The sequence below is a fragment of the Neobacillus niacini genome (assembly GCF_031457145.1).
Taxonomy (GTDB): Bacteria; Bacillota; Bacilli; order Bacillales; family Cytobacillaceae; genus Neobacillus; species Neobacillus niacini_J.
The window spans coordinates 692058-807400 of record NZ_JAVDVZ010000001.1; the positions used below are offsets into that span (position 1 = coordinate 692058).

A 115343-nucleotide genomic window follows, 5' to 3' on the forward strand; every position below is an offset into this window, starting at 1 on the left:
CTAATATTGGATCCATTCCTTCATTTAATTTCGTTGTTTTGTTTAATAGTCGGAAAATTTAAAAATGTTTGACAGGCGTAAATAATGATGATAAATTAAATTCGTAGAATCAATGGTACGAACAACCATATAATATATTAATGTGTTGTTTGAGAAAAAGGCTTATTAAACAAATTTGAAAACGGTCTCAAAAATTTGATTAAAAAAGGAATACTACTTGTTATCCCAATATTGGTTTTAATTGGGTTACTTTTCTTTTCCCCTGAAATCGCGTTATTTTTACCTCAAACCATGAAGTAACATTTTAGGACCTTCTGTCGTTACAGAAAATAAGTATAATAGACAGAATATTAAATATACTTTGACAATTTTAGAAGTCGATGCTAGGATTAACATATATTTCTAATGGTCCGTATAACCATATAATATATTAATGTGGCATTCGAATAATATCCTGATTAAGAAAGGGAAGGTTGAATCGCCATTATTATCTTCAACAATTAGGGATCATAGAAGTTCAAATTAATATGTTGTGAAAATTATAGTGAGGTGGGGACTGAATTATGGGAAAAGACATATTAGATTTATTGGAGCAAGTACAGCGCTTACAAAGCATTCAAGATATAAGAAATTTAATTACAACCTATTGTCAAAGTGTTGATTCATGGGATAAAGAGTCTTTTTTAAGTATTTGGGATAAAGAGGCAGTCTACATGGTTCCTAGAGGTGCTTCAAATGGAAAAAAGGAAATTGCAGAAATGTACGATAAGATAACATCAGCCGAACAAAACCATCACCATCATGTAACCAACTCGAAAATAGAAATTAATGGGAATTCCGCTACAGGTGTTTCTGATGTTTTATATTATCGATTGATAGATGGCGAGTCTACCTATTTATCTGGAAGGTATTATGATGAATTTTGTAAAAGTTCAGGAAAATGGCTGATTAAGAGACGAGAATTCAAACCTCAGGCAACGATAAGCCCTCTTTTTAATAGAGTTTGAAAGCCAAGTGCAGGAACGATTACCGAGATTGTAAATCAGGATTATGGTGCACTAAATTAAGGATATAAGGATGTGAATTGAAATGAGTAAGCTATTTTCCCCCTATCAAATTAAAAATGTCACATTAAAAAATCGGATCGTCATGTCTCCAATGTGTATGCATTCAGCTAAAGACGAAGATGGGACAGCGACAGAGTGGCATAAGCTCCATTATGGAATTCGAGCGGTAGGCCAGGTAGGACTCATCATGCTGGAATCTACATCTATACATCCCCATGGAAGAGTTTCATTTACTGATTTAGGGATCTGGGATGATAAACATATCGAAGGTTTAAGGAGTATTGTAAATACAGTCCATGAAAATGGCTCGAAAATTGCGATACAACTTTGTCATTCAGGCAGAAAGGCAGTAGGTGATAGCGTTATTGGCCCATCACCCATTGCACAAAATAAGGAAAAGAAAACACCGAAAGAAATGAGTATCGCAGATATTAAAGCAGTGGTCGAATACTTTAAGATTGCTGCACTCAGGTGTAAAGAAGCTGGTTTTGATTTAATCGAGTTACATGGTGCACATGGATATTTAATTAGCAGTTTTCTATCACCATTGTCAAATAAAAGAACGGATCAATATGGAGGTTCAAGAGAAAATCGCTATCGTTTCTTAAGGGAAGTTATTGAGGCCATTAATACGGTTTGGAGAAATCCTTTGTTTGTCCGCTTATCTGTAAATGAATATCATCCAGCCGGAAATTCAATCGAAGATTTTATTTATTTCTCACAACAGATGAAAAGTCAGGGTGTTGATTTAGTTGATTGCAGTTCAGGCGGGGTTGTCCTCGCTGAAATTGATTCCTATCCAGGTTATCAAGTTCCATTGACAGAGAAAATCAAAAAAGAGGCTGATATTGCTACCGGAGCGGTAGGCTTAATCACACATGCACTCCTAGCAGAAGAAATCTTAAAAAATAATCGTGCTGACTTAATTTTTATTGGAAGAGAGTTGTTGCGGGATCCATTTTGGCCGCTAAACGCTGCTCATCAATTAGGAGAGTTTATTCAACCGCCTTTCCAATATGACCGGGCATGGAAAGAAATGTTAATAAAGGAAAACAGTTCAATCGCTCAAAGATGGGTCCCTGGGCATGAAGCATTAGCGCTCAAATTATAAAAGCAAATCTAAATGAATCAATATTTTTAGAGTAGAGTAATGAGCTGTTAACCTAGAGAGAGGTTTGTGAAAAAATGGAACATTTGGTGATACATGAGAGAATACACCAGTTAGAGGCCATTGATGAAATTAGAAAATTAATAGCCAACTATTGCCATGGTGTTGATAAAAGGGACCGGGAAACTTTTTTAAGTATTTGGCATGAAGAAGGAGTTTGGGTGGTTCCAAAGCATCGAACTTGCTCTGGAAAAAAAGAGATTGAAAGTTTGTTTGATTCAATTTTGGCTAGTAGAGAAGAACAACACCATCATTCAACGAATTCTGTGATCGAAGTGAATGGAGATTATGCAACCGCCATTTCTGATGTTGTCTATACCTATACAGATAGAAAAGGGAAATCAGAATTATTATCTGCATCGTATCGGGATGAATATACAAAGAAAACAGGGAAATGGCTTTTAAAGAGAAGAGAACTTTTTTACGTTAATATTAAGAGCCCTTTATTTTAAAAGGCTGGCATTACACTTGGCAAGGTTCATTTGAAAACAACATCATTAGATTTTTTACCATGACCTAGCTAGAATATTCCTAATATTCGGTCATTTTTGTCCCATATACTATTTCAAATTAAGTCATCTTTTACAAAAACAATAAGAGATACCGTTTGGGGACAATGGACAATAAAACTGATAGGTAAAGGGGGATTCGAATGAAAAAGAAATTGTATGTGTTAGGGCTTATGGTTTTGATTCTTTTGTTGGCCGCATGTGGTAGTGAAGAATCTGCTGGTAAGGAAACAAAAAAAGGAAACGATTCTGCAGGAACGAGTGAAGAAACATATGTTCTTAGAGCATCTCATAGTTACTCAGGACAGGAAATAATGGGGAAGCTTGCAAATTCCTTTAAGGAAGAGGTAGAAAAACGAAGTAATGGCAGACTCAAAATAGAAGTATACCCAAGTGCTCAGCTTCTTCCTTATGATCAGGAAATTCCTGGGTTACTTAATGGTCAAATTGATATGGCTTTTAATGGTTCTTCTGGATTAAGTTCCATAGAATCAGCTTATGACGTGTTGGCATTACCATTTTTATTTGATTATGACCCTGATAATTTTAGTGTAGCTATAAATAGTTTAAGAGACTATATGGAACAAGAAAATGGCGGACAACTTTTATTGAAAAAGACGGAAGAACGCGGAATAAAGCCTTTAGGCACCTTTGTCGGAGCAGACCCTGGTCTTATCTGGACAAGAGACAAGGAAGATATGGTTACGGACAAGGAAAGTATGAAAGGGTTAAAGGTAAGGGTTTATGGAGGCAAATTGGTTTTAAAAACATTTGAGAGTTTAGGTGCGAGTGGTGTTCCAATTGTATCAACAGAACTTATTCCAGCGTTACAACAAGGGATTATAGATGGAACTATTGCCTCTATTGTACAAACGGCTGATCGAGACTTACCAGTACAAGCAGGTACGTTTTTGCCGGTTGTTTATTCTATTAACCCTGTAATTATGTCTAAAGCAAAGTTTGATCAATTGCCAGCTGATCTTCAAGAAATTTTGTTAGAGGCTGGAAAAACTGTGCAAAAGCAAAATGATGAAATGCTTACAACACATTATAAAGAAGCTAAGAGCAAACTTGAAGAAAAAGGGGTAAAGCTTTACTATCCTACAGATGAAGAGATGTCAGAGTATAGAAAAGCAGCAATCCCAGTCTATGATATGTTCAAAGAAACTGTAAAAGATGGGCAAAAGTTGATTGAAGCCGCCCAATCTAACTAATTTAAAAACATTGCTTTTCCTATCTTTTTAACTTAAATAATTTAAGAGGTATGCTAATGAAATATTCGAGTTTATACTAACTCAGTATAAACTCGATTTATTTTAAATCGAATAATCAAGAGGTGGATATAAATTGAAGTTTATTGCTAGGATTGAATCTTACACTCGCTGGATTGATAAAAGTCTGTCTTTCATAGCGTGCACACTCTTAGTATTTAGTGTGTCACTCGTTATGTACAGCGTAATTATGAGATACTTTTTTGATATTTCGTATCCAATGATTGAAGAACTGTCCAGATACTTCATTATTTATTGTGTCTTTGCATATATAGGCCCTTTAATTAAAAATGGGGAGCATATAAAAATGGATATGTTACCCAATTATTTGAAGGGCAGAATGAAGTATGGTTTAGATTTATTCATCAATATCTTATTATTATTGGCATTTATCTTTCTCTTTTGGAACGGTATCAAATGGGTAGATTCGTTAGTTCAAATGAATATGAGAACGAACTCAGGATTATTATTAATGGCTTTGCCTGCAATAGCAGTTCCTATTGGTATGTTTTTCTCTTGCGTATATGTTATTCAGCAAATCATTTTGGATATTTATAAATTTTGTGTAAATTATGAAAGTCATTCTTCTTTAGAAGAGAATTCTTCAAAATCCATTAATGAAATGACACAGCAAGAAGAAATTGCAACACCTTAGAAAACGTAATACTTTAAAGATGATCAAAGGAGGAAAGTCATTTTGTTAGCTATAGCGATTATTATTTTTTTAGTCCTACTATTTATTGGGGCTCCAATATGGTTTGTATTGGGAATGAGCGGAGGATTTCTAGCTGTATTTGGAATGAATTTGCCATCCGCCAATGTCCCTTCTCATTTTTTTATAGCTGCAGATAGCTGGATTCTTTTAGCTATTCCATTTTTTCTACTCGCAGGCAATTTAATGACTTTTATGGGTACAGCTCATAGGATGCTGTCGTTTATTGTTCATTTAGTCGGCCATTTTCGCGGGGGACTTGCAATAGCTGCTGTCATAGCATGCGCTATATTTGGGGCACTTTCAGGATCCGCAGTTGCCACCGTTGTTGCAGTAGGTACGATGGTTATTCCACATATGTTAGAAGCAGGCTATTCCAAAGAAAATAGTTTAGGTATTGTATCGGCATCAGGTACATTAGGTGCAATGATACCTCCAAGTATCATTATGATTTTGTATGCGTCTATCGTACAGGTAAATGTTTCCGATCTTTTCTTAGCAGGTGTCGCACCAGGTATCATGCTTACCATTCTACTTGTTATCACAGCAATCATCGTTAGTTATCGGGAAAAGGCAGTTGGTAGATCGAAGAGTTCCAGTAAGGAAATAGGTTCATCATTTGTGCAGGCTATTCCAGCCTTGTTAATGCCAGCAGTCGTGTTAGGGGGAATTTATCAAGGAATCTTTACTCCTACAGAAGCGGCAGCCATTGCAGTCTTTTACGTATTATTGATTAGTTTTATCTTTGAACGTAAAAACTTTACGAAAAATAATTTAATAAAAAGTATAAAAGGTGCAGTGGTTACAACCGCAGCAATTTACATCATTCTAGGCGGAGTATCATTATTTTCTCAATCTCTTACTTTTTCTCAAGTTCCACAGCAGATTACAGAGTATGTCGCTTCAGTGAATGTACCGGCTTGGTTAGTGACGCTAGTTATTGTGGTATTTCTACTATTATTAGGAACATTTTTAGAACCGGGTCCGATCCTTTTTATCACCGTTCCTATTTTATTACCAACCATTTTGAATTTAGGAATTGATCCAATCCACTTTGGGATTATAATGGTTATTTGTTTAATGATAGCGCAAATCACACCACCCGTTGGTATGACACTATTTGTATTAAGCTCAAATTTCAAAACAAATGTGGGTGTAGTAATACGAGGTTCTCTTCCTTATATGTATGCTCTTATAATCGGTTCCATCATTATTTTGTACTTCCCTTGGCTAAGCACATTTTTAGTAGATTAGTCATTTTATTTATTAGATGAGAAGCTATCCAAAAAGCATTTCTTCATTCTCCTTTTTGTACCAATTCAATTTTAGGGGGTGTGGTTAGCATAATAATTTAAAAGATTATTTTTAAGATTACTTAGTATGTTAGGAGGGTTAATAGAATGGGAAGGAATATATTATGTAATAAAGAAGACATCAAGCCAGGAGAAAAGAAGGTTTTTCAAGTTGGAAGGGCATCTGTGCTTGTCGTTAGAAATGGAGAAAAGTTTTACGCAATACGAAATGCTTGCCCTCATCAGGGGGCAGAGTTAGATAAAGGCTTTTTAGGGCCAGTTGCTCGTTCTTCTCAAGTAAAAGAATTCTGTCTTGAGGAACATGGCGGACACATTTATTGTCCATGGCACAGATGGAGTTTTGATTTGGAGACAGGATGTTCAGATCATGATCCGGCTAATGAAAAAGTGAAAACGTATGATGTAAAGGTAGAAGGGAACGATTTGGTAGTATATGCCTAGTATGAAAGAAGAGAGGGGATTAATATGACTAATACGGTTGAAGAAAATATCGATAATACTTTGAATCAGAAGACAAAAGTACCTGTCATTGATTGTGACCTTCATGCCAATCCTCATTCGCAAAATGATCTATTGCCATATATGAGTGATTATTGGAAAAATTTTATGATAGATTGTGGATGGAGAGGAGTTTTTCAAGGGGCTGGTTCGATGGCCCTCCTCCAAAGGAACGTCCTGGATAGTGAAACCCCTGATGGAGGCACTGGGTGTTCTTCATTAAGTTATTTTAAAGAACAAGTAGCGGATAAATATAACTATGCCTATGCTGTTATTAATCCTGATGCTACATGGTTCATTTCTGCTTCTCCACAACATGAAATGGCAGCGGCAGTAGCTTCTGCTTACAATGATTGGCAAATTGAGCACTGGTTATCGAAGGATTCCAGTATGCTTGGTTCTGTTGTAGTAGCAGTTCAGAATCCAGAAGAAGCAGCTCGTGAGATTGATCGCGTCGGCAGTCACCCACAAATTGTTCAAGTGGCCTTACCTAGCCTTAGTCCTTATGGAGCATGGGGAAATCCACGATATTATCCTATATGGGAGGCTGCGATACGAAACGGACTTATCATTACTTATCATGTATCAACTCGTGGAGGATTATATAGAGAAGGTTTTGAAGCAAACAATTTTGCAGAAAGTCAAACAAGTAATGGAATACCACTTCAAGTCGCAATGACGAGCCTGGTATTTAGCGGTGTGCTTGAGAAATATAAAGAGCTGCGTTTCCTCTTTAATGAAGGAGGTTTTGGCTGGGTTCCAAATACTATGTACACAATGGATACCCATTGGCCAATGTTAAGACGAGAGGTTCCTTGGGTAAAACGTCCACCAAGTGAACAGGTTCGAGAGCATTTTTGGTTTGGAACCCAACCATTGATTGAACCAAACCGGCCAAAGGATGCAAAACATGTTGTTGATTTGGCTGAAATGATTGGCAGGGATAAAATTGTGTATACAAGTGACTATCCGCATTTTACCTACAATCCACCAGAAATTACATTCAAACATTTTCCAAAGGATTTTAGAGAGAATATCCTCTATAAGAATGCAGCTAAGTTATATGGATTACCAGTTTCGATGGAAAATTAACAAATAAACTATTTGCGAATTTAAACTTACCCGCTCTGTTTCTAATTCATATTTTATCGGGGATTTCCGACTTGAAAAATTCTAAATATTCGGTAACCTCTTAAAGTAATTAGAGCCATAGCAAGATGAATCCAAGGAGGATAATTGATGAGTATAATACAAGTATCACTTGAAGAAAAAATTGAGAGATTAGAAGCAATTGAGGAGATTCGAAAATTAATTGCTAATTACTGTCATGGAGTGGATAAAAAAGAATATGACCTGTTTTTAAATATTTGGCATAAAGAAGCGGTATTTGATGTTCCACACATTCGTGTAGGCAGTGGAATAGAAGAAATCACTGACATGTTAGAAACGATTAAATCCAATTCCAAGGAATCCTATCATCATATTTCGAATTCGGTAATCGAAGTCAATGGAAATACAGCTAGTGGGATTCATGATGTACTTTTTGGCCGATTACTTGCCAATGACGAGTATTCTCTTTTGTCAGGTACGTACAGAGATGAATATGTGGAAGAAAATGGCAGATGGTATGTAAAGAAACGCGCATTTACACCACACCCAATAAAAAGCCCAATCTTCGATTAACTATCGAAATTAGGAAAACGTTTTCGAAGTGGTTTAATACCATAAATTGAAGTTGTAAAATGACCCCAATTTGACGGTTAAATTTCCTAAACAGGAGGCATGTATCCCTTTGCCTCCCGTTTGTGTTTTGATAGTATGGCGTCGTATCGATTCGAAGTCAGATCAGTCTGTCGAAACAGCTGTACTTGCCAACCGTATGGTGAGTAGATATAATTTACAACTTTTTTAAAGTTACCAAATAATTAAAAATATTTTTAATATATTGTCAACTTGTCCGTGTTGCATTATAATACAAAGATAAGGTGGTCCTGACAACCTTATATTATTTTCAAAGGCACTTACTAGCATGTCTACGTCCAGTAAAAGAGACGAAGCTGAGTTCAGTTAAAATATGGGTTTCTTTAGGTTTACTTATGGGGCTTATAATGACTGAATAAATTTGTCCAGGATGTCCAGTCCATTACAAAGGGAAGGAGATGAATATATACATAAAACAGTAGACTAGTTTATATTTGAAACGGTTTAATATAAATACAATCTATTAATTTGAAAACGTTTTAATGATTGAATTAATGCCCTCCTCCTTATTAAATTTCATTTTTAACTTTAACTTGAGGAGGCAGAAAATTGATAAATACAATACATAGTCTTATAGAGAAATTAAGATTGTATAGAAAAATTTAGACTGAGTAATTGTTACCTTAATAAAGGTGCTAATAAAAATGTATTTTGTAATTTTTTATACTTGATAACCTTAAGGGGGAGAAGGATTTGAAAAACGAGAATGTGATCGATCCTATTGAAAAACCTATCATTCATTTGGAAAAAAAGCCCTTACTAATTGTTACGGTAACCGTCCTCTTGACTTTTTACTTTGATATATTTGTGGGATCTATTCATGGGGTCTCAACCCCTAGCATTATAGCTGATCTTGGGGGTATGCAGTTTTATGCCTTGACGATTACGACTTACATGCTGGGCGGCTCTATCGGGAGGGTGATTTCAGGTAAACTAGGGGATTTATACGGGAGAAAACGAATTTATCTCATTTCCCTGGCTGTCTTTGCTTTCGGTCTTATCCTTACAGGTTCAGCCCATTCTATTTCGGTATTAATTGCATATAAGTTAGTTCTTGGGATCGCCGGAGGCTTTTTATTTGCAACTGTTTTTGCAGTTATTGCTGATTTATATGTTACAGTAACAAGGGTAAAAATATTAGGGTATTTATCTGCCATGCTTGGTGTTACATACATTACCGGACCCCTGCTGGGAGGATTTATTGTTGACACTATAGGTTGGCGCTGGTTATATTACTTTCCATTACCTTTCATGCTCATCGTCTTTTTTGTTGTTAACCACTACATGCCCACAGTAAAACGTAAGGTAAAAGTAACGATTGATTATGCGGGGATTTGCCTTCTTTGCACGGCTGCGATTCCGTTCCTTTTGGCATTTAGTTGGGGAGGATCCAAATATTCATGGGGCTCAAGTGCAATGATAGCGCTTTATTTAATTTCTTTAGTTTCTATTATCCTTTTTATACAGGTTGAGCGCAGGGCGGCGGAACCTATTTTACCATTAAGTCTTTTAAGAAACCGATATTTTTTGATTCCTGTGATTGGGCATTCCCTTGGGGCAGTTGTTGTTATTACTTATTTAACATATGTTCCACTATTTGGACAGGCAGTCAAGGGCATGTCGGCTGTCGTATCTGGATCCTTGATAACGGCGTTGATGGCCGTGCATATCTTCTCTACTCTCATCTTAAGTAAGATTATAAGGAAAACAGGAAAATATAGAATGGTCATCGCAGTGATATTTCTTTTTGATGCAGCAATGATGTACCTGGTTTCAGGGTTTAATGATAATACAAACATTGTGTATATTTACACGATTATAGGTTTGATGGGCGTGAATTCGGGGGCAATTAATGTGGTATTCGTATCCTATTTGCAAAATCATTTGCCGCACAATGTGGTAGGAACTGCAACAGGGGCGGAATATTTTTTCACCAATTTAGCCACTGTCGTCAGTTTATCCATTTCCGGACTTATTATGAATCTAAATTGGCAAGTAGGTAAATATTTGCCTGCAGAGCTAAGAGGAGCATTATCTGAAGCGGAAATAGGTGTAATGTCAAGTACCCAGGCGCTCACAAACAAAACGGCAGCTGCAGAGATAAGAAATGGACTTTCACCGGAGATGCAGCAAACATTCGATAGCGTGATAGTAAATATGAAAGATATAATGGTTCACATTTTTCATACTATGTTCTTGCTGAATGTCGCTGTTTTAATTCTTGGAGCAATCTTCCTTGCATTATTTATGAAAGGTAAGAAAGTCCACCAGGAAGGAAAAGAAACACAGGAAGCTGTTACTGACGCGGTATAACAGTAATTTGAGGTGTCTAATGACCTTTATCTAACGAATAATCTGACCTAAACAGGAGGCTGAGATAATCCTACCTCCGTTTAGGTTTTTAGATTTCGAACTTGTTGTTTCCTTTGGGTGCTATTACAAACTGGTTTAGTAATATTTCTTACTGAAGAGCAAAAAGAAAAAGAATTAGATTTTAATAGTCAGAATATTAAAAAGCATTTGACAAGTAGAGTGATGGAATGATAAATTTAAAGTATAGGTAATGTGGTACGAACAACCATATAACATATTAACGAGAGATGCTTATATATGCTATATTAGGAATGGAATGAGCAATTGGTCTGGTTAGGAGTATAAGGTTAATCAAAGGGGGCTTAAAAAGCGATGAGTAATATCAAAAGGGAAAGGTTAGCTCAAAACAAAATAAGCTTACCAGATTGTTTATTTTCAGATTATGTTGAGAAGGAGTACGGGATCAACAGAGGAGTCTATAATACCATTGATCTCTGGTTTTATAAAAATGGTCTACAGGATTTGTTTAGGAGAAGAAAAGAAATTATTAATTTTCTCCATAATGTCCACGAAACCAGCCATTTAGATAATAAACGATTAAAATTCGGTCATGGTGGACTATCTAAGAAATTAACTGATTATTGGGAAAACGTTTATAACTCTACAGCGTAAAAAGTATTATTTTTATCTTGTTACTTTCGTTTAAAGGAATGATTATGATGTTGGATGTAAGCAGTATTATTCCCCTTTATTATCAATTAAAAGAAGTGTTAAAAGAAACAATAAAGGAAGGTTTATGGGAAGAAGGGCAAAAAGTACCCTCTGAGAGAGAATTAATAGAAACATATAAGGTAAGCCGTGCCACTGTTAGAAAAGCATTGAATGAACTTATGGTAGAAGGATTAATTCATCGAAAACAAGGGGTCGGAACCTTTATATCTAAATCAAAGTTGACCCAGGATTTGACAGGGGAACTAAGTTTCAATAAACAAGCGATCAAGCAAGGGTTAATTCCAAGCTCAAAAATTGTTTATAGCGCAGTAGAGACAGATGTTCCAAATCGAATTTCAGAAATATTTCAGTTACAGCGATTACATAAAACGATTAACATCGTCCGTAATCGTTTGATTAATAATGAGCCTTTAATGCTAGAGTCTTTATACATTCCACAACATTTTGCGCCCAATCTCTTAGAGCAAGATTTAGAAAAAACAACTATATTTGAATACTTAAAAAAAGAATGTAATTTAAACTTTACCCACTCCACATTAGATATCGAAGCTAACTCAATTAGTGAATTTGAAGCCCAATATTTAGGTTATGATCTTGGAGTTCCAGCTCTTTCGTTAGAACGGGTGGTTTACTCAGGTAATAATGCCGTTATTGTTCAGAAACGAAAAGTAAGGGGAGATCGCTTAAAGCTATCCTTGACAGTTGGACTAAGTTTAGAAAGTGAAGATAATTATATTTTAGGTTTAGAGTTTAACCATCATCGCACGAATCTTAAATAACAGTTTTGTTCGCAACATTAGAGTTGTTACCCTTTTTACTGGCAGAATTTCAAACGCTTTCAACTCAGTGAACAGTAGCTTTATATGGGCTATATGATGTTGTTTTTTTATCATAAATACTCGGAATATTTTCGTAGGGGTCATAGGAATCATTCTCAATAAAAATAAATGGAACTGAGGTGTGTGTGTTGAATTTTGAATATTCGGATAAAGTGGTTAAGCTACAAAAAAAATTAAATCAGTTTATGGAAGAAGTTGTCTTTCCAAATGAAAAGACGTATCACAAGCAGATGGAACAAGCTGAGAATCGTTGGGTATCACCTCCGATTATGGAAGAAATGAAAGGAAAGGCGAAGGCAGCCGGGCTTTGGAATTTATTCCTTGAAGATCCGGAATATGGAGCGGGGTTGACAAACCTTGAATATGCTCCTTTATGTGAAATAATGGGGCGTTCCCCTATCGCTCCTGAGGTGTTCAACTGTCATGGTCCTAATGCCCCTAATATAGAAATGCTGGTTCTATATGGGACTGAGGAGCAAAAAGAAAAGTGGCTTCCTCAACTACTAAATGGTGAAATTCTTTCTTGTTTTAGTATGACTGAGCCTCGAGTCGCATCATCTGATGCCTTAAATATAGAGACGTCTATTATCAGAGATGGAGATCAGTACGTAATTAATGGAAGAAAGTGGTGGTCATCAGGTGCGGCCTCTCCAAATTGCAAGTTTGCAATCGTTTTAGGGAAATCCAGTACCTCTGGGGAACGGCATAAACAACACTCCATGGTCATTGTACCGTTAGACACTCCAGGGGTAAAGATCATTCGAACCACACCAGTGTTTGGATATGACCGGGCTCCTATTGGTCATGCGGAAATTGAATTTGAAAATGTTAGAGTTCCTGTCACTAATATTCTTGTAGGAGAAGGGGAAGGGTTTGCGATTGCGCAAGGAAGACTTGGTCCAGCTCGTATTCAGCATTGTATGAGATCGATTGGGACGTCTGAACGTGCTCTTGAAATCATTTGCCAGCGTTCCATGGAGCGTGTTACTTTCGGTAAGCCATTATCAGAACAAGGGGTTGTCAGAGAATGGATTGCCAATTCCCGTATTGACATTGAACAAGCACGTTTATTGGTCTTAAAGGCAGCCTATATGATCGATAAAGTTGGAAATAAGGCAGCAAAAAAGGAAATTGCCATGATTAAGGTAGCGGTGCCAAACATGAGCACAAAGGTTTTAGACAGAGCGATTCAAATACTAGGCGGAGCAGGAGTGACAGACGACTTCCCTATTGCTCATATGTGGACACATGAAAGGGGATTGCGAATCTATGACGGTCCGGATGAAGTTCACCGTGCCACGATTGCTAAGTGGGAGCTGAAAGATTACCTGTGATGAGCTTTTAGATTAGGAAGGATTTAATAGATACCTATAGACAGGAGTTTTTATATGAATTTATTACATGAAGCCGATCTATGGAATGCGAAAATGAGAAAGTTTGTTGAAGAAGAAATGGTTCCCTATGAATATTTGCTTCCAAAGTTTTTAAATGAACTGCCTGAGGATACTGTTAATCACATCTTTTCCGAAATGAAAAAGCAAGGTTTATGGGCTCCATCCGCGCCAAAGGAATATGGAGGTCAAAGCTTGCCAAGCGTTACCTATTTAGGCTGGCGGGAAGCATTAGGTCGAACAGCCCTGTGGAGCGTGATGGGAGTCGTTTTGGAAAACCCAATGTACATTCTCTATTCTGCCAGTGAAAAGCAAAAGGAACGTTATTTGTATCCGACCATCCGTGGTGAAAAGCTGGGCGGGTTTGCTCAAACGGAACCCGAGGCAGGGGCGGATCCAGCAAGAATGACATGTAAAGCCACTCGAAAAGGTTCCGGTTGGGTCATAAATGGAGTGAAAAAATTCATCGGGTATGGGGGATATGTGGATTATTGTCTCGTATATGCAAAAACGGATCCAGAAAAAGTGCGAGATGGGATTACATGTTTTATTGTAGACAAAAATACGCCAGGATTTAACCCAACTGAGCAAATTGTAACAATGGGTGGAGATCAGCCATGGTATATCAGCTTTGATGATTGTTATGTTTCGGATGAGCAGGTGTTAGGAAATATCGGAGAAGGATTCAATATTGCTCAAACCTGGTTTACCAGAAACCGCTATATGCTTCAGTCACCAATTTGTTTAGGGGCTGTGACAAGAGCAATAGATGAGCTTTTAAAGTATTTTCCAGATAAAGTGGATCCTGAGTGGTTAGGGCGTATTCAAGCAGAATATCGTCGTGCGCGTTTCTTGATGTACAATGCAGCATACAAATTTGATAATGGTGAGGATGCTCGTTTTGATGCTGCCCTTAGTAAGTTAGCCAGCAACAAACTTTCCATGGAAGTATTTCGCAGAGCTTTAGAAATTAGCGGCCCATATGGTTATGCTGTTGGCACGGTTTTCGAGCGTTATTATCGTGATCTTCGAAGGTTCCCGATTACGGAAGGATCGACAGAGACCATGAAGCTGTTAGCAAGCCGTTCATTAATTCGTGGCTATGAAGAGGTTGATCGTCTTAGTCCGTACAATGTGCATGAGGAGGTAAAAAATGTTTCGCGTTAGAGAGGATTCACTATTAAGAAAAATGCTACGGAATTTTGTTGAAACGGAAATGATTCCAGTAGAAAAAAAAAGAATGGCAAACGGGAAAGTTTCTCAAGAAATTTCATCACCTCTTCGTTCTAAACTATTTGCAGAAGGTTACTTAGGGAATGGAATAGGTGATTTAGAATCATTATCCGCTTATTCCAGCTTGGTGGTTTATGAAGAATTGCATCGATCTCTCATAGGATTTTTGGGAGCAGGCGTAGTCGATGGGTCAGAACCAATGAATTTAGTTTCCTCTGATTGGTCTTCTGATACTCTTAAAGAGGGTGTTTATCCTGTTACAAATGTAACTTGGTGTGAAACCATCCCTGTGGAGAATGGTGTGGTTGTTTCTGGAAGCTTTTCGGCAATCGGGGATGAGAATTGTCAATGGTATTGGATTGATTCGAAGCAGGTCCTCATTAACCGTTCCAGCCCAGGAGTAAGAGTACTTACTCGTGAAGGAATAGGTATTCTAGATGTAAGTGAAGTCCATTTAGATAAAGTTCACGGTCAAAAAATAAATTCTAATAAAGACTTGAACAGCGAAAAGAATCCACAATTGGTATTCATGTATTTACAACTGGCCGCAGGTGCTATTGGAAGTTCTTTACGAGCGATTGAAGAGGCAGTTGAATTCACGAAAACCAGGGTAACCTTTGGAAAGCCGTTAAGTGACAGACAAGCGATTCAATGGAAATTGGCAGACGCGTCTGTCACTGTTCAAGGTGCACGATTGTCATTATACGAAAGTGCTGTGTCTTTAGAACAGGATCCCTCCAATGAGAATCTACAAGCAATCGCCAAACTTTCTGCAGCAGACGCTGTTCAGGTTGCTATCTCTATCTTTGATGATATCATTCAGATTTTCGGCGGGAAAGGATATTCCCAATATTTTTGGATTGAAGAATCGTTCCGGAATCTTCTTGGTTATCAGGCAATATTGAATTCAAGCGAAGTTTATAAAGCGGTTGGCGAACGCATTAAACATCAAAAAAAATTATTTAGTAATCTTGCAGAAATGAAATAATATAGATATTTCCCTTAATCTAGGAGTAAAAGGTAAACGTTCGTTGATCCTAACGCTCCCAATCCAGTAATAAAAATATTTAGAATTGTTTGACAGTATTTCAACTTATATAGTGAAGTATAATTATAGTTTAGGTTGACCGTACAACATAACAATATATTAATGTGGTGTACGTACATAATTGGATAAATAGACAACTAGATTAATATATTTTGCTGTTGAAGGTAGAATCATAGAGGTTTTAGATGGTCTTTCAATAGGTAAATCATCAATTCCAAAAATTTAGAGGTGTTCTTGCATGATTGAATTTGATTTAAAACCAATGTTTTCCCCACAATCCATCGCAATTATTGGTGCATCATCTGATGAAAGCAAAATTGGCGGCAGACCCTTATATATGCTAAAACAGATCGGATTTAAAGGAGAAATTTTTCCTGTAAATCCAAAATACTTGGAGATTGCTGGGTATAGGTGTTTACCAGACATTCAAAGCCTCCCGAAACATGTAGATTTAGCCATCATTGCGGTTAAATCGAATGCAGTCTTATCTTCTTTAGAATTACTAGCTACTCGCTCAATTAAAAGCGCTGTCATTTTTAGTTCCGGTTTTGCTGAGGTAGGAGCAGAAGGCATTGAAATGCAGAATAAATTAACTGGTTTTATTAAGAAGTCAGGAATCCCTGTTGCTGGACCGAATTGTAATGGTTTTACGAATTTAAAAGAAAATGTAATCGCTTCTTTTTCTCCAGTAAACCTCGACCAGGTCGATCCGATTGCGTTTATTTCTCAAAGTGGAGCAGTTGCCACGGTTACGACAAAATTAATCCGTGATATTGGGTGTGGTTATCAATATTTAGTTGGTACCGGGAATGAAGCCGGAGTTGATTTCTTCGATTACGTCAATTATTTTGCACAGCAGCAGGAAGTCAAAGTAATAGGTGGATATCTAGAAGGTGCAAGAAACAAGGAGTCGATGGACAGAGCATTAGCTTCATGTCTTGAAAATGAAAAACCGCTTGTGCTTTTAAAGGTTGGCAACTCCGAAAAAGGGGCCGATGCAGCAACGTCGCATACGGGATCACTAGCAGGGAACTCAGCGATTTATAGAAGCTATCTAAATAAGAAAAATGTGATTCAAGTCAATAGTGAAGAAGAATTAGTTGATACGCTTGCACTATTTAATAATGCCAAGCTCCCTTCTAGTTTAGGGGATGTTGCCTTAGTCACTGGATCTGGCGGTGCCGGGATTATAATGGCGGACAAATGTGAGGAGTACGGTGTTCCTCTGGCCAAATTACATCCGGAGACCACGGCAAAGTTAAAAGATTTATTGCCTTCCTTTGCTGCATTGGGGAATCCAATTGATGTCACCGCTCAAGTCTTGCAAACGCTGGACAATTTGTTTGAATCCATAGAGGTTATTTTAAATGATGCTAACGTTGGAACAGTTGTGTACTATATGCAGCTTTGGGATCATTTAGCGCCAACTTTTATCCCAAGATTGGAGCAAATTGCTTCCAATACGGACAAAACGTTCATCGTATGTTGGTCAGGTGTAGCGGATGAGACAAAACAAAAGTTTCGTGAGAGCGATTTTTGTTGGATGCCTACTCCAAGCAGAACGATTAGAGCGCTCAAAAACATGAATGAATATAACCGAAATCGATTAACTGGCTCTTATAAAAAATTTAGCAGCGAAGAGCGAATGACAGTTCCGCAAGCATTGGAAGCAGTTTTTGGCAATGCAAATGAACACACAGGCAAAACCTATCTTGCAAAGTATGGGATTTCAGTTCCAACTGGCAAAGTCGTAACAAGTATACAGGATGCCGTCAATGCGGCTGAAGAAATTGGTTATCCTGTCGTCATGAAAATTGCATCTGAACAAATTGCACATAAGAGTGACGCAGGAGGTGTGAAGATTAATGTGAAGTCTGACCTTGAGGTCAAGGCTGCTTATGATGAAATATGGACCAATGCAAAGAACTATAATCCTAATGCTCAACTAGAAGGAATCCTTGTAGAGAAGATGATAGAGGACGGAATTGAGGTTATTATTGGTTCCGTACAAGACCCTTTATTTGGTCCATGTATTCTGTTTGGGATTGGCGGGATATTTGTTGAAGTATTCAATGACGTTGTTCTCCGACCAGCTCCTCTAACTAGAGAAGATGCTTATGAAATGGTTCAATCTATTAAAGGTTATACCATTTTAAAAGGTGCAAGAGGTAAAGGTCCATATGACATTGGTACTCTTGTGGAGACATTGGTGAGAATATCCGAATTTAGTTTTGATCAAAGTGAATGGTTGAAAGAGCTAGATATTAATCCAGTGATTGTACATGAAAAAGGGAAGGGTGTCACAGCGGTCGATGCTTTAATCGTTGGAAATGAAAAGAAGGTTAGCCATACAAATTCTGCCATTGAAGCAGTTCGTTGATACAAGCCGGCTGCGTTTCGCAACTAGGAATTACCTTCGTTATTTGGTTCCATGTGCCATTTGTTTTAATAAATAAAAATAATTAGGAGGGGTTTAAAGGATGTTTAAAAGCGAGATTGTACAAATTGGAGAGGTAAAAGCCCATGTCTTTACTGCAGGTCAGGGGGAACCATTAGTCTGGTTAAATGGAGCTGGGGCTGTTAATCCGGATATTAGCTTCTTTTCAAAGCTAGCAGAAAATAATAAGGTTTATTTGGTTGAAAATCCAGGTTTCGGTCAATCAGAAAAAATTAAATGGGTGAAGGAAGCAGCAGATTATAATTACTTTTATCGGGATTTCCTAGATCATTATAATCTTGACAAAGTAAATCTCGTCGGACATTCCATTGGTGGAAGAATCGCTCTTGAATTTGCCATCAGCCATCCGCATCGCGTGGAAAATTTAGTATTAATCAGTCCGCAAGGGGCGTATGTGAACGGTGTGAAAGTACCTGATTACTTCCATGGCGACAAGGAGTACCAAGCAAAATTAATTTTTCACGATGAAGGTTTATTAAAGCAAGCAATTAATATTCAAAACACCAGAGAAGAAGTGGCAAGAAAAGATAAAAATGAAGCGGCATTAGCAAGATTAATCTGGGAAAGAAATTACAATCCTAAGTTTCCAGTGCTATTAAAATATGTAACTGCACCAACTTGCATTATTTGGGGTAAAGAAGATCGATTATACCCAGTAGAGCATAGTATATTCTTTAATCAAAACATTAAAAATTCTATACTTCAAATTATTGAAGACACAGGTCATGTCCCACATATTGAAAAAAGTGAAGAAACGAATCGAATCGTTCAGGAATTTCTCTCAAAACAGTATTCCGTTAATACATTCTAAAATATTTTAACCATTTCAACGTTTAGTAATAGTAGGATAATAGCTAACAATTCAAGGAGGTAAAACAATGACAAAAGTATTTTCTTTTCATTTAATGCCATATTTAGACGCTGATATTGAGGGTTATAATCAAAATAAATATGATTCTGCTTGGGTAACATACCCTAATAAACATTACGATCCAGTAAAAGGGCATCAATATTATAACGAATTCCTTGAGCAATTAGAATATGCAGACAGAATGGGATTTGATGCTGTGTGTGTTAACGAGCATCATCAGAACTCCTACGGCAACATGCCATCACCAAATATTATGGCTGCCATGCTAGCTCGAAGTACAAAAGGGAAGATTGCCATTTTGGGGAATGCTACTTCGTTACACAGCCTCCCACAGCGCGTGGCTGAAGAAATTGCAATGCTGGACGTGGTTACAGGTGGAGACCGAATTATTTGCGGTCTGGTACGAGGAATCGGAGCCGAATACTTTAACTTCCGGAATGTAAACCCGAATGAATCAAAAGACAGATTCTATGAAGCTCATGATTTAATCTTAAAAGCTTGGTATGAAGATGGTCCGATTGAATTCCATGGTGAATATTTTGATGTTCCATTCCTCAATGCATGGCCGAGGCCAATTAGTAAACAGATTCCGATTTTCCTTCCGTCAACTGGAAGCCGGGACACCGTTAAATTCGCTGCAAGACACAAATATCCTTATATCGTAACGGTTTCTTCGTTACCTACTATTAAAAAAATCTATGATGATTATCGTGAACAAGCGAATCGATTTGGATACACAGCTGTCCAATCTCAATTAGGATTGAACCATAAGATTTATGTGGCAGAAACGGATGCTAAAGCTTGGGAAGAATTTGAAGAGCATATCCGATTCTGGTATAAATACCAAATTAATTTCAAAGGTTATCAGGCATTCCCTCCAGGATACATCGGAGCAGAAGCAAGACAATTTGCCATGGAAGCTTTGGTTAATGATAATATTGCGGACATGTCTCCTCAAGAAATGTTTGATAAAGGCTATGTCACAGTAGGATCTCCTGAGACTGTGAAACAAAGATTAACAGAACTACAAAAAGAAACAGGTGTTGGTGTAATTAATGCATTTATGCAAATTGGTAATATGCCACATTGGAAAGCAATGAAGAACATTGATCTATTCTCACGTTATGTCTTAAAAGACATTCAAAAGCTGGGTGATGATACAGAGTTAGAACAGGGTGACACGCTCGCAGGAAAGAATAAGGAAGAGGTTGCTTTATACTATTAAAAGGTACCAAAAAAAATTATTCTGTATATTTGGCAACAACTGAATATGCAGGATAATTTTTTTATTCTATAAAAACAAGATTCCTTTCTATTCATGAATTTATTAATCTAAGTGGACTACATTGGCTGTGTAATTACATTTTAACCCAGCTAAAAAAATTATGTTAATCAAATAGACCTATTGAAGGGTTGATGAGGAATTATGAAGAAAATGCGACTATTAGGAGTTTTACTTTTAGGTATTCTTTTAGTTTTATCAGCCTGTGGCGGCTGGTCTTCGCAATCAAATGGAGGAGCCGAAAGCAATGGAGATAATTCGTCTACAAGCAAAAATAAATACGTATTAAAAGCAGTTCATGGTTATTCTACTACCTCAACCATGCATGATCTTGCTACATGGTTTAGTGACGAAGTTGAAAAGCGAAGTGATGGAAGACTAACGGTTGAAGTATATCCCAATGCACAAATTGTACCTGTAGATCAAGAAATACCAGCCATGCTAAATGGTCAAGTGGATATAACTTTAAGTAGTTCCAATGCTTTAGCCGCGATTGAAGATGGCTATTATGTCTTAGAGCTTCCATTCTTGTTCGATTACGATCCAAAAGACGTCTCAGTTTTTCTAAAAGATATGAGAGCCTTTTTATCCCATGAAAATGGAGGTCAACAGTTTGCTAGTAAGCTAGAAAAAAAGGGACTTATCGTATTATCTAACACAGCGAATGCGGATCCCGGAGTTCTTTGGACAACGGAAAAAATTGTTACAGACGTGGAAAGTATTAAAGGATTAAAGACGCGAGTTCCAGGAGGACTTGGTATCCCTGAAACGTTAAAGGTAGTAGGCGCAAGTGGAGTTTCGATCCCTGCCAGCGAACAGATTACTGCTTTACATCAAGGTGTTGTTGATGCAACAATCAATCCTGTCATCTATGCTCTTGATTATAAAATACCAGTTAAATCCGGAACATTACTACCATTAACTGCCTATGGAAATCCACTAGTAATATCTAAAGCAAAATTTGAATCATTACCTGCAGACCTTCAAGAGATTTTAATTGAAGTTGGTAAAGACCTAGAACCTTACTCGGATGAAAATGTAAAAAATCGCTATGCTACTGTTTTTGATGAACTAGAAAAGTCAGGAATTGCGGTGCATTATCCTACTAAGGAAGAACTTGAAGAATGGAGAACAGCGGTAGAGCCTGTTTATAAATGGTTTACAGATAAAGTAAATGGAGGCCAAGAATTAATTGAGGCAGTGTCCAAAGACAACTAAATAACGTCTGGACATAACTATTGGTCATTTATATCTATGAAAACCTACATTGTATCTCTTTATATAATATATAAAATTAATATTCATTTGAAAAAAAAATAGAAAGGAGAAGGGCTGATGCAGCTAATGGAATATATGAAAAAATACTATCGTTTAAAATATGTAATGGAATTGTCAGGGGAAAGATTCGGTTTGACTGATCAAAGAACGATAGGACATAGTAAAGAATTAGATTTGTTAATAAATGAAATCTTGAAAATTAAATATCCGGGAAGCTTCAATCGGAAAGAGATTCTTTAAGTTTAATAGTTAGGCTGTAAAAATACAAATAAACATTCGAATTCTATTATTTTAATTCGTAATGAAGGGAAAGAACCCGTGTTTCTTTCCCCTTTCTATGTTTAGTTAACTGTCCTTTTTAGCTGTTTAAATAAAGTAAAGTGATCTTAAAAGAAGGGAGATAGGAATGGTTAATGAGCACTTTAGTTGAAACTTCCAATGGAAAAATTCAAGGGAAATTGGAAAATGGAATCACTGTTTGGAAAGGGGTTCCTTACGCGAAACCACCGATCCAACAATTGCGTTTTAAGCCTCCTGAACCACCTGCCCCGTGGAATGGTGTATATGATGCTACTCAGTTTGCACCGGGATGCCCTCAACCAAAAAATCCTTTTGCAAACATTCTCGGAGAAAGGAAGGAATTAGAAACCGATGAAGACTGCCTTTATCTAAATATCTGGTCACCGGTTGCGGATACGAAAGGACGTCCGGTTATGGTTTTTATTCATGGCGGCGGTTTTTGGTTTGATGCGGGATCGAACCCATGGTATGACGGAACTTCATTTGCCCAGCAAGGGGATGTTGTCCTCGTAACCATCAATTATCGTTTAGGTCCTCTTGGTTTTTTACATTTAGCAGATATAGGTGGAGAGGAGTATGCCTATTCTGGAAATTGTGGTTTATTAGATCAGGTTCAAGCGTTAAAGTGGATCCAAGAAAATATTCGTCATTTTGGCGGTGATCCTGAGCGGGTTACGATTTTTGGTGAGTCAGCTGGGGCAACCAGTGTCTCCTTGTTAATGGCCATGCCTAGTGCGAAGGGGTTATTTAGCCAGGCAATTTTACAAAGCCATGCTGGTGATTTTTTTACGAATTCAAAAGAGGCAACAGAAGTGGCGAGGAAATGGTTGGAGATTCTCGGTATACAGGAGAATGAGTTATGGAAATTAGAAAATGTACCAGTTGAAAAGTTTTTAAAAGTAACGGATACACTAAGAGTGAATGCAGCAAAATCCGCTGTTTTTCAGCCGGTTATCGATGGTACCCTTATTCCGATGGAGCCACTGCAAGCCCTTCAGTCCGGGGCTTCAAACCATTTATCTGTTTTATTAGGAACAAATAAGGACGAAGATCGTTTGAGAGCCGCAGTAACACCTAGATGGAATTCAATGAGTGATCAACAAATTTATGAATCCATTGAAAAGACGGTTGGGGAAATCTGGTTAAGAGTCTCGGGTTACTACTTAAACAGAGAGAAAGACGGACAAAGTTTACGAGATTCTGTTGAAAGTGCAATTGGCGACTTTCGATTTTGGTTTCCAACGATTAAAATGGGGGAGTATCTTGTTGAAGCAGGAGCATCGGTATGGATGTATCGATTTGATTGGCCATCTCCAATTTTTGACGGACAATTAGGATGTTGCCACTATATGGAAATTCCGTTTGTTTTTCATCACTTAAATCATCAAGATGCTCTTATCTTAACTGGTGTTTCCCCCAAAAGAGAAGAGATATCGTTGCAAATGCATCGAGCTTGGATTGCTTTTGCACATAATGGAAACCCTAATCACGTTCTCATTCCAGAGTGGCCAAATTATGAGGTGAAAAACCGGGCAACCATGGTTTTCCACGAGAAGAGCAAGATCGAGAACGATCCGTGTATGGGAGAAAGGTTGGTGTGGGAGGATGCATGGAAGGTACTAGAATCTTGAAATTAAACGGAAAGAGTACTTACTACTATAAAAAGAGAACGGAAGATTATTCTTCCGTTCCCCCGTGCTCTCTATCTAACTTCATTTGAAAAGAATAATCTTTGTCTTTATCCGAACCATGTTTTAGTGTGAACAGGTATTTGGTTCTTTCACCAAGTACCACTCTCTTTTCAATTAAAATAAGGTTTTCTCCTACATAAAAAAGTCTTTCAACAGATAATGCCGGTTTTCCAACTGTTGATTTTAAATAATAGGCACTAAAATCATCTAATAAAATTGGATCCATTTCTAAAGTTGAGTGAGTAAAACGGATTTTAAGGTCATTCTCCAAATACTCATGGAACACAGTTTTTTCAAAATCTATCGATTCAATTTTTGGTGCAAATTTTAAAGGAATGTAAGTTGTACCTAAAATTAGTGGGGAATCGTTAGCGCTAGCTACAGCATTTATTTTAAAAACACTTTCTGAAGGATCCATTTTAAAAAGGTTATATATACGAATTGGGACATCTTTATCTATGGATGCTTTAATCACTTTAAGGCTTGGATTAAGTCCCTGTTCACGTGCCTGGCGAGCAAAGGCGATTTCTCCCGTTAAATCCTGTAAGACCTTTTTTGGTGAGACAAATGTCCCGATTCCTTGTTTTCTTTCGATGAGCCCCTCGATCATTAGGTCATTTAATGCTTTTCTAGCGGTTGCGCGGCTAATATTGTACATTTCCATGAGATCTCTTTCGGAAGGTACCATTTCACCTTCTTTCAAAGACCCATCCTTTATTTTTTCTTTTAAAATTTCTTTTAACTGATAATACAGTGGGATTATACTTTTTTCATCTAACATTTTATCACTCTTCCATCAATTAGATTATTACCTTAATATGTTATACGTACCATTAATTATATTTTAAATTTTATAGACAGATAATACAAGAAAGATTTATTTATTGATAAAGTTGATTGAACTGTCTGAACGGGATGAGTGAAATAATTAGAAGATATTTCTATTTTTCTGTCACTGAATGGGGCGCTACATCAAGTGCTTATAGTGCTTCTAAATTTGGTGTTATTGGATTAATTGAATCATTAGCACAAGAGGTTCGCAGAAATAATATCCGGGTCACGGCTTTAACTCCAAGTACAGTCGCAACAGACATGGCACTTGATTTGAAATTAATCTCTGAAAACGATGAGAAATATATGCAGTCAGAAGATATTGCTGAACTGATCGTTTCTCAATTGAAATTAAACCAACGAGTCTACATAAAAACAGCTAGCATAATGGCTACAAATCCATTCTAATAAATATTGTTTAAGATAAATAGGTGACTGCACCATCCGAATATGGGTGGTGCTAGTTGTCTTTTTATGACAATGCCAAGAAAAAGAAAACCCGTGACTTCGTGGGATGAATTGATTTTTTCATTTAGGCATATAATAAATCTTAGATTTAAACAAATCACTACTCATTCACTTATAAACACCCACAAATGCGTTGAATCAACCTTTGTGGGTGTTATTTTTTTTAGGGTAAAAAAGTTAAGATTTGAAATATGGAGAGCTAACAATTTTCCATCCAAACTGGCAATGAAAAATATTCTTAATTGGATAATACTTCTATGTGAAATTAATAATTATAAAAATGAAGGAAATAATAGGACTATCAACAGTTAAAATTGAGGTGCAAAAATGCTTGAACATATCGAAGTAATTTTGAGGTCCATTACTTCTTTCAGTTTATTACTAATTGGAGCAAGATTTTTAGGTAAACAAACGATATCGCAAATGACAATGTTTGATTTTGTTGCAGCAATTTCGTTAGGAGCTATTTCAGCGAATTTAGCCTTTAATACTTCTATAAAGGCGCATCATACTGTCATTTCTTTTGCGATATATATAGTAATTATTTTTTTGATTGCTATTATTTCATTGAAAAATAGAAAAGGTCGAAAGTTTCTAGCCGGAGATCCTACAATTGTGATACAAAATGGAAAAGTATTAGAAGGAAACATGAAAAAAATGCGTTATACATTGGATTATTTAAATCAACAACTAAGGGAAAGAGATGTTTTTAACATCGAAGAGGTTCTCTTTGCAATCGTTGAGACGAATGGGACGTTAACAGTATTAAAAAAGCCACAATATAGAAATGTTACAAGACAGGATTTAATGATTACGGTAATGTCTGAGCAGAGGTTACCTATTGAACTTATTATGGATGGAGAAATAATTAAAGAAAATTTAGATCAAAATGATTTATCTTTTTCATGGCTAGAATTAGAGTTAAGAAAGCGTAATTTAACAAAACATGAGGTTGTTTATGCAGTAATTGCTGCCAATGGTAATATGTATGTTGATACATTTAGAGATCATATTCATAGCCCAATTGATAAAGAATAATTCATTCCCTTACACGTTATTAAAGTTTAATGTGTGAAGTGAAATTATTTTCTAGCAAGCTCTCTTTCAAATGCACCGAAAGAACGGTTGCATAAAATTATCGATGAAACACCTGAAAAAGAGGTCGATAAAATATTGGATTTTTCAGGTTTTTTAAAAGCGAAAAAGGAAAAGAAATTATCTAATGATTTAACAAAGGCTAGTGAAAGTAGTCTTGATTTTTGGGATAATGATTTCGAGAATGAGGTTTGGAATAATGGCAGTTCTAGCAGATAAAGTTTACACACTTTCAAAAGACAAGTAAACTCTGAAGTTATAGAAGACACTCAGACAAAGATAAATGAACTAATAAAATAACTTGAAAAAAATTTCAGGCACCTTCCAATTTTATGGCTGGTGCCTGGCACTTTTTTGTTGTAATTTATTCCATTAGTTGTTACGTAGAATATCGTTAATGATATTTAATTCTTGCTTTGATAAAATAATTTCACTCGCATGAATGTTTTCAAGAATTCGCTCTTTCCTTTTGCCTCCCGGAATAACGGCATCAACACCTTGTTGAGCAAGTAACCAAGCTAGCGCTAAGTTAGGAAGAGAAGTTTCCTTTTGAGTAGCAATTTCCTTTAATTTGTCTACTGTTTCAAGTGTTTGCTTGAATTGCTCACCTTGAAATAAAGGAATAGAATTGCGCCAATCCTGTGAATCTAACATAAAGTCTTTTGTGAAGCCACCACCCAGTAATCCAAATGCTAATGGACCATATGGAATAAAGGAAATATTATTTTCAACACAATATGGTAATAATTCGGCTTCTGCTGATCGATCTAACATATTATATGGTGATTGTAATGCGGAAATATCACCATGAGCGTTCGCCTCTTTTAATTGCTCAATTGAAACATTCGAAATCCCAATTGCACGAATTTTTCCTTCCTCTTTTAAACGAGCTAATTCACCAATTGATTCAGCAAAAGGTGTTTCATTGTCTGGGAAGTGTAAATAATACAAGTCTACATAGTCTAATTGTAATCTTTGTAAACTCTTTTCAACGGCTTCTCGTAAATATTCAGGACGATTGTCTGTTTTTACAGAACCATCTGCAAACCAATGTTGCGCTCCCTTTGTTGCAATCACAAAGTCGTCTCGTTTAAATTCTTTTAATACTTCACCTACTAATTCTTCAGAACGTCCAAGACCATAAATATCAGCTGTATCAATAAAGTTTACCCCATTGTTCAATGCTTCTCTTACAAAGTCTTTACCGTCCGCTTCAATTAAATTTTGAAACAAATTATGCCCGCCAACTGCATTAGTACCAAGTCCAATCTCTGATACTCTTAGTTCTGTATTTTTTAATGTTGTATATTTCATGTCTTTTTCCTCCTATCATTTATTAGCCTAATCATAATGACAAAAAATAAAATCCACAAATTATTTCGTTCAAGTTTCATTTATTGAAACTTTCTAGACTATCCTATTTGAAATCCGAAAAAACCTCCCTTCATTTATTGCTTCCAAAAACATGCTTTTATTTACCATCTTAATAGTTTCATATAATGAAACTCCTTCTACATAGTTTGAGTCAAAAAGTATAAGGATTTATACTAGTAGAAGATGAGGTGAGCAAATGGCAAACAATGAAGTATCAACACTGAAAAAAGGACTTCTTGTTTTAGAATTAGTCAAACAATATCAAGGGATTACGTTGAGAGAAGTGATGAATCAACTCAACTTAAGTAAATCTACGGCATTTCGATTATTAACAACGTTAGAAGAGATGAATTATATCTATAAAATTCAAACTCAATATTTAATAAATCATAAAATGTTTTGTGACAGTTTTGAAAAACGATCCGAAAAGGATTGGGCCTCTTTACATTCCATCTATCAAGTAGCACAAAATTTGCAAATGAGTACCTATTTAGGCAAAGTGGATGGTACCGATCTTGTCATGACTCAGGTATTACATGCTCCTTTTAAAAAGTCAGCAGACGAAGAAATCGGAAACCGTTCAAAATTGCATCAATCGGCTTTAGGTAAAGTCATTTTGGCCCATTTAGAGGAAGAACAGTTAGCGCCTTTATTCGGTAAAATGTCACTCGAACCTGCGACGGAAAATACATTCCAAGACTCTCAACTATTTCATTATCATTTAAAGGTAATTCGTCAAGAAGGCTATGCATTTGATGATGAGGAACGGATCGTCGGTATCCGTTGTGTAGCCGTTCCTGTATTTCGTCATAAAAAAGTTATTGCTGCCTTAGCGATTGCTGCACCCGCAGAACAAATTTCACGCGGTAATATAAAATACATTGCCCAAAAGCTTAATATAGGTAGTGAAGCCATTACGAAGGAAATCGAAGCTTTAGAAAATATTCATTAATCTAGGAGAATTAAAAATGAAGGATAACTATCAAAAATTATTTCATGATTATACATTTAAAAGTGGTGTTCATGTGAAAAATCGTCTCATGATGGCACCAATGACAACTTTTTCTGCTGACGAGAATGACTATGTCTCGCAGGAAGAACTTAATTATTACAGCGAACGTGCAAATGGTGTCGGTACAGTAATTACGGCATGTGCATATGTTTCGAAAAATGGTAAAGGTTTCGATGGGCAAATGGGCATTGATCATGATGGTACAATTGAAGGTCTTTCCAAGTTAGCAGATGTTCTTCACTCTGGCGGTGCGAAAGGAGTCGTTCAACTTTATCATGGCGGCCGTTTAGCCGTCCCAAGACTTATTCCAAATGAGGAAACCGTGAGTGCAAGTAGCGTGGCTCCACTTGAAGACCGTGGATTTTATAGCATTAAACAAGCACCAAGAGCATTAACGACTGAAGAAGTATACGATATTATTACTGATTTTGGTGAGGCAACACGTCGAGCGATCGAAGCTGGGTTTGATGGTGTTGAATTACATGGGGCAAGTGGTTACTTAATTCAACAATTTGTTTCACCACATTCAAATAAACGAAAAGATGAATTTGAAAATCCACTTTTATTTTCATTAAAATTAATAGAAGAAGTAAAAAAAGTGATTAATGAGTATGCAGAAAAACCATTTTTAATTGGTTATCGTTTTTCACCAGAGGAACCGGAAACGCCGGGAATCACTATGAAAGAAACCTTTGAGCTGATAGATGAATTAATTAGAGCAGATATTGATTATCTTCATATTGCAACAACCGAAGCGTGGGCAAAACCACGTAGAGGTATTGTGAGTGAAAAATCACGTACCGAATTAATTGCTGAATATATTAATCAACGTGTACCGTTAATTGGTGTAGGTAGTATTCATACGCCTGATGATGCAGCACTCCTATTAGAAAAAGGAAAAACAGATTTTGTGGCGATTGGACGAGCACTAATTGTTGATCCGCATTGGGTTGAAAAAGTACAGAATCATAAAGAAGAAACGATTTCTCAACAGTTAAATCAAAACGAACAGCATCAAGCTGTCATCCCAACTTCTTTATGGAAATTAATTTTAGAGGTCGAAGGTTGGTTTCCTATTGAACGATAAAATTCCAATGCCTGTCACCACCCGCTTTTTGTCGATATCTTCGACATTGTTCGGGGCGTGGCAGGCACTGTTTTTAGGCAGAAAAGTGTAAGAAGCAAATTACAAGTCGTGCGAATCATATGGGAGTCGCACGACTTGTTAGATTAAAAACAGAAACTGGAACTATTTCTATTAAAGGGCTATCACTTATGAAAAATTTAAATTAGATATAATTCAAAGAGCTCTAACACAGAACAATGATTTTATAGGGAGTGGTTTGGGCTGGAATGCTAAATGTGGCAGGACCATAAACAACAAGCAGATTTCGGTTTGCAGGATTCAATGTGAAGGGTTGATCGTTTTGTAACAAAACAAGGGTATAACTAGAAATATTCAATTGTAGTTGACCATCACTACTCACCAGCTGGCTGTTAAAATAGTCTACCTTTACATTTTGATAAGTGTTATCTTTTACGATTATGAGGGCCTGATATTGTGGCGGGTAAATAAGAATGACAGGTAAATTGACATCATAAAAACCAGTTACAGTGTCTCCAACTGAAACCATAACATGATCTAGAAAATAGGTGGTTGGACTAATCACGAAATTTACGATCGAACCATCTACTCCTAATAAGGACATTAATTTAAAACATCCTTTTAATTCCTCGTCTGAACCTACTAAATAATCTTGAATCATCGTAACCGTACCAGAAAAAGAACCGTATTTTTTCATTTTTTCCCCTCCATTTTTGATCAACCATTATTGTAATTCAATCCTCAGGAAACTTTGAAAGCAGGGAGCGTATAATATTCAAATATAAATTCAGTTGGCCTTATAAATTTTATGATGAAGGTGATTAGATATTACTTAATAAGGATTAACAAGACCGATAGAAAATGATGATCATCGTGAAGAGGAGTATGTTATGTATAACTATTATTCTAGGACAACTATGAATCAGCCAAGCGTTGTTGCGTTTGCAAGTGGTGATGTAACGGGGGATAGAGTACCTGATCATGTCTATTTAACTGGAATAAAGACTCCAGCTAGTCCATTTACTCAAAATATTACTCTGCACGTTCAAGATGGAAGAACTGGCAGCGTTAAAAGTGTTTCACTTCGAGAAAATGCTGGCTACAATCCTACGATATTCTTAGGGGATTTTACTGGCAATGGAGTTGATGATATTTTAATCAGTATTGCTACAGGTGGCAGTGGTGGAATCATGTACCATTATATTTATTCGTTTGTGGAAAACACACCACAACTACTATTTGATTTCAATGTATTTAATGAGCAATATCAATATGAGGTTACCTATCAAGACCATTACAAAGTGGAAGTTGTCAGCAAAATCAATAATAAGAAGTACTTGATAGACATTTCAACAAGAGATACTGAGTATTTAAATGAAATATATGATAAAAACGGTAAACTGAAAAGTCCAATTAAAGGTTTTGTAAATCCTCTAAGTGGCTTATATCCTGTAGATTTTGATTCAAATAAAGTGTATGAGCTATTGGCGTATCAAAAAATTGCTGGTAGATATAATGCAGATTCCTTAGGATATGTTTTGAATACTTTAGGTTGGTTAGATAATAGATTTGTTTTGCAAAATCAGTATGTAGCTATTTTCGGTTATTAGGATAGCAAGGCATAAATTTCGGAAAGATTGAATAATCAGGAGGGGATAAACAAACAGCAGCACATAGTTAATTGCTGCTGTTTTTATTGCATATATGTATAATGTCTTTCTACTCCATTTCTTTTCTGGAGAAACCTTTTTTCTTGCAAATTAATCTACATCCTTATCATCAGTATAGAAAGCTTTTTTCTATTCTAATTGGAACTCATATTTACAATAGAAATATTATGAAGTAATATTATGTTATACGATATATCGTGATGCATAATATCGCGTTACATAATAGTTTGAAGAATGAAAGAGGGATGTAAGCAATGGCATATAATGGAGGACCGATGACAGAAGCAATGTACTATGTATTACTAGCATTAATGCATCCCAACCATGGGTATCAGCTAATGCAGGCAATCACAGAAGTTTCGAATGGCAGAGTAATAATGGGGCCGGGGACACTTTACGGAGTACTCACACGAATGCAAAAAGACGGTCTTATTTCATTAGCAGAAGATGATGGCAGAAGGAAGACTTACCAAATTACACCAGAAGGAGAACAGGCTCTCCTTATAGAGTATGGTCGATTAAAAGCCATGATTCAAGACGGAACCATTTTAGAAGAAGGTGATGAGAATGAATGAAACAGTCTACAAACTTCGTCCCAGTGATTATTGGCGAATCGGTGAGCATGAAAGTTGGTTTGCAGACATGGCAGCTAAGGGATTACATCTAAAAAAGCTGGGGTTACAATTTGTCAAGTTTGTTAAAGGTGAAGGGAAAGAAATGAGGTACAGAATAGATGTATCAATAGAAAAGAAGATTACACCAGAACAAATCCAGATGTATGCGGAAAGTGGATGGGATTATGTGACAAGCAACAAATATTTTCACGTATATTCGTCACCCGTTGAGCGTAATGCTCCAGAGATTCATACAGACCCTGCCGAGCAATCTTATACATTAAAGGAACTGGACAAGAAATTAGCTTTGAATGCTGGTTTCGTTGCTATCGCATTGATCTTAATGATTAGTATGTTGTTTGCTATTTGGTTTCTTGATGAGACACCTACCTTCATTTTGGTTCAGGGGATAGCAATTCAACAAACGATTTTAGCCATCTTCATTGGATATACGGCATATACTTCGCTACAAGCAGCCATATCCATTCGTGCTTTACGAAAAGATCTAATTAATGGAATACCAATTGATCATCGTGCTCCTTGGAAGAAGTACTACCAATTAAATTCTATAATTGCTTTCCTTTTTACAGTTGTTGTTGGATTGAGTGCTATACTTCCAATCGTACAGCTCGTAAAAGGTGAAACGAAAACATTGCCAGAAGCAAGTCTTGACTTACCGATTGTCAGATTAGCACAGGTAGAGCAGAATCCTGCTTTGGTTCGTGGGGAACCTTTCTATATGAGCGACAATGTTGATTGGGGAAACCGATATACATATGATTGGAGCCCATTTGCACCAATACAATATGAATCAGATGAAAACGGTGTGGTACCGGGACAAATGTGGGAGGACGGGAGCGGTGAATATTCACCAAGTATTCATACAAGAGTTTATCAGCTTAGTATACCAAGTATGGCGGATAATCTAATTTCTGATTTAATAAAAAGATATAATTATGAATATAGTGATGAAGATTTTGTTAAAACAAAGCATCCAACTTTTGATCTTTTGATTGTTCATGAGGAAGAGGCGATGAAAGAGGTATTTGCTTCTAAAGGAAAAGCAGTCATACATGTTCGTTATTATGGGTATGCGAATATAAATACAGTAATAGAAAACATAGAAAATAAGATTAAGTTAATCATTGAATAAAGTTCGTAGAATTATAGTTAAATTCCAGTGCCTGTGGTCAAGCCCCCGAAAAATAGACATTGGTGAATTCGACATTTATGATGCATTTTGGTAATTAAAATAATACATTTTAGGAGAAACGAATCCCATTCTTTTTTGGATTCGTTTTTCATTGTAATAACGAATATATTTCTTTAAATTTTGTTGAAAAGAATCAATTGGGCTGTTGGGATAAAAACAAGGGAATTCAGTTTTCAATTGCGAAAAAAAGCTCTCAATGACAGCGTTATCCCAACAGTTTGTCTTCCGTGACATACTTGGTATGAAGTGCAGCTCTTTACTTAGATTGCGATACATGTTAGATCTGTACACACTTCCTTGATCGCTGTGGATAAGTACACCATCCAATGTATCAAGTTTTCGCTTTTTCTGTGCTGCCTGGATGGTGGCCTTAATCAAGTCCTTATTAGGGCTTGAACTCATTTCAAAGGCAATCACTTCACGATTAAATAAATCCATTACGGCAGAAATATACAACTTTTCCTGTCCCATCAACACTTCTGTCATATCTGTTACCCATTTTTGATTAGGATGAACGGCATCAAAATTCCTATTTAATAAGTTGTCATAAACAAAGCCAGCGGCTTGATCCTTCGTTTCATGAGTAGTTTTTGGGTGCCTCACCATGGCTCTCAAATTGGATTCATTCATGAGGCGAGCTACTTTTTTATGGTTTATTATGATGCCTTCCGCTTTTAAAAATTGGGCTATTCTTTTAGCTCCATACGTACCCTTGTGAAGGAAATATATCCTTTTTATCTGTTTTAAATCTTGGCGGTCTTCTCCAGAAGCTTGACGCTTTGGACGTTTTATAAATGCATAATATCCACTTGCGGAAACCCCAAGGACTTGGCATAAAAGATTGACTGGATAATCCTTTCTCAAATAAGAAATCGCTTCGAATTTCTTGCTTATTCGTTCCCTTTGAGAAAGGCCTGGAACTTTTTTAGGATTTCGCTCTCCATCTCTTTTTCTTTTAATTCCTTCTCTAACTCACGGATTCGCTTGATGTCCTTGGACTGAGAAGGCTGCGAAATAGAGCGTGGGTTTACAAGTCCCTTCTCACCATTATCCTTAAAAGTGTTTACCCACCGATTCACTGTATCCCGATGTAAATCTAGTTCGCTTGCAACCTCAGCCACGGACCTTTTATTTTCCAGCACTTGACGCACTGCATCCAACTTAACTTCGACACTACTATGGGATGCTTGTTTTTTTCTCATGTATTTCCTCCCCCAATAAACTCAAATATGTCGTATCTTCATCATACTCTATATGTCTATTATAAGGGGGTCAACCACTGTCACCACCCGCTTTTTGTCGATAACTTCGACATTGTTTGGGGAGTGGCAGGCACTGTTTTTTCGGGGCGTGGCACTGTTTTTTTAAAATATAGTGGAAATACCTAACATAATATTTAATTAAAATAATAGATTTTTATAGGACATGATAAAAAATTTTATACTAGGAGGAGAATGATTTGAACAATGTTTTTCTTGAAGGCAAGGATTTTGCAAGGTCCTACATACTGCCTTATACGGATTTGACTGACAAGGAGTCGAAATTCCCTGAAGAATCTTTCAAAAAGCTAGGTGAAAAGGGCTTTTTAAAACTGCTTATCCCTGTAGAATATGGCGGACTTGGCAAAGGGCTTGAAGAGCATGCTCAAGTCTGTCTCGCATTTGCAGAGAGTTGCTCCACTACAGCACTTTGCTACATGATGCACAATGTCGCGTTGATGTGCATTCAAACTCATGGAAGTGACGAACTAAAGAAAAAGATTTTTACAGACGTTGTAGAAAATGGGAAATTCTTGGCTTTAGCCTACAGCGAATTCGGAACAGGAACCAACTTTTATATATCGGAAATGACCATCGAGGTTAACAGGGACTACACAACTTTTTACGGAAGTAAGAGCATGGTAACCTCTGCTACATATGCATCCTACTATCTCGTTCTTGCACCATCTGTTGAAGAAGGAAAAATAAACAACTGGGTATTCCCATTAGAAACAAAAGGATTGACCTTTGAAATATCAAAATGGCAAGGTCTTGGAATGAGAGGCAATTCGTCATGTCCGATGCACATAGATAATGTGACTTTGGACTCGTCCTTCCGCATTGGAGCAGAAGGATCAGGCGAAGAGCAGGTATTTAACGTGGTAGCACCATTCTTCGTCACAGGGCTTGCAGCAGTTTACAGCGGTACTGCCATGCATCTATTTGAAATAGCCAAGAACCATGTGGTGGATAGGCAATATCCGGATGGAAAAACACTTGCTAATATTGAAACAGTCCAAGTGCATATTGGAAATATATACAAAACTGCGGCAGCCTCAAAAGCAATCACGCTAGAAGCTGCCAGAGCAGGTGCAAACGGAGAAGAGGATGCACTCGCCAAGATTCTGGCGGCAAGAATCGTTGCCTCAGAAGCTGCAATCGAATGTGGAAGGCTTGCCATGAGAGTGGGTGGAGGGAAAGCTTACAATAAGTCACTCCCTACGGAAAGACTTCTGAGAGATGCCTATGCCGGTCAAATTATGGCTCCAAGTGCCGACGTTCTGGCTATTTGGCTTGGAAAAGCATTAACAGGTCAGATGATTCCATAAAAAATAAGGAGTGAACTCATTGAGTAACGATAGAATAAAAGTCGGGGCTGTTATTTATGATCCAAGGGTTACAGTGATCTGGGGCATCCTAGCTGATTTTTTCAAAGAGGAAGGGCTTGAAATCGAATGTTTCTTCTATAAGGATTATGGAGCCCAGGTTGACGGTCTAATGAACAGAGAGATTGATATCGCCTGGAATTCTCCTCTGGCTTGGTTGGACGCTTATACGAGAACCGATGGAAAATGCCAGATGGGATCAATGAGAGATACGGACAGAGACAGAAAGACCTGCTTCATTGTCAGAAAAGACAGCGGCATAACCAATCTCGATGGGCTAAAGGGCAGGACGATTGGTTTTGGAGCCATGGACTCTCCTCAAGCAAGATTGATCCCAATCAACCATTTGTATAAAAATGGACTTGAGTATGGAGCGGACTACACGGAGAAACGGTTTGATATTGGCGTCGGCCTCCATGGAGACCACATAGGAGGAGAGCTTGATGCCATTAGAGCATTAATGGCAGGAACTGTAGACGCCTCTGTCACGCTTGATTTGAACTGGGAAGCTTGGAAGAAGGATGGCACGATTGATGAAAATCAATTGGTATGCATAGATACAACGGCTTTGTTTGACCACTGTATTTTCGTCGCGCATCCTGAGTTTTCAACTGAAAGGTACAGAGAATGGCAAAAGGTGCTCCATCGAATGGACTATACCAATGAAGCCCATAAGAAGATGATGGATATGGAAGGTTTGAAGGAATGGGTAGAAGGCAGAATCACAGGATTTCAGCAATTATGTGAAGCCAATGACTATCTAAATTCTTTAATCAACAGTCAAGTTTAACACGGCCATTATTTAAAAACAGCAATTAAAAGAGAAGCGTGGTTTTTTCCACCGCTTCTCTTTTACCTATTTATATCCATTTTGGGGGGTGAAACACATGAAAAGGCCATTACCGCTATTTCCCACTTCCTTAATAGGAAGTATGCCAAGATCAAAAGAGGTTCTAAGCGCCCTTAGAATGATCAGAAAAGGAACGATTGAACCAAATGTCTTCAACAAGCTTATTGAGGGGGAAACCCAAAAGGTCATTAAGCTTCAGGAGGATTTAGGGATTGATATCATCACAAGTGGAGAGATTGGACGGGATAACTATGTGTCCTTTGTTTCCGATAAAATTGGCGGAGTTAGAATGATGAGCATGAGTGAAATGCTCGATTATATTGAGGATAAAAAAGCTTTTGAGGACATTTTGACCACCCTTGATGTCCCGGCTGTCAGTATCAAAAATGCCATTTGTGTCGGTAAGTTGAGCTACAAGGGTGATATTGTTGCAAATGAGCTTAGGACGATGAAGAAGTTCACGAACAAACCAATTAAGATTACCATGCCGGGTCCCTATCTGCTTACCAGATCGATGTGGCTCCCTAATCTCTCTGGTAAAGTTTATGGAAGCAAGGAAGAACTGGGTCAAGATGTTATAAAAATCATGAAGGAAGAAATAGACAATCTTATGAATATAGGGGTTGATGTGATTCAATTAGATGAACCGGTTCTGACTGAGGTTGTTTTCACAGAAGGAAAGCCAAGATCATTTATGTGCGCAGCACTTTCCGAGAGAAAGGATCCTAGAGAGGAGCTTGAATTTGCCAGTTCCTTGATTGGACAGATTATCGGGCATATAAATAGAAGAAAGACGGTTGCTTCTCTCCATGTCTGCAGAGGTAACTGGAGCAAGGATGAGAGTATATTATTGAAAGGTCCATATACTCCACTGCTTGAGTTATTTGCTGAGGTGAATCCGGACCTTTTAGCACTCGAATTCTCAACACCAAGGGCAGGTGAGCTAAGTTCATTATTGGCTGATTCAAGAAACATAGACCATACAGCACTTGGTTTAGGAGTGATCAACCCACGTACAGATGAAATCGAGACAGTGGATTCCATCCTTTCTAGAGCTGAAGAGGCAATAACTTATCTTCCAAAGGAAAGAGTATGGCTAAATCCTGATTGCGGTTTTGCAACCTTCTCAAATAGACCAGTTAACATACTTGAGAACATCTCGTGCAAAATACGCTCATTAACAGAAGCGGGTTCTATACTCAGGAGTAAATATGAATAGTCGGTCGAAAGATGAAATCAACACGCTATATGAATCCAGGATTTTCGATATGAGCTTTAGGGGGACATCAAATGATCTCTCATTTGTCAAAATTTTTACAAACAAAAACAGCTTTCAAATAGAAAAGCAAATAAGCATTGACTCAGAATACCAACAAATCAGCAGTCTTGAATACTTCGCAGGATCAGTTTTAAGCAGCATACTATTGACGCTCTTAGAGCAGTCGAAAAATAGGGGTTCAATGATTGAAGAAATGGAAGGGGTTTTGAACCTTTCACTGGAAAACCCGCTATCCTTGGTTGGTGTAAAAGGGTATGATGAAGAACCGTTTATCAGAAAAATAACCGTAACTGTTTTTTTATTTGTTGATCTTGAGGACAATGAATTTGATGATTTTTGCTCCAAGGCGCTTCATTATTCCCCTATTTACAATACGTTAAAAAGATCGATGGAACTTGAGGTCATATTTAAAAAGCTTATATGAGGAGCCCAATTCAAAAGGTTAGCGACCATTGAATTGGGTTTTTTTCTTGAAAATACTGCTACATACTCACTTCTTTTGAGGAGACGAAAAAATTTTTTCCAGCGCAAAAGACTACTGTGATTGGTTCCCCACCATCATTCGTCAAAGGATTATCACATAAGCACCAATTTAAAGCACTTATCCTCTAGTATAATGAATATAAATCTACTACTTACATATCCAGGGACTGTTCCCAGAATTCCTGCTATACGGAAGGGATTTCCAGCAGAGCCCTCCCTAGTTTTCCTAAAGGAGTGAAACAAAAAGATGCAAAAGATTGATGTAGGAACTTGTTACCGCATTGTTTTTGAGGCGCTGGCACAAGGCGGTGGGGTACAGTCAATTGTGGATGCATTATTTGCCTATACGAAAATGCCAGTTCACGTTGTGAATAACTCTTTCAAGGTGATTGCAGCTTCTTTTGATAGAACCACAGGCAGCCCTCACCTTGATGAAATGATTGATAAAAAAATTGTCCCACTTGAAGTTGTCATCGGAGAATATTGCCGCTTAGGATATTTAGAATTGCTGGAAAAACATCAAAAATCTATTGTTGTGGATTGGGGAGTGATTGAGGTTCCTCAGGCTTCGGCCGCCATCCGGATTAACGGCCATATTGCAGGATTGTGTGCCACCACTTTTAGTGACCAGGAACAGGCCCTTGAAGCACTTGAGGTGAATGATATTCTTTGCAAAGCTCTGGCTATTGAGTTCGAGCGGCAGCAGCGGGCTGAGGGACAAGCATTTGATCCCATCCATCAAGTGTTGACTAGAGAACTTTTTCGCGACCTCATGCCTGAACAGGAACAAAAAGGAAGCTCAGACCTAATAAATAGCAGCCTTCTACGACCAGGCTATCAAATGGCTGTCATTACCTCAATCGTACCAAACAATACGATGGTTCAGTATGTCCAAATGGCCATCGTGGATGTATTTCCTGGTACTTTTTATCTGAATACAGGAGAATATTTATATCTGTTTATAGACGATCTTCCTGAAGGCGATAAAGCTAAAAACAGGAATCAAATAATCGGGCAGCTTATGGGGAAATATCAATGTTTTTGTGGGTTGAGCGGCGTTTTTGATGATCTTGGTAAAAGGTCCAATTTCCGTCTTCGTGCACAAAAGGCGTTAGAGGTCGGCCATGCTATTCACCCTGATAAAAATTTGTATTTCTTCGATGAGTATTATTTGGAAATTGTAGCTTCCTATGCAGCAGAAGGACTTGGCGAGGTGGGATATACCCTGCCAGAGCTTGAAAAACTGTTAGAGATTGATAGAAAAAAAGGAACAGATTACTATTTTACCCTCAAAACCCATTTAGTTCTTGGAAATAACATGAACCTGACGGCAGCCAAAATGCACATCCACCGCAACACCTTAGTCTACCGGCTTGCAAAAATCGAGGAGATTACAGGAGTGAATATTAATGATCTAGAAGTGATTCGGCGTCTTAAGGCTGCAATGACTTTACGATATGTGGCAGAAACGATGCGCCACCATGAAAACCCATCCTGCCCTCAACACCAAGATTTCTGGGCAAGGCTGCTATAGCTTCATTAGTCAGAAAGTGTTCATTGCTTATTATGGACAAAAAATGAACAAGATCCTTCTACTTTGTGCATTAATGCACAAAGTAAACGAAAAGATTGGTCTTCCTATCCGATGAATCGAGGCTGGATAAGGGATAAAATGTAGCTAACAGGGTTTCCTCTGAAAAGAGAATCGTCACTTACGATTGCCCGTTTTTAACATCAAACTCCTTATTTGAAATCCACTTTGAAAGGAAGTCAATGAAATGACTACTACCGTATTAGAAAGAGTTAAGATGGAAAATCAATATGCGAAACTATTTGAAGCTATGAAGATTGGAAAAATGACCTTGAAAAATCGATTGGTAATGGCTCCGATGGGTACCTTCACACCAATGCAGGACGGGACAGAAAGCGAGGAAGGCATCGCGTATTATGAAGAACGTGCCCGTGGAGGAATCGGCATGATTATCATCGGCGCACAATTTCTCAATGAAAAAACAGCACAGGGCGGACCAACGATGTCCGTTGACAATAATCGTGCGATTCCTAAGGCTACCGTGTTATGTGAAAGAGTTCACAGATGGGGTGCGAAAATCTGTGCTCAAATCAGCCCGGGAACAGGTCGTAACGGCATGCCAGATATTGGGGAACGTGTACCGATTTCTTCATCTGAAAACCCTTCTTTTTACAACCCAGAAATGATATGCCGCGCGCTGAGCACGGAAGAAATCAAGGATATTATGAAAGACTGGGCCCAAGCAGCTCTATTTGCAAAAAAAGCCGGATTTGATGCTATCGAAATCCATGGTCATGCCGGCTATCTCATTGACCAATTCCTTTCTCCAATCTGGAACAAACGGACCGACGAATACGGAGGCTCTTTTGAAAATCGCGCCCGTTTTGCTGTGGAAACCGTTCAAACGATTCGCGAAGCGGTAGGTCCGGACATGCCAATATTATTTAGAATATCTTTGGACCACCGATTTGAGGGCGGCCGCACAATCGAGGACAGCATGCCATTGATTGAACTACTTGAAAAAGCTGGCGTGGATGCGTTGGACATCGATGCCGGTGCCTATGAAACAATGGATTTTATCTTCCCTCCTAGCTATTTGGGAGATGCGTGTATGGGCTATGTTTGTGAAGAAGCGAGAAAGCATGTCAGCATTCCACTGCTCAATGCAGGAAGCCATACACCAGAAACGGCCTTACAACTAGTCAATTCAGGAAATTGCGATTTTGTGATGTTTGGACGTCAAATGATTGCCGATCCAGAATTTCCTAAAAAGCTGATGGAAAACCGCCGCGAGGATATTCGCCCATGCCTGCTTTGCAATGAGGAATGCATTGGACGCGTCTTTAATAGAACGACACAGATTAGCTGTACCGTGAATCCTCAAGTTTGTATGGAAAAATATTTTCAAATTGAAAAGACTTCGTCACCACAAAATATTGTCGTGATTGGCGCCGGCCCAGGCGGATTGGAAGCGGCCCGTGTTGCCGCTTTAAAAGGCCATCACGTAACGGTTTATGATAAAAGTGAAACTTTGGGCGGCACATTTGGAGTCATTGCCACTGGACCATTTAAAAAACGAATCCGTGACCTGATCACTTGGTATGGAGTACAACTATCCAAACTGAATGTCCAAGTAAACCTAAATACAGAAATTAATGTCGATGATCCTATTTTGGAAGCTGCAGATAAAATTTTTGTTGCGACAGGCGCAGTTCCATTTGTTCCGAACATTCCTGGTATTGAAAGTAGTCATGTACTGGGCGTGGTGGATGCTCATCAAAACGGGGTAGAGGGGGAAAAAATCGTCGTCTGCGGCGGAGGGATGAGCGGCTGTGATACCGCATTAGAATTGGCACTGGAAGGCAAGCAAGTGACAATCGTTGAAATGTTAAGTGAATGTGCACGGGATGTCATGGTGATAAATAAAATCAGCCTGATGCGCCAACTGGCAGAAAACAATGTAACACTGTTGACAGACAGCAAGGTAGTCTCTGTTGATGAAACTGGCGTCACCATTGAGAAGAAAGATGGTACCGTGGAGCTAGTTCCAGCTGATACCGTCATCACCGCATTCGGCCAAAAGCCAAGCACGGATTTCCCAGATGCCGTCAGAAAACAATACAATATTAAGACCACCGTCATCGGAGATGCCGAGAAAGTATCCAAGGCCGCCAACGCTATCCATACCGGCTTCTATGCTGCCATGGCAATAGAATAAGGGAAGGACACATAAAGGAGAACATTGGGTCGATTCGCTTATCAAACTTCTTGACGAAAAAAACTCCCCGTTCTGTTAAAAGGAACGAGGAGTTTTTTTGTTTATTTATCTAAAGCGATTATATAATCTGAGACAATAATTTTGATTTAGTTTTAGTTGATATCGTAAGTTTTTGTAAATCATCTGACCTAAGACGATAAGAAACAACTTTTTTCTTGAACTGCTTGACTACATCAACGTGGTCTGCGTAACAAAATACAAAAATATTAACAACTTTCCTGCCTCTCTTTATGTTGATCATAAATGGAGTAACATTCGTCTCTGGATGTAGAAATAATTTTTCATTGCCCGGAAATACGTCATATTGTTTTAATAACCTAGCTTCATTAAAATAGTTTGTAAATCTAGTCTTTTCTTCCTCTTCCAAATGCTTTTCGTCATAGGTTACAGTAATTTCATTTAATACAAGTTTTGGATGAAGTGCAATTTTATCTACAATCCATCCCACAATTACACTTGGTGGACTCATAACCATTTTAATAATAATTCCAACCACTACCCAAAGAACAACAGTCCATGACATACATATCGACTCCTTACGTAATTAGATCCGTTGATTAATTTAGTAATCAATAGAGTTAAGAGTATCACAAACTATCATAATGTAATTTTTAAAGTAACGAACCATCCAATTCTCATTAATTTTAACCAACCACTTAGTTTGGAGAACCGACTTATTTTTTAAAGCCTTACTTTGTCGGGGGACTGACTCTATTTCCCATTTCCAGTGATGTAAAGTAGTTTAATAGAACACCTTGTGCATTATCTGATTTTTATTGATTTGTAGGTGGTCTACACTAGTTTACCCTCTTTTTCAAGCAACCATGATACCTTCCTCTGTTCTTTCAGAAGTTAAATCCCCTTCAAACCGTGCAATACCTGCAAGATAGTAATTTGCATTTTGCCATTTTCTTTTCTATTGAATTTACCGCTTCTCTTTCCACCAGCTAACCACTCCATAAATAATAAGCAGAATCACCCCCATCTCAATAGCATGGTCGGCCACGTTAAGAATTCCACCAGAGCGAGGAATAAAATCTGTCACCTGCCCAAACAAAAACCGATCAATACCATTTCCAATTGCTCCTCCGACTAGGAATCCAAAACTACTATCGATGAGAGCCCCCTTCATTTCTCCGGTTCTACGAATATAGATAACACCGATTACGAACAGGACAGCACCAACTCCGAAGAGCCGAGCATAGCCTTGAAAAAAACCCCCTGCCATCCCACTATTCTCGATATGTGTAAACTGTATTCCCCACAAGGTAAATGTTTCATTGATTTCGATGTAGGTACGAATTAAATATTTAGAAAGCTGGTCCATCACAAGAACGAGAATAGCAATTAAATAAAATAGCATATATAGACCTTCTTTCTTTCAGAATTATACCCATTTCTACGGCAAATGCTGTCTAGTTAGTTAAATAACCTTCTAATTACATTTAACATATAAACATAATTATCCTGCTTTGATGCCAAAAGTATTTTTTTAAATAAACTGCTGCTTAAATTGTTGAGGTGAATACTGCCATATAAACGCTTTCCCTAATCAAGCTTGGAACAATACTCAAGAGAATCGTTCCCTTGAATGGAAAAAGCAAGGGGGCAAAGGAACAATACTAGGAGAATCGTTCCCTTGAATGGCAAAAGCAAGAGGACAAGGGAATAATACTCAGAGAATTGTGCCCTTATCAGACGAAAATGTGAAGTCAAGGAAACGATACTTGGAAAAATTTGAAAATACAAATAATTATGGATTAATTCAAAAATGGCAGCAAGTTAAACAGTGGACTTGTCTTGATTGTAAACGGTTCTTATATGTCAAAATTGGGAAGTAATAAAGCCGTTTTAAAACTAGATGATAAAAAGGAATCTTAATCATCTATGTAGAATATATTTGAGGACGTTAACATTTTGTGACTCTATTTGAAAAATTAAAGGAGGGTTACGAGAAGGAGATATTGACCAAACATTCATACATATTATTCTTGATTGAAAAGTTGAAGGGTGAAGAAATAGTAAGATAGTAAAAAAATATAACATTAAAAATAAGAGCCTTTTGTGGTTCACCTGTCACTACTGGTCTTGTTAGCCTAATAAATTCCTAATTAACAATTGGTAGAGTTATATTTTTATCCTCCAGTAAATATTTTCTAACTAATTCCAGTGTAGTTATGTTTAAAAAATTGTAGGTGGAAGTTAAATGTATAATAAAAAAGTCATAAATATATCAACCAAAATGATTCCAGAATGGTTAAACAAAGACATAGAACGGATTAATAATAAGGAAGAGGTATCAGCTCAACCAGGTTATATTATTTCACGGATTTATAACCAATATTCTCCCGGTTATAGACATCTTCTTACCGCTATGACGGGAAATATGGAATGGGCACTTATCGCTAGGGAAAGGCTTAATTACATTGATGAAAACCTTGAATTAATCGTAAAACACCTAAACAAGCAGAAGGATTAATTCTAACGGGTTTGGTTGATGCGATTTAGATATACCAATAAAAGTGGTAGGAACACACCGAAAAATTGGGAGGTACCTTGCGCTTTATTTAGTGAAAATTGTTTATTTTCACACTTCATATCCTAGCTAAGCTCCTATCTTGTTCAATACTTTAATATTAATATCAGTTTTTCTGCCGACATTTCTTCGAGAAGGAGAAATGATCTTTTGTTGAAAATAAAGTACATACGGAGAAAAATATGGTGAATATTTTTCCAATCATTTCAATTCTTTTAATCCCATTATGAATGGTGTCCTAATTATGAAGTAATTTAATTTGTTAAAATTAATTTTAATGATAATTGGCTCATTGATGGGGAGATTTTTAAGGTAAGCAAAACTAGATAAGGTGGTTCTCAGGTGAATGTTAATGACATTTCTAGCATGACGAAAAAAACTAATGGCTACTATGTCATCTTTATTATTTTCGTAATGATGTTAATAGGCTGTACAAATAAACCCCGAATAAGTATGATTTAAATCAACTTACGAGAGTAGATGTGGAAGGAGTTAAGGCAGATGAAAGCTATGAAGAAGCTTTCATGATTACGGATCTAGAAACAGTAGATGTATTAAGAAAAGCATTTAAACAAGTTAAGTGGGAACCAAATGTTGAACCAAAAATGGCAATAAAAGAAGATGTAAAGGCCACCCTGTTTTTCAAGTATGATGAGAATATGCCTGAAAGATTATTTGAATACCAGATTTGGTTCAATCAAAGTAATGATACTGTAACCATAATTAGTAACAATGTAAATGAAGGGTTTGGAACTTTGGATAAAGAAAATGCACAGACATTAGAAAATATCTTACTCAATAAATAATGCTTGTATCGAAAACTTTGTTTTTTAGGTGTTTTAGCAAAGTTATATTATCTTTAAGGTGATGGTAAAAGATGTCGGGAAGTTGCCTAATACTTTGACCAAACTAATTAATTTTGTTTCTAGCTTTAATTGATATAAAGTTTGTCCGTATTAATTAATTCTCAAACAAATAAATAGATATTAATATTTATACACTTTGTTGGGTTTGGAACTAACGGGAGTTTAATTGAAGAAGCGTCTTTAGCTCTTATTCAACAATCGGGCCATATATGGAATAAGCTAAAAGAACAGTTAGATATGGTTCTTTATCACACAATCATACAGTTACTTACATTTGACGAGCAACCGTAAAGTTACATATACTTGTCAGGTAACTGCAGGGTAGCTTATATTCAAGGAGGTAAAACATGGATTACATTTCACCGAAAGAAGCGGCGCTAAAGGTGAAACGGTGGCCAAAAGATACGATAGCGGCGGGTCGTCGTCATACCGTTGGTCTAAAATCTGACGGCACGGTGACGGCTGTGGGTGATAATAAATATGGCCAATGTAATGTAAGAGGCTGGCTCAAAATTGTGGCGGTAGCGGCTGGTAATGTTCATATGGCGACGAACACGGGTAATGCTCATACAATCGGTCTTAAATCTGACGGTACTGTGGCGGCTGTGGGTTGGAATAAGCATGACCAATGCGATGTAAACGACTGGCACGATATTGTAGCGGTAGCGGCGGGTTGGAGACATACCATTGGGCTTAAATCGAATGGTTCGGTGGTAGCTGTGGGCCGAAATAATGAAGGTGAATGCAATGTAAGCGGCTGGCATGATATTGTGGCGGTCGCGGCGGGTGACTGGCATACCATCGGTCTTAAATTGGACGGCATGGTGACGGCTGTGGGTAATAATAGGTATCGCCAATGCAATGTAAGCGACTGGTGCGACATAGTGGCGGTTGCGGCGGGTTATCTTCATACTGTTGGGCTTAAATCGGATGGCACTGCGGTTGCTGTGGGTCAAAATAAGGTAGGACAATGCGATGTGAGCGGCTGGCACGGTATTGTGGCGATAGCGGCGGGTAGTAATCATACCATCGGTCTTAAATCGGACGGCACGGTGGCGGCTGTGGGTTTGAATAAGCATGGCCAATGCAGTGTAAGTGACTGGCGCGATATTGTGGCGGTCGCGGCGGGTTGCGCTCATACTCTCGGTCTTAAATCGGACGGCACGGTGGTTACTGTGGGTGATAATGAATATGGCCAATGCGATGTAAGCGGCTGGCGCAGCATCCAACTGCCTGGTAATTAGTTTTTTTAAAACAACAAGCCAAAGGACAACTGATTGAGTTAATGAGCATTGCTTCAGAAATATGGCTATTACATTAAAGGGCGCAATCCTGGAACAAGGATAAGCGCTCATTTTTCATTTTAGGGCCAGATTGTTGAACAACACATTTAAAGAAAATTGGTAAGAGTGAAATAGATTTTAAATATTTTAACTTAAACAAGTTTTCATTGAAAAATATTGACAAACTATTAGCTAGTTTAAAATATAGGTTGGATTAATTATTGAGGAATATCAAATATGAAGAAATTCATATACAATACCCAACAATGGTTAAACCATCGACTAAGACAGCTTATTTGGAAAAGGTGGAAGAAACCTAAAACAAGATATCGAATGCTTCGGAGGTATGGAATTAATCATGATGAAGCAATGAAACTTGCCAATTCACAAAAGGGATACTTGCGTTTATCTTGTAGTCAAATTATTCATCAAGCAATAACAAAAGAAAGGCTCATAAAATGGGGTCTCAGAGATATGACCATACTCTATGAGCATAGATACTTAAAGGGTTGAATCGCCGTGTACGGAACCGTACTCACGGTGGTGTGAGAGGTCGGCTAATCAATTAATGGTTAGCCTCCTACTCAATTAATAATTGGACCAATTTTAATTTACCGTTACTCCATCATCTTCCCATAAGGCCACTGGAACCAAGTATTGAGGATAAGTTAAACCAAATGGTTTAAGGACGTTTTAATAAAATTTATTGAATTCACTTGCTGTTTCATAGATTGCAAGCGTAGTTGTTTTTTTACGTTATGAAGTCTTTCTCGAAGATTACCTTACTTACAATTTTAATTGAAGAAATATCTAAATATACTAGATTGGTTTTAAGAAGAAGGATCTTACAATAATTTAATTAAATCATTCTCAATTTTGATTGGCTGGGTCGCGGGTGCATAGCGCTTAATAACTTGACCATTGCGGTCCACAAGAAATTTTGTGAAATTCCATTTAATAATTTTTGATAGAACTCCTTTTTTCTGTCCTTTTAAAAAAGTGAATAAAGGATCTGCATGATCACGCCCTTCAAGTGCTTTTTCCGAAGCTATTCTGGATCAATACTGATTGCCTGTTCTAAGCCCATTTTTGTTAATGTTGGGTAGAATTTTAAAAAGGTTTAGTTGCTGTTAGAATTGACTTTAGTAATCCTGGAAAACGATCATTTAAGTCATTAGCCCGCAGCGAGATGAAACGTTGCCTCCCTTCTATTCTTATTTCTATCACTCCGGATTCTCTTAACACTTTAATATGGTGAGAAAATGTTGATTTAGCGATAGATATATCAAAAGCACCACAAGTTAGTTCTTTGCCACATGCTAAGTTATTGACAATACTCAGCCTTATGGGGTCACTTAATGCGTATAATACAGATGTTAATTGAATATCTGAGCGATTCGGATGAAATAGTGTTCTCATAGTTGCATGATATCATAAGATGTGGTAATGTTCAATTGTTCGATTGTTATCGAACAATAAAACGAATAAATAAAGAAACAAAATAGAATTATATGGTGCAGCGCTATATAGAACAGGAGGAAACACAATGAAACAATCAGTACAGGAAAAACTATTTGAGACTGTTCAGTTTGGATCTTGGAACTTAAGAACCCGTACGGCTATGGCACCGATGACACGTTGTTTTGCTGACGACCAGACGGGTGTTGTAGGTCCAGATGTGGTCGAATATTACCGGAAACGCGCGGCAGATAACATCGGCCTCATTATTACAGAAGGAACAGTCATCAGCCCACAAGGGAAAGGGAACCCGGGGGTCCCAGGTTTGTATTCCTCAGAACAAATTGCAGCCTGGAAAAAAGTGACTGAAGCCGTACATGCCGAAGGGGGCACGATTATTGCCCAGATTTGGCATGTGGGAAGACTCACCCATCACGAGTTAACTGGTGGTTTACCTCCACAAGCTCCATCAGCGATTCAAGCAGAAGGTTTAGTTCATCGTTTTCGCAAGCCCTATGACGTGCCTGAGGAGATGTCGATAGAAGACATTCAGGAAGTTGTCCGTCAATTTGCGCAAGCGGCGAAAAATGCGATAAAGGCTGGCTTCGACGGAGTAGAGATCCATGGGGCTCATGGCTATCTAATCGATCAATTTAACTCTGATCTCACCAATAAAAGAACTGACCGCTATGGTGGTGATTTTGCACAACGCCTTACTTTTATGAAAGAAGTATTAGCTTCTGTCATTAATGCGATTGGTGCGGATCGCACGCTAATCCGCTTTTCGCTTATGAAAGACGGGTACTCTGACAAAATTATGGAGAATCCAGAAGAAGCAATTCGCACATTTACCGAGGCTTTCAAAGAAGTGGGAGTGAAAATGATCCACCCATCTACTGCTATGATGGACTTTACGGAAGTGTTTGCTGATGGGAAAACGCTGCATCAACTAGTTCGAAAATACTGGGATGGTGTCAGCATCGGGGTAGGTAATTTAAATCAGGAAATAGCTGAACAAGCATTGCGAGAGGGTACAATCGATATTGCTGCATTTGGTCGTCCTCTCCTTGCCAACCCTGATTTTCTGCATCGTATCAAAAATGGTGAAGAATTAATTGAATATGATGTAAATAAGCATTTGGGGACACTTGTGTAAGTAAAGATGGAATCTATATGGCACTCCAGATTTTGTTCATTCGCTAAACATCTTATTTTTTCTTTTTGTGGTAGTACCCAATGCCATTTAAAAGATATCTTAAAATAAATTAAGCTGCGGTTAGGTAAATTAGCTGCTTTAGGTGCTTCTGATTCTTCTTTTTGGTGAAAGTATCAAACGTCCATGTGCTGTCATAATGCCATAGAGCGTATGTTCTACATCTTGTGGCACTATTTGGTAGACTTTTATATAAAATAAATTTTTTAATATTAAGTTAATATAGGCCATATGAGAAAAATTTTAGGAGGAACGACATGAAGTTAGATAAATTAGGTGTTGGAATAATTGGAGCAAGTCCGAATGGCGGTTGGGGTAGCATGGGACACATCCCTGCGTTACAAGCGTTACCAAACTTTGAAGTTACAGCAGTTAGCACCACTCGTCAAGAGAGTGCAAATGAAACATCTAAACGTTTTGGGATTCCTCATGCATTTACTGATCCTTATGAACTTGCCATTCATCCAGATGTCGATATTGTTACCATCACAGTCAGGGTTCCTGAGCATGACAAGCTGGTACGGACTGCCTTGAAAGCTGGGAAGCATGTATACTGTGAATTTCCTCTCGGCCGTACAACAAAAGAAGCAGCTGATCTTCTGCAAATAGCTGAAGAAAAAGGGGTTCGACATATCATAGGGCTTCAGGCCAGGGCAAATCCCGCTGTAAATTATATTAAGGATCTCATTTCTAGTGGTTATGTAGGTAAGGTTTTATCGGTGAATGTAAGCTATTCACTGCCTCCCTTTCCGACTGCCAGTGGTACGATTGATCAAGCACATCTTTACATTCTCGATAAAGTAAATGGAGCAAACCAGTTGACTATTTCGAATGGTCATCTTCTTGATGGAATGACATATATGTTGGGACAATTCTCTGAGGTTTCAGCGATAGTAGGGACACAATTTAAAAACGTGAGAGTTATTGAAACTGGAGAGATCATTCAAGCCACTTCACCGGACTATGTGCTGGTAAATGGAATCTTGGAAAATGGCGCTGTCGTATCAAGTCATGTACGTAATACCAATGTTGCAAGGCTCACCTTGGAAATCAATGGTACAGAAGGTGATCTTGTGATGGTTTCCAAGGATAAGATGATGTTTCAAATGGACTCGTTTATTTTAAAAGGTGCTCAAGGACAAAGTAAAGATCTCGAAGTATTGACGATTCCTTCTCAATATTACTGGGTACCTTCCGAGTTGAACTACGGGCCTTCTTACAATGTTGCACAACTTTATACAAAATTTTACAAAAATTTACGTGAAAACACCCATGACACCCCTGACTTTAACACGGCGGTTAACATGCATCATTTATTCGATACCATAGAGAAAGCCGCCGAAACAGGCATTCGTCAAAAAGTTTGAATTTGTGGAGAAGTGGATTTTTGAAGTATTACAACCTAGTTTAATTCAAATCATCACCTTGCCAGCAATGGATTGAGAGGTACCCTTTTTAATTGTTCTAGTACTTTAATAACCACGCCATATTCTACACCTCTTTGACATAAAGGTTTTTTATAATAGAAAAACATGAACCATACAATTGATTATGTAATAAAAAGCGAATGTGAAACTTGTAATGCTACGTACTTTCATTGTGATAGATCATTAGGGAGGAATTAACTTGTCTGCAATTGAAAAAATGTTTTCTAGTTATACTTTTCCATCTGGTGTTGAGGTTAAAAATAGAGTAATAATGGCACCAATGACTAATTTCGGTTCGCATGATGATGGGACGGTTTCAGAAAAAGAACTTTCTTACTATAGAAAACGTGCTGGTGGAGTGGGAACAGTGATTACAGCTTGTGCCTTTGTGACACCTTCCGGAAAAGGATTTCAAGGTGAGTTTGGAGCTCATGATGACTCAATGATTGATAGTTTAAAAAGTTTAGCATCAACAATTAAAGGTGAAGGAGCTAAAGCCATTTTACAAATTTTCCATGGCGGACGTATGTGCCCTCCTGAGCTCGTTCCAAATGGTGAAATTGTAAGTGCCAGTGCCGTGCCAGCAGAGAGAGAAGGTGCACAGACTCCTCGTGAATTAATGGAAGATGAAATCGAATCCATTATTCAAGACTTCGGCCACGCAGCTAGACGTGCAGTTGAAGCCGGATTTGATGGTGTAGAACTTCATGGTGCAAACACATTCTTAATCCAACAATTCTTTTCCCCTCATTCAAATAGACGTTCGGATAAATGGGGAGGCACGTTGGAAAATAGACTACGCTTCCCACTAGCTGTCATTGAGGAAGTAAAAAAGGCCGTGAACAAGGCAACAAATGCGCCATTTATTATTGGTTATCGACTATCTCCAGAGGAAAGAGAAAACCCTGGCATTACAATGGAGGATACTCTTACTTTAGTAGATGTTCTTACAAATCAAGAATTAGACTATATTCACCTTTCATTAGGTGAGTTCTTCCAAAGCTCTATGCGGGATAAGGAATCTACTACTCCTATCATTGAGATGATCAGGGAAAAAGTGAATGGACGCACACCGATTATCGGAGTAGGCTCCATTTATGCAGCTGAAGATGCAAAAAAAGCTTTCTCATCTGGCATACCCCTAATTGCTCTAGGACATGAGCTTATCATTGATCCACAATGGGTACAAAAGATGGAAAGTGGTCGCGAAAATGATATCGAGACAGAATTGGATCCAACTGCTCAAGAACAGCTAGTTGTTCCAGATAGTTTATGGAATGCTATTATAAATTCTCCAGGTTGGTTTCCAATTAAAAAGCAGTAATGACAGAATCAGAGGCTGACTCGAGCAAAAGGGCAGACCTCTCAAACAACTGAATAAATCCCTTACCATATTAACAACAGAATATGAGTGGGTCTAGAGAAACCTTTTTTTCATGGTTTTTGAATAACTGAAATTCGCTGTTTTTACGTTCCCAAAATTTTAGAAAAGGAGATGACGTATGTCAACAAAAAAAGAAAATAACAATGAAGCATTTTCCATTAAAACCATCATAGGACCACTACTAGCTGTCATTGTTGGTATGATAATGGTAATTCTTGATAGTACGGCGATGAATGTTGCGCTTCCTGGAATAGTGAAAGATTTTAAGTCTGATGTTTCGACCATGCAATGGTCCATAACAGGGTATACGCTTGCATTAGCAGCTGTCATTCCTTTAGCTGGGTGGATGACGGACCGATTTGGGGCAAAAAAGATATTTTTAATTACAATCGTCTTGTTTACGCTTGGTTCCGTTCTATGTTCTGTTGCACAAAACCCTGAACAGCTAATCATCTATCGGGTTATTCAAGGGCTGGGCGGAGGAATGGTTGCTCCAATAGGAATGGCCATGATTTTCCGACTTGCTCCTCCGGATAAAATTGGGGCCGTAATGGGAACACTTGGGGTTCCGATGCTATTAGCACCTGCACTAGGGCCTGTTTTAGCAGGATATCTTGTAGAATACGTTACTTGGCACTGGATTTTCCTTATTAATTTGCCAATCGGTATTATTGCACTATTGGTTGGAATGAAATTTTTGCCGAACGTTGAACGTAAGACCGTTCCATCACTTGATTTTTTAGGAATCATATTAGCACCTATCGCATTCGCAATGCTAGCCTATGGAGTGAGTGAAGGGGGAAAAAGCTGGACTTCAACGGAAACTCTTACCGGATTAATTGTAGGTGGAGTTGCTCTTATTCTATTCATTATCGTTGAACTTCGTCAAAAGCAGCCTTTATTAGAGCTGAGAGTTTTTGGTTCATCTGACTTTAGAAAAGGGATTGTGATTGCATGGATTTCCCAAATCGCATTATTTGGGGTTATGATTATTGTCCCGTTATTTTTACAAACAGTAAGAGGTTACGGTGCATTAGATACTGGTTTAATTCTACTCCCACAAGCACTAGCATCAGGTGTTATGATGCCAATCGGAGGGCGTTTATATGATAAAATTGGTGCTCGTCCTTTAGCTATAACAGGTTTGTCTATTATTACTGCAGCGCTAGTTATGCTTTCACGAATTTCTATGGATACATCTACTGGATTTATCATTACATGTTTAGTGATGATGGGAGCAGGAATGGGTCTATCCATGATGGCAATTAATACCCATGTTCTTCAATCCGCCCCAAAACATCTTGTAAATCGCGTCACACCATTAACAACTGCGGCCCAACAAGTAATGGTTTCATTTGCGGTAGCAGGTATGACTGGGTTCCTAACGTCAAGAATTACTGATCATATGACAGAAACAGCTAACCCAATTGAAGCATCCGTTGCTGCCTATGGTGACACATTCCTTCTAGCTGCAGGGATTGCATTAGCTGGGGCACTTCTAGGAACAATCCTTAGTAGACCAAAACAACAGCCGGAACTTGCGCCCGATGATGAAACAAAAGACGCGAATACCGCAATGATGGCAGGGCATTAAAAAGAAAATGGATGATCTTTTCTCGATAACGGGAAAAGGTCATTTTTCATTTATATCTAAAATTTTTGTACATTGTAGAATTGAACCACAAAGAGCTATTTTTATAGCTCTTTCGCAATTTTTTATATTCAGCAAACGGGCGCTTTTCTTTAATAAGAGGGCGTCTTTTTGTATTGCCTCCACAGATTTAAGAGATTAGAGCTTGTTAAGGTAAAGAAAAGATTGTGAAGATTTCTACTAAACTATAGTACGGTGCAAGAGTTAAACAATGAGCGGCTGCGGCTGCGGCTGCTAGTTTTCATTATTGAGCTAAACTCGCCCGTTAGAATGTGTTGTATATAGCCCGTGTTCAACAAAAGGACACCATCCTTGAATAAAAGGATAGCGCTTATTTTCATTTGGACCAGATTATAGCACCAAAGATCCCATATTTAATAATTTGATTTATGATCGCCAATAAATAATTGATACATATAAAGTGCAAAAGATAATCCCGTAATTGTGTAAAAAACTTGGATTGATGTAAACCTTTCTAATTATGGATGGGTGAGTGTCAGAATAATATCTTTACACCCGAGCAACTTGCAGGGATAGGAGAAAAATTCTGGACTTCCTTTATATCGAAATGAAGAGAGAAATTTAAAATCAATACTTGAGGAAGCCTACCAACTAAAAATAAATTGAAACGCTAAATCCAATAAAAAAATGTCCTTACAATAGGTAATTGTAAAGACATTTTTTTAAAAATAAAGGAGTATTAATGCATTGATATCTTGTGAAATATTACACTTAAAGTTAACGGGGGCAAGAGTTTAAGATCGGATCTGTCATTTTTAGCCACCCATGTTCTTCAACATCTGAGGTTAACGGAAAATTTACATTTCCTTGTTAAATTGATTGGAATCCTTATGAAAAATGGCTACTTATATATTATTGCTATCATCACGATTATTGGAATCTGAATCGATATCTGCTTCAGCCCCCTCCACCATCTGGTTACCAATAATTCCGCCTGAAACACCGCCTATAACAGTACCAATTAGTCCGAATTGAGAACCTATCATAGCACCCGCAACGGCATCAGTAATAGTTCCTGCTGCTTCACTAAAGTCACTGGTACCTTGATTAGCATTACTACTAGCTTGATTGTTGCCACTTTCTTCTACATTTCCACCAAAGTTATTGCGTTCGTTACTCTGATTCATCTGCTCACTCCTCGTTTATTTATAGGGAATATGCTAAAAGTGAACGCACACCATCCCAAACATATACTACCCAGCTGAAGTAGTTTTACTCACCTAATATAGGGGAGCACCTTTAAGAAAGCCGATAATTATTGTCCAAATTATGTTAATAAAAGTTAGACATGTTTGCGATCAAAAAGAGGAAATCTTGTATGGTCAACTTTTGGACAAAATAGCTTAGTAGTAATAACATTTCTAGCATGTCAAAAAAAACAAATGGCTACCATATCATCTTATTATTTTCGTAATGTTGTTAATAGGCTGTACAAATAAAGCTCCGAATAAGTATTTATTTAAATCAACTTACCAGAGTAGATGTGGAAGTAGTTAAGGCAGATGAAAGCTATGAAGGAGCTTTCATGATTAAGGATGAAGAAACCGTAGATGTATTTAGAAAAGCATTTAACCAAGTTAAGCGGGAACCAAATGTAGAACCAAAAATGGCAAGAAAAGAAGATGTACAACTCTATTTTTCAAGTACGATGTAAATATGCCTGAAAGATTATTTGAGTACCAAATTTGGTTCAATCAAAGTAATGATACGGCAACAATTATTAGTAACAATATTAAAGAAGATTATGGAATTTTAGATAGAGAGAATGCACAGACATTAGAAAAAATCTTACTCAAAAAATAATGTCTGTTATCGTAAACTAGAAAGAAAAACAATATTCTTTTCATTTGGTAATCACCTCACATTTATGGGAACCAGAAGATGTGGAATATGAATGCCGTTCGTTAAGATCTTATATTAGCCAGAAATCAAATGGGAATGTAAATGCTGATGATCTTCTAACTTTCTGTATATAGGAATAATTTTATTTAATCCTAGTCCAAATTCCCCTTTTTTCATTGGATAATTTTAGTAATATTTCCTCTGTTTTATATTTCATAAACCGAATATAATTGGAATCACTATTTGACCCCCTATTAAATAGATTAGTACTGTCTAGACTCCCAAGGATTTCGGGAGTCTCCTTTTTAATAAAATTTTTCTTAATCAAAAGAAAGTTTGAGAAATACTGTACCTAAACGAACGCTATTCTAAGGTGTTATTACCATATCCATATTTAGATGCACGAAATAATTGAAAAATGCAGCAGGGCTTACCCGGCTACATCTAAATCCATCTTATTTAACAAATAACAGCTTCCATCTTCCGCGAACCATAAAAATTCTCCAAATTTAATATTGAACTATAACCCGATTAAAGGACACTAAATAAAAAGTGCCCCTTAATCGGGTTTTTCTATGTCCCATAATGAGGGGAAATCGCCATCATTATTGGTCGAGAGGGAAGAAGAATCTCGGAGGGTGATGCTTTTCAATATGTGGCCGGCTATTCCTGCTATAATGACGGTTCTATCCGTGACTGGCAAATCCATACGAAGCAGTGGGGGCCAGGTAGAAACTTTAACGGAACAGGCCCGTTTGGTCCATGGATGGTAACAAGCGATGAAATTGATGTGACGAAACAGCCTCTCAAGCTTGTGACGAGATTGAATGGTGAGGTCGTCCAAGAGACTAATACAGATTATCTCATTTTCTCGATACCACAGATTATCAATTATGTATCCACGTTTACCACCTTGCTTCCTGGTGATGTGATTGTTACAGGAACTCCTGCAGGGATTGGGGCTGCTAGAAAGCCTCAATTATTTATGAAAGAGGGAGATGTGGTAGAGGTTGAAGTGTCGCAAATCGGGGTACTAAGAAATACGATCTGCGCAGAATAAAACACTAGTTTGATAGACCAAATGAAATGGAGGAGATATATTGGAAAAGTTAATTATTACGGTAGCCCCAACTGGTTCTCAAACAACTCGGAAACACACTCCCTATGTTCCGCTGACAACAGAAGAAATTGCAGATTCTATATATGAATCATGGAAAGCGGGAGCTGCTATAGGACATGTACATGTAAAGGATATTATGGGCGAAAATACGTTGGATTTGAATGTCTATCAAGAGGTTCTCAATCGGGTGCGAGAAAAGTGTGATATCATTTTAAACTTAACTACTGCAGGAGGAATCCAAGCAACGGAAGTGGAAAGACTTCGGGTATGTGAATTAAACCCAGAAATGGTTTCTTTTGATGCTGGCTCCATAAATTTAGGTTCAGGGGTGTTTCTTAATACTCCGAGCTTTTTAGAAAAACTGGCGACGGAAACAAAAAATCGAAATATAAAACCTGAAATTGAAGTGTTTGACGAAGGAATGATTTATAACGCCTTGCGTCTTGCAAAAAAAGGACTTATGAAAGGTCCCTTACATTTCCAATTTGTGCTCGGCACAGAAGGTGGTGCGCCCGCAACGCCAAAAAAATTAATTCAGTTGGTAGAATGCCTTCCAGAAGGATCCACATGGTCAGCTATTGGGGCGAGCAGGCACCAATTACCTATAAATACTATGAGTATATTATTAGGTGGGCATGTTAGGGTAGGAATGGAGGATAGTGTCTATTATCGTAGAGGAGAGCTGGCAACATCAAATGCCCAATTTGTTAAACGGATAAGTGATCTGGCAAAAACGTTAGGAAGAGAAGTTGCAACACCTGATGAAGCTAGGAAAATCTTACAATTATCATCTAAAAAAGATAAGGTCTATGAATATAAAATGTAGGAAGCTGCGTTCAAAAGATAAAATTCCTTTAGGTCGATTCTTCCTTAATTGATAGAGTTTTGAATTTCATAGAAGCAGGTGTTTTAATGGAAACTGTTTTTACTATTGAAGTTATGCCCGATGATCTAGATTTACTGAATCATGTAAACAACGGTGTTTATGTTTCATATTTAGAGCATGCACGTATGAACTGGTTCGATCAAATGGGAATAGACATAAAAGGGATGGTTTCAAAAAAACTTGGAATAATGGTGCGTAGATTAGAAATTAACTACATTAAAGAAGCAATACTTGGTGATAAACTGCAAATAAAAACAAAACCAGCCAGGCTTGGTCATACAAGTTTTACATTTGAACAAAAAATTTCCAATGACCAAGGAGACCTCATTACAGAAGCGACTGCTGTTATTGTGATGATTGATTTAAATGAAAGAAGGAGTATTACAGTTATTGATGAAATAGGCCAATATTTTATCGCGGCACCGACCGCAACTAGTTAAAATAGAGATTTTTAGGGTCAGTCCCCCGGTGCGTTAAAGCTTTACTTAACGAGGGGACTGACCCCATTTCTGGAGAGACCTACAAACTTGATTATCGTAGCTTATTATCCTAAATATTTATGGTACAGCGCTTTTGCTTCAAAAATATCTTTTGTTCCATGTATTAAAACTCTGCCGTCTTTAAAAATCACTAAGCGATGGGACGCTATACTAAAAGATAAAAGATATGGATTTCGCTGTATGGCTCCCCCTTGATTAACAAGAACTTTTTCTAGTGCCGCCAAATCACGGTCTGTTTGACGGGAAGGGCGAATTTGAACGGAATCTCTTCCACATAGTACAGCTGTTTTCGTTTGATTTTCATACGATAAATAGGGATAAGAGCGATGTTCCCCGCAAGAGGGGCAATGCTCATTTTTTAATTTGTCGACTTTTATTGCACTATATTGGTTTTTCCATAAATCAAAGGAAACTAATTTATGACGTAATGAATGGAAATCACCGACCAAGATTTTTAAAGCTTCACTAGATTGATAGGAAACGACCATATTTACCGCCGGGCTTATTATTCCTGCTGTATCACAGGTTAACCCCCCTAAAGGGACAGTGTCTAATAAACATGAGAAACATGGTGTTGCTGGGGGAATAAACGTGTATGATATCCCGTAGCTTCCAACACAAGCGCCATAAATCCAAGGAACACGATACTTTTGCGACACATCATTAATGATCATTCTTGTTTCGAAATTATCAGTAGCATCGATGATAAGATCAACATCTTTAGCCCAACCCTCTAGTTCCATAACCGAGGCATCCGCAACAATTGCCTCAATGAGTACAGATGAGTTTATCGTTGATAACCGTTTCTTGGCGGCAATCACTTTTGGAAGACGCCGTTTGGCATCTTCCTCTGAATACAACTGCTGCCGCTGAAGATTGGACCATTCCACATAATCACGATCAACGATGGTTAATTTACCGATTCCTGCACGAACAAGTGCTTCCGCATTTCCTGAGCCAAGTGCCCCCGCCCCAATGATGAGAGCATGTTTAGATGCAATTTTTTGCTGCCCGTCTTTTCCTATAGGTAAAAATAACTCTTGGCGTGAGTACCGATTGATCACCCGATACTCATCCCTTCCTTTGGACTGCTTGCTGTTGCATATCGTTTTTTCTCCATCCGCCCAGCTTCAAATCCTAAAAGTCCAGCTTCAATTGCTAAACTCATTGCTTTTGCCATTTTTACTGGGTCTTTTGCTGCAGATACAGCAGTATTTAATAAGACGCCATCTGCACCTAATTCCATCGCGAAAGCTGCATCAGCAGGGGAGCCAATACCAGCATCAACAATAACTGGTACTGTTGCTTGCTCAATAATAAAACGAAGGTTAACTGGATTAATGATACCTTGGCCGGACCCAATAGGTGAAGCTCCAGGCATAACAGCGTGACAACCAGCCTCCTGAAGTTTCCTCGCTAGTACTACATCATCCGATGTATAGGGAAGAACAATAAATCCTTCCTTCACTAGTTCTTCAGTTGCCTTAAGAGTTTCAACTGGGTCGGGTAGCAGTGTTTTATCACAGCCAATTACCTCGACTTTGATCATATCGCACAATCCTGAAGCTTTAGCTAATTTAGCGATACGCACCGCCTCTGCAGCTGTTTTTGCCCCTGCTGTATTCGGAAGCAGAGTATATTTAGTGGTATCAAGTTGTTCTAAGAAATTGGGCTGACTTGGTTCAAAAATATTCATACGTCTAACGGCAAACGTTAAGATTTCTGCCTCGGAAATTTCTACAGCAGCTTTTTGAATTTCATAGCTTGGATACTTTCCGGTTCCAAGCAATAAACGAGATTGAAAGGATAATGAGCCAATTTTTAACATATTAACCGCCTCCTACAAAATGAACGATTTCGATTCGATCTTTATCTGCTAATCTAGTACTTTGGTGCTCTACACGGGTTAAAATTTCTCCGTTTATTTCAACGACAACGACTTTTTCTTGGATTTCATAATGTGTTAGTAAATCTGCAACAGTTACAATCTCTTCGGCCAATTGTATGGATTCCCCGTTTAATAATACTTTCATTTTGTCCCCCTAATATGTCATTTCTTTATGTCTATCAATCCGAAAAGAAGTGAGCAGTGAATCATCTGCTAGTCTTCCTTCCATCAAATCGGCAACAAGCTTACCTGTTATTGGACTTAATAAAATCCCATTACGAAAATGGCCAGCTGCAATAAATAACCCCTTCCATTCCGGATGTTCACCAATGTATGGGTTCCCGTCCCCAGTTTGTGGTCGAATGCCGCACCAAACACGCTCCCATGATAAGTTCTTAATTTTAGGAACAAGGTGAAGCGCTCTTTCTAGCAATGTTGCAATCCCACCAGGTGTCACGTTTTTATCAAATGTATTTTCCACCATCGTCGCCCCAATATAAATTTCACCATTTCGTTTCGGGACTATATAACAACGTTTATCAGAAAATAAAGTGGTGTTAATGATTGGTGCTTCAGTTCTAACTGAAAAACATTCACCTTTAACGGGAAACACATTTATATTTAGAGCCGTCTCTTTCATTAACTGTGATGCCCATGCTCCGGTAGCAACAACCACCTGGTCACAATGGATGACTCCTCTAGTGGTCTTAACACCTTTAACTTTGTCCTTATCGTAAAGAAAAGAGAGCACTTCCGTTTTTTCATGAATTTCTGCCCCGAAACATAAAGCAGCTTTAGCGAAAGCTTGTGATAATTTTTTTGGCTGGACATGACCATCGTTTGGGAGGTACATTCCTCCTGCAACAATAGGGGACAGGGATGGTTCCATTTCTCTAATTTCACTGTCATCGAGCCATTGTATGGATGGATCCCAATTTTTTTGAAACTCAACCTGCTTTTTAACTTCCACTGCTATTTCTTCAGTTTCGGCAATTTTTAACATGCCTTTATTAATGAACTCAATATCGATCCCGGTATATTCAAGTAATTCATAAGAAAGGGAGGAAAACATTGCCTGACTTTTTAAGGCGAGTTGGAAGAGGGGGCCGTCCTTTTCAAGTTCAGCCTGTGCTGCAAGCATTCCTGCAGCCGCACTAGATGCCTCACAAGCCAATTGATTTTTCTCAAGAATGATGACTTTTCTCCCCCTTTTTGCAAGTTGATAGGCAATAGAGGAACCGTTAATGCCTCCGCCGATAATCGCAACATCAAAGGACTTTTTCACTTTTTCCACCTCCTATTTTTAATGCATTTGCGTAAGCTTTTACCGCGGTTAAGGGATCACGGGTATCTAAAACTCCTGACATCACAGCAATCCCTTTTGCTCCTGCGTCAAGAACCTTTCTAGTATTCTCCGGTGTGATACCACCAATCGCAATGACAGGGATATCTAGTGTGGTAACCCTTTTTAATTCTTCAAGCCCTCTCGGAGGTGTACCAGGTTTCGATTTAGAATCAAAAATGTGGCCAAACAGCACGTAATCAGCACCATCCAGTATGGCTTTTTTTCCTTCCTCAAAGGAGTGGATAGAACACCCAATTCTAAGTTGAGGAAAGTGATCCTTTACAACGGAAGCACCTAAACTATGAAAGGCTAACTGAACACCTACTGCCCTTGTTACGAGAGCCACATCAATCCGATCATTAATCATAATTTTAGACAATGGGATGTTTGCATACATTAATAGTTGAACTACTTCAAAAAGCTCCTTTGCTGTTTTTTGTTTTTCCCGTAAGTGAATCACAGACACAAAGGGATGAATGTTTATTAAAATCTCCCTTAATTGCTCGATTGACATTTTACCATTTGATATAATATGTAACTCTTTAATACTATTAATTTAATTTCACCCCTCAACGATAGGATTCCGCTTTTATTGCCCCTTTGGAAAACAAAAAACCACTTTCTCAAATAAGAAAGTGGTTGATCATTTGAATATGAAAATACCTTGGATTCAAATATCGTGATTCCCACTTCCCTACGCTGGTATAACCCAGATCAGGTTCATAGAGTCCCGAAGTAGTACTTCAATCTCAGCCCTTTAAAAAGGCACCTCTAGCGGTTTACATCATGATTAAGTTGTAATATTTACCTGTTGCATTTACAATATTAACATTTTAATTAAAAAAGTCAAATAATTTTATCAATTCGGACTTTAGACGAAAAAAAGACAGACATTAGAAAATATTTTACTCGAATAATATGACCTGTTTTAGCTAACATTGTTGCTTTAATTGATATACTCGTAAAAAATGAATATCTTAGTGGCCTAAAAGGGTCTAATCTTAGTGAACTTTATAAAAGTTTAAAGGGGATGGACCGTGTAAAGTTACGAAAAAATAAATACGCTTCCATTGATGATGTTGAATTATTTGCACACACCGATCCAATGCTAGGGGAACACCGAGTTGGATAGTAAAAAATAAAAAATGTAAAATCGGTATGGGTTTTGGACAATTTTACGCTGCGCTTCAATTAGAAAATCACAATGTTTATTCTTTCAATTGGAGTTTTTTAGGAAGAAAGTGTTTTTTTATACTTAACTAAATATAAAAATAAGGGAAAACGTCAATAAATCGTTTTCCCTTATTTTTATTCAACTATTTAGTTCAACATACACTATTGACACTATACTTCATTTGTTATATGGTTAATTACATAAGTAACTAACCAATGTGGTGGTGAAGATATGAAACAGTTAATTGACGACGGTCGGCCCATATTTTTACAAATATCGGAACGTATTGAGGATGACATTATTGAAGGTGGGTTGCCGGAGGAATCACAGGTTCCATCGACAAACCAATTTGCTGCATTTTACAAAATTAATCCTGCAACTGCAGCGAAAGGTGTCAATTTATTGGTGGATGAAGGTATTTTATATAAAAAGCGGGGGATTGGGATGTTTGTTGCAGAGGGAGCACGTGAAAAGGTCATTAACAAACGGAAAGAACAGTTTTTTGAAGAGTATGTAACCACAATGATTCATGAAGCAAAGAAGTTAGGGATTACGGTTGTTCAGTTGACAGATATGGTTCGTAGAGGGGATGAAGAGCAATGAAAAAAGTAGTCGAGGTTAATCAACTTGATAAGTCCTACGGGGAGTTTAAGGCGATTGAAGATATTAATTTTATGATTGAGGAAAATAAAATTTACGGTTTACTTGGAAGAAATGGTGCAGGTAAAACAACATTAATGAAATTGATAACTGCTCAAGAGTTTCCTACTGGTGGTGAATTAAAGGTTTTTGGTGCAAATCCTGAAGAAAACAGGAGCGTATTAAGTCGAATTTGTTTTATAAAAGAAAGTCAAAAGTATCCGGATAATTTCAGTGTTCATGATATTTTGAAAGTGTCAAAATCACTTTTTCCAAATTGGGACGAAGAATTTGCATACTCCTTGATTAAAGGTTTCAATCTCCCTTTAAAAAGAAAGCCAAAGAAACTATCAAGGGGAATGCACTCTGCAGTTGGGGTTGTTATCGGCCTGGCTAGCAGAGCACCGCTAACGATTTTTGATGAACCCTATTTAGGACTTGATGCAGTTTCAAGAAGTTTATTTTATGACAAGTTGATGAAGGATTACTCAGAGCATCCGCGTACTGTCATCTTGTCGACCCATTTGATTGATGAGGTAAGTAATTTACTTGAACATATTTTAGTCATTGACAAAGGTCGATTAATCATTAATGATGAAGCGGAAAATTTACGAGGTATCGCATATACGGTAACCGGGCAAGCGGCAAGAGTAGAAGCATTTGTGAAAAACAAGGAAGTTATCGACCGGGAGCCTTTTGGTGGATTGCTCTCTGCTACAGTCATTCAAAATAAGAACAGTTTGGATCAAAATCAAGCAGCTACTAGTGGAATTGAAATTTCGCCATTGTCCTTACAGCAATTGGTCGTCCATTTGACGAAAGAAAAATCTACTCGTGAAGGAGCGGTTGCCCAGTGAATATTCAAGGTGTGTTAAAAATGTACTCTAGAGATAAATGGGCGTGGTTTTTAATACCAAATATCATTCTCTTTTCAGTGTTCCTTTTAAATTTTATCGTCAGTCTAATTATTTCAAGTGATGAGAAAATTTATACCGGAGGGGTCTCATACATCTTTTTCTATATGCTGGTCATGGGGATCATGGTTGTGGTGCAAACATTTCCTTATGCAATCGGAATGTCAATTAGAAGAACGGATTATTTTCTTGGTACTGTCGTTATGGCTGTCGCTGTAAATATATTGTTTGGAATCATGTTAGTCGTCCTTTCGGTCATTGAAAATGCAACAAATGGGTGGGGTGGCCGGGTCCATTTCTTTCACTTTCCCTATTTGAATGATGGGTCACTTTTGGAACAATTGACGATGTATGTTATCTTGTTAATAAATTTATTTTTTATCGGAATACTAATATCCAGCACGGCTCGTCGCTTTGGTGCAAAAGGCCTCATTATTGTGATAATTTCTGTATTATTAATCTCAAGCGTTGTTGCACTGTTTGTGACTTATTATGGTATTTGGTTGGATATTTTTCAATGGTTTGCCAGTTATACTGCTGTTCAAATTGCTTATTGGCTCATCCTTCCTACTTTATTATATATGTTGCTTTCATTTGTGCTATTGAGAAGAGCAACTGTCTAATTGTTTGCTTAAGAATGAAGAACCAACACTTTAGTTACCGCCACCTCGGTTCGACCCCGACCACGGTATCTTTAGATCAAATCGGCTTTATTTTAAAGATAATAAAACACTCTAAAATGTTGTAAAGTCAACGTTTGTGAGTGTTTTTTGTTTTGTAGGAAAAGCTTATTACTTATCTTCTTAAGTATTTATAGTTTTCAACCTTAACAAACATAGGACTTTATTTGGAGGGGTGGGTATGATAGGCTTGGCAGCCTTCTGGCTTTAATGGAAAAAGAGTTAAAGGTAAAAAGAAGTTGGCAAATTTAGTTGGTGGAACAGGAGCCATTACCGTTTATTAGATAGATCATCTTATTAATGACACCCTTCTTGAACTTAAGAGTGCTTTAGTATAAAAATGGGTGATGCAGCAGCTCTTTTCGTGTTCCTCTAACGGAGCAATATTTTTAAATTAGAGATGAATCTTAATCATTATCTGAAACGTTTATTATCAAAATGGTATATTAAACAAGGAGGGGTTTAGTGAGTAAACCTTTTTGGATTCCGTTAATTGCATCATTTGGAACGATGATTTTACTTTATTTAATAGGATTTATAGCTGATTTAGATTTTCTAGTATTTAGAATTTCAATCTCATTTTCAGAGATTGCTCTACTACCAATCGCTGTTGGGATATTAGTGGGTTTTATTAGTGAATTTATAATTAAAATGAAAGCCCGATATTAAGATTACTAAAGTCTTATTTTAACAGTGATGCTTCGTTAATAAACTGGGACGCTTTTTCAATAAAGGAGTAGGCTTATTGAACAAATTTGCCAAAGTTATAAAATGGTTGATTTGGAGGCGAATGATTATGAGCAATGAAAAATCTCCAAAATTAAAAAAATGGAGAGCGAATTATGCTGCGACAGTCACTGCGTTGGCATGTTTGTATAGCGTAGTTGTAAGTTGGGGTGATAATTGGTTTCTAACAGTTATTTTGGCATTAGGAGTTTTAGTTTGCGGCACGATAGGTATTTTTGATATAAAGCGAACCTTAAATGAAAATACAAAGGGGAATTAGACATGATTGGTTTTCTTAATCTTGGCAGTCTCGTGCTTGGACTAATGGCTTGGATTCTTCCAGTTGTTAATCTCATGCGATATAAAAGAATGACCATAAGAATTGGCTCACTTATTCCATGATGAGTCTCTGTGTTTGTGCTATTTCGTTATCAAAGTGCAACGTAAAACCCTAGCTTTAGACATGGGGATATAAGCTGTATTTTGTTATTTTTTTAGGAAAAATATGTGCTCGCACTATACATTCTATGAAACTATTTGATATAATTGAATTGCAAATAGAACATTTGTTCCTTTTGGAGGAGGTGAACGAAATGTATAGTGCCTATAAAATACAAATACATCCGGACAATGATTTGTTTGAATACTGTGATACTCTATGTTTTAAGGCTAAAAATTTGTACAACATTACCAACTACTATATCAGACAGGTATACACAGCCATGAAAAAGGAAACGAGAAATGAAAATCAACTTCAGGTTCTAATGGATATTGAAACACATTTACCTAAAATGAATAAGATTCGCAAGAATAGTTATGAAAAAGCGAAGGAGAAACCTAAGAAGGTGGACAAAAGTGGCAAAATAATGAATCCAGAGTTGAAGCTATTTGAAATTCCCCATCTTGAGAAATCATTTATTGGATATGGCTTTGTAGAAGCCTTATTTAAAGTGATGAAACAAGTAGATTACACTTCTATGCCCTCTCAGTCCAATCAACAAACGATGAAAAAAGTATATGACGATTGGAAAAGTTTCTTCGAAGCCTCAAAGAAATATAAAATGAATCCTGCAAGTTTTTCCGGTAAACCAAAAATTCCAAAGTACAAGCCAAAGAATGGACGTACCACGTGTTATTTAACCAATCAAATTACCAAGATTACAGATGGAAATATTCTAAAATTACCAGGAACCCCTCTTCCATTAAAATTGGGAAAGGTGGCTCAATTCGAAGGAAAACTTCAGCAGGTTCGAATTGTCCCCTCCTATGGCCGCTATGTGGTAGAAGTCATTTTTAAAGGTAAACAAGACAAGGAAATCGAACGATCTGAAAAGCAATTTAATGAATTTGTATTTGAGCCGAAACGAGTAATGGGTATTGATTTAGGAGTGGATAACCTAGCAACTATCGTCGATAATACGGGGCTTAAGCCTCTGCTTATCAAGGGCACAAGGTTAAAATCAATCAATCAATACTACAATAAGTTAAGAGCGAAATACACGAGTATCATTCGAAATGGCAAAGGTCCAAAAGAAGGGATATTTACCACTAAACGCTTGATTTCGTTGGATCGAAAAAGAAACAATCGAGTCATGGATTTTTTGCATAAGGCTAGTGCTAAAGTGGTAGAAATTGCTCTAGAAAGAAACATTGATACCATCATCATTGGAAGGAACGTTGGCTGGAAATTGGAGGTTGATATGCAAAAGGCAAATAAACAAACCTTCATTCAAATTCCGTATACGACTTTCATTGAAATGATTCGATACAAAGCCGAGCGAAAAGGTGTTCAAGTCATTGATAGGGAAGAAAGCTATACTTCCAAGTCCAGTTTCTTGAATCAAGACCCCATTCCGACATTTGGAGTAGAACACCAAACTATTTTTAGTGGGTATCGCTATTCTAGAGCTTTTTATAAAATTAAGGGCTCAAAGGTTTTAATCCATGCAGATGTAAATGGCGCCTTTAATATCGTACGAAAACATGTAAAGAATGCCTTTGATGGACTCGAAAGGCAAAAGATCCTTCAAGCTCCACAGAAAATCATCATCATGAAAAATAGACATGCAAAGCTGAAGGCTTCGGCCTGATGTAGTAGCGGGACATGTGGTAGCCCGAGTAAAGACAATGGTGCTTTTAAAGACTATTCTTTCGAAACCCCTTGCTTTAGCTATGGGGATACTCATCTACTATATTCGACATAAAGGCGACTTTTTCCTTGGAACAACTTATATTGTTTCAAGTTTTACCTACTTTCCGCTAAAAAAATCTGATTACAGGTACTATAACAGGAATGGGGGTTCCTTTTTTATTAGCTTTTTTTATAAGTACCTTCTACCAATCTAATCATATCACGCCCTGATATCTTTTCTGTTTCATGATAACCTTCTCCATCACGCAAACTCAAGTACCAGCTGCTTTCGTTATCTTCATTTAACCTATATAACTTATTGGTAAAAACATTTGTATAAAAATCTCCATTTCTTAGCCTCATACAATCCCCCTCTCTAATGTACTTAAACTGTATTATGCCCAAAATCCTGAATATACAGGGGTAAGAAGTAAAAATCAGGCGGTAGGAACAGAACATGGATAGTTGGGTAAAGTAAGAAGTGCCGGAAACGGAAATTTTCCTTAATACTAACGGTCAGATTTATTAAGTACGTAGGACTTAAATTCTGTGTTAGAGTTTTTTTATTAGAAATTTTAGATAGGGGGGACAATACAATTTAAATGAAAAAAATTCAGCTTGTTTCAAAAAGGGACAATACAAGATGAGTGAAGCAATCAATTTACATAGAAGTGCGATAAACATATTGATGTAGAGAGCTGTCTGCCGTTATCAATGATAAACCACCATAAAGGTTGATTACATCAATATTTATGGGTGGTTATGTTTATACTAGCTGTATCCCGATGTCCGATTTTCCTATTTATTAGCCTCGATGGTTTCGATAAATTTTTCAATTGTGGGTGTTAAGTAAGTATCGGCTCTTCTGATAAAGACCGTTTTTATCTTACTATATTGCTCTGGAACTTTGTGAAATTGAATGAGTCCTTCTTTTTCCATTTGTTTCACTTCTGACTTGGGAACGAATGCAACACCAAGTCCCATAGCAGTACTCCGCAAGATGGTTTCTAAGGTACCGAATTCCATTATTTTTTTGGGGGTAATGTTTTGATCTTTATACCATTCCGCAAGACGTGCTCGGTATCCACAACCTTTGCTAAAACATAAAATAGGTTCTTCTTTTACTTCTTCTATAGTAGAAACATGAGTATCAGAAATTAATACGAGTTCCTCTTGAAAGACTTCGTGAGACAAAAGATCGGGATGTATATCCATTTCTGTAATGAAAGCACCATCCAACTTATGATGTAAAACATCCGCCACTAATGTTTCGGTAACCCCTGTAAATACAGACAAATCGACATCTTTATATTTTTTAATATAGCTAGACAAAATTTTGGGTAAATGAATGACGGTTTCTACTGTTCCAATTTCTAATTTTCCAGACGGTTCTTTATTTGTTTGAACGGCATTTTTCATTTCTTCTGTTAATAATAGTATTTTTTTACTATAGGTTAATAGTTTTTTTCCCTCAGGTGTTAAGCTCATCCCTCGTCGATGGCGGTTAAACAACGGAGTATTCATTTCAGCTTCTAACTTACGAATTCTTGATGTAATATTTGATTGCACGTAATTAAGCTCATTTGCTGCTGCTGTAAGGGTTCCTTTCTCGGCAACCAACTGAAAAATCTCTAAGTCTTTAAACTCCACTGTTAATCCCTCCATTAATAATTCCCTATTCATATGATATCACAAAAAATGATGGTAAATCATCATTATTTATGATTTTACAAGATGTCAAAAAAGATAGATAATCAATTTGCTAATAATTCAGAAAGGTAGATGGGGGAAATTGAGAAATAATGTAGTATGGGGAGCTTTTTTATGTTTTATTGCTGCAGTTTCATGGGGAGCAATGTTTCCTGTCGCACATGCGGCATTTAAACATATTGATCCTTTTTATTTTACTATCATTCGTTATGGTGCTGTTACCATCCTTTTGGTAGCAATCCTTTTCTGGAAAGAAGGAAAACAAGCTTTTCGATTTGAAGGAAAAGGTCTGAAATTATGGGTCTTGGGCACTATGGCATTCACGGTCTATAATTTATTTATCTTCTGGGGAGAAGATTTAATGGGTGAGTCAGGGGTAATGGTTGCATCCATCATGGAGTCGTTAATGCCAATGATTTCCATTGTAATTGTGTGGATGTTTTTTAATAAACGCCCTCATTCCTTCACATTTATTTGTGTACTCGTGTCATTAATTGGTGCGATGTTCGTCATTACAAAGGGTGATATTCAAGCATTTCTAGGTGCGACGGATGCTGTCATTCCTTCCATTCTCATCTTTATAGCAGTTATTGGATGGGTTATTTATACAATGGGGGGTAGAGAGTTTAGCAGTTGGTCCGTTTTGCGGTATTCAACGTTAAGCTGTCTACTTGGTACGGTAACGGCGGTTGTAATTGTAGCAGTAGCAACTCTGTTTGGATATGTTTCTATCCCAACAGAAGAAGAGATGATCGCAACAAGTCCGCATTTACTGTTTATGATTGTATTTCCTGGCCTCATTGCACTGCTCGGTTGGAACATCGGGGTTAGTATTTTATCCCCAATAAATGCACTTTTATTCATTAACTTTGTTCCCGTTACCACACTCTCAGTTTCGATTTATCAAGGCAATGTTGTAACGATGTTTGATATTCTTGGCACTGTCTTGATCATTCTTTCACTTTTGGCTAATAATATTTTTGTAAGGTTGCAAAAGAAGGGATACAAGCAGCTTGTTCAAACAAACTTGCATCAACGGGCATCCTAACGGTAATAGTTCAAAACCATATTATCGTTTCTATTAATACTAACTTCGTACTTTAATGGTGCGGAGTTTTTTCATGTCACGATAAAGAAAGAGTTTTAGTTGGTGAAATTCAAAACTTACCATGTGGTGTCCATCTAACAACAAACACGAGAACTCGCAATTAAAAACTGGGGGAATTTAACCTGCATAAAGGCGGGGAACCGGTCATAGATTGTATTACTTCCGAATAATAGGTTGCTGAGGATCCTACACTTAATCAATATGTATCGGAATCGATTCTTAAACAAGATATTCGTTGTATCTATGAATCTTTTACTGATCATAAAGAGATGTTTTTTTAAAAGGGAGAATCTGCTAATTATTACAAATTTGTGAAAGTCATGGTTATTTATTCAATTTATTAGTAATAGTTTAGTAGAATTAAAACAGAATAATTATTTCATGCATTTTGTAAGCTGCTTACCACTAGAGACATAATTATCTGCTACTTAATTTCACGGTTAGGGAGGAGAAAAAAGTATGGATGCTAAAGACAATGCTAATATTGGACAGTGCCCGTTTCACGGCGGTGCTACTAGTAACAATTCTAGGGGTACATCAAATCGAGACTGGTGGCCCAACCAGTTAAACTTGAATATTCTCCATCAGCATGACAGAAAATCTAACCCTATGGGAGACGACTTTGATTATGCAGAGGAATTTAAAAAGTTAGACTACTATGCCCTTAAACAAGATCTTCGGGATTTAATGACAAACAGTCAAGATTGGTGGCCAGCTGACTATGGACATTATGGTCCATTCTTTATCCGTATGGCTTGGCACGCGGCAGGTACATACCGTACAGGTGATGGTCGAGGCGGTGCAGGAACTGGTAACCAACGTTTTGCTCCACTTAACAGCTGGCCTGACAACGGTAACCTCGATAAAGCTCGTCGACTGCTTTGGCCGATTAAGCAAAAGTATGGCAACAAGATCTCTTGGGCTGACTTAATTATACTAACAGGTAATGTCGCGATTGAATCAATGGGCGGAAAGACATTTGGTTTTGGCGGAGGACGCGAAGACATTTGGCATCCAGAAGAAGACATCTACTGGGGAACTGAAACAGAATGGTTGGGGGATAAGCGTTACACAGGCGATCGTGAGCTTGAGAACCCACTTGGAGCCGTTCAGATGGGTCTTATCTATGTTAACCCAGAAGGTCCAAACGGTAATCCAGATCCGCTTGCTAGTGCGCGTGATATACGCGAAACCTTTGCTCGTATGGCAATGAACGATGAAGAAACAGTAGCACTAATAGCCGGCGGCCATACTTTTGGTAAGGCACACGGTGCAGGAGATGCTGCTCATGTTGGCCCTGAACCAGAAGCTGCTCCTATTGAAGCAATGGGCTTAGGTTGGTTAAGCACACACGGAAGTGGTAAGGGACATGATACCATCACCAGCGGTATTGAAGGTGCTTGGACTGCTAATCCAACACAGTGGGATAATGGTTTCTTTGATCTATTATTTGGCTATCAATGGTGGCTTACAAAGAGTCCTGCAGGTGCCTATCAGTGGCTTGCTGTCAATCCTGATGAGAAGGATCTTGCACCAGATGCAGAGGATCCATCCGTTCGTGTTCCGACGATGATGACAACCGCCGATATGGCTTTGCGTTATGATCCGGAATACGAAAAAATCTCTCGTCGTTTCCATGAGAATCCAGAAGAGTTTGCTGAAGTATTTGCTCGTGCATGGTTTAAGCTAACACACCGTGACATGGGGCCTCGTTCAAGATATCTAGGCCCAGAAGTTCCAGAAGAAGTTCTTATCTGGCAAGATCCTGTTTCTCCTGTTGATAATAAATTAACAGATGCAGAAGTTGAAAAGATTAAAGTTATGATTCTAGACTCAGGACTTACAATCAACGAATTAGTCACAACTGCTTGGGCTTCAGCAAGTACCTTCCGCGGCTCAGATATGCGTGGTGGTGCGAATGGTGCTCGCATCCGTCTTGCCCCACAGAAGGATTGGGAAGTAAATCAGCCTGAGCAACTAATAAAAGTTCTTGATGTACTTGAAAGCATTCAAAGTCATTTAGAAAAGAAAGTAAGCATGGCTGACTTGATTGTACTTGGTGGTAGTGCCGCAGTAGAAAAAGCTGCAAAAGATGCAGGCATTGATGTAACGGTTCCTTTCGCTCCAGGACGTGGTGATGCAACCCAAGAGCAAACGGACTTAGAAAGTTTTGCCGTGCTAGAACCTATCGCTGATGGTTTCCGCAACTATCAGAAGAAACAGTATCGTGTAAGTTCAGCGGAGCTACTAGTAGACAAGGCTCAACTGCTAGGCCTTACTGCACCAGAAATGACTGCACTTATTGGCGGTATGCGTGTTCTAGGTACAAACTTCGGTGGCACAAAACACGGAGTTTTCACTGAGAGTATCGGCACACTTACTAACGACTTCTTTGTTAACTTACTTGACATGGGAGTAGCATGGACGCCTGTTGGAGATGATGTGTTTGAAGGACGTGATCGTAAGACAGGTGAAGTAGTACGGACAGCAACGAGTGTTGACCTAGTGTTTGGTTCAAACTCCGTCCTACGTGCCATAGCAGAAGTTTATGCTCAAGATGATAACCAAGAGAAGTTTGTATGTGACTTTATAGCTGCTTGGGTTAAGGTAATGAATGCAGATCGCTTCGACCTAAAGTTGAAGAAAGCTCAACTAATTAGTAATTCAAAATAACAAAGCCTGGGATTTCGCATGAAGGTATGTGAAGCTTAGGGGTAAATTACAGTAATTAATAATAATGAAAAATCAAATTAAACTAAAATAAAAACAGGCTCAAAACCTTTGAACCCAAAGGAATTGGCCTGTTTTTTGTTTAGATTCGTTTTTATAATTCTATTTTGGTAATCCAGTTACTTCTTTCCTATAACCTCTGCTTTCTATTGTGACTTCTTCATATATTGTTCTACGAGCGTGTTCAACCGGTTCAATTGAAAGGCATAATGATAAATAGAAGCCCCAACGACGGCCATTTGAATTTTATGATCTTCATTATAGGATTGCATTACTTTTTCTAAAAAGACCTCAGTTTGTTTCATAAATTCATCTTCTACTGAAGGCAGATCCATTTTTATTTTTCCATCATATTTTAATAGATATAGCTCATGATACTTGATGAGATACTCTAGGTGATGATCAAAGAGTTGATTTTCATCATGTGTCGGCTTGCTCGTAAAATAGAATGAATCAATATCCTCTAAGACAATAAATCCCTGTTGGAGTGATTTAAACATTTGCTTAAATACGACGATTTCACGTACATCCATATTATTTACCTTTGCCATTTTTTCACGTTCTTCATCAAATAATATAAAGTGCTCTTCTAATAGAAAAATATTATTTTCTAATTGTTCCATTTGCTCCTTAAACGACTTTTCTGTCATTTCGTCAGAGATAGCGGTTCTCATCAAAATAGAGAATTCTTGGAAAATATCATTGATTTTTTTTAGGTAATTTTTCTTGTAGTTTGGTGGGTAGACAAAAATATTCACCAATAGTGCGGTTGCCATTCCAATGAAGGTAACAATAAAACGATTCAAAGCAAAGAGCCAATCTTCGTTTCCTGGTGCACTCATAATTGCTAACACCGTTACTACCGTTAGCGAAATCGTTTCTCCCATTTTTAACATTAAACTAATCGAAATCAAAATAATGATTACTAGTCCAATAGAAAATGGATCATTGCCTAGAAAGTATAATCCCAAAAAGGCAAAAATCGCACCTAAGATATTGGTTTGGGCTTGGTGCCATACTTGTTTCCATGTGCGGTAAATGGATGGTTGAATCGTAAAAATGGCAGCAATTCCCGCAAAGACTGCAGATTCAAGTTTTAATACAGAACATATATATAAGGCTAATGTAACAGCAATTCCTGTTTTAATGACGCGAGGTCCTAATTTCACAATGCTCATTCCTCCAATCAAAGCGCTGATTAATAAGTCTCCTCAGTCACTTACTTCCATTACTTTATCAAATATATCTATTAAAACTTATAATTTCAATTATTTTTGTGCATTCTGGGCATAATCTTTGCAAAAATAAATCATGATTTGAAACAGATAATGGCGTTTATTGTTGAACGTAATTTTGGGGGAATAGAAACGAAGGTACTAAAGAATCAAGGGCAATGGAACACACAAAAAAAGATAGATGCAATTCGATAAAGGGGATTCGCATTGTTTATAGGATTGTGGCTATAAACAAAAAAGCGAACAAAGTAGATATACTACCCTGTTCTCCTCTTTTTTAATCTTCCATTGGAATCCATCCTGGTCTGCTGGCAATCAATTGCCAAAGTGGTTTTGGCACAACATGACGAGATTGAGCGTCTTTCTTTAGTTTTGTTTCAATCTCAGACTCTTTTCCTTGTCTAACCTTTTCAACCCAATCAGGGTCAATAATAAGCTCTCGTCCGAGTGCAATCATGGAAACACCAGTTTGAATCGCTTTTATAGCATCGTCTGCTGTGTAAATAGAGCCGACACCAATCACTGGAACACCTTCCCCAACTCTCTCCTGAATCATTTCAATGCGAGAGCGTGTATCTTCAACACCACGTCTTGGAGTTGACCAGAAATCCAATGTGGAAACATGAAGATAATCAAGCTCTTTACTTGCCAACACATCCACTAGGGCAAGAGTATCTGCCATTGTAATTCCGGGTGTTTCAGGTTCCTCTGGTGAGAATCTATATCCAACGAGGAATGGTTGTTTCGCATGTTCAGCTACTACCTTTTTCACTTCATCTACCACGGCAATGGGGAAGGATAATCTTTTTTCCAAACTGCCGCCATACTGATCTTCCCGTCGGTTGGTATGTGGCGAAAAGAACTGATGAATTAAATATCCATTCGCTCCATGTAATTCAACTCCATCAAATCCAGCTTCGATCGCTCTCCGGGTTGACTCGCCAAAATCACGAATAATGGATTGAATTTCTTTCACAGTCAAGGCACGAGATCCTGTACCTTGTTCTAATGGAACAGCACTGGCACTTACAACTTCTCCATTAGGAACTAACTCTGGCGGGCACTTCCTGCCGCCATGGAAAATTTGCAATACTGCTTTTGAACCTTGTTCTTTAATGGCAGAAGCGAGCCGGCGTAAACCTGGAATAAAGTCATCATGATCGCTTCCAAATCCACCATGAAATGCTTTTCCGCTAGCTGTTACATAGGCACAACCTGTGACGACCATTCCAACTCCACTTGAACGGCGGCTATAGTAGGCTACTTCTTCATCTGAAACGGTGTAATCATCGTTACTCGACCATGTTGTCATTGGTGCCATCACGATACGATTATCTAATTGAATTCCGCTGCGCAAGATAATGGGTCGGAATAGTTGTGTATACTTGGGATTCATTATTCTTGACCTCCACATTTTAGAGTACCCATTTATCATACTTTTACGATATAAAAAATACACTAAATTTGCTTGATACTAGTAGAATCCCAGTATCATTTTTACAGGGCTGTCATGGGAACATTCGGCGGGAAAACAGAAGCGTCTAATGGAAATGATTCGTAGGAAATTTAATCTTACAAGAAAACTGCATCTTCCCATTCGGGCGAGTCAGGAATCAGTGGTAAATGAAAAAGGGGATGTACCAGGCTTTAATGGAGCTCCTTCATTTGTATACCTGGTAAATCCGGGGACAAGTATGGTTAGAATAAAGGGGGTGATGGGGATAGTCAAAAAGGAATCACCCAACCCCCGGAAAATCATTCTTATAAGGTAGATTCCCTTTCCAAATAGGAAGACTTGATTTTAGTTTTAGATATCTTCAGATTTCCCGCTATAATTCCGCCTAATATTAAAACAACCCCGAGCCATTGGGACATACTTACGTGTTCTGCTAAGACCAGCGATGATAAGATAACAGCAATAGGAAGTTCAGCGGATGTTAAAATGGTCCCAAGACCTGGTCCGATATGTGGCATGCCGATTGTAAATAAGAGCGGCGGCAAGACTACTCCTAATAGGCCAAGATAAAAACCGTACGGTGCAATGTCCATTAATACTGGTAAATTTAGTAACTCAATTGGCGGACTGAGGATGAAAACTGTAATCATGCCCCCAGTGGTAAATAGAGCACTTTTTTGCACAACAGGTGTATCTTTTTCCACACTACTGCTAAGAAAGATAAAGGTGGTATAGGTTATTGCAGAAAGCATTCCCCAAACGGTACCTTGCCACGTAATTTCCCCGCTGGCTTCAGCAATAATTCCTGAAGCAAGTATGGAACCAATCACCAGAATGCCAATGGAAACAACCTTCCCCATTGTTGGTTTCTTTTTATAAAAAACATATTCAAATAAGCTGCCCATCCAGACAAATTGAAATAAAAAGATGATCGCAAGCGAAGCGTTAAGGGATTGCAGTGATTGGTAATAAAATAGACTCGTTAAACCAAGTGGAATCCCCGATAAAAGTAATTTGCCTATTTTCGGCAGCGTCAGTTTTTTCTTTTTCGAAAAGAGAGCTACGATCCAGATTAAGAGAGTACCCATTAAGAATTGACTCCCTGTTACAGCTGCGCTGGTAAAACCAGCAGAATAAGCTAACTTTACAAAAGTTGATAATGAACCGTAACTGCATCCCCCGAGTAAAACAAGTAGTGCGTAATGCCAAGTTTTCATTTTTCCTACCCCTTTCATTCTAAAAAACATAAAAAGCCACACAGCTATATAAAAGCTGTGTGGCGAAAATAGAGATGTCTCTAGAAAAGTCCACAAACAAATTTTTTTTGGTTCAATATTACTTTGTTTATTCTAAAACGATTTATCATGAATGTCAATCAACACCTTTTTATGGCAGTATCTCTTCAGTGAAATAATCCAGTACCATACATCCAGCTCCCTGGGCTACGATGTTGTAGGCTGCAGTTGATTTAATAATCTGTACATGACTATTAGGATAGTGCATGAGTCGATTCTGTGCTGTTTCAGAGACCACTTCGTAAAAAAGAGGTTTCGGAACTAAGGTTCCTCCACAGACAACGATATCCGGACTCAAAAGGAAAATGAGATTACTAAGGCCGATGCCAAAATAATAAGCTGCATCCTTCACTACCTCAAGACAAAGAGGGTCTTCTTGCTCTAAAGCATTTAAAATATGATGAAAATCGATATCTTCTATATCATTAACCCTATCTTGAAGGTAAGAAGCATGACCACGCTTTATCCGACGGACAACTTCGTTACGGATTGCTGGCAAGCTGCTATATGCTTGTAGACAACCATACGATCCGCATGAGCAACGCCGTCCGTGTATATCCACTACCATATGTCCCAGGGCTTCATCCATCTCCATTTTATTACGAACCAATCTACCTTGTAAGATGGTACCGCAACGAATTCCCATATCACTTGAGACAAAAACTAAATTATCTGTTTCTTTCCAATAGTTTTTACGGTATTCAGCTAATGCTGCCAGATTTGTTCCGTTATCTATGAATACATGTGTATTATTATTTTGTTGTAAATAGTCGACGATGTTAAGGCTATCCCAGCCGCCTGCAGGAAACAGATGTGGGTTTATGATAACCCCAGTTTCTTTATCAATTGGATCAAGAACTCCAATTCCAATTCCCAGCAATTTCTCTTTTTGAATTTTGTGTTTTGACAGTAGTTCATCGACACATCGGGATACAAAATTTAATGTGTACTCTCCCGTGCATTGTGAATCCATCCTTAATTTTTTTACATCTAAGATATCTAAATTTAGATCAAGGAGTAGCACTGTGGTGTATAAGTTGGTGATTTCTACGCCAATTAAATAATAAGCGTCAGGCTTGATGATATACATCAATGGTTTCCGTCCTCCACTAGACTCCCCAATTCCACTATCGTAGATAAGTCCTTCCTGAACAAGCTCGTCCAGTAAACGTGTACATGTCACATGTTTGTATCCAGTTATTTCAGTAAGGGTATTAATCCTGATTGGTCCTAGCTTACGAACAAGGCTATATAATAGTTTTAGGCTCTTTATTTTAGGTGATGTTAAGCCTGCAAATTGATTTAGCATATACTTCCTCCAAAATTAATAAAGGTCAGCTTATATTTTATCTGATTTATTAATAAAGGAGAAGATAATACAATGAACTTACTTCATTTTTTGAAAAAAAGAAACCTGATAAATTGTTATTTGTAGTATATTTTAAGATGATTTTTATGAACTTTTTTTCAAGTTGATTTTTAGTCATTTACAATAGCCGCAAAATCAATTAAACTTTTTTTATAAATTGTTATGAAAAAAGGAGATATTTTTTATGCATAAAATGCAAGATATTTTAGAAGCTAGAGATTTCATCATAAGTAAGACTGGTAATACTCCAACGATTGGTATGATTTTAGGATCAGGATTAGGTCCTCTTGCAGATGAAATCGCGAATCCTGTCACAATTCCTTATACCGAGATTCCACACTTTGCAAAATCAGAAGCAATCGGTCATGCAAACGAATTAGTAATTGGGGAATTAATGGGAAAAACGGTAGTGGCCATGAAGGGACGTTTCCATTATTATGAAGGCTTTACCTTAGATGAGGTCACTTTTCCAGTACGTGTAATGAAGGCACTGGGTGTAGAGAATCTACTTATTACGAATGCATGCGGTGCGATCAATACAAGCTTCAACCCAGGAGATTTAATGTTAATTACGGATCATATTAATTTAGTCGGTACAAATCCATTGATTGGGCCAAATAATAATGAATTAGGAACCCGTTTCCCCGATGTGTCTCAAGTATATAATCGTGAATTACGAAATATTGCCGCAAATGTAGCAAAAGAACAAAATATCACCTTACAAGAGGGCGTTTATGCTTGGTGGAGCGGACCAGCGTACGAAACTCCAGCTGAGATTCGTATGATTCGAACATTAGGAGCTGATGCTGTTGGGATGTCAACTGTCCCAGAGGCGATTGTAGCGATTCATGGGGGGATGAAAGTACTTGGTATTTCCTGTTTAACCAATATGGCATGTGGGATTCTAGATCAACCATTAAGTCATGATGAAGTTATTGAAGTGGCTGCTATGGTAAGAGAGAAATTTATCAAACTAGTGAAGGAAACCATTACAAGAATGTAATACATTTTATTTTCATGCTGACTTTTTATCATCATGATAAAAAGTCAGCTGAAGATGTATTCCATGAGTAAAGGGTAAATGATCTATCTAGTTTAGAAAAAAGGTGCCTGACCCTCACTTCAAGAGAAGTTTGTATGTGACTTTATAGCTGCTTGGGTCAAGGTTATGTATGCAGATCGCTTCGACCTTAAGTTGAAGAACGCTCAACTAATAGGCAATTCAAAGTAACAAAGCCTGGGACTTCGCTCAGAAGGTATGTGAAGCTTAGGGGTAAATTACAGTAATTAAAAATAATGAAAAATCAAATTAATGTAAAATAAAAACAGGCTCAAAACCTTTGAACCCAAAGGAATTGGCCTGTTTTTTGTTTTAGATTCGTTTAGATAATTCTTTATTGGTAATATAGTTGAACACAAAAGGAGTAGCAGAATATCATCTAGCTACTCCTTTCCTATTATCTCTGCTTTCTATTGTGACTTTTTCATATATTGTTCTACGAGGGTGTTCAACCGGTTCAATTGAAAGGCATAATGATAAATAGAAGCCCCAACGAAGGCCATTTGAATTTTATGATCTTCATTATAGGATTGCATTACTTTTTCTAAAAAGACCTCTGTTTGTTTCATAAACTCATCTTCTACTGAAGGCAGATCCATTTTTATCTTTCCACCATATTTTAATAGATATAGCTCATGATACTTGATGAGATACTCTAGGTGATGATCAAAGAGTTGATTTTCTTCAGGTGTCGGCTTGCTCGTAAAGTAGAATGAATCAATATCCTCTAAGACAATAAATCCCTGTTCAATAAAAAAACCTCTTCTTAAAAAATAAGAAGAGGGCATCTAACAAATCTCTTCTTTTCTTCAAGTATTCACTACTGGAATTGGCACAGTACTATTGATTAGTCTGCTGCCGAGGCTTCATAGGGCAAGTCCCTCCGCCTCTCTTGATAAGAATATTCTTAAATATTTAATTACCTGTAAATTTACACTTGTGCTGATAGTCTGTCAACCAATGATTACTACGATATCGCTTTCATTTTAAATACGAACAAAATTTTATTTTTTTAATAAATTGTTCGTGTTTTAATGAAAATATTTGCTTGTAATCGCTGAAAATATAAGATATTATAATCAAAAGACAAACGATAGGGGTTGTGTTAAGTGTTTGGTACCCAGACGAAAAAAGTAATGTTACTAGGTTCAGGTGAACTTGGAAAAGAGACAATAATCGAGGCGCAGCGTCTAGGGCTGGAGACGATTGCGGTCGACCGTTATGAAAACGCTCCGGCCATGCAGGTTGCTCATCGTTCTTATGTTGTGGACATGCTTAATGGAGAAGAGCTTCGTAGAGTGATAGAACAGGAGAAACCAGATTTGGTGGTTCCGGAAATCGAGGCGATTGCAACCGAAACCTTAATCGATCTTGAAAACGAAGGTTTCCGTATCGTACCGACAGCAAAAGCCGTGAATCTGACCATGGATAGGGAAGGAATCCGCCGATTGGCAAGCGAAGAACTAGGGATTCAAACAGCGAAGTACGCCTTTGCGGATACACTTTACGAACTTAGGAATGCTGTGCTGAAAATTGGGACTCCCTGCATCATTAAACCCATTATGAGTTCATCTGGAAAAGGGCAAACCGTTTGCCGTTCGATTGACGATATAGAATGGTCTTGGAATGAGGCGGTTGCAGGCGGACGTGGGAAAAAAGCCCGGATGATTGTGGAGGAATTTATTCATTTTGATTCCGAAATCACGCTTTTAACCGTTCGTTCCGTTTCCGGAACCACCTTTTGTGCTCCCATTGGGCATGTGCAAAAAGATGGTGACTATATAGAATCGTGGCAGCCGCATGACATGTCAGAGGAACAAATCCAAGAGGCGCAGGATATCGCCAAAAAAGTCACAGATGCTCTTGGCGGGTATGGACTTTTCGGAGTGGAATTATTTCTTACTCCACAAGGTGTCTATTTTAGTGAAGTGTCACCCCGACCACATGACACAGGTATGGTTACCATGGTTACGCAAGATTTATCCGAATTTGCGTTGCATATAAGAGCGATTTTAGGCTATCCCATTCCAGAAGTTATGCTATTGAAACCCGGTGCAAGTCATACGATTAAGGCGAGTAAAGAAAGTAAGACTTACCAACTATCTGGAATCGCGGAAAGCTTATTAATCCCGCATACACAGGTTAGGGTATTTAGAAAACCGGAAACAAAAGAGGGACGACGGATGGCGGTCGTGTTAAGCACTGGAGAATCTGTAAATGAGGCGAGAGAACGGGCCAAATTAGCAGCTTCTAAAATAATGGTGACGTATAACGAATAACTTTTTTTGTTATCATCGACAACAAGACAATACAATTTGGAAAGTAGGTAAAAAACCTTGCAAACAAAAAATCGTTGGTTAATTGCTCTATCTGCAGTTGGAATTCATATTTCGATAGGTTCAGTTTACGCTTGGAGTGTTTTCACAAATCCACTTCAACAAGAAATGGGCTGGGGATTAAAACAGATTTCCCTAACATTTAGCTTGGCTATTCTGTTTTTAGGTCTATCAGCTGCCTTTTTAGGACATTTTGTAGAGAAATTTGGCCCGAGAGCGGCTGGAACGCTAAGTTCTTTGTTTTTTGGTACTGGTATTGCAGGGGCTGGTTTAGCTATTCAGTTAGAATCATTGCTATTACTCTATTTATTTTATGGAATGATCGCTGGAATTGGGTTAGGAGTTGGCTATATTACACCTGTTTCTACGCTTGTAAAGTGGTTCCCTGATAGAAGAGGACTTGCAACAGGACTTGCCATTATGGGATTTGGATTTGCTGCATTAATCAGCAGTCCGATTATGAATTATTTAATCGAGCAATATGGGATTTCTAACACCTTCTATATTCTTGGAGCCTCATACTTCGTAATTATTTTTTGTTCTGCTCAATATCTGGCTCCGCCAAAAGCGGGTTGGGTACCTAAGGGGTTAGAAGCAGCAGGAAAAAATTCAGGCGCAAGAAAATTAAAAGAGGATTTACGCCAGTTAACTGCTAACGAAGCAATCAGAACAAGACAATTTTGGGCCTTGTGGGTTATGCTATTTATTAATATTACCTGTGGAATTGCGATTCTTTCTGTTGCATCACCTATGGCGCAAGAGCTAGTAGGAATGTCAGCAACCAGTGCCGCAGCAATGGTTGGAATCATGGGCTTATTTAATGGTGGAGGAAGGATTGTTTGGGCATCCATTTCTGATTACATCGGAAGACCAAATGTATACACACTATTCTTTGCTTTTCAAATTGTTGCCTTTTTTATGCTTCCAAATATTACAGTTGGAATTCTATTTTCTATTATTGTGTATATGATCATGACCTGTTATGGAGGAGGCTTTGCCTCGATACCTGCCTATATCGGCGATTTGTTTGGAACCAAGCAGCTTGGGGCCATTCATGGTTATATTTTGACCGCATGGGCGGCAGCCGGTCTAGCTGGACCAATTTTTGTATCCTGGGTTAGGGAAACAACAGGAAGTTACCAGGGGACATTGGTCATTTTTTCAGGGATTTTCATTGTAGCCCTAGCGGTTTCACTCCTTATTCGTCTTGATATAAAGAAATTAAGGACGATGAGCGAAAAGCAAATCTTCAAAAATACGGGAAATCTTTAGTAGATTATAACTTTTGCTATTAAATCTTGATGTGGCAAACTAATAACCATATGGTGATAGAGGTGCTTTTCTGAAATTTAATGTCAAAATAACAGATGTTTAGACATAGTGATTGGTATATATAAATTTTAAAACTCGCAGTTTATGGCGAGTTTTTTTTAAAGGCGTATGATAACTAATTCCCTTTAGAAAACTTAAGAAAGTGGTCATCATAAAGGCGATGAAGACCAAATCCCTTTGGAAAACCAGAGAAAGTGGTCATCATAGAGGCAATGAAGACCAAACTCCTATGGAAAACCGGAGAAAATGGTCATCATAATGGCGATGAAGACCAAATTCCATTGGAAAACCAGAGAAAGTGGTCATCATAATGGCAATGATGACCAAAACCCTTCGGGAAACCAGAGGAAATGGTCTTCATAGCAAATGCCATTTGATTATCAAACTGGAATCGCCTAGTAATTAGAAAAACATTAAAATTGGTACCTTAACGGCAGTGATATTGACTTGAAAAGTACTGGCTTAATCTTTTTATATATCTTGTATCTGTTCTTATTGAAAATAAAGTATTAAATGTAAAACCATATCATAAGTATTGGAATTGAAAAGGAGTTTTTCTCGGTTTTTTTTGTTTGTTTTATCTCCAACTTTCCTCCTTTTTATGAATAAGGAAAAAGACAAGGTGAGTGAAGATGTTGAAAAAAAGAAAATTTCTCGGTTTTCTTTTTCGTCAGGGGAAAGCAACAAGTCTTCAAATAAAAATAATTAAAGTATCCAGTGGAGAAAGGACAATCAAATTAACCGTTCACGTCGCTGATACTTTTAAAAAAAGAGAAAAGGGCTTAATGTTTGTTAAACAATTAACCGAAAACGAGGGTATGCTATTTGTTTATTCAGGAAAAACATATGGCGGTTTTTGGATGAAAAACACCTTCCTTCCTTTATCGATTGCTTTTATTGATTCAGATGGAAAAATTTTAAAAATACTAGATATGTTACCTTGTAAAGAGGATGAATGTCCTACTTATGATCCCGAACTTTTTTATCAATATGCTCTAGAAGTCAATCTTGGATGGTTTGAAAAGAATCAAATCAAAGAAGGGGATTTTATAAAGCTTTAATAAATCATCTCACCTCTATAAGTTCATAGTGGTGAGATGATTTTTTTTAGGGATATTGTTGTTAGTATTACAGATGATATTGTAAAATAATGTAATAAAGATGCCACTAAGGAAGGAGCTTATCAGAGTGCTGCGTAAAACCCCTAACTTTTAGATATAGGGATATAAGCTGTATTTTTGTTCATTTTATTGGATAAAGTAATGGCTCCAACTATACTTTCTATAAAACTATTTGGTATAATGGAAGTATAAATAGAACATACATTCTTGTTTTGGGAGGTGAACGAAATGTATAGTGCCTATAAAATACAAATACATCCGGACCATGAATTGTTTGAATACTGCGATACTCTATGTTTTAAAGCAAAGAATCTGTACAACATTACCAACTACTATATTAGACAGGTTTACACAGCTTTAAAAAAGGAGACGAGAAATGAAAATCAACTTAAGGTTCTAAAGGATATTGAAACAAATTTAACTAAAATGAATAAGATTCGTAAGAAAAGCTATGAAAAAGCAAATGCGAAACCTAAGAAAGTAGACAAAAGCGGCAAATTAATTAATCCAGAGTTGAAGCTATTTGAAATGCCCCATCTTGAAAAATCATTTATTGGTTATGGCTTTGTAGAAGCCTTATTTAAAGTGATGAAACAAGTAGATTACACTTCAATGCCCTCCCAGTCCAATCAACAAACGATGAAAAAGGTATATGATGATTGGAAAAGTTTCTTCGAAGCCTCAAAGAAATATAAAGTGAATTCTGCGAGTTTTACCGGTAAACCAAAAATTCCAAAGTACAAGCCAAAGAATGGATGTACCACGTGTTATTTAACCAATCAAATTACCAAGATTAAAGATGGAAATGTTCTAAAATTACCAGGAACCCATCTTCAATTAAAATTGGGGAAGGTGGCTCAATCCGAAGGAGAACTTCAACAGGTTCGAATTGTCCCCTCCTATGGCCGCTATGTTGTAGAAGTCATTTTTAAAGTTAAGCAAGACAAGGAAATCAAACGGTCTGAAAAGCAATTTAATGAATGGGTATTAGAGCCGAACCAAGTAATGGGCATTGATTTAGGTGTTGATAACCTGGCAACTATCGTCGATAATACGGGGCTTAAGCCTCTGCTTATCAAGGGCACAAGGTTAAAATCAATCAATCAATACTATAATAAGTTAAGAGCAAAATACACGAGTATCCTTCGAAATGGCAAAGGTCCAAAAGAAGGGAAATATACAACTAAACGCTTGATTTCGTTGGATAGAAAAAGAAACAATCGAGTCATGGATTTTTTGCATAAGGCAAGTGCTAAAGTGGTGGAAATAGCTCTAATAAGAAACATCGATACCATCATTATTGGGAGGAATGTTGGCTGGAAATTGGAGGTTGATATGCAAAAGGCAAATAAGCAGACCTTCATTCAAATTCCATATGCGACTTTCATAGAAATGATTCGATACAAAGCAGAGCGAAAAGGTGTTCAAGTTATTGATAGGGAAGAAAGCTATACTTCCAAGTCTAGTTTCTTGAATCAAGACCCCATTCCGACATTTGGAGAAGAACACCAAACTATTTTTAGTGGGTATCGAAGTACTAGAGCTTTTTACAAAATTAAGGGCTCAAAGGTTTTAATCCATGCGGATGTAAATGGTGCCTTAAATATCGTACGTAAACATGTAAAGAATGCTTTTGATGGACTTGAAAGGAAAAGGTTCCTTCAATCTCCACAGAAAATCATCATCATGAAAAATAGACATGCAAAGCTGAAGGCCTCGGCCTGATGTAATAGCGGGACTTGTGATAGCCCACGTAAAGACAATGGTGCTTTTATAGACAATTCTTTCGAAACCCCTTGCTATAGCTATGGGGATACTCATATCTCGAATATCTAATGTAATCGAAAAACTAAAAATTTTAAGAAAGACAGGAGTTAATTACGATGATAAAAGGTTTCGGTGGAATATTTTGGAGAACTAAGAATCTTGATGTTATAAAAAAATGGTACAGTGAAGTGTTGAAGATTGATGAAATAGAAAATTGGAATGGGACTGTGATTAAACCCCAATTAGGAAATGAGACTATCTTTTCTTTCTTTGCCGAGAATGATAGTTATTTTCCAACAGAACAGCAAGTGATGTTAAATTTTCAAGTACATGATCTAAACGAGACTATTAAGCATCTTGAACAAATTGGTGTACCTCTTGCTAAGGAAAAAGAGGTTAGTGAGTATGGAAAGTTTATTTGGATTGAAGATCCTGAAGGTCGACTGGTCGAGCTTTGGGAGAAATAACGAGTTGTACTTTATTTGCTATTGAGTTATTGTGTGCGTTAATCCAAGAGGGATTAACGCTTTTTTATGGTTAGTGAAATATGATACAAACCTATTGTAATTCCAATAGAAGAAACAATAAAATTTTAACTATTCTGTAAATAGATATAATATAATTGAACGAACGCTCAATCATAACTATTAAACATAATTTTAAGGAGGAATAGCATATGGAAAATAACAGCATTATTTTCGTTGAAAGAAAATTTCCAAGCGCAAATATGATCCTAATAAAAGATCAGCTTCCGATTCTTATTGATACAGGTTTTGGGAGTGATGCGAAGGATACAGAGCAACTAATTAAAGTTGAAGGTGTTTCACCAGAAGAATTACACCTCATTGTGAACACGCACTATCATAGTGACCATGTTGGGGGTAATTTTTATCTTCAAAAAAAATATGGGGTTACGATTGCTGCCCATAAATGGGAAGCCGATTTAATTAATTATTGTGACCCTGAAGCTTGTAGTGCAGAATGGTTAGATCAGCCTGTAGAACCTTATCGTGTCACTACAAAACTATCAGATAACGATGAGATACATACAGGAAGTAGAACCTTAAAAGTCTTGCACACACCGGGACATACATTAGGGCACATTTCTTTATATGAACCTGAAGAAAAGATATTAATTTGCGGGGATCTCTTTCACAAAAATGACATTGGATGGTTAAATATCTTTCGAGAGGGTGTTTCATCTATCCAGCGGTCTATAGAAAGTTTGAATCGGTTGTCGAAACTTCGTATCGGGCGTGCATATTCAGGACATGGACCTCAAATGGAGAATCCTATGGCTGCCATTGATGTAGCCAGGGAAAGGTTTGAAAAGTGGCTCAAGATGCCAGAAAAAATTTCATGGCATGCCTGCAAGAGGATTTTTTCATTCACATTAATCATGAAAAACGGATTGGTAAAAGAAGAAATCGATAACTATCTATTAAACTGTGGGTGGTTCCAAGATTTTGCACGCTACTCTTTCCAGCTTCAGCCAGAAGAATTCATTCAAATTCTTATCGATGAAATGATTCGTTCCAGAGCAGCAAGCTGGCACAATAATCATTTTATGGCCACCACTCCATACCAAGCACCACATAAGAAATGGATGAGTAAGAACATTAAGCCGAAAGATTGGAAACCTCAAGATTTTCTCTCATATAACTTTTAAACAAGATAAGACTTTAATAGAATATATACTTAACTCACCTAAGTTACAGTATAAAACCTTCAGGAGGAGATTCATATGCCATTAAAAGTAGGAGATATCATTACATTTGAACGGACTTTTACAGTAAGGGATGTTGAATTATTTTCAGAGATTTCAGGTGATGAAGGGATTCATCATATAACCCCAGATGAACAGGGAAGACTTGTAGTTCAAGGGTTATTAACAGCAACCTTGCCTACAAAAGTTGGTGGAGATAACAATGTACTGGCTCGTACTATGAATTTTGAGTTTTTAAGACCTGTGTTTACGGGAGATACAATTATTTGTGAAGTTAAAATTGAAAAATATGAAAGACAAGAAAATAATAGAATAGCTATTATTGCATCATTTTTATGTAAAAATCAGAATGACAAGGAAGTATTAAAAGGGGATTTTTCAGGTGTAATACTTTAAATTCTTTATACTTTCTTCAACGGGTGATTTAGTGTCGAACTTGTCCAAATGTATGAGTTTAGTTCAACAAGAAAGGAAACAAGTCCTAAATTTGAACAAAGATTTTATTTATTCAAATATAAACACGCATCATACTCTTATTGTGGTAAAAAAAGATGGAAATTGGCGTATACAATTATTCCAAAATACTCCTGCCCAGTTTCAGGGTAGACCTGAATTGGTGGAACAAATGACAGAAGAGCTTAGTGCGATATTAAAGAAGTAGTGCAACAGCCTTTTTAATGCACGAACCAAGGCATAAGGGTCTTCAATTATTGTTCTAATATTTGTTCAGCAATCAATCCATTTTATTGAACAAAAAGCTAAAAGGATCTTCCAGACGAAGATCCTTTTTTACTACTAATAACATTGAATTATGTTAACTAGGGAATATAAAAAAAACTTCTTCGCGATTCGTGTATTTAATTTGTTTCAAAGCCATGCCGAACAGCATACGCAGCAAGCTGAACACGATTATCCAACTGAAGTTTCTCCAAAAGGTTTTTGATATGATTCTTTACCGTATTTTCTGCAATGACAAGTCTCTGGGCAATTTGTTTATTGGTTTCACCTGAAGCTACACAGGATAGGATTTCGCATTCCCTCGGTGTCAAAGAATCCGGGTTGGGCTCATCTTCATAGGTATTGCCTATCCGAAATCGATGGAATAATCGGTTGGCAATTTTACTTGATACTTCTGTATGTTCCCCCAGCAAAGCATGAAGGTATTCAAGCCAGTCTTCAGGCTCCATATTTTTAAGCAGATATCCTTGTGCACCATATTGAATGGAAGTAAACAAATCCTTTACATCATCTGAAACAGTCAGCATTACAACATGAATTTGAGGATAGTCCAATCTTATTTTCCTAACGGCTTTTAGGCCATTCAATTTGGGCATATTAATATCGAGAAGGAGCAAATCGGGCTGCAGTTTTCTGCAAAGTTCAAATGCTTCTTGTCCATCTGTCGCCTCCCCTACGATAAAAAAGGTTTCATCAGCTTCCAATACACTTCGAATGCCTTCTCGAGCAAGTGGGTGGTCATCCGCAATCACAACCCTATACTGATTCATTTCTGCATCTCCTTTGTTACGATGATTTTGGTTCCTCCGAGCTCACTTTTAGAAAGTTGAAATCCTGCACCAACTTGTCTTGCACGTTCCCGCATCATGGATATTCCATACTTCCTCTCCGATAGCAAAGTAATATCAAATCCGCAGCCATTATCCCAAATCCTCAATTGCCATTGTTCCTGAGTTCCTTTGAAATCAATGTGCGCTTGTGTAGCTCCTGAATGTTTTCGGATGTTCGCAAATGCTTCTTGAACAATTGCAAAAATCTGTACTTCTTCCTTTATTGTAAACAAATCATTAGGTATTTCGAAGTCTACCTTCGCATCGATACCGGAGAATGAACTCCACTCAGAGATCCACTTAATTACTCTGGAGTTTAATGATCCATCTTCTTCAGGTGTAGAACGCAGGTTAAATATCGCCTGTCGAACATGGTGATCAATGGTGGAAACAGCACGGGAGGCAGCCGCCACATCTCCTTGTTTGAGCTTTACATTGAGAAAGAAAAGGGATTGGGCAATCCCATCATGAAGTTCGCGTGCTAGTCTCTCCCTTTCTTCATAAACAGCTCGTTTTGCCTGTTCCTCCGCCAATTGGTCATTCTTGATTCTTATTATGTGGAATACCCAGGATGAAAACAAGAGAGAAAGAACAAACGTAAGTATAGTAATAAAAACATTCCCTGTTTGCATCGACAAGTACCCAAGAAGAAAATCGTGGCGAAAAAATTCAAATCCGCCGATTAATATTGTAGGTAAAATGACGGTAAGCATCTGTATTAAACGATATGACAAGTAAAACATCTCCTTCAAGACTAAACAATCTACTATAACTGATAATATCCAAAAATATTAGCTAATGATAGCCCTGATGAGCTATTTACTATGGCTAGTGGAGGTTTTACACTGTTGTTATACCTATTAACTTAATAAGAACATTTCGTCTAAAAAACACAGTCATTGAAAATTACATAAACGTGGTAAGAAGGGATTTCTATAATTTTCGGGACTTATGTACTAGTTGAAGATTATATTGAATATAGTTTTAACAAAAATGAAACCGTGAAAGGAGCTCCATTTTGAAAAAGTTACTAATATTTATGTTTTGCTTAATTATGTTTGTACCTTCGGTCGTTCTTGCACACACAAGTCTGTCGTCATCTAATCCAACTGAAGGACAAGTTGTTACGGAGAATCTCGAACAAATCACTCTTGATTTCGCTACTCCGATCGAAGTGTTAAGCACGATGGAATTGGTTAAAGATGGAAAAAAAGTGGCATTAGGAGAAATTAAGGTTGAAAATAAGCAATTGATTGGAAGAATTTCCGATCCTTTGGATAATGGCTCCTACAAAATCCATTGGAAGATTGTTGGTGAAGATGGTCATCCCATAAAAGGTGAGATAAATTTCAGTGTTCAAACGGACCAAAATCAATCAGAAGCAAATCCTGCAACTCCTGAGGAAAACCAAGTTACACAAGATCAAAACAGCCAATCCAATCAAACGGAACAAAATAGTGTGAGTGATACTGTTGAACAGACTGAAAATAAATCTTCATCCAACACGCTAGTAATAATAGCCGTTATTTTGGTTGTTATCTTTGGAATTGTACTACTAATGTTTACAGGAAAGAAAAAACGTTAATCAATAAGGTCTTATATCATTTGTTGAAGGGAAGAATTTATTAATGAAAAAGATGATCGCTTCATTTGTAGTCATGTTTGCAGTATTTTCATTTTTTACAGGAATGGCAAGTGCACATGTGACTGTATTGCCAAAGGAAACAACACAAGGTAGCTATGAAATGTTCACCGTAAGGGTTCCATCTGAGAATGAAACAGTACCTACTACACAGGTGAAAGTTGAATTTCCGGCAGAGGTTTCTATTAGCCGATTTGAACCAAAGTCAGGCTGGAAATATGAAATTGAAAAAGATTCCTCTGGAAAGATTACCAGTGTAACGTGGACAGCAGAGAACACAGGATTATCATCAACTGAGTTCGGACTTTTTAATATGCAAGGAAAAGTAGCAGACGACGCAACTGAAATTGCTTTTAAAGCATACCAAACCTATCAGGACGGAAGTGTAGTTGAGTGGATTGGGGCACCAGATGCAGAAAAGCCGGCTTCAGTGACCACAGTTAATCCAAAACCTGCTGGTGGCTCAGATCATCACCATGGAACTACTGAAACAAAAGAAGAAACAAAAACAGAACAAGCCACTGAAGAGGCAGTTAAAGAAACTACAAGTTCTTCCAACGCTCCACTTTATGTTTCGATTGCTGCTTTAATTGCAGCGCTGTTATCTTTAGGTATTGCTCTAAAAAAACGTGGATAATTTTTTCAAAGACAAGAGTTGATTGACTCTTGTTTTTTGTATTGGTTTAGTAAGCCTCAAGACCTAGCTAAATATATATCTCAAGTTCATTACAAGGAAATTGTTTTCACGATATGATGAAGTTTATAAAGAATTAAGCTATAGGAAGTAGTGAAAACAATGAAAACTAAAAAGAAATTTAGATTTTGGAATGTTTTTAGGAATATTTTGTTAGCTTTAGTATCAGCACTTGTTATTTGGGTCATTTTCAGTAACATTATGACTGTATATGAACAAAATAAATATTCCGCAATAGGTCAATCAGTTGAAGTAAATGGTAACAATATGCATGTCTATACAAAGGGTGATGGGGATCATACAATCGTTTTATTAGGTGGTCTTGGAACTGCAGCACCAGCACTGGATTTTGAACCTTTGATAAATGAATTGGTAAAGAAGAATAGGGTAGTAGTGGTAGAACCGTTTGGATATGGATGGAGCGAAATAACCAACAAGGAACGAACCGTGGAAAATATAGTAGAGGAAATAAGAACTGCTCTCGAAAAATTAAACATACAAGGTCCATATATATTGATGCCACATTCAATATCCGGAATCTATAGTATGTATTATGCCAATACGTATCCAGAGGAAGTTAAAGCCATCATAGGAATAGATCCGACATTACCAAAAGCGTTGGCATATTTTGGTGAAACGGCTCATACAATGCCTAAATATTTTAGTTATGTGGCACCAACTGGAATTGCAAGATTGGCATTATATTTGAGTCCAGATAATTTCCTTCCTATAGCTGAGGAAGGTACTTATAGAGAAGAAAATCTAAAGATGACGAAAGCTATCTCTGCTTGGAAGGGCAACAACAAAAATGTGGTTGATGAAGCGAATGAAATAAAAAATAATATTGAAAAAACAGATGATATGAAATTCCCTTCTACTATGCCAGTTTTATTCTTCACTACGAAAGAAGATAAGGTAACAGAGGATGGTAAAAACAATGTGACTTTTTATGAGACGCAGTTAACTAATTCCCCAGCTAGTAAAATTGTTCCTATACAGGGGCATCATTATCTTCATTGGACTCGTTATAAGGAAATGAGCAAAGAAGTTAATGAATTCATAGAATCATTTGCTACTGATAAAGGGGCTAGTTAGCTGAAGAAGGCATTTTCACATTTTTACTTGAATATATCTAGGAAAAGACTATCCACTCCTTTTGCATTTGATTGATTAAGTAGCAGGGGGGACCATTTATTAATTGGGAAATTATCCATTTAAATTGTGAAGTTAAGGAATAATATACCTTCCTGTGACATTTTTATCGCCATTTTTATTAATTCTGGAGGATATTGTGAAGTATTATACTTAAAACCATTGGGTGCAATAGCTGAACAGGGAGTTGTCGATACGGCAGCTCCCAATTGCTTCAGGATGATTTTTCCTATTTAGTTTCTAATTTTACAGTTTTCTTGCTCCCAATTAGATACAATAACAAAATAACAATCATAGTAGCTGCAGAATAACTAAAAGTCATTCCGTACCCAACACTTTTTGCTAAGAATCCAAGTCCTACTGATCCAATGGCCAAACCAGCATCTATAAAAATAAGAAGCATAGAATTGGCTGTTGCTTTTTTCTCGGGTGGAACAAGAGTTAATGCCCAAGCTTGGATAATTGGATGGATTATGGCAAAAGCGATTCCGAATAATACCCCTGAAACCAAGACCATCCCCATACTAGTAGAGAAGCCTAAAAGAATCAAACCTCCAGCCCCTGAAATAGCGGCTGGAATAATAAGGATTCTGTGACCGAATCTATCGAAAATTTTACCAGAGAAGGCACGAACTAATACCATTGCAATTCCTTGTGCGATAAAAAATTGTGAAATACTTCCGCCAACATTGATCTCTTTACCAAACGCTCCCATAAAGTTGACAGTTCCTGCAATTGCTATATAATTGAACGCTACCAATATACATGGAAGAAGGACGCGCTTATCAAACATGTACTTATAGAAAGGTTCTTTATTTGTCGCCTGTGGGCTTTCCTTTTCTTTTTTAACTGTATTTTTCGTGAAAAAACTGCACACTAATGAAAAAGTCATAAGCCCGAGAGTTATCATCATCATGGAATGGAATGAAAAGTGTGCAAGATAAGAAATTGCAATTAGTGGTCCCATTGTCGTCCCAACGCTTGTAGACATTGCGAAAAATACAATGCCCTCACCCAACCGAGATTTAGGAACAATATTACTTGATATCGTAAAGACTAAAATCGTAAGCATACTAAATCCAATACCTTGTAGTGCTCTAATAAGTATTAAAAATCCGATGGAGTCGTTTACAAAAGTAAGACCGATTGTACCCAAAAAATATAGGAGGGAAATAATGAGGAGCAATTTCATATTAACTTTTTGGATAATGACACTTGCAAAAAAGCGCGTAATTAATGATGCTGACATTAAGGTCGTGGTCATGATTCCTGCCATCGCAGGGTTATCACTTTTGGTTGATACGAAAATTGGAAAACCTGCTGTAATCATATAAAAAGAAGCGAACATTACTAAAGACAATAAAATAATAATTACATATTGGTTTGTCCATAGTTTAACTTTTATTTTACCCATAGTGTATGAGACCGCCTTCCAAGGCTATTTCTAAAAATAGTGATGATTTAAACGTGAGAATTGCTTTTAAATCATTACAAATTTATTCTTCACTTATTTTTAAAAAATATTTAGAGTTGTTATCAATAAAAGCAATTAATATTAAAAATACCTTAGTAGATGGTACACCTTAATAAAATATTAAATTCGAGGTTGTTTGGTATGGACGAAAAGAAATAGATTGTGAAGTGTTACACTTAAACTATAGTGTCAGTTTAGGTGAGCAAGAAGGTTTTATTAAGTTAGCACTCTTTAGCAAATTGTATGGAAAAAAAGACCACTTTGGGTCTTTTTTTTAAAAATAAATTTCGATTTAAAGTCTTTTTAAGAAAACATAGCTAACCTTATCATATTCCATCTTATTTTCATAAAAGCGGTGAGCATCTATGCGGTGTAATCCTGATGAGAGCGAGACAATATCATAACCATTTTCCTTTGACCAATTGTGTACATAATTTAGAAGAGCTTCACCATATCCTTTCGAGCGACTATCTGAATCTGTAACTAAATCACAAACCCAAATGAATTTCCCATTGTATAAAGTGATCATAGTCATAAAGCCTGTTACTGCTACGATTTTTTCATTATCATATAAAGCTGCCATTTTATAATCTTCCTTTTGCGTAGCTTCTTTAACTAATTTAAGGAATTGCTCTTCATCCAAATGGGTCCTCAATTGTTTCATCACTGGATAGGCTTCCTTCCATTCCTTCTCGTTTTTCAGTTCCTTTATCAAAATTGATTTTTCATTATCCATTTTGTTCATCTCCTTTACCATTATTTAAACATCATCTGGTATAATTAAAAGTGCCAGATAAGAGAAATTTAATGGTGCCAGAATCATTGTGGGAGAGGAAATATGATTGAATTAACACCTGTTTTGGATAATAAAAATGGTAAACCTTTGTACATACAACTAGCCAATTACATAAAACAAGAAATTTTATCTGGAAGAATTAAACCAAAAGAAAAATTACCTTCAAAACGAAATTTATCAAATTACCTTGGATTAAGTTTAAACACAATTCAGTCGTCTTACGAGCAATTATGTGCGGAGGGGTATGTAGAAAGTAAACCTCGAAAAGGATTATTTGTTACAACCTTTGATAACGATTTAATCATTAACCAAAGAGGTTTAGAAAAATTGGAGTCAAAAACACAGAAAGTACAAGTAAATGCCAAAATTGATTTCAATTCGGGGAAAGTTGATTTAGAGCGCTTCCCATTTGCTGTTTGGAGAAAATTAACCATTCAATCATTATACGCAGATCAGGGAGAATTATTTTACAATGGAAATCCTCAAGGGGAGCACCTCCTTCGTGAACAAATTGCGGCCCATCTTTATGCATCCAGAGGTGTTAGATGCTCTGCCGAACAAATCATAATTGGTGCAGGTACTCAGGTGCTTATTGGATTATTGTGTATGTTAATCGGTAAAGAACATATCTATGCTCTTGAGAATCCTGGCTTCCATAGAACGAGAATAACATTACAAGATTTAGGTGTACATACGATTCACATACCTCTCGACGAAGATGGGTTGAATATAAACCAGTTAAAAAATACGAATGCCAATGTTGTTTATGTAACACCTTCTCATCAATTTCCTTATGGGATGATAATGCCCATTTCCAGAAGAATGGATTTGTTAAAATGGGCAGAAGAAAAGAAAGGATATATTATTGAAGATGACTATGACGGTGAATATCGATATAAAGGGAAGCCCATTCCGTCCTTACAAGGGCTTAGTACAAAGGAAAGTGTCGTGTATTTAGGTACATTTTCGAAGTCTTTAATTCCATCTTTACGTATTAGCTATATGGTTTTGCCATCCCCACTTATGAAAAAATATCAGGAGCACTTCACTATTTATAAACAGACCGTTTCTCGGGTTCACCAGGATACTCTTTATCGTTTTATGAAAGATGGACTTTGGCAAAGTCACTTAAATAAAATGAGAACTCTTTACCGACTAAAGCATAGTACTTTAATGTTAGCCATTAACAAATATTTTGGACAAAATGTAACCATAATCGGTGAAAAATCAGGACTTCATATTGTTCTGGAAGTAAAAAACAATATGGAGGAAGAAGAGCTAATTAATACTGCACTGAATGTTGGTGTAAAGGTTTATCCTTTATCAATATATTATAACGGAGCAACAGAAAGCGTAGGTTCTAGAATCTTACTAGGATTTGGAGGATTAACGGAAACTGAAATCAATACAGGAATTAAGTTATTAAAAGAAGCTTGGAAGCTCTAGGTAATGTAACTTATTCTATAAATTGTGCTTTTTTAAATAAGGAATTTTACGTTGTTCCACTAAAGTAAGCAGGGTTGTTTTATAAAGGAGTAGTTTGTGATATTAGTAGATCAAAAAGAATTTTATATTCGAAACTTACGTTATTTCATTAGGTCTGCAAAAGAAGATGATGCAAAATATTTGTCCAATGTAAGATTGCAAATAGATGGCGAAACAGAAAATATGGATAGAGACAAAGGCGAAGCGTACATAGATGAATCAGGTTTTAAACAGATAATAAAAGATGATACAGAAAGTGTAAATAAACTATTTCTAGTCGCTGAAGTTAATGAAAGAATTGTAGGATTTTCAAGGTGTGAAGGTAATAAATTAAAAAGAACTTCTCATAAGGTAGAATTTGGAGTCTGTGTACTAAAAGGGTATTGGGGATATGGTATAGGACAAAACCTTTTAAAAGAATCTATTCATTGGGCAGACTTAAATGAAATTAAGAAAATAAATTTGAATGTACTTGAAACGAATGATAAGGCTATAAGACTGTATAAAAAATATGGTTTTGAGGTTGAAGGGATATTAAAAAAAGACAAGGTTTTATCTGATGGGAATTACTATAATACCGTATTAATGGGGAGATTTAAAAAGGATTAATAACTACCCAAAAATGGTTCGTTATAAAACGGGTGCATTTCATCAATAAGTGGAGACGCTTTTTTACTATCGAGACAGGATTGTTGAAAAAGGTTTATTAAAAATAAAATTTTAAGTTATAAATTCTACAAACTAAGGGATGGGAGAAATGATAAAGGGGCTTTATGAAGCACATTTACCTGTAAAAAATTTAGAAGTTTCAATTGAATTTTACCGAAAATTAGGTTTGAAGTTTGCTTGGCGTGATGAAGACACCGCATTCTTTTGGATAGAAGAAGGCAAAAGCTGGTTAGGATTGTGGGAAGGAAAGGAGTACCAAACTCCATACCATCCCTCTTTAAGACATATTGCTTTTCGAGTTACATATCAGGATTTAAAAGAATCTGTAAAATGGCTTGAATCCATCAAAGTTGAACCTGTACCTTTTGGGAGGAGAACATCGATTGAGCCTTTTGTAAGACCAAATCAAGGAAATGCATCGGTTTACTTTAATGATCCAGATAGAAATAGCTTAGAATTGATATGTTATGTTAAAGTTCCCAATGAATTAAAACATATTACTGAAAAGTTGTCATTTGGGGACTGGGAGAATCTGGTTAAAGGTAAATTAACATAATCAAGCCTTTTTTCTTTTGCATAAATGTACTTAAAGTAACAGATGCAATGAGTCGCTAAAGGAATTCTTTTTTTTTGGTCTTATTATAAAAGGGAGCAATAGTGATGGAAAAACATTTTGAAGAAGCCCATCGGTGTAGTAACCAGAATAGAAAAGACTTAGAAAAGGATAGCATATGTGGATGCTTTTATTGTTTGAAAATATATAATCCCAGTGAAATCAATGAATGGTGGGATAACGAGGACACAGCAGTTTGCCCTTATTGTGGGATTGATTCTGTTATAGTCGAGAGTTCAGGAGTTCCCATTACATAACTATTTCTAAAAGGGATGCATAAGGTTTGGTTTTAATGTAATGTTTTCAAAAATGGGTGCGATTCTTCAAAAATGAAGGATCGTTTCTTATTTTGAAAATAGTACTCTTCCTAATTTAATTATAGCATATAAAAAATGGCCAATATAGACTGTTTATTCTCATATACAACTGCTAAAATCAATAGACATTAATGGTTAGGAGAGATGTAGAATGAGTTCTTTGGTTCTCGGTCTTCATGAGATTGAAAAATCCCAGCTTTTGCTTGTTGGTGGAAAAGGGTTAAATTTAGGGGAATTATCAAAAATTCAAGGAATATACGTACCAGAAGGATTTTGTGTTACGACCGTGGGATATCAAAAAGCCATCGAACAAAACGAAACGTTTCAAGCATTGTTGGATCGACTAACACCGTTAAAAGTAGAGGATCGAAATCAAATTGGTGAAATCAGCAGGAAGATTCGACAAATCCTTATGGAAGTAGAAATTCCTTCCGATGTTGTGAAAGCAGTTGCTCACTATCTCTCCCAGTTTGGCTATGAACATGCATATGCGGTGCGTTCTAGTGCGACTGCTGAAGATTTGCCACATGCCTCATTTGCTGGTCAACATGACACCTATTTAAATATCATCGGAAAAGAAGCCATCTTGCAGCATATCAGAAAATGTTGGGCTTCTCTATTTACGGATCGTGCGGTCATCTACCGAATGCAAAACAGATTTGACCACAGCCAAGTTTCTTTATCAGTTATCGTTCAAAGGATGGTTTTCCCGCAGGTTTCAGGGATTTTATTTACCGCTGATCCGATTACCTCTAACCGAAAGTTACTCTCCATTGATGCCAGTTTTGGACTTGGAGAAGCACTGGTCTCTGGCTTGGTATCTGCCGATTGTTATAAAGTGCAGGAAGATAAAATCGTCGATAAGATGATAGCACCAAAAAAATTGGCTATTTATGCACGAAAAGAAGGCGGAACAAAGACCGTGCCGATTGATCCTGATCAGCAAAAGACTCAAACACTTACTGACCAACAAATTTTACAATTAGCACGCTTAGGAAGACAGATCGAAGCTCATTTTGGAAGCCCACAAGATATTGAATGGTGTTTGGTTGATGATACGTTTTATATTGTCCAGAGCCGTCCAATCACGACTTTATACCCCACCCCTGAAGCGGATGATGAAGAAAATCACGTTTATGTATCTGTCGGTCATCAACAAATGATGACAGACCCTATAAAACCATTGGGAATGTCTTTATTCCAATTAACATCTTTTGGACCCAGGTTTAAAGCTGGTGGAAGGTTGTTTGTTGATGTCACACATCAACTTGCTTCACCTGTCAGTAGAAACATTTTATTAAATGCAATGGGACAACACGATCCGCTCATGAAGGATGCCCTTATGAACATCATTGAGCGTGGAGATTTTATTAAATCGTTACCAAATGATAATAAAGCACCAAGTCCCACCAAAGACAGTAAAGATATGCTGGAACAAATCGAAAACAATCCATCAATCGTTTCTGATTTGATTAAGCGCAGTCAAACATCCATAGAAGAGTTACAACAAAACATTCAAATGAAAACAGGATCAGATTTATTTGATTTTATTCTAGAAGATATTAAAGAATTAAAGAAGATTTTATTTGACCCACAAAGTTCAGCTGTATTTATGGCTGCTATAAATGCTTCATCATGGATCAATGAAAAAATGAACGAGTGGTTAGGTGAAATAAACGCATCAGACACGCTTTCTCAATCTGTACCCAACAATATTACTTCGGAAATGGGTCTTGCATTATTGGATGTCGCAGATGTGATTCGGCCTTATCCAGAAGTAATTGATTATTTACAACAAGTGAAAGATAATAACTTTTTGGATGAACTGGTTAAGTTTGATGGTGGACTGGAAGCTAGAGACGCAATAATAGCTTTTCTCAACAAATATGGAATGCGATGTGCCGGAGAAATCGATATTACGAAAACCCGTTGGAGTGAAAAACCAGTTACACTTGTCCCCATGATTCTTGGTAATATCAAAAACTTTGAACCAAATGCTGGCAAGCGCAAATTCGAGCAAGGGCGGCGTGTTGCTGTGGAAAAGGAAAAAGAGTTATTAGACAGATTGAAACAATTACCGGATGGTGAACAAAAGGTCAAAGAAACAAAACGAATGATTGACCTAATCCGGAATTTCATCGGTTATCGTGAATATCCAAAATACGGCATGATAAATCGCTACTTCGTTTATAAACAGCCTTTACTGAAAGAAGCCGAACAACTCGTTCTAGCCAACGTTATTCATGAAAAAGAAGATATCTACTATCTAACTTTTGAAGAACTTCGCGAAGTTGTACGCACAAATAAACTGGATTACCCGGGTTGCTTGGTCGAGCAGCAAGCAGCGCTTGCGACCAGACAAATCATCAGCAAACGAAAAGGCGAGTACAAATTATATGAAAAACTAACTCCGCCACGTGTGATCACATCTGATGGTGAAATCATTGCAGGTAAGTACAAACGAGAAAATCTCCCAGCCAATGCTATTGCAGGTCTACCTGTTTCTTCCGGAGTTATAGAGGGACGCGCTCGTGTTATTTTAAACATGGAAGATGCTAATTTAGAAGATGGAGATATATTGGTCACCATCTTTACTGACCCCAGCTGGACACCCTTGTTTATATCCATAAAAGGCCTTGTCACCGAAGTGGGTGGACTGATGACCCATGGAGCCGTTATCGCACGTGAATATGGCTTACCAGCAGTTGTCGGAGTAGAAAATGCTACTAAACTGATAAAAGATGGGCAACGTATTCGCGTGCATGGAACAGAAGGGTATATCGAAATACTGTAATGAACTGAATACCTCCAGATTTAATTAGTAGCACCGCTCCAGTGGTTACCAGAGCGGTGCCCAACTATCTCTATCTAATAGAAATGATACTAAGAGTAGAACCAAGATTATTGGCAAAACACACTCTAATACAATTAATTCCAATTATTATATGAAGTTACGTCGTCAATGGCAACAGAGTTTGCTTTGACTACGAATGTTCTAACAGAACTAGTTCCAGTTCCTGTTTCCAAAGCCGTTTTCTTCCCGAAGAAAAGTGTGTGTACGAACAGGAGAAGACTAGGAAGTTATGAACCCACTGCATTTATGCATGTGGAGCATCAGAGGGATAGGTGGTTATTATATTTTTTCAGGTGGTGCTAACTTTTATAGCATAATTATATTAGCAATCGGTTTAAGTGGTATTCTATTTAACATTTACCATAAAAAGGAAAGTGGTATGAATTTTACATCAAAGAAGATTTCTGACTAAAAGAGCCAAAATACGCAAGTGGTGCATAAAAACATGCGGATTTTGGCTCTCATTTTAAATGAGTTAAAACAGCAAGTCATCGTATAGGCAACCCATAAAAAAATGTTGCTTACACTTTTAAGGAACATTGTATTATTCTTAGCTATTTCACTCTTCTTTCTTATCTTTTATCTCTCTATTAGGCACTCTTTTGATTTTTGATTCATTTATTCCATTAATCGTGGTATAAAATAAATTGCTTGTGACGACAGCCACTCCAGTAACAAGTATACCCTGAACAACAGATTGTATTTCTAGACCATAATAAAGTAGACAAGCAATAACTGCAAAAAACAATTGTATCCAAGCATGTGTCCATTCAGGAATGAAAGGAGTTTGTCTAAGTAACAAGCTGATTATATATAGGACTGGGACTAAAATCAATGCATCAGATCTTATATACTTATCAAAATTAAGATCCATTTTATCACCTACAGCTTATCCAGGTTTTAAAATAATATATTCATGATAAAATATATTGGTTCAACTTGTTTAATTCATTTAATAAAAATATATTTAATTTTGGTAATTCTAACTTTTTTATCAAATGTCTGATGTGACACAAAAAGCATGTACACAGAGATTACGTATTTCTCCTGTTATGAGACAAGTTTTAGTCCAATTGCGGCACATAAAACCATTCCTATAAAAACTAACCTCTTCCAGTCTTTTGATTCACCATAAAATATCATTCCAACAAATGTACCGCCAACAACACCAATTCCTGTCCATATTGCGTAGCCAGTCCCCATAGGTATATACCGCAAGGAATAACTTAATAGCATTAGACTTGACCCGAACCCAAAAATTAATAAAGTAATTGTTTGCCAGTTTCTCTTTATATTCAATTGATTAATCATTGCAACGCCATATGCTTCCAATAAACCTGCTAAGATTAAAGAAAACCATGCCATTAGGATTCAGCTCCTTCCTCGACCTTGTTAACTGTGACTAATTTCAATCCAATAACGCCCATTAATAATAGTAAAATGAAAAGAATTTTCACCCATTTGAATGATTCTCCAAAGAAAAGAATTTCCGAAACGACAGTACCCGCTGTTCCTAATCCCACAAAAACAGCATAGACCGTTCCAGCAGGAAGAATTTGAGCGGCAGTAATCATTAAATAGTTACTAATAATTAAAGCAATCATTGTTCCAGTCCAAGTCCAAAAGTCGTATGCATGAGCTAATCCAATCACCCAAAAAACTTCCAAAAAGGCAGCAACAAATACTTTAAGCCAGTTACGATTCATCTGAAAGCACCTCCAATTTTAGTCTTACCAAACAAAAAAAGCCCTGAGAGAAAACTGTAATACAGTTTCTCCCGGGCTTTTATCCCTCCGTGACACAGCAGTATACTGTGAGTTTTCTCTCGGACCAGACCAACAATATGTTGCGGAACCCTAGAAAACATTTGATTTATAAAATTATTTACTATTATACACACATTTAAAACGAATTCAAGTTGTCAGCAGAATAGAGCCTTCATTTCTATAAAATTCTTCGTTTTGCCACATATTGAGCGAATAATTTTTTCCAAAAAGGAAAATAGTAAGTGGAAAACATCAACCAACATGAATGATTGAAAAGAGGGAACTTGTTGATTTTAAAAAGAAAAAAGGCTCTTGCTTATTTGATTACCATCGTTTTATCTCTTGTCATTGTCAACCCTTCAGTAGATGCCAAAAGTGTTAATCCGCAAGTCTTGGCACGGGTAAAAGAAACGCTGACTATCAACGGAAAAGTATTTAAAGATTTAAATTCAAATGGAAAACTAGATGATTATGAAAACTGGGAGTTATCGGTTGAAAAGCGAGTCGCTAATCTAATATCCAAAATGACCTTAGAGGAAAAAGCCGGACTTATGATTATCCCTGAATTTCGGGAAATCGAAGGGTCAAAGTTGGGAGAACCGAATAATCTGATTGATCAACATACACGCTATTTTATATATCGCGATACACCAAGTGCTGATGTTATTGCCAACATAAATAATCAACTGCAAGAAAGGACGGAGGGAACAAGATTAGGGATTCCGGCAGTACTTATTTCAAATCCCCGGAATCATTTCACAACGATTGCAAACATTTCAGATATAGAAAAAGCTGAAAATTACTATGTAACTGCAAAAGACGAGCCTGGTCAATTTTCCATATGGCCAGATTCTCTAGGACTCGCTGCAACCCGTGACCTTGATTTAATTAAAGAATTTGCTCAAATTGCACGAAAAGAATGGACAACAACCGGTTTTCGAAAAATGTATGGCTATAATGCTGATCTTGCGACGGACCCGTTATGGCCAAGGATCCAAGAAACATTTGGAGAAGATCCAAAACTTGTTTCAGATATCAATTATACATTAATCAAAGGTTTCCAAGGTGAAGAACTTGACGAAAACAGTGTTTCTCTGACAACAAAGCATTTTCCTGGCGGGGGAGCACGCAAGAACGGGAGAGATCCACATTTTAAGGAAGGAAGTTTTAATATCTATCCTACAAAAGGGAGCTTGCAAAGGTATCACCTACCTCCATTTAAAGCAGCCATCGATGCAGGAACAACTTCAATTATCCCTTACTATGCTTATCCAAGTAATGATAGTGCAGATCAAGGACTCCCTCCCTATAAGGAAAATCAGCAATTTGAAGAAGTCGGTTTTGCATTCAATAAAGCTTTTATAACCGACTTATTGAGAGAGAAAATGGGGTTTAAAGGTTATGTCAACACAGATACGGGTGCGGTGGCTGATAAGGCATGGGGTATTGAACACCTGTCGTTAGAAGAAAGAATTGCTAAGGCAATAGAAGCTGGTTCCAATATTTCTTCTGGAAGAAAAGATCCACAACCCATTATAAATGCAGTAAAGCAAGGTTTGGTAAGTGAAGAACAAATCAATCAATCCGTGGTCTATTTGCTCACGGAAATGATGAAATTAGGTTTATTTGAAAACCCGTATGTGAATCCGAAAAGGGCACTTGAAGTAGTCAATAATCCAGAATCACAAAAAAAGGCAGACTTAGCCCATCGGAAGTCAATCATCTTATTACGCAATGATCAAAAGCTTTTGCCTCTAACTGATAATAAAATAAAGGATATAAAACTTTATGTCGAATCGTTCCCAGCCGGTGATCAGAATGCAAATACGGTAGCATTTAGAAAAAACATTCAGAAAGTTCATCCAGACATCACTTTGACAGACCGTTTGGAGGAAGCGACACATGCACTTGTTTGGATAAAGCCCAAACAAGATCTTCTTTCGAGGCCATCACATATTTCCATAGGGCCAGAAACGAAAATTGATAATAAAAATCGAATTATCGAAATACAGAAAACCGTACCGACGATTACAGTCATCAACTTTAGCAGTCCTTGGCTGATTCAAGAAATTGAACCGAATGCAAGTGCTGTCATTGGAACATTCGGCGTGAAAACAGAAGCGTTAATGGACGTGATTCGTGGGAAATTTAATCCGACTGGAAAACTGCCTCTTACCATTCCGGCAAGTCAGGAAGCAGTGGTAAACGAAAAAGGAGATGTACCAGGCTTTGATGAAGCCTCTACCTATGTATACCGGGCAAAATCCGGGGACAAGTATGGTTATGGTTTTGGACTATCCTATAATCAGGTGAACAGGAAAACAAATCCCGGTGGTGTCGGTGAATTCTTGAGGAATATCTTCAAAAATTAAAACGAAGTGGGATAAAAGACAGGAACAAGGTTGTCTCAAAAGTCATCCAGAATTAACTCTTAAATTCGATGAAAAAAATAATAATCGCCAAACACGAAGTAAAGTGCCAGGCACCATCCAATAATATGGAAGGTGCCTGGCACTTTGCTCTTTAAAAGGATCAAGTAAATCTAGGGTGAGGAATTAAATGGTTTTCTACTAACTGAAATTGCGAACAGTGTTATAAAAGCATATTTTTTCATATAAAAGATATTCGCCCTTACGGCTTGTCCAAGGACTGAATAAAATACAAATGTAATGTATTAAAAAATGAAGGGGGGGATAATAGATGAGCTGCTCAAGAAACCATGACCATCACGATGATGATTGTTGTAAAAAAGAAGAAAAAGTCAGATTGAATGCAAAAATTGAATTTGATTTTGATGATTTTTGCAAAGCTGTACGCCGTTGTGAAAAAAAACATGATGATAGACACGATGATAAACACGATGATAGAAGATGTCATAGAAAATGTTGTTGGTAGTAACTAACCGATAAGAAACTAGACACCTAGAAAATCCGAAAGATTTATAGTCTTTCGGGTTTTTTTGTTTGTTTTCCTAAAACCTTTTTTAGTTGTAATTTAGCGCAATTACAGTTCCTTCTATATTTTAAATCTATTAAAAAGACCAACTAAACGTGAGTTGTTCATTGCTATTGGCTAATGTATATACCTGAAAAAGGAATGCGGGTAGCCAATAAGGGATATTGGCTACTCCGATTTCGAATATAGTTTTTTGTATCTTAATGAGTTTCACCAGTTCTTGTTCTTGGATGTTTTCTCATAGTAATATCTATGACTGTCTCATGAGACTGCTCATCGGCTTTTCCTTTTGTAAATGTCCAAATCTTTGATACTGTTTTTCCAGTAAATTCATCTGTTACGACTGCGTACCAGGCATAGGAATTGTTTTCAGTTAACCCATACCATTTTACCTCAGCAAACATTCCGCTTTTCACATTTTCTTTCTTTCCAATTTCTGTATCTGTATAGACATTTACTTCGAAGGAATCAGTAGAGACACTCTTTTCACTCGGCTGCATATCTAAATCCATGACGAACTCACCTTTGCCAGGGTATACATCCGTATTATAAAAATTGTAATCCTTCAGATAGGGGGAGTACGTATTCACGATGATTCGATTGTTGTCCTGATCAATATGAAGAAGACGCATGTACCCTTGACCACCCTCAGGTCCTGCCTGGTAATCCGCCAGCATTTGGAATACCTTACGATCTGGTTTGCCGTCATGATTATCATCGATTTCATCTACAATCGTTTGACTTTCATGATAATGTCCGGAAAGGACAGCCATGACATTTGGATTTTTCAATACAACTTCTTTATATATCTTCTCGCCGTTCGGGTGTCTGGTTCCACTAGCCATCAAGTATTCATGGAAACTTAAAATGGCCTTTCGATCAGGATGATCCGCAAGAACATGATTCATCCAGGCAATCCCTTCTTCGTCCACCCCCCAGCCCATATACACCATAAGATAATCGTTCCCATTTACAGAAATTAAATCATAATGACCACGGTTATTTTTGTAAGTTTCTCCGTAATACGGTTTGTCGGTAAAGCGGCCTGCACCGAAATAGTTATAAAATTGTGTATAGTCACTCGTCTTATGGTCTACATCATGGTTTCCAGCTAGAACTCCGTATGGAACATTCGCATTTTCTAATGTTTTCATATACAGTTCAGCACGTTTCCACTGATCTTCTTTGAATGATTCTTCTACCAAATCACCGGTATGGAAAACATACTTAATCTTTAATGCGTCCTTATTGTTTGCAATCCATTTGGTTTGTGTGTCAAAAATATAGGGATAAGTCATGGAATAGTACTGGGTATCAGACATCCACACAAATGTGTAATCATAGTCATTGGCGGATGCTGGAATTTCATCTTGAATCAGTACGTTAATTTTATTATCCATCATGTATTCCGAAACATTTACAGTACCTCTTAATGTAAAATCTTTATTGCCAGCAATTTTATTCGTCACGACTTTCCATTTGTGTTCGAAATGACTCCATGCATACATGGTCACTTTTCTACCTTTTAACGATTTACCTTTCCAAACGAGCTCAACAACATCTTTCTCATTTACTGAAGGGTCTAATGTCACATCAAAGCGATGATAGGGGAATTGGTCAGTGGATTTGGTTGTTAAATACTTTCCATCTTGGGTTGAAATCAGAGAAATTTCCGCTTTTGTCAATGGCTGCTCTCCTTCCGGAACAAGTATGGGGGGAGGCTCTACATTCGCTGTGTTTTGATAGGATTTTATGCTGTTCGCATCCTTCGGTTCGTATTGGAATGCTTGATAAAATGTAACATCCATTTCATCATTTGTCGGGTCTGTTACTTTAACCCGAACGGTCGGAGTTCCATATATTTTATCTGTTGATATTTCGGGCTCTGGTTTACGTGGGTTTTCATCCACTACCGTAAATTTATAATTCACTTCTTTTGTATTCCCTGCTTTATCAACAGCTTTTATGCGTAATACATGGTTTCCAGGAGTCAGTTGTGACGATAAAGTAAAGTAAGGAATTGCGATTTTGCTTCCATCGAGTGTTACTTCTGATGAGGCTACACCTGCAATTGCATCAGTAATGACAGGGTCTATCACAAATTCACCTTTGTATGGCTTATTTTGTTCAATGGAGGGGTCAATAGTAGGAGCAGTGTTATCAACTATAACGGGGACTATTACTTCTTCATTTGAATCTTGGACGGTAATCATATGCTCCCCATCAGGCACAGCCATTGTATTCCAACTGTATGCTTTTGAAGCCGCATCGGCTTCTGAAAGAATGAAATGAAACGTTTTAAATGGATTGCTGTCCTTCATTGCGATTATTTTGTTTGGGTTCCGGTATGAAGAATCCGTAATAATGGTGCCATCTTCTAATACTAAACGAACGTTTCGCACTAGAAAATCATCACGATTTTCAACCGAATTCAAATCAAATGGAGATGCTTTATTGCCAGTGCGGATGGTAAGCATATTGTTCCCGACCTTCAAACGGTCAGGTTGGATTGGAACGGTGATCGTTTGCCATTCTAATATCCAGTTGTCAAAAATATGAAGTACTTCATCCCCAATCGTTACTGCATTTTGAAAAAACATATCTACATTGCTAACGTCAAATGCGAGATAGGCTGTGTGTTCAATTCTTTTGTATGTTTTTTCGGCAACCCTCTGGTCATCAATTAGCAGTTTGATATGGTCAGCTGGTTCATCTTTAGAGGTTCCTGTTATGACTACCTTTCCAGATAGAATTTGGTTATCTACTACATTTACTCGAAGACTATCCATATTTCGTTCGTTTGTTATCTTTACTTTATACGTGTTACTTTTTGTTTCATTTTTTCCGTCTGATACTTCGAAGAAATATTCAATGTATTCTTTTCCCATAATTTCTGGTGAGTAAACCGTATGATTAAAAAACATAGTGTTGTAGTCCTGCTGTAAAATCACAATTTTGTAGTCGCTTTCATCATTGGCCTTGTAGGAGACTCTAACAGTTTTTACCGCTTTGTTGTCCTCCGAATCTACAATAAGTTTAATATTCTCTGTATCCTTCACTACGGTTTGAGTGGTTAGATTTTCAAGGGTTGGGTTTTCATGATCTGCTTCTATATGCACCGTCTGAGCGGGGACTTGATATGCTTCTACCATTCCAGGAGTCCCATTTTTCACTCGGGCACTAACTTTTGATGAAATGGTTGAGCTATTTTCGGGAAATTGGAATAGAATGCTTTTGTTCCGTTGTGTGTCGTCTACACCTTCTTGATCATTATAATACGATACAGATATCTCTTTTTTTGTGTTATCAGCAATTACAAGTCCATGCATACCAGAGTTGGCCATGCTAGCGTTGTAGACCCGGACAATATTTTTGTTCTCCACTAATCTGGTTCCATAGTTTTTATTGAAGTCTGCTACTGTTTTTTCTTCGTTTTTATCGTTCATGATCCAGAAAACTAGTGTTTCCTTCGATTGGGTTATCAAATATTCACTTTTAAGATTATCCCCAGACTTAGATGCTGCTTCTCCTAATTTTGGAAAAAATATCTCGACATTCAAAAGTACCAATGATGTTGTTAACATGCCAGCTAGAAGCTGTTTTCCACATTTTCTTATCATGCTGTCCTCCTTGTTGTATGTTCTAGTTGTTGAAATTTATTTTATAACATCTGTTTTTTGAAACTCTTACATTTATGTAAATTTTTCCTAAACTTTTCGAGTGACAGGTCCATAAGAAATAAATGCAGGGTGATAAGGGTAGGGGATGGTGCAACAATTTAATCAGCAATAGAAAATTACAGAAGCCAGAAGCAAAGTGTCAGGCACCATCCAATTATATGGAAGGTGCCTGGCACTTTGCTCTGATCAACTTTAGCAGTCCTTGGCTGATTCAAGAAATTGAACCGAATGCAGCGGCTGTCATTGGAACATTCGGAATAAAAACGGAAGCGTTAATGGATGTGATTCGTGGGAAATTTAACCCGACAGGAAAACTGCCTCTTACTATTCCCGCAATCAGGAAGCAGTTACAAACGAAAAAGGGGATGTACCAGGCTTTGATGAAGCTCCTTCCTATGTATACCGGGCAAAATCAGGGGACAAGTATGGTTATGGTTTTGGACTATCCTATAATATGGAGAACAAGAAAACAGAGTCCGACGGAATCGGTGAATTCTTGAGGAATATCTTCAAAAAATAGGCTATTTTCGCAACTATTGATATTTTTTTGAAACATCGGGTTCAAAACCTATCAGGTACTAGTCTGATTCCCGCTAGCATGTTTTTTCGTGTTCAACGGTAACCAGAAGGCTCGTCAGATTCCCATAAGCATGATTCTCCAGGTTCAACGGTGAACAAAAGCAAAAAGGAAAACATCTAGAAATCGTTTTCCTTTTTGTAAGCTATTTATTTCAACAAACTATCTAAATAGCGGATAACTTCATCGGGTTTACCAGAAACTTTCTCATCTCTTTCTTGATCTTGAACAAGTTTTGCTCTTGCTTGCCTTAATACTTCTTCCTCAATCGCTTTCGGAACTACTACAACCCCATCTGCATCGGCTACAATGATGTCTCCAGGATTTACTGAGGTTCCACCACAAGAAATCGGCACGTTGACTTCTCCCCAACCACCCTTCGCGCTTGAAGCAACGGTGGTACCTTTGCAAAAAACTGGAAAGTTAAGTCTTTTTACACCAAGAACGTCACGAATAACCCCATCGGTTACTACCCCGGTAATGCCTAATGTTTGTGCAAGCCCAAGGATGAAATCCCCAGCGATGGTTCGATAGGTATCTCCTTTGGCATCCACTACAAGAATATCTCCCGGCTTGGCTTCACGAATAGCACGTAAAACGCATTGATTATCACCAACCGGCATTTTAACGGTAAAGGCACGCCCTGCCATTCTAAATTCCTCTTTTAATGGTTTAATTAAAGGATCCATATTATTTAGCCCTTGCATAATGTCTGAAATGCACGTCGTTGGAATCTCTTGAAACGCGGAAACAATCTCGTTCATTACTGCCCTCCTTTAATATAATGGCCGTGTTAAAGGATATTGTTTAATCAACAGCCGAGTTTACACAGCCAAGAAAATAATAGAATGTACTATAATGCTACAAAAAACATTCGACTTTATATAATAGTAAAAAAGAATGGTTAATTATAACTAAGGATTTAAAAATAGTTAAATAACTTACTGTTTTTCATGAAACTGAGAGTAAAATGTTGTCATTCATGATGGAGGAAGATATAAGGAAAAATGGGAGCACTTCCAATGTTTTGGCATGGAAGTGATGGTCAGGAGTCAAAACCTGACGAAAGAAAAAGAACAGTTAGCAGTTTTGAACCACGTCTGCATAATTCCACCATTTTGATAATTCTCAATATCTACTTTTTAAACTTCCTAACTATCAAGTTTTATAGCTGGTGCCTGGCACTTTTTTCCCCTAAGAACAAAGTAGATGTTGTCATTCGTTGGAGACATTGAGCATTTACACGATGATATTTTAAGAAAAATCATTTAAGTCAGATGAACAGGAGAAAACGCTGTCATATAATCCCTCCAATCATCTGCCTTAGGTGTTCTATACCTTTAGATTGTGTCTAAATCCAGATTAGACGCACCCACTTGGAAGGTTTCTATAAATCTTTGCGAAACCAACGAGAGATTGTTCCCTTTCAGCCAGATTAAAGCAGGCTGGTGCGTCATAATAGAAGGTTCACGAATCTCTTTGAATAATAGTCCAGAATTAGGCATGATATTCATCGCTGACCGAGGCACCATGGCAATACCAATGTCATAATGGGCCCAGTTCAATAGCGGCGTGATGGCGCTACTTTCACCAATGATATTGGGTTCGAAACCGTTTTGCAAACAGGCGGCTACCACCCTATCGGTAACGGATGAATGGTTGTACGCTGAGGTGCCTTTCGGAGTTATAATGCACATCAGTGGTTTACCCTCAAGTTCTGACAAGGTAATGTAGTCCCGATTTTCACCGATATTCCATTTCTCGCTCATTGCCGCCACGATTGGTTCTTCAGACAATTCAATCATGTCGAAAAGTTGGTTATTAACGGGATGCCTAACGAGGCCTAACTCTACAATTCTATTTGCTACTAGTTCTTTTATCCGGTTTGGATCTCCTTCAAATACCTGAAACTGTACGTTTGGGTATTGTTTTTGAAAATTGCGGATCCGCTTGGGTAAAAGGGTGGCACCGAGTGTAGGGATGCTGCCAATGGATAACGTACCTCTAACGCCTTCAGACAATTCCTTGAATTCTTCCACGGTACCTTCCACTAACTCTACTATTTTTTTAGAGCGTTGGTAAAATAATTTTCCTTCATTTGTAATAATCAATCTTTGGTTTTGGTTTTGCCTATTAAACAGCTTAACACCTAGTTCCTCTTCTAGCAGCATAAGTTGTTTGCTTAAAGGAGGCTGCGATATATTCAAACGTTGGGCGGCTTTTAAAATTTTGCCTTCCTCTGCAATCGCAATAAAATATTTTAATTGCCGAATATCCATAATAATAACCTCTTTTTTCCATTATCGTATCACAAGAAAGAACCCAATGTAATAAAGATTATATCTTTTTAGTATAGGTATATAACGTTTTAAGTATTTTCTAAATTATCTGGATTGTAATACAGTGTAAATATCAAATTATTGGTGCTTCGCCTTTAGGGGGGAATAAAGACTTTAGTAGAAAGAATCAGAAAACGTGTGGAAATTTTGCGAGGTTTATAAAATCGGATCTAGTTTTGCTGGGATATTTCTATTAAGTGTTATTAGAAGGATCTATTACCCTTTTATGTAACTTTGTTTGAAAATGCTTTCGGTATTTTAGAGTTTAATGGATCAATTTTTTAAAAAATAATACATTAAAAGAGGTGGACAAATGTTTAAGAAAAAATGGTTTTTGTTGTTAATGGTGTCTGTAATGATGATGGTAGTAGCAGCTTGTGGCAGTAAAACTGAAACCGCTTCCGAAACTGCTAAAACGAATAATGGTGATACTTCCAAGGTGCCTGACACCGTTCCTGAGAATATGGTTGAATTGTATCAAGCTGCTTTAAAGGAAGGGGAGCTCACTTTTTGGTCAGCAACTGAAGAAGCCCATGTGCAAGGATATGCGAAACGTTTTAATGAAATGTATCCAGGTATAAAAATCAATCATTTTGTCATTCAACCGGGTGAAGCGGCGCAAAGATATATTACAGAACAATCTTCTGGAAATGTAAGTGTCGATATCATGGACGGGTCGCAACGTTTTTATCCAGCATTACTAGAAAGAGACTTAGTTCAAAAATTCAACTATAAAGATTACGGAGTAGAAACGACGTTTTATGATGATCGTTTAATCAGTCACTATCACCTTACTTACCCATTAGCGTATAACACGACTTTAGTGAAAAAGGACGAGCTTCCAAAAACGTGGGAAGAATTAATTGATCCAAAATGGAAAGGTAAAATCGGTGTTGAAACTCGTGTAGGCACACTGGCGTTATTGGCTCAAGATTGGGGAGCTGAAAAAACACTTAAGTATTTGGATGATGTTTTAGAGCTAGATCCAGTTATATTAAAGGGCGGAATACCTACAGCGAATTCAGTAGCCTCTGGTGAAGTGGCTTTTGCGATTGGTACGTATGGCTTTCAAATTGAACTGTTGAAAAAACAAGGGGCTCCTATTGATTGGGTGAAAACTGAATCGATTCCTGTTTACAATTATTTATCGGGAGTATTAAAGGATGCACCACATCCAAATGCAGCCTTCTTATTCAATATTTGGATGAATTCAGCTGAAGGTGTTAAAGCACAAGAGGAGTTCAAAGGTGTAGGAATGGTAACCAATACAGAAAATTTATCAAAATTAGGGAAAGCGTGGAAGAAGGCAGGCATCGAAATTATTATTGATAAAGAAGAAAATCTCGAGCAAATCACGAAAATTACAGAGGAACTAACCGGTAAAGTAAATTCTTTACAATAAATTAAATGATTGGAGGTTACTAGTGGATACTAGTAACCTCCTAATCTAACAACAGAATTCATGTAAATTGAGGTGAATTATGAAACCATCTACTTCTGTCAATGCAACGAATCTTCCAGTATTATTACCAAAAAAGCAGTGGTACAACTTTGATTTTATGAAAATGTTGTATCTCGTCATGTTTCTAATCGTTTCATATATCGTACTCGTGCCTATGGTAATCCTTTTGTATAGTAGTGTCGGAAGTACGAAAGGGACGCTTCCTTTTGAACAGTTAACTTTCACCATGGATAATTATATTTCTGTTCTCACCAATCCGTTAACGTATAGCCTTTTAGGCAACACAGTGGTGTTTACGGTTGGGTCCATTCTCATCGGAATATCTATAGCTGTGTTTCTAGCGTGGGTATTGGAACGTACCAATTTCCCAGGACGTATGATCGTATTTTCTTTGGTCATGATTCCCATGGCGATCCCACAAATGATTTATGCGATTGGGTGGTTACAGCTATTAAATCCAACGAATGGAATTATCAATGTTCCATTGCAAGCATTGTTTGGCATTGAGAAGGGACCATTTGACATTTATAGTTTAGGCGGAATGATCATCGTCCAGGGAATTTCGATGGTACCGACTGCTTTTCTCATGATTGCCGCAACGTTTAGTACATTAGATCCCACTTTGGAAGAACAAAGCGCGGTTTGCGGCCATGGAATAGGATCCACTGTAAGGCGAATTACATTTCCGATTCTAATGCCGGCTTTATTATCGGCAACAATTTTCTTTACAATTGTTGCCATGGAAACATTTGAAATACCAGGTACAATCGGGCTAACGGCGGGTATACCATTGCTTAGTTCACAAATTTACTTTGCTACACATCCACCAAGTGGATTACCAGATTATGGGCTTGCTAGTGTGCTAGGCGTGATAATGTTAGTATTCGCGTTTGTTTTAATCTGGTACTACCAGCGTGTGACCAAGAATGCAGAAAAATATGCAACGATTACTGGAAAAGGGTATCGTCCAACGCGGATGAGCTTAGGAAAATGGAAGATTCCAACGATTATCGCTGTCTGGGGCTTCATTCTCATTAGTGTAATTTTCCCATTACTTTCATTAATATGGTCAAGTTTACATGCATGGACGGTCCCAATTACTTGGGAAACCATTAAATCAAGTTCATTGAAAGCGTATAGTGATGTCCTTAATATGTCCGAAATAGGAAACATCACATGGAACACGATG

Annotated in this window: 106 protein-coding genes, 3 pseudogenes and 3 riboswitches (1 of these 112 only partly in view); of the genes and pseudogenes, 77 read left to right on the forward strand and 32 right to left on the reverse strand. The window is 37.4% G+C overall.

Annotation, left to right across the window (positions count from 1 at the left end; genetic code table 11):
* The first annotated feature begins 563 nt into the window (after positions 1 to 563).
* The 21 genes from J2Y03_RS03680 to J2Y03_RS03780 all read left to right on the forward strand — a co-directional run bounded on the left by J2Y03_RS03680 (position 564) and on the right by J2Y03_RS03780 (position 23675).
* The gene (locus tag J2Y03_RS03680) at positions 564 to 1007 is read left to right on the forward strand and encodes a nuclear transport factor 2 family protein (protein ID WP_310190745.1); all 444 of its coding nucleotides are present in this window, start codon (positions 564 to 566) and stop codon (positions 1005 to 1007) included.
* An 82-nt stretch (positions 1008 to 1089) separates the two neighbouring features.
* Positions 1090 to 2178: an NADPH dehydrogenase NamA gene (gene namA, locus J2Y03_RS03685; protein ID WP_310190747.1), complete on the forward strand. Its 1089-nt coding sequence runs from the start codon at positions 1090 to 1092 to the stop codon at positions 2176 to 2178.
* 74 nt (positions 2179 to 2252) lie between these two features.
* Positions 2253 to 2687, forward strand: coding sequence for a nuclear transport factor 2 family protein (locus J2Y03_RS03690; protein WP_310190749.1), 435 nt, complete (start codon positions 2253 to 2255; stop codon positions 2685 to 2687).
* Between the two features lie 200 nt (positions 2688 to 2887).
* Positions 2888 to 3958, forward strand: a complete 1071-nt coding sequence (locus J2Y03_RS03695; RefSeq protein WP_310190751.1) for a TRAP transporter substrate-binding protein — start codon at positions 2888 to 2890, stop codon at positions 3956 to 3958.
* A 232-nt stretch (positions 3959 to 4190) separates the two neighbouring features.
* Positions 4191 to 4670, forward strand: coding sequence for a TRAP transporter small permease (locus J2Y03_RS03700; protein ID WP_310191363.1), 480 nt, complete (start codon positions 4191 to 4193; stop codon positions 4668 to 4670).
* Between the two features lie 42 nt (positions 4671 to 4712).
* Positions 4713 to 5981: a TRAP transporter large permease gene (locus J2Y03_RS03705; RefSeq protein ID WP_310190753.1), complete on the forward strand. Its 1269-nt coding sequence runs from the start codon at positions 4713 to 4715 to the stop codon at positions 5979 to 5981.
* Between the two features lie 146 nt (positions 5982 to 6127).
* Positions 6128 to 6481, forward strand: a complete 354-nt coding sequence (locus tag J2Y03_RS03710; RefSeq protein WP_310190756.1) for a Rieske (2Fe-2S) protein — start codon at positions 6128 to 6130, stop codon at positions 6479 to 6481.
* Between the two features lie 24 nt (positions 6482 to 6505).
* Complete coding sequence (locus tag J2Y03_RS03715) at positions 6506 to 7630, forward strand: amidohydrolase family protein (protein ID WP_310190758.1); 1125 nt, start codon at positions 6506 to 6508, stop codon at positions 7628 to 7630.
* Positions 7631 to 7777: 147 nt separating this feature from the next.
* The gene (locus J2Y03_RS03720; RefSeq protein WP_310190759.1) at positions 7778 to 8221 is read left to right on the forward strand and encodes a nuclear transport factor 2 family protein; all 444 of its coding nucleotides are present in this window, start codon (positions 7778 to 7780) and stop codon (positions 8219 to 8221) included.
* Between the two features lie 771 nt (positions 8222 to 8992).
* On the forward strand, positions 8993 to 10612 hold the full coding sequence (locus tag J2Y03_RS03725; RefSeq protein WP_310190761.1) for an MFS transporter: 1620 nt from the start codon (positions 8993 to 8995) through the stop codon (positions 10610 to 10612).
* A 372-nt stretch (positions 10613 to 10984) separates the two neighbouring features.
* Positions 10985 to 11284 carry a hypothetical protein gene (locus tag J2Y03_RS03730; RefSeq protein ID WP_310190764.1) on the forward strand — a complete coding sequence of 100 codons (300 nt, stop codon included), beginning with the start codon at positions 10985 to 10987 and terminating at the stop codon, positions 11282 to 11284.
* Between the two features lie 38 nt (positions 11285 to 11322).
* Entirely contained in the window at positions 11323 to 12123 is an 801-nt protein-coding gene (locus tag J2Y03_RS03735; protein ID WP_310190766.1) for a GntR family transcriptional regulator, read from the forward strand.
* A gap of 188 nt (positions 12124 to 12311) precedes the next feature.
* A complete protein-coding gene (locus J2Y03_RS03740) occupies positions 12312 to 13517 on the forward strand; it encodes an acyl-CoA dehydrogenase family protein (RefSeq protein WP_310190769.1) in 1206 nt (401 codons plus the stop codon).
* A gap of 54 nt (positions 13518 to 13571) precedes the next feature.
* Positions 13572 to 14741 carry an acyl-CoA dehydrogenase family protein gene (locus J2Y03_RS03745; protein WP_310190771.1) on the forward strand — a complete coding sequence of 390 codons (1170 nt, stop codon included), beginning with the start codon at positions 13572 to 13574 and terminating at the stop codon, positions 14739 to 14741.
* On the forward strand, positions 14728 to 15795 hold the full coding sequence (locus J2Y03_RS03750) for an acyl-CoA dehydrogenase family protein (protein WP_310190774.1): 1068 nt from the start codon (positions 14728 to 14730) through the stop codon (positions 15793 to 15795). The genes J2Y03_RS03745 and J2Y03_RS03750 overlap by 14 nt, the downstream gene beginning before the upstream one ends.
* Before the next feature lie 298 nt (positions 15796 to 16093).
* Positions 16094 to 18235 carry an acetate--CoA ligase family protein gene (locus tag J2Y03_RS03755; protein WP_310190776.1) on the forward strand — a complete coding sequence of 714 codons (2142 nt, stop codon included), beginning with the start codon at positions 16094 to 16096 and terminating at the stop codon, positions 18233 to 18235.
* 100 nt (positions 18236 to 18335) lie between these two features.
* The gene (locus tag J2Y03_RS03760) at positions 18336 to 19124 is read left to right on the forward strand and encodes an alpha/beta fold hydrolase (RefSeq protein ID WP_310190779.1); all 789 of its coding nucleotides are present in this window, start codon (positions 18336 to 18338) and stop codon (positions 19122 to 19124) included.
* A gap of 67 nt (positions 19125 to 19191) precedes the next feature.
* Positions 19192 to 20409, forward strand: a complete 1218-nt coding sequence (locus J2Y03_RS03765; protein WP_310190782.1) for an LLM class flavin-dependent oxidoreductase — start codon at positions 19192 to 19194, stop codon at positions 20407 to 20409.
* Between the two features lie 201 nt (positions 20410 to 20610).
* Positions 20611 to 21684 (forward strand): TRAP transporter substrate-binding protein, encoded by a 1074-nt coding sequence (locus J2Y03_RS03770; RefSeq protein ID WP_310190784.1) that lies wholly within the window; start codon positions 20611 to 20613, stop codon positions 21682 to 21684.
* A 117-nt stretch (positions 21685 to 21801) separates the two neighbouring features.
* Positions 21802 to 21984, forward strand: a complete 183-nt coding sequence (locus tag J2Y03_RS03775) for a Spo0E family sporulation regulatory protein-aspartic acid phosphatase (protein ID WP_310190787.1) — start codon at positions 21802 to 21804, stop codon at positions 21982 to 21984.
* A gap of 173 nt (positions 21985 to 22157) precedes the next feature.
* Complete coding sequence (locus J2Y03_RS03780) at positions 22158 to 23675, forward strand: carboxylesterase/lipase family protein (RefSeq protein ID WP_310190790.1); 1518 nt, start codon at positions 22158 to 22160, stop codon at positions 23673 to 23675.
* 46 nt (positions 23676 to 23721) lie between these two features.
* Here J2Y03_RS03780 and J2Y03_RS03785 read toward each other — a convergent pair whose 3' ends face one another.
* The gene (locus tag J2Y03_RS03785; RefSeq protein WP_310190793.1) at positions 23722 to 24516 is read right to left on the reverse strand and encodes a GntR family transcriptional regulator; all 795 of its coding nucleotides are present in this window, start codon (positions 24514 to 24516) and stop codon (positions 23722 to 23724) included.
* A gap of 185 nt (positions 24517 to 24701) precedes the next feature.
* On the opposite strand from J2Y03_RS03785, the pseudogene J2Y03_RS03790 reads away from it, so the two are divergent.
* From J2Y03_RS03790 to J2Y03_RS03800, 3 genes and pseudogenes are all read left to right on the forward strand, one after another.
* A pseudogene (locus J2Y03_RS03790) lies at positions 24702 to 24974 on the forward strand (SDR family NAD(P)-dependent oxidoreductase); the annotation flags it as partial.
* A gap of 387 nt (positions 24975 to 25361) precedes the next feature.
* Complete coding sequence (locus tag J2Y03_RS03795; RefSeq protein WP_310190795.1) at positions 25362 to 26072, forward strand: DUF421 domain-containing protein; 711 nt, start codon at positions 25362 to 25364, stop codon at positions 26070 to 26072.
* Between the two features lie 87 nt (positions 26073 to 26159).
* Complete coding sequence (locus tag J2Y03_RS03800; RefSeq protein WP_310190798.1) at positions 26160 to 26348, forward strand: DUF2281 domain-containing protein; 189 nt, start codon at positions 26160 to 26162, stop codon at positions 26346 to 26348.
* A 153-nt stretch (positions 26349 to 26501) separates the two neighbouring features.
* Here the strand turns inward: J2Y03_RS03800 and J2Y03_RS03805 are convergent, their stop codons facing one another.
* Positions 26502 to 27443: an aldo/keto reductase gene (locus J2Y03_RS03805; protein WP_310190800.1), complete on the reverse strand. Its 942-nt coding sequence runs from the start codon at positions 27441 to 27443 to the stop codon at positions 26502 to 26504.
* A 256-nt stretch (positions 27444 to 27699) separates the two neighbouring features.
* Here J2Y03_RS03805 and J2Y03_RS03810 point away from each other — a divergent pair, with 256 nt between their 5' ends.
* Together J2Y03_RS03810 and J2Y03_RS03815 are read left to right on the forward strand one after the other, a co-directional pair.
* Positions 27700 to 28455: an IclR family transcriptional regulator gene (locus J2Y03_RS03810; RefSeq protein ID WP_310190802.1), complete on the forward strand. Its 756-nt coding sequence runs from the start codon at positions 27700 to 27702 to the stop codon at positions 28453 to 28455.
* Positions 28456 to 28471: 16 nt separating this feature from the next.
* The gene (locus J2Y03_RS03815) at positions 28472 to 29602 is read left to right on the forward strand and encodes an NADH-dependent flavin oxidoreductase (RefSeq protein WP_310190803.1); all 1131 of its coding nucleotides are present in this window, start codon (positions 28472 to 28474) and stop codon (positions 29600 to 29602) included.
* 223 nt (positions 29603 to 29825) lie between these two features.
* On the opposite strand, the gene J2Y03_RS03820 is transcribed toward J2Y03_RS03815, so the two are convergent.
* Positions 29826 to 30317, reverse strand: coding sequence for a hypothetical protein (locus tag J2Y03_RS03820; RefSeq protein ID WP_132090669.1), 492 nt, complete (start codon positions 30315 to 30317; stop codon positions 29826 to 29828).
* 220 nt (positions 30318 to 30537) lie between these two features.
* On the opposite strand from J2Y03_RS03820, the gene J2Y03_RS03825 reads away from it, so the two are divergent.
* From J2Y03_RS03825 to J2Y03_RS03835, 3 genes are all read left to right on the forward strand, one after another.
* The gene (locus J2Y03_RS03825) at positions 30538 to 31230 is read left to right on the forward strand and encodes a VCBS repeat-containing protein (protein WP_310190805.1); all 693 of its coding nucleotides are present in this window, start codon (positions 30538 to 30540) and stop codon (positions 31228 to 31230) included.
* 314 nt (positions 31231 to 31544) lie between these two features.
* Entirely contained in the window at positions 31545 to 31865 is a 321-nt protein-coding gene (locus tag J2Y03_RS03830) for a PadR family transcriptional regulator (protein WP_310190806.1), read from the forward strand.
* Positions 31858 to 33057, forward strand: a complete 1200-nt coding sequence (locus J2Y03_RS03835; protein ID WP_310190808.1) for a DUF2812 domain-containing protein — start codon at positions 31858 to 31860, stop codon at positions 33055 to 33057. The genes J2Y03_RS03830 and J2Y03_RS03835 overlap by 8 nt, the downstream gene beginning before the upstream one ends.
* Before the next feature lie 75 nt (positions 33058 to 33132).
* On the opposite strand, the gene J2Y03_RS03840 is transcribed toward J2Y03_RS03835, so the two are convergent.
* Entirely contained in the window at positions 33133 to 33981 is an 849-nt protein-coding gene (locus J2Y03_RS03840) for an IS3 family transposase (protein ID WP_310190811.1), read from the reverse strand.
* 26 nt (positions 33982 to 34007) lie between these two features.
* Positions 34008 to 34319 (reverse strand): transposase, encoded by a 312-nt coding sequence (locus tag J2Y03_RS03845; RefSeq protein ID WP_310190814.1) that lies wholly within the window; start codon positions 34317 to 34319, stop codon positions 34008 to 34010.
* Between the two features lie 257 nt (positions 34320 to 34576).
* On the opposite strand from J2Y03_RS03845, the gene J2Y03_RS03850 reads away from it, so the two are divergent.
* The 6 genes from J2Y03_RS03850 (at position 34577) to J2Y03_RS03875 (ending at position 42122) form a co-directional block, all read left to right on the forward strand.
* Positions 34577 to 35704, forward strand: a complete 1128-nt coding sequence (locus J2Y03_RS03850) for an acyl-CoA dehydrogenase family protein (protein ID WP_310190816.1) — start codon at positions 34577 to 34579, stop codon at positions 35702 to 35704.
* A gap of 19 nt (positions 35705 to 35723) precedes the next feature.
* Positions 35724 to 36551, forward strand: a complete 828-nt coding sequence (locus J2Y03_RS03855) for a phosphate/phosphite/phosphonate ABC transporter substrate-binding protein (protein WP_310190819.1) — start codon at positions 35724 to 35726, stop codon at positions 36549 to 36551.
* A 97-nt stretch (positions 36552 to 36648) separates the two neighbouring features.
* Positions 36649 to 37830 carry a cobalamin-independent methionine synthase II family protein gene (locus J2Y03_RS03860; protein ID WP_310190821.1) on the forward strand — a complete coding sequence of 394 codons (1182 nt, stop codon included), beginning with the start codon at positions 36649 to 36651 and terminating at the stop codon, positions 37828 to 37830.
* The gene (locus J2Y03_RS03865) at positions 37823 to 38314 is read left to right on the forward strand and encodes an OsmC family protein (RefSeq protein ID WP_310190822.1); all 492 of its coding nucleotides are present in this window, start codon (positions 37823 to 37825) and stop codon (positions 38312 to 38314) included. Before J2Y03_RS03860 ends, J2Y03_RS03865 begins: the two co-directional genes overlap by 8 nt.
* Before the next feature lie 306 nt (positions 38315 to 38620).
* Positions 38621 to 39907 carry a PucR family transcriptional regulator gene (locus J2Y03_RS03870; RefSeq protein ID WP_310190824.1) on the forward strand — a complete coding sequence of 429 codons (1287 nt, stop codon included), beginning with the start codon at positions 38621 to 38623 and terminating at the stop codon, positions 39905 to 39907.
* A 244-nt stretch (positions 39908 to 40151) separates the two neighbouring features.
* Positions 40152 to 42122: an oxidoreductase gene (locus J2Y03_RS03875; RefSeq protein WP_310190826.1), complete on the forward strand. Its 1971-nt coding sequence runs from the start codon at positions 40152 to 40154 to the stop codon at positions 42120 to 42122.
* Between the two features lie 118 nt (positions 42123 to 42240).
* On the opposite strand, the gene J2Y03_RS03880 is transcribed toward J2Y03_RS03875, so the two are convergent.
* Together J2Y03_RS03880 and lspA are read right to left on the reverse strand one after the other, a co-directional pair.
* Positions 42241 to 42705, reverse strand: coding sequence for a YfmQ family protein (locus tag J2Y03_RS03880; protein ID WP_310190829.1), 465 nt, complete (start codon positions 42703 to 42705; stop codon positions 42241 to 42243).
* A 402-nt stretch (positions 42706 to 43107) separates the two neighbouring features.
* Positions 43108 to 43545, reverse strand: coding sequence for a signal peptidase II (gene lspA, locus J2Y03_RS03890; RefSeq protein WP_310190830.1), 438 nt, complete (start codon positions 43543 to 43545; stop codon positions 43108 to 43110).
* Between the two features lie 843 nt (positions 43546 to 44388).
* On the opposite strand from lspA, the gene J2Y03_RS03895 reads away from it, so the two are divergent.
* The 4 genes from J2Y03_RS03895 to J2Y03_RS03910 all read left to right on the forward strand — a co-directional run bounded on the left by J2Y03_RS03895 (position 44389) and on the right by J2Y03_RS03910 (position 47380).
* Positions 44389 to 44661, forward strand: a complete 273-nt coding sequence (locus tag J2Y03_RS03895) for a hypothetical protein (RefSeq protein WP_310190833.1) — start codon at positions 44389 to 44391, stop codon at positions 44659 to 44661.
* A gap of 539 nt (positions 44662 to 45200) precedes the next feature.
* Entirely contained in the window at positions 45201 to 45524 is a 324-nt protein-coding gene (locus tag J2Y03_RS03900) for a hypothetical protein (protein WP_310190836.1), read from the forward strand.
* A 407-nt stretch (positions 45525 to 45931) separates the two neighbouring features.
* Positions 45932 to 46828 (forward strand): RCC1 domain-containing protein, encoded by an 897-nt coding sequence (locus J2Y03_RS03905; protein WP_310190837.1) that lies wholly within the window; start codon positions 45932 to 45934, stop codon positions 46826 to 46828.
* Between the two features lie 276 nt (positions 46829 to 47104).
* On the forward strand, positions 47105 to 47380 hold the full coding sequence (locus J2Y03_RS03910; RefSeq protein WP_310190840.1) for a reverse transcriptase: 276 nt from the start codon (positions 47105 to 47107) through the stop codon (positions 47378 to 47380).
* 332 nt (positions 47381 to 47712) lie between these two features.
* Here J2Y03_RS03910 and J2Y03_RS03920 read toward each other — a convergent pair.
* Positions 47713 to 47889, reverse strand: a pseudogene (locus tag J2Y03_RS03920) (thioredoxin domain-containing protein); the annotation flags it as partial.
* Positions 47890 to 47977: 88 nt separating this feature from the next.
* Positions 47978 to 48286 (reverse strand): ArsR/SmtB family transcription factor, encoded by a 309-nt coding sequence (locus J2Y03_RS03925; RefSeq protein WP_310190843.1) that lies wholly within the window; start codon positions 48284 to 48286, stop codon positions 47978 to 47980.
* A gap of 127 nt (positions 48287 to 48413) precedes the next feature.
* Here J2Y03_RS03925 and J2Y03_RS03930 point away from each other — a divergent pair, with 127 nt between their 5' ends.
* The 4 genes from J2Y03_RS03930 to J2Y03_RS03945 all read left to right on the forward strand — a co-directional run bounded on the left by J2Y03_RS03930 (position 48414) and on the right by J2Y03_RS03945 (position 53943).
* Positions 48414 to 49481: an alkene reductase gene (locus J2Y03_RS03930; protein WP_310190845.1), complete on the forward strand. Its 1068-nt coding sequence runs from the start codon at positions 48414 to 48416 to the stop codon at positions 49479 to 49481.
* Positions 49482 to 49795: 314 nt separating this feature from the next.
* Positions 49796 to 50905 carry a Gfo/Idh/MocA family protein gene (locus tag J2Y03_RS03935; protein WP_310190846.1) on the forward strand — a complete coding sequence of 370 codons (1110 nt, stop codon included), beginning with the start codon at positions 49796 to 49798 and terminating at the stop codon, positions 50903 to 50905.
* Positions 50906 to 51182: 277 nt separating this feature from the next.
* Positions 51183 to 52289 (forward strand): NADH-dependent flavin oxidoreductase, encoded by a 1107-nt coding sequence (locus tag J2Y03_RS03940; protein ID WP_310191366.1) that lies wholly within the window; start codon positions 51183 to 51185, stop codon positions 52287 to 52289.
* A gap of 178 nt (positions 52290 to 52467) precedes the next feature.
* Positions 52468 to 53943 (forward strand): DHA2 family efflux MFS transporter permease subunit, encoded by a 1476-nt coding sequence (locus tag J2Y03_RS03945; protein WP_310190849.1) that lies wholly within the window; start codon positions 52468 to 52470, stop codon positions 53941 to 53943.
* Between the two features lie 923 nt (positions 53944 to 54866).
* Here the strand turns inward: J2Y03_RS03945 and J2Y03_RS03950 are convergent.
* Positions 54867 to 55148: a hypothetical protein gene (locus tag J2Y03_RS03950; protein WP_310190852.1), complete on the reverse strand. Its 282-nt coding sequence runs from the start codon at positions 55146 to 55148 to the stop codon at positions 54867 to 54869.
* 356 nt (positions 55149 to 55504) lie between these two features.
* On the opposite strand from J2Y03_RS03950, the gene J2Y03_RS03955 reads away from it, so the two are divergent.
* The 4 genes from J2Y03_RS03955 to J2Y03_RS03970 all read left to right on the forward strand — a co-directional run bounded on the left by J2Y03_RS03955 (position 55505) and on the right by J2Y03_RS03970 (position 58309).
* Positions 55505 to 55675 carry a hypothetical protein gene (locus J2Y03_RS03955; protein ID WP_310190855.1) on the forward strand — a complete coding sequence of 57 codons (171 nt, stop codon included), beginning with the start codon at positions 55505 to 55507 and terminating at the stop codon, positions 55673 to 55675.
* Positions 55676 to 56464: 789 nt separating this feature from the next.
* Positions 56465 to 56923, forward strand: coding sequence for a fumarylacetoacetate hydrolase family protein (locus J2Y03_RS03960; RefSeq protein WP_310191368.1), 459 nt, complete (start codon positions 56465 to 56467; stop codon positions 56921 to 56923).
* A 40-nt stretch (positions 56924 to 56963) separates the two neighbouring features.
* Entirely contained in the window at positions 56964 to 57809 is an 846-nt protein-coding gene (locus J2Y03_RS03965; RefSeq protein ID WP_310190857.1) for a beta-keto acid cleavage family enzyme, read from the forward strand.
* Positions 57810 to 57868: 59 nt separating this feature from the next.
* On the forward strand, positions 57869 to 58309 hold the full coding sequence (locus J2Y03_RS03970; protein ID WP_310190858.1) for an acyl-CoA thioesterase: 441 nt from the start codon (positions 57869 to 57871) through the stop codon (positions 58307 to 58309).
* 104 nt (positions 58310 to 58413) lie between these two features.
* On the opposite strand, the gene J2Y03_RS03975 is transcribed toward J2Y03_RS03970, so the two are convergent.
* The 5 genes from J2Y03_RS03975 to tenI are packed head-to-tail and all read right to left on the reverse strand — an operon-like array spanning position 58414 to position 62158.
* Positions 58414 to 59433 (reverse strand): thiazole biosynthesis adenylyltransferase ThiF, encoded by a 1020-nt coding sequence (locus J2Y03_RS03975; protein WP_310190861.1) that lies wholly within the window; start codon positions 59431 to 59433, stop codon positions 58414 to 58416.
* Positions 59430 to 60197, reverse strand: a complete 768-nt coding sequence (locus J2Y03_RS03980) for a thiazole synthase (protein WP_310190864.1) — start codon at positions 60195 to 60197, stop codon at positions 59430 to 59432. The genes J2Y03_RS03975 and J2Y03_RS03980 overlap by 4 nt, the downstream gene beginning before the upstream one ends.
* Before the next feature lies 1 nt (position 60198).
* Positions 60199 to 60402 (reverse strand): sulfur carrier protein ThiS, encoded by a 204-nt coding sequence (gene thiS / locus J2Y03_RS03985; protein ID WP_132096900.1) that lies wholly within the window; start codon positions 60400 to 60402, stop codon positions 60199 to 60201.
* Positions 60403 to 60411: 9 nt separating this feature from the next.
* Entirely contained in the window at positions 60412 to 61542 is a 1131-nt protein-coding gene (gene thiO, locus J2Y03_RS03990) for a glycine oxidase ThiO (RefSeq protein ID WP_310190867.1), read from the reverse strand.
* Complete coding sequence (gene tenI, locus J2Y03_RS03995; protein ID WP_310191371.1) at positions 61526 to 62158, reverse strand: thiazole tautomerase TenI; 633 nt, start codon at positions 62156 to 62158, stop codon at positions 61526 to 61528. The genes thiO and tenI overlap by 17 nt, the downstream gene beginning before the upstream one ends.
* Before the next feature lie 118 nt (positions 62159 to 62276).
* Positions 62277 to 62385, reverse strand: a riboswitch (TPP riboswitch).
* Between the two features lie 622 nt (positions 62386 to 63007).
* Here tenI and J2Y03_RS04000 point away from each other — a divergent pair.
* From J2Y03_RS04000 to J2Y03_RS04025, 6 genes are all read left to right on the forward strand, one after another.
* Positions 63008 to 63379 carry a GntR family transcriptional regulator gene (locus tag J2Y03_RS04000; protein ID WP_310190869.1) on the forward strand — a complete coding sequence of 124 codons (372 nt, stop codon included), beginning with the start codon at positions 63008 to 63010 and terminating at the stop codon, positions 63377 to 63379.
* Entirely contained in the window at positions 63376 to 64272 is an 897-nt protein-coding gene (locus J2Y03_RS04005; RefSeq protein WP_310190872.1) for an ABC transporter ATP-binding protein, read from the forward strand. The genes J2Y03_RS04000 and J2Y03_RS04005 overlap by 4 nt, the downstream gene beginning before the upstream one ends.
* A complete protein-coding gene (locus J2Y03_RS04010; protein ID WP_310190874.1) occupies positions 64269 to 64952 on the forward strand; it encodes a hypothetical protein in 684 nt (227 codons plus the stop codon). Before J2Y03_RS04005 ends, J2Y03_RS04010 begins: the two co-directional genes overlap by 4 nt.
* Before the next feature lie 522 nt (positions 64953 to 65474).
* On the forward strand, positions 65475 to 65678 hold the full coding sequence (locus J2Y03_RS04015) for an ATPase (protein ID WP_310190875.1): 204 nt from the start codon (positions 65475 to 65477) through the stop codon (positions 65676 to 65678).
* A 127-nt stretch (positions 65679 to 65805) separates the two neighbouring features.
* Positions 65806 to 66015: a hypothetical protein gene (locus tag J2Y03_RS04020; RefSeq protein WP_310190877.1), complete on the forward strand. Its 210-nt coding sequence runs from the start codon at positions 65806 to 65808 to the stop codon at positions 66013 to 66015.
* A gap of 313 nt (positions 66016 to 66328) precedes the next feature.
* Positions 66329 to 67825 (forward strand): RNA-guided endonuclease InsQ/TnpB family protein, encoded by a 1497-nt coding sequence (locus tag J2Y03_RS04025; protein ID WP_310190879.1) that lies wholly within the window; start codon positions 66329 to 66331, stop codon positions 67823 to 67825.
* Between the two features lie 221 nt (positions 67826 to 68046).
* On the opposite strand, the gene J2Y03_RS04030 is transcribed toward J2Y03_RS04025, so the two are convergent.
* On the reverse strand, positions 68047 to 68229 hold the full coding sequence (locus tag J2Y03_RS04030) for a hypothetical protein (RefSeq protein ID WP_310190881.1): 183 nt from the start codon (positions 68227 to 68229) through the stop codon (positions 68047 to 68049).
* Between the two features lie 435 nt (positions 68230 to 68664).
* Complete coding sequence (locus tag J2Y03_RS04035; RefSeq protein WP_310190882.1) at positions 68665 to 69516, reverse strand: LysR family transcriptional regulator; 852 nt, start codon at positions 69514 to 69516, stop codon at positions 68665 to 68667.
* Between the two features lie 142 nt (positions 69517 to 69658).
* Here J2Y03_RS04035 and J2Y03_RS04040 point away from each other — a divergent pair, with 142 nt between their 5' ends.
* Together J2Y03_RS04040 and katG are read left to right on the forward strand one after the other, a co-directional pair.
* On the forward strand, positions 69659 to 70624 hold the full coding sequence (locus tag J2Y03_RS04040; RefSeq protein WP_310190884.1) for a DMT family transporter: 966 nt from the start codon (positions 69659 to 69661) through the stop codon (positions 70622 to 70624).
* Between the two features lie 519 nt (positions 70625 to 71143).
* Positions 71144 to 73357 (forward strand): catalase/peroxidase HPI, encoded by a 2214-nt coding sequence (gene katG, locus J2Y03_RS04045; protein ID WP_310190886.1) that lies wholly within the window; start codon positions 71144 to 71146, stop codon positions 73355 to 73357.
* Between the two features lie 203 nt (positions 73358 to 73560).
* Here katG and J2Y03_RS04050 read toward each other — a convergent pair whose 3' ends face one another.
* From J2Y03_RS04050 to J2Y03_RS04065, 4 genes are all read right to left on the reverse strand, one after another.
* Positions 73561 to 74592, reverse strand: coding sequence for an FUSC family protein (locus tag J2Y03_RS04050; RefSeq protein ID WP_310190888.1), 1032 nt, complete (start codon positions 74590 to 74592; stop codon positions 73561 to 73563).
* A 334-nt stretch (positions 74593 to 74926) separates the two neighbouring features.
* A complete protein-coding gene (locus J2Y03_RS04055; RefSeq protein WP_310190891.1) occupies positions 74927 to 76045 on the reverse strand; it encodes an NADH-dependent flavin oxidoreductase in 1119 nt (372 codons plus the stop codon).
* A 365-nt stretch (positions 76046 to 76410) separates the two neighbouring features.
* Entirely contained in the window at positions 76411 to 77322 is a 912-nt protein-coding gene (locus J2Y03_RS04060; RefSeq protein WP_310190893.1) for an EamA family transporter, read from the reverse strand.
* Between the two features lie 169 nt (positions 77323 to 77491).
* Positions 77492 to 78709, reverse strand: coding sequence for an ROK family protein (locus J2Y03_RS04065; RefSeq protein ID WP_310190896.1), 1218 nt, complete (start codon positions 78707 to 78709; stop codon positions 77492 to 77494).
* Between the two features lie 244 nt (positions 78710 to 78953).
* Here J2Y03_RS04065 and J2Y03_RS04070 point away from each other — a divergent pair, with 244 nt between their 5' ends.
* Positions 78954 to 79772: a purine-nucleoside phosphorylase gene (locus tag J2Y03_RS04070; protein ID WP_310190897.1), complete on the forward strand. Its 819-nt coding sequence runs from the start codon at positions 78954 to 78956 to the stop codon at positions 79770 to 79772.
* A gap of 467 nt (positions 79773 to 80239) precedes the next feature.
* Here the strand turns inward: J2Y03_RS04070 and J2Y03_RS04075 are convergent, their stop codons facing one another.
* On the reverse strand, positions 80240 to 80617 hold the full coding sequence (locus J2Y03_RS04075) for a hypothetical protein (RefSeq protein ID WP_310190902.1): 378 nt from the start codon (positions 80615 to 80617) through the stop codon (positions 80240 to 80242).
* A gap of 12 nt (positions 80618 to 80629) precedes the next feature.
* Positions 80630 to 80731, reverse strand: a riboswitch (SAM riboswitch).
* A gap of 207 nt (positions 80732 to 80938) precedes the next feature.
* On the opposite strand from J2Y03_RS04075, the gene purT reads away from it, so the two are divergent.
* From purT to J2Y03_RS04115, 8 genes and pseudogenes are all read left to right on the forward strand, one after another.
* On the forward strand, positions 80939 to 82108 hold the full coding sequence (purT, locus tag J2Y03_RS04080; protein ID WP_310190905.1) for a formate-dependent phosphoribosylglycinamide formyltransferase: 1170 nt from the start codon (positions 80939 to 80941) through the stop codon (positions 82106 to 82108).
* Positions 82109 to 82165: 57 nt separating this feature from the next.
* Complete coding sequence (locus J2Y03_RS04085; protein ID WP_310190908.1) at positions 82166 to 83437, forward strand: L-lactate MFS transporter; 1272 nt, start codon at positions 82166 to 82168, stop codon at positions 83435 to 83437.
* A gap of 695 nt (positions 83438 to 84132) precedes the next feature.
* A complete protein-coding gene (locus J2Y03_RS04090; RefSeq protein ID WP_310190910.1) occupies positions 84133 to 84558 on the forward strand; it encodes a DUF192 domain-containing protein in 426 nt (141 codons plus the stop codon).
* A gap of 288 nt (positions 84559 to 84846) precedes the next feature.
* Positions 84847 to 86343 (forward strand): RNA-guided endonuclease InsQ/TnpB family protein, encoded by a 1497-nt coding sequence (locus J2Y03_RS04095; RefSeq protein WP_310190911.1) that lies wholly within the window; start codon positions 84847 to 84849, stop codon positions 86341 to 86343.
* Positions 86344 to 86501: 158 nt separating this feature from the next.
* Positions 86502 to 86852 carry a VOC family protein gene (locus tag J2Y03_RS04100; protein WP_310190913.1) on the forward strand — a complete coding sequence of 117 codons (351 nt, stop codon included), beginning with the start codon at positions 86502 to 86504 and terminating at the stop codon, positions 86850 to 86852.
* A gap of 209 nt (positions 86853 to 87061) precedes the next feature.
* Positions 87062 to 88054 carry an MBL fold metallo-hydrolase gene (locus J2Y03_RS04105; protein WP_310190915.1) on the forward strand — a complete coding sequence of 331 codons (993 nt, stop codon included), beginning with the start codon at positions 87062 to 87064 and terminating at the stop codon, positions 88052 to 88054.
* Between the two features lie 75 nt (positions 88055 to 88129).
* The gene (locus J2Y03_RS04110; RefSeq protein WP_310190918.1) at positions 88130 to 88507 is read left to right on the forward strand and encodes a hotdog domain-containing protein; all 378 of its coding nucleotides are present in this window, start codon (positions 88130 to 88132) and stop codon (positions 88505 to 88507) included.
* A gap of 118 nt (positions 88508 to 88625) precedes the next feature.
* Positions 88626 to 88772, forward strand: a pseudogene (locus J2Y03_RS04115) (SgcJ/EcaC family oxidoreductase); the annotation flags it as partial.
* A gap of 196 nt (positions 88773 to 88968) precedes the next feature.
* Here the strand turns inward: J2Y03_RS04115 and J2Y03_RS04120 are convergent.
* Both J2Y03_RS04120 and J2Y03_RS04125 read right to left on the reverse strand, forming a co-directional pair.
* Positions 88969 to 89619 (reverse strand): response regulator transcription factor, encoded by a 651-nt coding sequence (locus J2Y03_RS04120; protein WP_310190921.1) that lies wholly within the window; start codon positions 89617 to 89619, stop codon positions 88969 to 88971.
* On the reverse strand, positions 89616 to 90422 hold the full coding sequence (locus J2Y03_RS04125) for a sensor histidine kinase (RefSeq protein WP_310190924.1): 807 nt from the start codon (positions 90420 to 90422) through the stop codon (positions 89616 to 89618). Before J2Y03_RS04125 ends, J2Y03_RS04120 begins: the two co-directional genes overlap by 4 nt.
* Before the next feature lie 275 nt (positions 90423 to 90697).
* On the opposite strand from J2Y03_RS04125, the gene J2Y03_RS04130 reads away from it, so the two are divergent.
* The 3 genes from J2Y03_RS04130 to J2Y03_RS04140 all read left to right on the forward strand — a co-directional run bounded on the left by J2Y03_RS04130 (position 90698) and on the right by J2Y03_RS04140 (position 93110).
* A complete protein-coding gene (locus J2Y03_RS04130; protein WP_310190927.1) occupies positions 90698 to 91264 on the forward strand; it encodes a copper resistance CopC family protein in 567 nt (188 codons plus the stop codon).
* Between the two features lie 43 nt (positions 91265 to 91307).
* Entirely contained in the window at positions 91308 to 91958 is a 651-nt protein-coding gene (locus J2Y03_RS04135) for a YcnI family copper-binding membrane protein (RefSeq protein ID WP_310190929.1), read from the forward strand.
* A 258-nt stretch (positions 91959 to 92216) separates the two neighbouring features.
* Positions 92217 to 93110, forward strand: coding sequence for an alpha/beta hydrolase (locus tag J2Y03_RS04140; protein ID WP_310190931.1), 894 nt, complete (start codon positions 92217 to 92219; stop codon positions 93108 to 93110).
* A 286-nt stretch (positions 93111 to 93396) separates the two neighbouring features.
* Here the strand turns inward: J2Y03_RS04140 and J2Y03_RS04145 are convergent, their stop codons facing one another.
* Positions 93397 to 94581: an MFS transporter gene (locus tag J2Y03_RS04145; RefSeq protein WP_310190933.1), complete on the reverse strand. Its 1185-nt coding sequence runs from the start codon at positions 94579 to 94581 to the stop codon at positions 93397 to 93399.
* A 352-nt stretch (positions 94582 to 94933) separates the two neighbouring features.
* Positions 94934 to 95377 (reverse strand): GNAT family N-acetyltransferase, encoded by a 444-nt coding sequence (locus J2Y03_RS04150; protein ID WP_310190936.1) that lies wholly within the window; start codon positions 95375 to 95377, stop codon positions 94934 to 94936.
* A 102-nt stretch (positions 95378 to 95479) separates the two neighbouring features.
* Between J2Y03_RS04150 and pdxR the strand changes: the two genes are divergently transcribed.
* The 5 genes from pdxR (at position 95480) to ppsA (ending at position 101315) form a co-directional block, all read left to right on the forward strand.
* Positions 95480 to 96883 (forward strand): MocR-like pyridoxine biosynthesis transcription factor PdxR, encoded by a 1404-nt coding sequence (gene pdxR, locus J2Y03_RS04155; protein WP_310190938.1) that lies wholly within the window; start codon positions 95480 to 95482, stop codon positions 96881 to 96883.
* Positions 96884 to 96982: 99 nt separating this feature from the next.
* Complete coding sequence (locus J2Y03_RS04160; protein WP_310191373.1) at positions 96983 to 97531, forward strand: GNAT family N-acetyltransferase; 549 nt, start codon at positions 96983 to 96985, stop codon at positions 97529 to 97531.
* 148 nt (positions 97532 to 97679) lie between these two features.
* A complete protein-coding gene (locus J2Y03_RS04165; RefSeq protein ID WP_310190940.1) occupies positions 97680 to 98147 on the forward strand; it encodes a VOC family protein in 468 nt (155 codons plus the stop codon).
* 104 nt (positions 98148 to 98251) lie between these two features.
* On the forward strand, positions 98252 to 98461 hold the full coding sequence (locus J2Y03_RS04170) for a cytoplasmic protein (protein ID WP_310190944.1): 210 nt from the start codon (positions 98252 to 98254) through the stop codon (positions 98459 to 98461).
* 211 nt (positions 98462 to 98672) lie between these two features.
* The gene (gene ppsA / locus J2Y03_RS04175) at positions 98673 to 101315 is read left to right on the forward strand and encodes a phosphoenolpyruvate synthase (RefSeq protein WP_310190945.1); all 2643 of its coding nucleotides are present in this window, start codon (positions 98673 to 98675) and stop codon (positions 101313 to 101315) included.
* A 619-nt stretch (positions 101316 to 101934) separates the two neighbouring features.
* On the opposite strand, the gene J2Y03_RS04180 is transcribed toward ppsA, so the two are convergent.
* The 3 genes from J2Y03_RS04180 to J2Y03_RS04190 form a co-directional block, all read right to left on the reverse strand.
* Positions 101935 to 102249 (reverse strand): phage holin family protein, encoded by a 315-nt coding sequence (locus J2Y03_RS04180; RefSeq protein WP_132094667.1) that lies wholly within the window; start codon positions 102247 to 102249, stop codon positions 101935 to 101937.
* Positions 102250 to 102425: 176 nt separating this feature from the next.
* Positions 102426 to 102740 (reverse strand): DMT family transporter, encoded by a 315-nt coding sequence (locus J2Y03_RS04185; RefSeq protein WP_310190951.1) that lies wholly within the window; start codon positions 102738 to 102740, stop codon positions 102426 to 102428.
* The gene (locus tag J2Y03_RS04190) at positions 102740 to 103081 is read right to left on the reverse strand and encodes a DMT family transporter (protein ID WP_310190953.1); all 342 of its coding nucleotides are present in this window, start codon (positions 103079 to 103081) and stop codon (positions 102740 to 102742) included. Before J2Y03_RS04190 ends, J2Y03_RS04185 begins: the two co-directional genes overlap by 1 nt.
* A gap of 66 nt (positions 103082 to 103147) precedes the next feature.
* A riboswitch (guanidine-I (ykkC/yxkD leader) is annotated at positions 103148 to 103246 on the reverse strand.
* A 182-nt stretch (positions 103247 to 103428) separates the two neighbouring features.
* On the opposite strand from J2Y03_RS04190, the gene J2Y03_RS04195 reads away from it, so the two are divergent.
* Positions 103429 to 105513: a glycoside hydrolase family 3 protein gene (locus J2Y03_RS04195; protein WP_310190957.1), complete on the forward strand. Its 2085-nt coding sequence runs from the start codon at positions 103429 to 103431 to the stop codon at positions 105511 to 105513.
* 398 nt (positions 105514 to 105911) lie between these two features.
* Entirely contained in the window at positions 105912 to 106043 is a 132-nt protein-coding gene (locus tag J2Y03_RS04200) for a hypothetical protein (RefSeq protein WP_310190961.1), read from the forward strand.
* Between the two features lie 253 nt (positions 106044 to 106296).
* On the opposite strand, the gene J2Y03_RS04205 is transcribed toward J2Y03_RS04200, so the two are convergent.
* A complete protein-coding gene (locus tag J2Y03_RS04205; protein WP_310190964.1) occupies positions 106297 to 109716 on the reverse strand; it encodes a metallophosphoesterase in 3420 nt (1139 codons plus the stop codon).
* A gap of 122 nt (positions 109717 to 109838) precedes the next feature.
* Between J2Y03_RS04205 and J2Y03_RS04210 the strand changes: the two genes are divergently transcribed.
* Positions 109839 to 110276 (forward strand): glycoside hydrolase family 3 protein, encoded by a 438-nt coding sequence (locus J2Y03_RS04210; RefSeq protein WP_310190966.1) that lies wholly within the window; start codon positions 109839 to 109841, stop codon positions 110274 to 110276.
* Between the two features lie 226 nt (positions 110277 to 110502).
* On the opposite strand, the gene J2Y03_RS04215 is transcribed toward J2Y03_RS04210, so the two are convergent.
* Together J2Y03_RS04215 and J2Y03_RS04220 are read right to left on the reverse strand one after the other, a co-directional pair.
* Positions 110503 to 111117: an RraA family protein gene (locus tag J2Y03_RS04215; protein ID WP_310190968.1), complete on the reverse strand. Its 615-nt coding sequence runs from the start codon at positions 111115 to 111117 to the stop codon at positions 110503 to 110505.
* 576 nt (positions 111118 to 111693) lie between these two features.
* The gene (locus J2Y03_RS04220; RefSeq protein ID WP_310190971.1) at positions 111694 to 112632 is read right to left on the reverse strand and encodes a LysR family transcriptional regulator; all 939 of its coding nucleotides are present in this window, start codon (positions 112630 to 112632) and stop codon (positions 111694 to 111696) included.
* Positions 112633 to 113005: 373 nt separating this feature from the next.
* On the opposite strand from J2Y03_RS04220, the gene J2Y03_RS04225 reads away from it, so the two are divergent.
* Positions 113006 to 114094, forward strand: coding sequence for an ABC transporter substrate-binding protein (locus J2Y03_RS04225; RefSeq protein WP_310190974.1), 1089 nt, complete (start codon positions 113006 to 113008; stop codon positions 114092 to 114094).
* A 79-nt stretch (positions 114095 to 114173) separates the two neighbouring features.
* Positions 114174 to 115343, forward strand: the 5' portion of a protein-coding gene (locus tag J2Y03_RS04230; protein WP_310190975.1) for an ABC transporter permease. It continues 615 nt past the right edge of the window; only the first 1170 of its 1785 coding nucleotides appear in the window; it begins with the start codon at positions 114174 to 114176; its stop codon lies beyond the right edge, outside the window.

Bases quoted from the DNA above. Each gene is read 5' to 3' on its own strand.
- ppsA (WP_310190945.1), top strand. From the start codon at position 98,673: ATGAGTTCTTTGGTTCTCGGTCTTCATGAGATTGAAAAATCCCAGCTT.
- J2Y03_RS04170 (WP_310190944.1), top strand. From the start codon at position 98,252: ATGGAAAAACATTTTGAAGAAGCCCATCGGTGTAGTAACCAGAATAGA.
- J2Y03_RS04050 (WP_310190888.1), bottom strand. From the start codon at position 74,592: ATGAGCATTGTGAAATTAGGACCTCGCGTCATTAAAACAGGAATTGCT.
- J2Y03_RS04120 (WP_310190921.1), bottom strand. From the start codon at position 89,619: ATGAATCAGTATAGGGTTGTGATTGCGGATGACCACCCACTTGCTCGA.
- J2Y03_RS04110 (WP_310190918.1), top strand. From the start codon at position 88,130: ATGCCATTAAAAGTAGGAGATATCATTACATTTGAACGGACTTTTACA.
- J2Y03_RS03835 (WP_310190808.1), top strand. From the start codon at position 31,858: ATGAATGAAACAGTCTACAAACTTCGTCCCAGTGATTATTGGCGAATC.
- J2Y03_RS03905 (WP_310190837.1), top strand. From the start codon at position 45,932: ATGGATTACATTTCACCGAAAGAAGCGGCGCTAAAGGTGAAACGGTGG.
- J2Y03_RS04070 (WP_310190897.1), top strand. From the start codon at position 78,954: ATGCATAAAATGCAAGATATTTTAGAAGCTAGAGATTTCATCATAAGT.
- J2Y03_RS03895 (WP_310190833.1), top strand. From the start codon at position 44,389: ATGTATAATAAAAAAGTCATAAATATATCAACCAAAATGATTCCAGAA.
- J2Y03_RS03935 (WP_310190846.1), top strand. From the start codon at position 49,796: ATGAAGTTAGATAAATTAGGTGTTGGAATAATTGGAGCAAGTCCGAAT.
- J2Y03_RS04180 (WP_132094667.1), bottom strand. From the start codon at position 102,249: ATGGATCTTAATTTTGATAAGTATATAAGATCTGATGCATTGATTTTA.
- J2Y03_RS03950 (WP_310190852.1), bottom strand. From the start codon at position 55,148: ATGAATCAGAGTAACGAACGCAATAACTTTGGTGGAAATGTAGAAGAA.
- J2Y03_RS04125 (WP_310190924.1), bottom strand. From the start codon at position 90,422: ATGTTTTACTTGTCATATCGTTTAATACAGATGCTTACCGTCATTTTA.
- J2Y03_RS03760 (WP_310190779.1), top strand. From the start codon at position 18,336: ATGTTTAAAAGCGAGATTGTACAAATTGGAGAGGTAAAAGCCCATGTC.
- J2Y03_RS03815 (WP_310190803.1), top strand. From the start codon at position 28,472: ATGAAGGATAACTATCAAAAATTATTTCATGATTATACATTTAAAAGT.
- katG (WP_310190886.1), top strand. From the start codon at position 71,144: ATGGATGCTAAAGACAATGCTAATATTGGACAGTGCCCGTTTCACGGC.
- J2Y03_RS03690 (WP_310190749.1), top strand. From the start codon at position 2,253: ATGGAACATTTGGTGATACATGAGAGAATACACCAGTTAGAGGCCATT.
- J2Y03_RS04205 (WP_310190964.1), bottom strand. From the start codon at position 109,716: ATGATAAGAAAATGTGGAAAACAGCTTCTAGCTGGCATGTTAACAACA.
- J2Y03_RS04150 (WP_310190936.1), bottom strand. From the start codon at position 95,377: ATGGATAATGAAAAATCAATTTTGATAAAGGAACTGAAAAACGAGAAG.
- J2Y03_RS03830 (WP_310190806.1), top strand. From the start codon at position 31,545: ATGGCATATAATGGAGGACCGATGACAGAAGCAATGTACTATGTATTA.
- J2Y03_RS04060 (WP_310190893.1), bottom strand. From the start codon at position 77,322: ATGAAAACTTGGCATTACGCACTACTTGTTTTACTCGGGGGATGCAGT.
- J2Y03_RS04220 (WP_310190971.1), bottom strand. From the start codon at position 112,632: ATGGATATTCGGCAATTAAAATATTTTATTGCGATTGCAGAGGAAGGC.
- J2Y03_RS04105 (WP_310190915.1), top strand. From the start codon at position 87,062: ATGGAAAATAACAGCATTATTTTCGTTGAAAGAAAATTTCCAAGCGCA.
- J2Y03_RS03795 (WP_310190795.1), top strand. From the start codon at position 25,362: ATGCTTGAACATATCGAAGTAATTTTGAGGTCCATTACTTCTTTCAGT.
- J2Y03_RS03695 (WP_310190751.1), top strand. From the start codon at position 2,888: ATGAAAAAGAAATTGTATGTGTTAGGGCTTATGGTTTTGATTCTTTTG.
- J2Y03_RS03810 (WP_310190802.1), top strand. From the start codon at position 27,700: ATGGCAAACAATGAAGTATCAACACTGAAAAAAGGACTTCTTGTTTTA.
- J2Y03_RS03745 (WP_310190771.1), top strand. From the start codon at position 13,572: ATGAATTTATTACATGAAGCCGATCTATGGAATGCGAAAATGAGAAAG.
- thiS (WP_132096900.1), bottom strand. From the start codon at position 60,402: ATGAAAGTATTATTAAACGGGGAATCCATACAATTGGCCGAAGAGATT.
- J2Y03_RS03785 (WP_310190793.1), bottom strand. From the start codon at position 24,516: ATGTTAGATGAAAAAAGTATAATCCCACTGTATTATCAGTTAAAAGAA.
- J2Y03_RS03930 (WP_310190845.1), top strand. From the start codon at position 48,414: ATGAAACAATCAGTACAGGAAAAACTATTTGAGACTGTTCAGTTTGGA.
- J2Y03_RS04190 (WP_310190953.1), bottom strand. From the start codon at position 103,081: ATGAATCGTAACTGGCTTAAAGTATTTGTTGCTGCCTTTTTGGAAGTT.
- J2Y03_RS03720 (WP_310190759.1), top strand. From the start codon at position 7,778: ATGAGTATAATACAAGTATCACTTGAAGAAAAAATTGAGAGATTAGAA.
- J2Y03_RS04210 (WP_310190966.1), top strand. From the start codon at position 109,839: ATGCAGGGTGATAAGGGTAGGGGATGGTGCAACAATTTAATCAGCAAT.
- J2Y03_RS04095 (WP_310190911.1), top strand. From the start codon at position 84,847: ATGTATAGTGCCTATAAAATACAAATACATCCGGACCATGAATTGTTT.
- J2Y03_RS04055 (WP_310190891.1), bottom strand. From the start codon at position 76,045: ATGAATCCCAAGTATACACAACTATTCCGACCCATTATCTTGCGCAGC.
- J2Y03_RS04140 (WP_310190931.1), top strand. From the start codon at position 92,217: ATGACTGTATATGAACAAAATAAATATTCCGCAATAGGTCAATCAGTT.
- J2Y03_RS03775 (WP_310190787.1), top strand. From the start codon at position 21,802: ATGCAGCTAATGGAATATATGAAAAAATACTATCGTTTAAAATATGTA.
- J2Y03_RS03755 (WP_310190776.1), top strand. From the start codon at position 16,094: ATGATTGAATTTGATTTAAAACCAATGTTTTCCCCACAATCCATCGCA.
- J2Y03_RS03730 (WP_310190764.1), top strand. From the start codon at position 10,985: ATGAGTAATATCAAAAGGGAAAGGTTAGCTCAAAACAAAATAAGCTTA.
- pdxR (WP_310190938.1), top strand. From the start codon at position 95,480: ATGATTGAATTAACACCTGTTTTGGATAATAAAAATGGTAAACCTTTG.
- namA (WP_310190747.1), top strand. From the start codon at position 1,090: ATGAGTAAGCTATTTTCCCCCTATCAAATTAAAAATGTCACATTAAAA.
- J2Y03_RS03945 (WP_310190849.1), top strand. From the start codon at position 52,468: ATGTCAACAAAAAAAGAAAATAACAATGAAGCATTTTCCATTAAAACC.
- J2Y03_RS03875 (WP_310190826.1), top strand. From the start codon at position 40,152: ATGACTACTACCGTATTAGAAAGAGTTAAGATGGAAAATCAATATGCG.
- J2Y03_RS03825 (WP_310190805.1), top strand. From the start codon at position 30,538: ATGAATCAGCCAAGCGTTGTTGCGTTTGCAAGTGGTGATGTAACGGGG.
- J2Y03_RS04165 (WP_310190940.1), top strand. From the start codon at position 97,680: ATGATAAAGGGGCTTTATGAAGCACATTTACCTGTAAAAAATTTAGAA.
- J2Y03_RS04200 (WP_310190961.1), top strand. From the start codon at position 105,912: ATGCAAAAATTGAATTTGATTTTGATGATTTTTGCAAAGCTGTACGCC.
- J2Y03_RS04185 (WP_310190951.1), bottom strand. From the start codon at position 102,740: ATGGCATGGTTTTCTTTAATCTTAGCAGGTTTATTGGAAGCATATGGC.
- J2Y03_RS04025 (WP_310190879.1), top strand. From the start codon at position 66,329: ATGTATAGTGCCTATAAAATACAAATACATCCGGACAATGATTTGTTT.
- J2Y03_RS03770 (WP_310190784.1), top strand. From the start codon at position 20,611: ATGAAGAAAATGCGACTATTAGGAGTTTTACTTTTAGGTATTCTTTTA.
- J2Y03_RS03780 (WP_310190790.1), top strand. From the start codon at position 22,158: ATGAGCACTTTAGTTGAAACTTCCAATGGAAAAATTCAAGGGAAATTG.
- J2Y03_RS03910 (WP_310190840.1), top strand. From the start codon at position 47,105: ATGAAGAAATTCATATACAATACCCAACAATGGTTAAACCATCGACTA.
- J2Y03_RS03820 (WP_132090669.1), bottom strand. From the start codon at position 30,317: ATGAAAAAATACGGTTCTTTTTCTGGTACGGTTACGATGATTCAAGAT.
- J2Y03_RS04135 (WP_310190929.1), top strand. From the start codon at position 91,308: ATGAAAAAGATGATCGCTTCATTTGTAGTCATGTTTGCAGTATTTTCA.
- J2Y03_RS03870 (WP_310190824.1), top strand. From the start codon at position 38,621: ATGCAAAAGATTGATGTAGGAACTTGTTACCGCATTGTTTTTGAGGCG.
- J2Y03_RS04215 (WP_310190968.1), bottom strand. From the start codon at position 111,117: ATGAACGAGATTGTTTCCGCGTTTCAAGAGATTCCAACGACGTGCATT.
- J2Y03_RS03980 (WP_310190864.1), bottom strand. From the start codon at position 60,197: ATGTTAAAAATTGGCTCATTATCCTTTCAATCTCGTTTATTGCTTGGA.
- J2Y03_RS03735 (WP_310190766.1), top strand. From the start codon at position 11,323: ATGATTATGATGTTGGATGTAAGCAGTATTATTCCCCTTTATTATCAA.
- J2Y03_RS03710 (WP_310190756.1), top strand. From the start codon at position 6,128: ATGGGAAGGAATATATTATGTAATAAAGAAGACATCAAGCCAGGAGAA.
- J2Y03_RS03805 (WP_310190800.1), bottom strand. From the start codon at position 27,443: ATGAAATATACAACATTAAAAAATACAGAACTAAGAGTATCAGAGATT.
- J2Y03_RS03865 (WP_310190822.1), top strand. From the start codon at position 37,823: ATGAATAGTCGGTCGAAAGATGAAATCAACACGCTATATGAATCCAGG.
- J2Y03_RS03680 (WP_310190745.1), top strand. From the start codon at position 564: ATGGGAAAAGACATATTAGATTTATTGGAGCAAGTACAGCGCTTACAA.
- J2Y03_RS03940 (WP_310191366.1), top strand. From the start codon at position 51,183: ATGTTTTCTAGTTATACTTTTCCATCTGGTGTTGAGGTTAAAAATAGA.
- J2Y03_RS03750 (WP_310190774.1), top strand. From the start codon at position 14,728: ATGTTTCGCGTTAGAGAGGATTCACTATTAAGAAAAATGCTACGGAAT.
- lspA (WP_310190830.1), bottom strand. From the start codon at position 43,545: ATGCTATTTTATTTAATTGCTATTCTCGTTCTTGTGATGGACCAGCTT.
- J2Y03_RS04075 (WP_310190902.1), bottom strand. From the start codon at position 80,617: ATGCCCTCTTCTTATTTTTTAAGAAGAGGTTTTTTTATTGAACAGGGA.
- J2Y03_RS04005 (WP_310190872.1), top strand. From the start codon at position 63,376: ATGAAAAAAGTAGTCGAGGTTAATCAACTTGATAAGTCCTACGGGGAG.
- J2Y03_RS04225 (WP_310190974.1), top strand. From the start codon at position 113,006: ATGTTTAAGAAAAAATGGTTTTTGTTGTTAATGGTGTCTGTAATGATG.
- J2Y03_RS04030 (WP_310190881.1), bottom strand. From the start codon at position 68,229: ATGAGGCTAAGAAATGGAGATTTTTATACAAATGTTTTTACCAATAAG.
- J2Y03_RS04100 (WP_310190913.1), top strand. From the start codon at position 86,502: ATGATAAAAGGTTTCGGTGGAATATTTTGGAGAACTAAGAATCTTGAT.
- J2Y03_RS04065 (WP_310190896.1), bottom strand. From the start codon at position 78,709: ATGCTAAATCAATTTGCAGGCTTAACATCACCTAAAATAAAGAGCCTA.
- J2Y03_RS03880 (WP_310190829.1), bottom strand. From the start codon at position 42,705: ATGTCATGGACTGTTGTTCTTTGGGTAGTGGTTGGAATTATTATTAAA.
- J2Y03_RS03765 (WP_310190782.1), top strand. From the start codon at position 19,192: ATGACAAAAGTATTTTCTTTTCATTTAATGCCATATTTAGACGCTGAT.
- J2Y03_RS03700 (WP_310191363.1), top strand. From the start codon at position 4,191: ATGTACAGCGTAATTATGAGATACTTTTTTGATATTTCGTATCCAATG.
- J2Y03_RS03925 (WP_310190843.1), bottom strand. From the start codon at position 48,286: ATGAGAACACTATTTCATCCGAATCGCTCAGATATTCAATTAACATCT.
- J2Y03_RS03860 (WP_310190821.1), top strand. From the start codon at position 36,649: ATGAAAAGGCCATTACCGCTATTTCCCACTTCCTTAATAGGAAGTATG.
- J2Y03_RS04020 (WP_310190877.1), top strand. From the start codon at position 65,806: ATGAGCAATGAAAAATCTCCAAAATTAAAAAAATGGAGAGCGAATTAT.
- J2Y03_RS04145 (WP_310190933.1), bottom strand. From the start codon at position 94,581: ATGGGTAAAATAAAAGTTAAACTATGGACAAACCAATATGTAATTATT.
- J2Y03_RS03845 (WP_310190814.1), bottom strand. From the start codon at position 34,319: ATGAGAAAAAAACAAGCATCCCATAGTAGTGTCGAAGTTAAGTTGGAT.
- J2Y03_RS03715 (WP_310190758.1), top strand. From the start codon at position 6,506: ATGACTAATACGGTTGAAGAAAATATCGATAATACTTTGAATCAGAAG.
- J2Y03_RS04000 (WP_310190869.1), top strand. From the start codon at position 63,008: ATGAAACAGTTAATTGACGACGGTCGGCCCATATTTTTACAAATATCG.